The 113,814-nt window shown below is 69.8% G+C and carries 101 protein-coding genes, 1 tRNA gene and 9 pseudogenes (2 of these 111 running past the window's edge); 67 read left to right on the top strand and 44 right to left on the bottom strand.

Annotated elements, in window-relative coordinates; genetic code table 11:
- Both AB0N06_RS01965 and AB0N06_RS01960 read left to right on the top strand, forming a co-directional pair.
- Positions 1-1,040 carry the 3' portion of an ABC transporter ATP-binding protein gene (locus AB0N06_RS01965; protein WP_366132829.1) on the top strand. 847 nt of this gene lie to the left of the window's left edge, so 1,040 of the gene's 1,887 nt are visible here — the last part of the coding sequence; its start codon lies beyond the left edge, outside the window; it ends in the stop codon at positions 1,038-1,040.
- A 185-nt stretch (positions 1,041-1,225) separates the two neighbouring features.
- Positions 1,226-2,620 carry an aldehyde dehydrogenase family protein gene (locus AB0N06_RS01960; protein ID WP_366132828.1) on the top strand — a complete coding sequence of 465 codons (1,395 nt, stop codon included), beginning with the start codon at positions 1,226-1,228 and terminating at the stop codon, positions 2,618-2,620.
- A gap of 274 nt (positions 2,621-2,894) precedes the next feature.
- Here AB0N06_RS01960 and AB0N06_RS01955 read toward each other — a convergent pair whose 3' ends face one another.
- The 3 genes from AB0N06_RS01955 to AB0N06_RS01945 are packed head-to-tail and all read right to left on the bottom strand — an operon-like array spanning position 2,895 to position 5,355.
- The gene (locus AB0N06_RS01955) at positions 2,895-3,923 is read right to left on the bottom strand and encodes a DMT family transporter (RefSeq protein ID WP_366132827.1); all 1,029 of its coding nucleotides are present in this window, start codon (positions 3,921-3,923) and stop codon (positions 2,895-2,897) included.
- A 32-nt stretch (positions 3,924-3,955) separates the two neighbouring features.
- A complete protein-coding gene (locus AB0N06_RS01950) occupies positions 3,956-4,666 on the bottom strand; it encodes a winged helix-turn-helix domain-containing protein (RefSeq protein ID WP_366132826.1) in 711 nt (236 codons plus the stop codon).
- A gap of 14 nt (positions 4,667-4,680) precedes the next feature.
- Positions 4,681-5,355 carry a TetR/AcrR family transcriptional regulator C-terminal domain-containing protein gene (locus tag AB0N06_RS01945; protein ID WP_366132825.1) on the bottom strand — a complete coding sequence of 225 codons (675 nt, stop codon included), beginning with the start codon at positions 5,353-5,355 and terminating at the stop codon, positions 4,681-4,683.
- A 208-nt stretch (positions 5,356-5,563) separates the two neighbouring features.
- On the opposite strand from AB0N06_RS01945, the gene AB0N06_RS01940 reads away from it, so the two are divergent.
- The gene (locus AB0N06_RS01940; RefSeq protein ID WP_366132823.1) at positions 5,564-5,854 is read left to right on the top strand and encodes a YiaA/YiaB family inner membrane protein; all 291 of its coding nucleotides are present in this window, start codon (positions 5,564-5,566) and stop codon (positions 5,852-5,854) included.
- 80 nt (positions 5,855-5,934) lie between these two features.
- Positions 5,935-6,576, top strand: coding sequence for a TetR/AcrR family transcriptional regulator (locus tag AB0N06_RS01935; RefSeq protein ID WP_366132822.1), 642 nt, complete (start codon positions 5,935-5,937; stop codon positions 6,574-6,576).
- Between the two features lie 163 nt (positions 6,577-6,739).
- On the opposite strand, the gene AB0N06_RS01930 is transcribed toward AB0N06_RS01935, so the two are convergent.
- The gene (locus tag AB0N06_RS01930) at positions 6,740-7,201 is read right to left on the bottom strand and encodes a MaoC family dehydratase (protein ID WP_366132821.1); all 462 of its coding nucleotides are present in this window, start codon (positions 7,199-7,201) and stop codon (positions 6,740-6,742) included.
- Between the two features lie 331 nt (positions 7,202-7,532).
- Here AB0N06_RS01930 and soxR point away from each other — a divergent pair, with 331 nt between their 5' ends.
- The gene (gene soxR, locus AB0N06_RS01925) at positions 7,533-8,006 is read left to right on the top strand and encodes a redox-sensitive transcriptional activator SoxR (RefSeq protein WP_366132820.1); all 474 of its coding nucleotides are present in this window, start codon (positions 7,533-7,535) and stop codon (positions 8,004-8,006) included.
- A 52-nt stretch (positions 8,007-8,058) separates the two neighbouring features.
- Here the strand turns inward: soxR and AB0N06_RS01920 are convergent, their stop codons facing one another.
- Positions 8,059-8,670 (bottom strand): hypothetical protein, encoded by a 612-nt coding sequence (locus tag AB0N06_RS01920; protein WP_366132819.1) that lies wholly within the window; start codon positions 8,668-8,670, stop codon positions 8,059-8,061.
- A 150-nt stretch (positions 8,671-8,820) separates the two neighbouring features.
- On the opposite strand from AB0N06_RS01920, the gene AB0N06_RS01915 reads away from it, so the two are divergent.
- On the top strand, positions 8,821-9,009 hold the full coding sequence (locus tag AB0N06_RS01915; RefSeq protein ID WP_366132928.1) for a hypothetical protein: 189 nt from the start codon (positions 8,821-8,823) through the stop codon (positions 9,007-9,009).
- 84 nt (positions 9,010-9,093) lie between these two features.
- On the opposite strand, the gene AB0N06_RS01910 is transcribed toward AB0N06_RS01915, so the two are convergent.
- Positions 9,094-10,371, bottom strand: coding sequence for a DUF1343 domain-containing protein (locus AB0N06_RS01910; RefSeq protein WP_366132818.1), 1,278 nt, complete (start codon positions 10,369-10,371; stop codon positions 9,094-9,096).
- 187 nt (positions 10,372-10,558) lie between these two features.
- Between AB0N06_RS01910 and AB0N06_RS01905 the strand changes: the two genes are divergently transcribed.
- From AB0N06_RS01905 to AB0N06_RS01895, 3 genes and pseudogenes are all read left to right on the top strand, one after another.
- Complete coding sequence (locus tag AB0N06_RS01905; RefSeq protein WP_366132816.1) at positions 10,559-11,323, top strand: SDR family oxidoreductase; 765 nt, start codon at positions 10,559-10,561, stop codon at positions 11,321-11,323.
- A gap of 247 nt (positions 11,324-11,570) precedes the next feature.
- Positions 11,571-11,807 (top strand): annotated as a pseudogene (locus AB0N06_RS01900) (long-chain fatty acid--CoA ligase); the annotation flags it as partial.
- A 48-nt stretch (positions 11,808-11,855) separates the two neighbouring features.
- Complete coding sequence (locus AB0N06_RS01895; protein WP_037701539.1) at positions 11,856-12,449, top strand: TetR family transcriptional regulator; 594 nt, start codon at positions 11,856-11,858, stop codon at positions 12,447-12,449.
- Positions 12,450-12,596: 147 nt separating this feature from the next.
- Here AB0N06_RS01895 and AB0N06_RS01890 read toward each other — a convergent pair whose 3' ends face one another.
- Positions 12,597-13,847, bottom strand: a complete 1,251-nt coding sequence (locus AB0N06_RS01890; protein ID WP_366132815.1) for an acyl-CoA dehydrogenase family protein — start codon at positions 13,845-13,847, stop codon at positions 12,597-12,599.
- 7 nt (positions 13,848-13,854) lie between these two features.
- Positions 13,855-14,877 (bottom strand): phosphotransferase family protein, encoded by a 1,023-nt coding sequence (locus AB0N06_RS01885; RefSeq protein WP_366132813.1) that lies wholly within the window; start codon positions 14,875-14,877, stop codon positions 13,855-13,857.
- Positions 14,878-15,188: 311 nt separating this feature from the next.
- Here AB0N06_RS01885 and AB0N06_RS01880 point away from each other — a divergent pair.
- A pseudogene (locus AB0N06_RS01880) lies at positions 15,189-15,281 on the top strand (hypothetical protein); the annotation flags it as partial.
- 12 nt (positions 15,282-15,293) lie between these two features.
- Here the strand turns inward: AB0N06_RS01880 and AB0N06_RS01875 are convergent.
- From AB0N06_RS01875 to AB0N06_RS01855, 5 genes and pseudogenes are all read right to left on the bottom strand, one after another.
- On the bottom strand, positions 15,294-15,605 hold the full coding sequence (locus AB0N06_RS01875) for a DUF202 domain-containing protein (protein WP_366132812.1): 312 nt from the start codon (positions 15,603-15,605) through the stop codon (positions 15,294-15,296).
- On the bottom strand, positions 15,602-15,997 hold the full coding sequence (locus tag AB0N06_RS01870; RefSeq protein ID WP_366132811.1) for a DUF202 domain-containing protein: 396 nt from the start codon (positions 15,995-15,997) through the stop codon (positions 15,602-15,604). Before AB0N06_RS01870 ends, AB0N06_RS01875 begins: the two co-directional genes overlap by 4 nt.
- Before the next feature lie 9 nt (positions 15,998-16,006).
- Complete coding sequence (locus tag AB0N06_RS01865) at positions 16,007-16,552, bottom strand: NUDIX domain-containing protein (RefSeq protein ID WP_366132810.1); 546 nt, start codon at positions 16,550-16,552, stop codon at positions 16,007-16,009.
- Positions 16,553-16,597: 45 nt separating this feature from the next.
- Positions 16,598-16,910, bottom strand: a pseudogene (locus AB0N06_RS01860) (SDR family oxidoreductase); the annotation flags it as partial.
- Between the two features lie 51 nt (positions 16,911-16,961).
- Positions 16,962-17,855, bottom strand: coding sequence for a DMT family transporter (locus AB0N06_RS01855; RefSeq protein WP_366132809.1), 894 nt, complete (start codon positions 17,853-17,855; stop codon positions 16,962-16,964).
- Positions 17,856-18,036: 181 nt separating this feature from the next.
- Here AB0N06_RS01855 and AB0N06_RS01850 point away from each other — a divergent pair, with 181 nt between their 5' ends.
- From AB0N06_RS01850 to AB0N06_RS01840, 3 genes and pseudogenes are all read left to right on the top strand, one after another.
- Positions 18,037-19,695, top strand: a complete 1,659-nt coding sequence (locus AB0N06_RS01850) for an FAD-binding dehydrogenase (RefSeq protein WP_366132808.1) — start codon at positions 18,037-18,039, stop codon at positions 19,693-19,695.
- A 337-nt stretch (positions 19,696-20,032) separates the two neighbouring features.
- Positions 20,033-20,263: pseudogene (locus AB0N06_RS01845) on the top strand (hypothetical protein); the annotation flags it as partial.
- Positions 20,181-20,437: pseudogene (locus AB0N06_RS01840) on the top strand (hypothetical protein); the annotation flags it as partial. The pseudogenes AB0N06_RS01845 and AB0N06_RS01840, both read left to right, overlap by 83 nt.
- A 352-nt stretch (positions 20,438-20,789) precedes the next feature.
- Here AB0N06_RS01840 and AB0N06_RS01835 read toward each other — a convergent pair.
- Entirely contained in the window at positions 20,790-22,187 is a 1,398-nt protein-coding gene (locus AB0N06_RS01835; protein ID WP_366132807.1) for a gluconate:H+ symporter, read from the bottom strand.
- Between the two features lie 11 nt (positions 22,188-22,198).
- Positions 22,199-22,708: a gluconokinase gene (locus AB0N06_RS01830; protein ID WP_366132806.1), complete on the bottom strand. Its 510-nt coding sequence runs from the start codon at positions 22,706-22,708 to the stop codon at positions 22,199-22,201.
- Positions 22,709-22,852: 144 nt separating this feature from the next.
- Between AB0N06_RS01830 and AB0N06_RS01825 the strand changes: the two genes are divergently transcribed.
- On the top strand, positions 22,853-23,554 hold the full coding sequence (locus tag AB0N06_RS01825; protein WP_358858084.1) for a FadR/GntR family transcriptional regulator: 702 nt from the start codon (positions 22,853-22,855) through the stop codon (positions 23,552-23,554).
- A gap of 86 nt (positions 23,555-23,640) precedes the next feature.
- Here the strand turns inward: AB0N06_RS01825 and AB0N06_RS01820 are convergent, their stop codons facing one another.
- On the bottom strand, positions 23,641-24,360 hold the full coding sequence (locus tag AB0N06_RS01820) for a TetR/AcrR family transcriptional regulator (protein WP_366132805.1): 720 nt from the start codon (positions 24,358-24,360) through the stop codon (positions 23,641-23,643).
- 99 nt (positions 24,361-24,459) lie between these two features.
- On the opposite strand from AB0N06_RS01820, the gene AB0N06_RS01815 reads away from it, so the two are divergent.
- The 4 genes from AB0N06_RS01815 to AB0N06_RS01800 all read left to right on the top strand — a co-directional run bounded on the left by AB0N06_RS01815 (position 24,460) and on the right by AB0N06_RS01800 (position 29,570).
- Positions 24,460-25,980: an APC family permease gene (locus AB0N06_RS01815; RefSeq protein WP_366132803.1), complete on the top strand. Its 1,521-nt coding sequence runs from the start codon at positions 24,460-24,462 to the stop codon at positions 25,978-25,980.
- 58 nt (positions 25,981-26,038) lie between these two features.
- Positions 26,039-27,682 carry an amidohydrolase gene (locus AB0N06_RS01810; RefSeq protein ID WP_366132802.1) on the top strand — a complete coding sequence of 548 codons (1,644 nt, stop codon included), beginning with the start codon at positions 26,039-26,041 and terminating at the stop codon, positions 27,680-27,682.
- A 170-nt stretch (positions 27,683-27,852) separates the two neighbouring features.
- Positions 27,853-28,941 (top strand): S-(hydroxymethyl)mycothiol dehydrogenase, encoded by a 1,089-nt coding sequence (locus AB0N06_RS01805; protein WP_366132801.1) that lies wholly within the window; start codon positions 27,853-27,855, stop codon positions 28,939-28,941.
- Positions 28,941-29,570: an MBL fold metallo-hydrolase gene (locus AB0N06_RS01800; protein WP_366132800.1), complete on the top strand. Its 630-nt coding sequence runs from the start codon at positions 28,941-28,943 to the stop codon at positions 29,568-29,570. The genes AB0N06_RS01805 and AB0N06_RS01800 overlap by 1 nt, the downstream gene beginning before the upstream one ends.
- A 10-nt stretch (positions 29,571-29,580) precedes the next feature.
- Here AB0N06_RS01800 and AB0N06_RS01795 read toward each other — a convergent pair whose 3' ends face one another.
- On the bottom strand, positions 29,581-30,516 hold the full coding sequence (locus AB0N06_RS01795; protein WP_366132799.1) for a pseudouridine synthase: 936 nt from the start codon (positions 30,514-30,516) through the stop codon (positions 29,581-29,583).
- A 263-nt stretch (positions 30,517-30,779) separates the two neighbouring features.
- On the bottom strand, positions 30,780-33,665 hold the full coding sequence (locus tag AB0N06_RS01790; protein WP_366132798.1) for a glycoside hydrolase family 2 TIM barrel-domain containing protein: 2,886 nt from the start codon (positions 33,663-33,665) through the stop codon (positions 30,780-30,782).
- A 423-nt stretch (positions 33,666-34,088) separates the two neighbouring features.
- On the opposite strand from AB0N06_RS01790, the gene AB0N06_RS01785 reads away from it, so the two are divergent.
- Entirely contained in the window at positions 34,089-34,733 is a 645-nt protein-coding gene (locus AB0N06_RS01785) for a GAP family protein (RefSeq protein ID WP_366132797.1), read from the top strand.
- A 139-nt stretch (positions 34,734-34,872) separates the two neighbouring features.
- Here the strand turns inward: AB0N06_RS01785 and AB0N06_RS01780 are convergent.
- A tRNA-Leu gene (locus tag AB0N06_RS01780) sits at positions 34,873-34,960 on the bottom strand.
- A gap of 183 nt (positions 34,961-35,143) precedes the next feature.
- Here AB0N06_RS01780 and AB0N06_RS01775 point away from each other — a divergent pair.
- From AB0N06_RS01775 to AB0N06_RS01765, 3 genes are all read left to right on the top strand, one after another.
- Positions 35,144-36,469, top strand: a complete 1,326-nt coding sequence (locus tag AB0N06_RS01775) for a M20/M25/M40 family metallo-hydrolase (protein WP_366132796.1) — start codon at positions 35,144-35,146, stop codon at positions 36,467-36,469.
- 152 nt (positions 36,470-36,621) lie between these two features.
- Positions 36,622-36,855, top strand: a complete 234-nt coding sequence (locus AB0N06_RS01770; RefSeq protein WP_366132794.1) for a chaplin — start codon at positions 36,622-36,624, stop codon at positions 36,853-36,855.
- Between the two features lie 138 nt (positions 36,856-36,993).
- Positions 36,994-37,749, top strand: coding sequence for a chaplin (locus tag AB0N06_RS01765; RefSeq protein ID WP_366132793.1), 756 nt, complete (start codon positions 36,994-36,996; stop codon positions 37,747-37,749).
- 70 nt (positions 37,750-37,819) lie between these two features.
- Here AB0N06_RS01765 and AB0N06_RS01760 read toward each other — a convergent pair whose 3' ends face one another.
- A complete protein-coding gene (locus AB0N06_RS01760; RefSeq protein WP_366132792.1) occupies positions 37,820-38,008 on the bottom strand; it encodes a DUF5703 family protein in 189 nt (62 codons plus the stop codon).
- A 47-nt stretch (positions 38,009-38,055) separates the two neighbouring features.
- Between AB0N06_RS01760 and AB0N06_RS01755 the strand changes: the two genes are divergently transcribed.
- Positions 38,056-38,715, top strand: a complete 660-nt coding sequence (locus AB0N06_RS01755; protein WP_366132791.1) for a hypothetical protein — start codon at positions 38,056-38,058, stop codon at positions 38,713-38,715.
- A 215-nt stretch (positions 38,716-38,930) separates the two neighbouring features.
- On the opposite strand, the gene AB0N06_RS01750 is transcribed toward AB0N06_RS01755, so the two are convergent.
- Complete coding sequence (locus tag AB0N06_RS01750) at positions 38,931-41,135, bottom strand: ATP-dependent RecD-like DNA helicase (RefSeq protein WP_366132790.1); 2,205 nt, start codon at positions 41,133-41,135, stop codon at positions 38,931-38,933.
- Complete coding sequence (locus AB0N06_RS01745; protein WP_366132789.1) at positions 41,132-42,115, bottom strand: aldo/keto reductase; 984 nt, start codon at positions 42,113-42,115, stop codon at positions 41,132-41,134. Before AB0N06_RS01745 ends, AB0N06_RS01750 begins: the two co-directional genes overlap by 4 nt.
- Positions 42,116-42,255: 140 nt before the next feature.
- Here AB0N06_RS01745 and AB0N06_RS01740 point away from each other — a divergent pair, with 140 nt between their 5' ends.
- Both AB0N06_RS01740 and AB0N06_RS01735 read left to right on the top strand, forming a co-directional pair.
- On the top strand, positions 42,256-43,305 hold the full coding sequence (locus AB0N06_RS01740) for an LLM class F420-dependent oxidoreductase (RefSeq protein ID WP_366132788.1): 1,050 nt from the start codon (positions 42,256-42,258) through the stop codon (positions 43,303-43,305).
- A 223-nt stretch (positions 43,306-43,528) separates the two neighbouring features.
- Positions 43,529-44,317: a ferritin-like domain-containing protein gene (locus AB0N06_RS01735; protein WP_366132787.1), complete on the top strand. Its 789-nt coding sequence runs from the start codon at positions 43,529-43,531 to the stop codon at positions 44,315-44,317.
- Positions 44,318-44,344: 27 nt separating this feature from the next.
- On the opposite strand, the gene corA is transcribed toward AB0N06_RS01735, so the two are convergent.
- Positions 44,345-45,340, bottom strand: coding sequence for a magnesium/cobalt transporter CorA (gene corA, locus AB0N06_RS01730; protein WP_366132786.1), 996 nt, complete (start codon positions 45,338-45,340; stop codon positions 44,345-44,347).
- A 59-nt stretch (positions 45,341-45,399) separates the two neighbouring features.
- Between corA and AB0N06_RS01725 the strand changes: the two genes are divergently transcribed.
- The 5 genes from AB0N06_RS01725 to AB0N06_RS01705 all read left to right on the top strand — a co-directional run bounded on the left by AB0N06_RS01725 (position 45,400) and on the right by AB0N06_RS01705 (position 52,206).
- Positions 45,400-46,110, top strand: a complete 711-nt coding sequence (locus tag AB0N06_RS01725; RefSeq protein ID WP_366132785.1) for a histidine phosphatase family protein — start codon at positions 45,400-45,402, stop codon at positions 46,108-46,110.
- A gap of 106 nt (positions 46,111-46,216) precedes the next feature.
- Complete coding sequence (locus tag AB0N06_RS01720; RefSeq protein WP_030918365.1) at positions 46,217-46,807, top strand: DUF3090 domain-containing protein; 591 nt, start codon at positions 46,217-46,219, stop codon at positions 46,805-46,807.
- Complete coding sequence (locus AB0N06_RS01715; protein WP_366132784.1) at positions 46,771-47,616, top strand: SCO1664 family protein; 846 nt, start codon at positions 46,771-46,773, stop codon at positions 47,614-47,616. Before AB0N06_RS01720 ends, AB0N06_RS01715 begins: the two co-directional genes overlap by 37 nt.
- 206 nt (positions 47,617-47,822) lie before the next feature.
- Positions 47,823-49,052 (top strand): cysteine--1-D-myo-inosityl 2-amino-2-deoxy-alpha-D-glucopyranoside ligase, encoded by a 1,230-nt coding sequence (mshC, locus tag AB0N06_RS01710; RefSeq protein WP_366132783.1) that lies wholly within the window; start codon positions 47,823-47,825, stop codon positions 49,050-49,052.
- Positions 49,053-49,161: 109 nt separating this feature from the next.
- Complete coding sequence (locus AB0N06_RS01705; protein WP_366132782.1) at positions 49,162-52,206, top strand: NPCBM/NEW2 domain-containing protein; 3,045 nt, start codon at positions 49,162-49,164, stop codon at positions 52,204-52,206.
- Positions 52,207-52,264: 58 nt separating this feature from the next.
- Here AB0N06_RS01705 and AB0N06_RS01700 read toward each other — a convergent pair whose 3' ends face one another.
- On the bottom strand, positions 52,265-53,314 hold the full coding sequence (locus AB0N06_RS01700) for a PAC2 family protein (RefSeq protein ID WP_366132781.1): 1,050 nt from the start codon (positions 53,312-53,314) through the stop codon (positions 52,265-52,267).
- 255 nt (positions 53,315-53,569) lie between these two features.
- Here AB0N06_RS01700 and AB0N06_RS01695 point away from each other — a divergent pair, with 255 nt between their 5' ends.
- The 5 genes from AB0N06_RS01695 to AB0N06_RS01675 all read left to right on the top strand — a co-directional run bounded on the left by AB0N06_RS01695 (position 53,570) and on the right by AB0N06_RS01675 (position 59,503).
- Positions 53,570-54,910, top strand: coding sequence for an L-fuconate dehydratase (locus AB0N06_RS01695; protein WP_366132780.1), 1,341 nt, complete (start codon positions 53,570-53,572; stop codon positions 54,908-54,910).
- Positions 54,910-55,689 carry an SDR family oxidoreductase gene (locus AB0N06_RS01690; protein WP_366132779.1) on the top strand — a complete coding sequence of 260 codons (780 nt, stop codon included), beginning with the start codon at positions 54,910-54,912 and terminating at the stop codon, positions 55,687-55,689. Before AB0N06_RS01695 ends, AB0N06_RS01690 begins: the two co-directional genes overlap by 1 nt.
- Before the next feature lie 73 nt (positions 55,690-55,762).
- Positions 55,763-56,803, top strand: coding sequence for a sugar ABC transporter substrate-binding protein (locus AB0N06_RS01685; RefSeq protein WP_366132778.1), 1,041 nt, complete (start codon positions 55,763-55,765; stop codon positions 56,801-56,803).
- Between the two features lie 133 nt (positions 56,804-56,936).
- Positions 56,937-58,454 carry a sugar ABC transporter ATP-binding protein gene (locus AB0N06_RS01680; RefSeq protein ID WP_366132777.1) on the top strand — a complete coding sequence of 506 codons (1,518 nt, stop codon included), beginning with the start codon at positions 56,937-56,939 and terminating at the stop codon, positions 58,452-58,454.
- Complete coding sequence (locus tag AB0N06_RS01675; RefSeq protein ID WP_366132776.1) at positions 58,451-59,503, top strand: ABC transporter permease; 1,053 nt, start codon at positions 58,451-58,453, stop codon at positions 59,501-59,503. The genes AB0N06_RS01680 and AB0N06_RS01675 overlap by 4 nt, the downstream gene beginning before the upstream one ends.
- Before the next feature lie 57 nt (positions 59,504-59,560).
- Here AB0N06_RS01675 and AB0N06_RS01670 read toward each other — a convergent pair whose 3' ends face one another.
- From AB0N06_RS01670 to AB0N06_RS01650, 5 genes are all read right to left on the bottom strand, one after another.
- On the bottom strand, positions 59,561-60,232 hold the full coding sequence (locus tag AB0N06_RS01670; protein WP_037700470.1) for a FadR/GntR family transcriptional regulator: 672 nt from the start codon (positions 60,230-60,232) through the stop codon (positions 59,561-59,563).
- A 423-nt stretch (positions 60,233-60,655) separates the two neighbouring features.
- On the bottom strand, positions 60,656-62,260 hold the full coding sequence (locus AB0N06_RS01665; protein ID WP_366132775.1) for a glycerol-3-phosphate dehydrogenase/oxidase: 1,605 nt from the start codon (positions 62,258-62,260) through the stop codon (positions 60,656-60,658).
- A 5-nt stretch (positions 62,261-62,265) separates the two neighbouring features.
- Positions 62,266-63,801 carry a glycerol kinase GlpK gene (gene glpK / locus AB0N06_RS01660; RefSeq protein WP_366132774.1) on the bottom strand — a complete coding sequence of 512 codons (1,536 nt, stop codon included), beginning with the start codon at positions 63,799-63,801 and terminating at the stop codon, positions 62,266-62,268.
- Between the two features lie 55 nt (positions 63,802-63,856).
- Positions 63,857-64,648: an MIP/aquaporin family protein gene (locus AB0N06_RS01655; protein WP_366132773.1), complete on the bottom strand. Its 792-nt coding sequence runs from the start codon at positions 64,646-64,648 to the stop codon at positions 63,857-63,859.
- A gap of 231 nt (positions 64,649-64,879) precedes the next feature.
- Entirely contained in the window at positions 64,880-65,644 is a 765-nt protein-coding gene (locus AB0N06_RS01650; RefSeq protein ID WP_358862677.1) for an IclR family transcriptional regulator, read from the bottom strand.
- 239 nt (positions 65,645-65,883) lie between these two features.
- Between AB0N06_RS01650 and metH the strand changes: the two genes are divergently transcribed.
- From metH to AB0N06_RS01635, 3 genes are all read left to right on the top strand, one after another.
- A complete protein-coding gene (metH, locus tag AB0N06_RS01645) occupies positions 65,884-69,396 on the top strand; it encodes a methionine synthase (protein WP_366132772.1) in 3,513 nt (1,170 codons plus the stop codon).
- A gap of 343 nt (positions 69,397-69,739) precedes the next feature.
- The gene (locus AB0N06_RS01640; protein WP_366132771.1) at positions 69,740-70,441 is read left to right on the top strand and encodes an HAD family phosphatase; all 702 of its coding nucleotides are present in this window, start codon (positions 69,740-69,742) and stop codon (positions 70,439-70,441) included.
- Positions 70,442-70,784: 343 nt separating this feature from the next.
- Complete coding sequence (locus tag AB0N06_RS01635) at positions 70,785-72,386, top strand: ABC transporter substrate-binding protein (RefSeq protein ID WP_366132770.1); 1,602 nt, start codon at positions 70,785-70,787, stop codon at positions 72,384-72,386.
- Between the two features lie 253 nt (positions 72,387-72,639).
- Here AB0N06_RS01635 and AB0N06_RS01630 read toward each other — a convergent pair whose 3' ends face one another.
- Both AB0N06_RS01630 and AB0N06_RS01625 read right to left on the bottom strand, forming a co-directional pair.
- Entirely contained in the window at positions 72,640-73,311 is a 672-nt protein-coding gene (locus tag AB0N06_RS01630; protein WP_366132769.1) for a response regulator transcription factor, read from the bottom strand.
- Between the two features lie 9 nt (positions 73,312-73,320).
- The gene (locus AB0N06_RS01625; protein ID WP_366132910.1) at positions 73,321-74,166 is read right to left on the bottom strand and encodes a PD-(D/E)XK nuclease family protein; all 846 of its coding nucleotides are present in this window, start codon (positions 74,164-74,166) and stop codon (positions 73,321-73,323) included.
- Between the two features lie 203 nt (positions 74,167-74,369).
- Here AB0N06_RS01625 and AB0N06_RS01620 point away from each other — a divergent pair, with 203 nt between their 5' ends.
- The 3 genes from AB0N06_RS01620 (at position 74,370) to AB0N06_RS01610 (ending at position 77,420) form a co-directional block, all read left to right on the top strand.
- Positions 74,370-75,617, top strand: a complete 1,248-nt coding sequence (locus tag AB0N06_RS01620) for a site-2 protease family protein (RefSeq protein ID WP_366132909.1) — start codon at positions 74,370-74,372, stop codon at positions 75,615-75,617.
- A gap of 65 nt (positions 75,618-75,682) precedes the next feature.
- Complete coding sequence (locus tag AB0N06_RS01615; RefSeq protein WP_037700492.1) at positions 75,683-76,591, top strand: tRNA (adenine-N1)-methyltransferase; 909 nt, start codon at positions 75,683-75,685, stop codon at positions 76,589-76,591.
- A 247-nt stretch (positions 76,592-76,838) separates the two neighbouring features.
- Complete coding sequence (locus AB0N06_RS01610; protein WP_366132768.1) at positions 76,839-77,420, top strand: hypothetical protein; 582 nt, start codon at positions 76,839-76,841, stop codon at positions 77,418-77,420.
- Between the two features lie 39 nt (positions 77,421-77,459).
- On the opposite strand, the gene AB0N06_RS01605 is transcribed toward AB0N06_RS01610, so the two are convergent.
- Positions 77,460-77,771 carry a ferredoxin gene (locus tag AB0N06_RS01605; protein ID WP_366132767.1) on the bottom strand — a complete coding sequence of 104 codons (312 nt, stop codon included), beginning with the start codon at positions 77,769-77,771 and terminating at the stop codon, positions 77,460-77,462.
- 241 nt (positions 77,772-78,012) lie between these two features.
- Between AB0N06_RS01605 and arc the strand changes: the two genes are divergently transcribed.
- The 6 genes from arc (at position 78,013) to prcA (ending at position 84,192) form a co-directional block, all read left to right on the top strand.
- Positions 78,013-79,779 carry a proteasome ATPase gene (arc, locus tag AB0N06_RS01600; protein WP_366132766.1) on the top strand — a complete coding sequence of 589 codons (1,767 nt, stop codon included), beginning with the start codon at positions 78,013-78,015 and terminating at the stop codon, positions 79,777-79,779.
- 235 nt (positions 79,780-80,014) lie between these two features.
- Entirely contained in the window at positions 80,015-81,526 is a 1,512-nt protein-coding gene (gene dop / locus AB0N06_RS01595; protein ID WP_366132765.1) for a depupylase/deamidase Dop, read from the top strand.
- A 121-nt stretch (positions 81,527-81,647) separates the two neighbouring features.
- On the top strand, positions 81,648-81,866 hold the full coding sequence (locus AB0N06_RS01590; protein WP_366132764.1) for a ubiquitin-like protein Pup: 219 nt from the start codon (positions 81,648-81,650) through the stop codon (positions 81,864-81,866).
- A 121-nt stretch (positions 81,867-81,987) separates the two neighbouring features.
- Positions 81,988-82,500: an endonuclease VII domain-containing protein gene (locus AB0N06_RS01585; RefSeq protein WP_366132763.1), complete on the top strand. Its 513-nt coding sequence runs from the start codon at positions 81,988-81,990 to the stop codon at positions 82,498-82,500.
- Positions 82,452-83,297, top strand: a complete 846-nt coding sequence (gene prcB / locus AB0N06_RS01580; RefSeq protein WP_366132762.1) for a proteasome subunit beta — start codon at positions 82,452-82,454, stop codon at positions 83,295-83,297. The genes AB0N06_RS01585 and prcB overlap by 49 nt, the downstream gene beginning before the upstream one ends.
- 58 nt (positions 83,298-83,355) lie before the next feature.
- Positions 83,356-84,192 carry a proteasome subunit alpha gene (gene prcA / locus AB0N06_RS01575; RefSeq protein ID WP_366132761.1) on the top strand — a complete coding sequence of 279 codons (837 nt, stop codon included), beginning with the start codon at positions 83,356-83,358 and terminating at the stop codon, positions 84,190-84,192.
- A 55-nt stretch (positions 84,193-84,247) separates the two neighbouring features.
- Here the strand turns inward: prcA and AB0N06_RS01570 are convergent, their stop codons facing one another.
- Entirely contained in the window at positions 84,248-85,279 is a 1,032-nt protein-coding gene (locus tag AB0N06_RS01570; RefSeq protein ID WP_366132760.1) for a LacI family DNA-binding transcriptional regulator, read from the bottom strand.
- A 141-nt stretch (positions 85,280-85,420) separates the two neighbouring features.
- Here AB0N06_RS01570 and AB0N06_RS01565 point away from each other — a divergent pair, with 141 nt between their 5' ends.
- The 12 genes from AB0N06_RS01565 to AB0N06_RS01510 all read left to right on the top strand — a co-directional run bounded on the left by AB0N06_RS01565 (position 85,421) and on the right by AB0N06_RS01510 (position 97,756).
- Positions 85,421-86,680: an MFS transporter gene (locus tag AB0N06_RS01565; RefSeq protein ID WP_366132759.1), complete on the top strand. Its 1,260-nt coding sequence runs from the start codon at positions 85,421-85,423 to the stop codon at positions 86,678-86,680.
- A gap of 9 nt (positions 86,681-86,689) precedes the next feature.
- Positions 86,690-88,051: a Pup--protein ligase gene (gene pafA / locus AB0N06_RS01560; RefSeq protein ID WP_366132758.1), complete on the top strand. Its 1,362-nt coding sequence runs from the start codon at positions 86,690-86,692 to the stop codon at positions 88,049-88,051.
- Between the two features lie 126 nt (positions 88,052-88,177).
- Entirely contained in the window at positions 88,178-89,125 is a 948-nt protein-coding gene (locus tag AB0N06_RS01555; RefSeq protein ID WP_366132757.1) for an FKBP-type peptidyl-prolyl cis-trans isomerase, read from the top strand.
- Positions 89,126-89,168: 43 nt separating this feature from the next.
- On the top strand, positions 89,169-89,540 hold the full coding sequence (locus AB0N06_RS01550) for an FKBP-type peptidyl-prolyl cis-trans isomerase (protein WP_366132756.1): 372 nt from the start codon (positions 89,169-89,171) through the stop codon (positions 89,538-89,540).
- Between the two features lie 196 nt (positions 89,541-89,736).
- Positions 89,737-90,690, top strand: a complete 954-nt coding sequence (locus tag AB0N06_RS01545) for a WYL domain-containing protein (protein ID WP_345513040.1) — start codon at positions 89,737-89,739, stop codon at positions 90,688-90,690.
- A 15-nt stretch (positions 90,691-90,705) separates the two neighbouring features.
- Positions 90,706-91,674 carry a WYL domain-containing protein gene (locus AB0N06_RS01540; protein ID WP_366132754.1) on the top strand — a complete coding sequence of 323 codons (969 nt, stop codon included), beginning with the start codon at positions 90,706-90,708 and terminating at the stop codon, positions 91,672-91,674.
- A gap of 15 nt (positions 91,675-91,689) precedes the next feature.
- Positions 91,690-91,959, top strand: coding sequence for a hypothetical protein (locus AB0N06_RS01535; RefSeq protein WP_366132908.1), 270 nt, complete (start codon positions 91,690-91,692; stop codon positions 91,957-91,959).
- 254 nt (positions 91,960-92,213) lie between these two features.
- A complete protein-coding gene (locus AB0N06_RS01530) occupies positions 92,214-92,411 on the top strand; it encodes a hypothetical protein (RefSeq protein ID WP_366132753.1) in 198 nt (65 codons plus the stop codon).
- A 248-nt stretch (positions 92,412-92,659) separates the two neighbouring features.
- Entirely contained in the window at positions 92,660-92,950 is a 291-nt protein-coding gene (gene tatA, locus AB0N06_RS01525; RefSeq protein WP_266987647.1) for a Sec-independent protein translocase subunit TatA, read from the top strand.
- A 61-nt stretch (positions 92,951-93,011) separates the two neighbouring features.
- Entirely contained in the window at positions 93,012-93,962 is a 951-nt protein-coding gene (gene tatC, locus AB0N06_RS01520) for a twin-arginine translocase subunit TatC (protein ID WP_366132752.1), read from the top strand.
- Positions 93,963-93,980: 18 nt separating this feature from the next.
- On the top strand, positions 93,981-94,871 hold the full coding sequence (locus AB0N06_RS01515; protein ID WP_366132751.1) for a diacylglycerol kinase: 891 nt from the start codon (positions 93,981-93,983) through the stop codon (positions 94,869-94,871).
- A gap of 50 nt (positions 94,872-94,921) precedes the next feature.
- Complete coding sequence (locus AB0N06_RS01510; RefSeq protein ID WP_366132750.1) at positions 94,922-97,756, top strand: DEAD/DEAH box helicase; 2,835 nt, start codon at positions 94,922-94,924, stop codon at positions 97,754-97,756.
- Between the two features lie 554 nt (positions 97,757-98,310).
- Here the strand turns inward: AB0N06_RS01510 and AB0N06_RS01505 are convergent.
- The 5 genes and pseudogenes from AB0N06_RS01505 to AB0N06_RS01485 all read right to left on the bottom strand — a co-directional run bounded on the left by AB0N06_RS01505 (position 98,311) and on the right by AB0N06_RS01485 (position 102,352).
- Positions 98,311-98,748 (bottom strand): SPW repeat protein, encoded by a 438-nt coding sequence (locus AB0N06_RS01505; protein WP_366132749.1) that lies wholly within the window; start codon positions 98,746-98,748, stop codon positions 98,311-98,313.
- A 405-nt stretch (positions 98,749-99,153) separates the two neighbouring features.
- A pseudogene (locus AB0N06_RS01500) lies at positions 99,154-99,464 on the bottom strand (fasciclin domain-containing protein); the annotation flags it as partial.
- A gap of 47 nt (positions 99,465-99,511) precedes the next feature.
- Positions 99,512-101,047: a molybdopterin-dependent oxidoreductase gene (locus AB0N06_RS01495; RefSeq protein WP_366132907.1), complete on the bottom strand. Its 1,536-nt coding sequence runs from the start codon at positions 101,045-101,047 to the stop codon at positions 99,512-99,514.
- A gap of 94 nt (positions 101,048-101,141) precedes the next feature.
- On the bottom strand, positions 101,142-101,747 hold the full coding sequence (locus AB0N06_RS01490; RefSeq protein WP_366132748.1) for an anti-sigma factor: 606 nt from the start codon (positions 101,745-101,747) through the stop codon (positions 101,142-101,144).
- Between the two features lie 14 nt (positions 101,748-101,761).
- The gene (locus AB0N06_RS01485) at positions 101,762-102,352 is read right to left on the bottom strand and encodes a sigma-70 family RNA polymerase sigma factor (protein WP_366132747.1); all 591 of its coding nucleotides are present in this window, start codon (positions 102,350-102,352) and stop codon (positions 101,762-101,764) included.
- A gap of 8 nt (positions 102,353-102,360) precedes the next feature.
- Here AB0N06_RS01485 and AB0N06_RS01480 point away from each other — a divergent pair.
- Together AB0N06_RS01480 and AB0N06_RS01475 are read left to right on the top strand one after the other, a co-directional pair.
- Positions 102,361-103,092: pseudogene (locus tag AB0N06_RS01480) on the top strand (AAA family ATPase); the annotation flags it as partial.
- Positions 103,089-103,868 (top strand): ABC transporter permease, encoded by a 780-nt coding sequence (locus AB0N06_RS01475; RefSeq protein WP_366132746.1) that lies wholly within the window; start codon positions 103,089-103,091, stop codon positions 103,866-103,868. The pseudogene AB0N06_RS01480 and the gene AB0N06_RS01475, both read left to right, overlap by 4 nt.
- 20 nt (positions 103,869-103,888) lie before the next feature.
- On the opposite strand, the gene AB0N06_RS01470 is transcribed toward AB0N06_RS01475, so the two are convergent.
- The gene (locus AB0N06_RS01470; protein WP_366132745.1) at positions 103,889-104,359 is read right to left on the bottom strand and encodes an ABA4-like family protein; all 471 of its coding nucleotides are present in this window, start codon (positions 104,357-104,359) and stop codon (positions 103,889-103,891) included.
- The gene (locus AB0N06_RS01465) at positions 104,356-105,318 is read right to left on the bottom strand and encodes a hypothetical protein (protein WP_366132744.1); all 963 of its coding nucleotides are present in this window, start codon (positions 105,316-105,318) and stop codon (positions 104,356-104,358) included. The genes AB0N06_RS01470 and AB0N06_RS01465 overlap by 4 nt, the downstream gene beginning before the upstream one ends.
- 114 nt (positions 105,319-105,432) lie before the next feature.
- Between AB0N06_RS01465 and AB0N06_RS01460 the strand changes: the two genes are divergently transcribed.
- Positions 105,433-106,086 (top strand): MerR family transcriptional regulator, encoded by a 654-nt coding sequence (locus AB0N06_RS01460; RefSeq protein ID WP_366132743.1) that lies wholly within the window; start codon positions 105,433-105,435, stop codon positions 106,084-106,086.
- 175 nt (positions 106,087-106,261) lie between these two features.
- Here AB0N06_RS01460 and AB0N06_RS01455 read toward each other — a convergent pair whose 3' ends face one another.
- Positions 106,262-107,104 carry a siderophore-interacting protein gene (locus AB0N06_RS01455; protein ID WP_366132741.1) on the bottom strand — a complete coding sequence of 281 codons (843 nt, stop codon included), beginning with the start codon at positions 107,102-107,104 and terminating at the stop codon, positions 106,262-106,264.
- 138 nt (positions 107,105-107,242) lie between these two features.
- Positions 107,243-108,151, bottom strand: coding sequence for a 5'-3' exonuclease (locus tag AB0N06_RS01450; protein ID WP_366132905.1), 909 nt, complete (start codon positions 108,149-108,151; stop codon positions 107,243-107,245).
- Between the two features lie 227 nt (positions 108,152-108,378).
- Between AB0N06_RS01450 and AB0N06_RS01445 the strand changes: the two genes are divergently transcribed.
- The 4 genes from AB0N06_RS01445 (at position 108,379) to AB0N06_RS01430 (ending at position 112,723) form a co-directional block, all read left to right on the top strand.
- A complete protein-coding gene (locus tag AB0N06_RS01445; RefSeq protein ID WP_366132740.1) occupies positions 108,379-109,506 on the top strand; it encodes a glycine betaine/L-proline ABC transporter ATP-binding protein in 1,128 nt (375 codons plus the stop codon).
- Positions 109,499-111,301 carry an ABC transporter permease/substrate binding protein gene (locus AB0N06_RS01440; RefSeq protein WP_366132739.1) on the top strand — a complete coding sequence of 601 codons (1,803 nt, stop codon included), beginning with the start codon at positions 109,499-109,501 and terminating at the stop codon, positions 111,299-111,301. Before AB0N06_RS01445 ends, AB0N06_RS01440 begins: the two co-directional genes overlap by 8 nt.
- Before the next feature lie 149 nt (positions 111,302-111,450).
- A complete protein-coding gene (locus AB0N06_RS01435; RefSeq protein WP_366132738.1) occupies positions 111,451-111,996 on the top strand; it encodes a helix-turn-helix domain-containing protein in 546 nt (181 codons plus the stop codon).
- Between the two features lie 7 nt (positions 111,997-112,003).
- The gene (locus tag AB0N06_RS01430) at positions 112,004-112,723 is read left to right on the top strand and encodes a helical backbone metal receptor (protein WP_366132737.1); all 720 of its coding nucleotides are present in this window, start codon (positions 112,004-112,006) and stop codon (positions 112,721-112,723) included.
- Here AB0N06_RS01430 and AB0N06_RS01425 read toward each other — a convergent pair.
- A pseudogene (locus tag AB0N06_RS01425) lies at positions 112,662-112,919 on the bottom strand (C4-dicarboxylate ABC transporter); the annotation flags it as partial. The gene AB0N06_RS01430 and the pseudogene AB0N06_RS01425 overlap by 62 nt on opposite strands.
- A 2-nt stretch (positions 112,920-112,921) precedes the next feature.
- Between AB0N06_RS01425 and AB0N06_RS01420 the strand changes: the two are divergent.
- Positions 112,922-113,227: pseudogene (locus AB0N06_RS01420) on the top strand (LysR substrate-binding domain-containing protein); the annotation flags it as partial.
- Positions 113,228-113,313: 86 nt separating this feature from the next.
- Here AB0N06_RS01420 and AB0N06_RS01415 read toward each other — a convergent pair.
- Positions 113,314-113,814, bottom strand: the 3' portion of a protein-coding gene (locus AB0N06_RS01415; protein ID WP_366132736.1) for a gamma-glutamyl-gamma-aminobutyrate hydrolase family protein. 195 nt of this gene lie beyond the right edge of the window; only the last 501 of its 696 coding nucleotides appear in the window; its start codon lies off the right edge, out of view — the gene reads right to left on this strand; it ends in the stop codon at positions 113,314-113,316.

The raw sequence follows: 113,814 nt of genomic DNA, 5'->3' as shown, positions 1-113,814 counted from the left end.
TGGTCTACGGGCTCGGCGGATTCTACGCGCTGCGTGGGCAGCTGGACGCGGGCGCCGTCGTCGCCCTGGCCCTGCTGCTGACCCGGTTGTACGCGCCGCTCACCGCGCTCGCCGGGGCGCGCGTCGAGGTGATGAGCGCGCTCGTCAGCTTCGAGCGGGTCTTCGAGGTCCTCGACCTCAAGCCCCTGATCGAGGAGAAGCCCGATGCGCGGACGGTTCCGGACGGTCCGGTCTCCGTGGAGTTCGACGCCGTGCGCTTCGGCTACCCGTCCGCCGACAAGGTCTCCCTCGCCTCGCTGGAAGACGTCGCCACCCTGGACACCCGCGGCGGCGCCGAGGTGCTGCGCGGAGTCTCGTTCCGCGCCGAACCGGGCCAGACGGTGGCCCTCGTCGGATCGTCCGGCGCGGGCAAGTCGACCATCGCGCAGCTGCTGCCCCGGCTGTACGACACGGACGAGGGCGCCGTACGCATCGGTGGCATCGACGTACGTGACCTGTCGGCCGACACCCTCCGTGACACCCTAGGCATGGTCACCCAGGACGGCCACCTCTTCCACGAGTCGGTCCGCGCCAACCTTCTGCTCGCCCGCCCCGAAGCCACCGAGGAAGACCTCTGGGACGCCCTGCGACGCTCACGGCTGGACGGACTGGTCGCCTCGCTGCCCGACGGACTCGACACCGTCGTCGGTGAACGCGGCTACCGGCTCTCCGGCGGCGAACGGCAACGGCTGACCATCGCCCGGCTGCTGCTGGCCCGCCAGCGCGTCGTCATCCTCGACGAGGCCACCGCCCACCTGGACAACACCTCCGAAGCGGCCGTCCAGGAAGCCCTCGTGGAGGCGCTCGAAGGACGCACCGCGGTGGTGATCGCCCACCGGCTCTCCACCGTACGGGCGGCGGACCTCATCCTCGTCGTGGAGGACGGCCGGATCGTGGAACGCGGCACCCACCAGGAGCTGCTGGCGGCCGGCGGCCGGTACGAGGAGCTGTACCGCACCCAGTTCGAGCGCCCCGGCACCGAGCACGCCGGTCTGGGCTGACCGTACAGGTCGCTGGTGTGGGCAGGTCAGCCCGCTCCGGCCGCCCCGGCGAATTACTGAACCGCGCGACGAACCCGGGTGAATTGCCGGGCCGCACGTGACGGGCGTCTCTGGTGCCAAAAAACTAACGCCGCTAGTTTGTGGTGCGGACGACATCGCCCGTAACCTGCCCGGGAGGAAATGCCATGAAGGCCCACGACGGTATGTACATCGGCGGAGAGTGGCGCACCCCAGCGGGCGCGGACACGATCGCGGTCGTGAACCCGGCGGACGAGCGGGTCATCGCCCATGTCCCGGCGGGCACGGCCGAGGACGTCGACGCCGCGGTACGGGCCGCACGCGCCGCGTTCCCCGGCTGGGCCGCCACCCCGCCGGCCGAGCGTGCCGCACGGATCGCCGCCCTGCGCGACGTCCTGGTGGCCCGTCAGGACGAGATCGCGGCCACGATCACCGCGGAACTGGGCGCGCCCCTCCAGCTGTCGCAGACGGTGCACGCGGGCGTGCCGATCCTGGTCGCCGGGTCCTACGCCGAACTGGCCGCCTCGTACGCCTTCGAGGAGAAGCACGGCAACTCCACCGTATTGCTGGAGCCCGTCGGCGTCGTCGGGGCGATCACCCCGTGGAACTACCCGCTGCACCAGATCGTCGCCAAGGTGGCTCCCGCACTCGCCGCAGGCTGCACGATCGTCCTCAAGCCCGCCGAGGACACCCCGCTGACCGCGCAGCTCTTCGCCGAGGCCACCGAAGAGGCCGGCCTGCCCGCCGGTGTCTTCAACCTGGTCACCGGTCTCGGCCCGGTCGTCGGACAGGCCCTCGCCGCGCACGAGGACGTCGACCTGGTCTCCTTCACCGGCTCCACCGCCGTGGGCAAGCAGATCGGCGCCACCGCGGGCGGCGCGGTCAAGCGGGTCGCACTGGAGCTCGGCGGCAAGTCCGCCAACGTCATCCTGCCCTCCGCCGATCTTGCCAAGGCCGTCAACGTCGGCGTCGCCAACGTGATGTCCAACTCCGGCCAGACATGCAGCGCGTGGACCCGGATGCTCGTCGACGGCGAGCGGTACGAGGAGGCCGTCGCCCTAGCCGCCACGGCCGTCGCCAAGTACGTGCCGGGGGAGCGGGTCGGTCCCGTCGTCAACGCGAAGCAGCAGGCCCGGGTGCGCGGTTACATCGAGAAGGGCATCGAGGAGGGTGCCCGCGTCGTCGCCGGCGGCCCGGAGGCACCGCTTGCGACGGGGTACTACGTCAGCCCCACCGTGTTCGCCGATGTCACCCCGGAGATGACCATCGCCCAGGAGGAGATCTTCGGCCCGGTCATCTCGATCCTGAAGTACGAGGACGAGGACGACGCGCTCCGGATCGCCAACGGCACCGTGTACGGGCTCGCGGGCGCCGTCTGGGCCGCCGGCGACGCGGAGGCCGTCGCCTTCGCCCGCCGGATGGACACCGGGCAGGTCGACATCAACGGCGGCCGGTTCAACCCGCTCGCGCCGTTCGGCGGCTACAAGCAGTCCGGCGTCGGCCGTGAGCTCGGTTCGCACGGCCTCGGCGAGTACCTCCAGACCAAGTCCCTCCAGTTCTGAACCCCCCCGATGCACCCCCGATCAGCAAGGGGCCGGTCCGTGGTCCGCGCCGCCGTACGGGCATCGGCGGCGTCGGTCTCGCCGCGCTTCGGCGGCCGCACCACGGGCGTCGGTATCGGCGCCAAGGACCAGCAGGTGACCTTCAACGCCCTGGAGATCTTCCACTGGCGGGGTCACCAGGACCGGGTCGTCGTCCCCGCTGTCGATCACTTCGAAGCCGTCGAGCTCGCCGCCGCCGAGTCGGGCCGCCCGGGCGAGGGCGGCCTGCTTGTCGTCAGCCCTGCCCGGCTGCTTCTGCCGCTTCTTCCCGGGGCCGGTCGGTTTCCGGGCGCTCCGCGTCATCTCGGCGTCCCTCCACCGGCTGTGCCGGACTGTTCCGCGTGCGTCCACTCTGCGAACGCATACGGGAGACCGCCACCCCGGCAAGACAGAGCAGGCCGCCGCCGACGGTGAGCAGCGCGGGCACCTCGTCCAGCAGCAGCCATGACATCAGCACGACCAGGGCGGGCACCGCATAGGTGGTGGCGCCCATCTTTCCGGCGGTGGTGCGCGCGAGGGCGTAGGCCCAGGTGGTGAAGGCGAGGGCGGTCGGGAAGATGCCCAGGTAGACCATGTTCAGGGTCGCGGAGAGCGGTGCGTCGGCCGCCTCGGAGACCAGCACACCGGCGAACGGCAGGCAGGCGACCGTACCGATCAGACAGCTGTATGCAGTGATCTGGAGGGCCGAGCCGTGCCGCAGCGCGGGTTTCTGGGTGACCACCCCGGCCGCGTACGCCACCGCCGCCAGCAGGCAGAGCGCCACCCCGAGCACCGATGAACCCCCGTGCCCCGACATGGAGAGACCGACCACGACGGCACCGGCGAACGACACGGCCATGCCCATCACCAGCATGCGCGGCAGCCCCTCGCCGAGCAGCCGGGCACCGAGCAGCGCGATCAGGATCGGGCCGATGTTCACGACCATGGCGGCCGTGCCCGCGTCGACCTGCTGCTCCCCCCAGTTGAGCACCACCATGTAGAGCCCGAACCAGAGCAGCCCGGACGCGAGGATGCCCGGCCAGGCACCCCTGGACGGCAGCCCCTCGCGGCGTATGAGAAGGATCGCGCCGAGCATCAGCGAGCCCGCGAGCAGCCGGCCGAGGGCGAGCGCCCCGGGGGAGTACGCGTCGCCCGCGCTGCGGATGGAGACAAAGGCGGAGGCCCACAGGACCACGCTCGTGCACGCTGCGGCAATCGCCCGCCAGCTGCGGCTTTCGGGCAGGGTGGCCGTCGCCGAGGAGGCCGGTTCGGGTGTCGTCGTCATGGGCCGACTGTAAGCGGGGAACGGTTCGGTCCTCACCGAATTGTTTCCGGCTCGATCCCGAGGAGTTCGTGCAGCGCCCGCTCCCCGTCCGCGGTCGCCTTCACGGCCCGCCCGGAGCCGATCCGTACGCACCACCCGGTGTCCAGGGCGTGCCTGCACAGCGCGGCGCCCGCGGTCCCCGCCAGGTGCGGCCGGCGCTCCGTCCAGTCCAGGCAGCCGCGTACGAGCGGACGCCGGGTCCCGGTGTCCAGCCCGATGCCCAGCGCCCCGAACCAGCCCAGGCCCGCGTCGGTGAGTGCGAAGCCGGTGTCCTGCCGCAGCAGTCCCCGTACGGTCATCGCGTCCGCGAGGGCGATGCCGATCCGGCCGGCGAGATGGTCGTAGCAGGTGCGTCCGCGGGCCAGCGCGCTGCTGGTGCTTGCCGCTCGCAGCGTTCGCGGCCGTTCCTCGTCGCCGGGCGCGGCCCGGGCGGCGAGGTCCTCGACGAGGTGGGCGGTGCGTTCGTCGGCGAGCCGCACATAGCGGTGGCGGCCCTGCCGCTCCTCGGTCAAGAGCCCGCCGGCGACGAGCTTCCCCAGGTGTTCGCTGGCGGTCGACGGTGCGACCGAGGCGTACCGCGCCAGTTCACCCGCGGTCCAGGCACGCCCGTCGAGCAGGGCCAGACAGAACGAGGCGCGGGTCTCGTCGGCGAGGAGCGCGGCCAGGGCGGCGAGGCGGGGCGCGGCCGGGTCGTGGGGTGCCATGTACCCAGCATGGGTCAGGAACGCTTCGGCGTGGGCCGAACCGTGGCCGCGGGCGCCCGCTGTTCGTACTGCAGGGCGAGACCGTCGAGGATCGCCCGCAGTCCGGTCTCGAAAGCGCCCTCGTCGACCTTCTGGCGGCGGTCGGCCAGCAGATGGGCCTGGCCGAGGTGCGGGTAGTCGGCGGGGTCGTACGCTGTCTCGTCGTCCACGAAACCGCGCGCGAACGAGCCCAGTGCCGAGCCCGTGACGAAGTACCGCATCAGTGCCCCGATGTACGTGGCCTGGGCGGGCGGCCAGCCCGCGCGGACCATGCCGCCGAAGGCCGCGTCGGCGACCCGCAGGCCGGCCGGACGTCGGCCGGGGCCCTGGGCCAGCACCGGGACGATGTGCGGGTGCGCGGCGAGCGCCGCACGATAGGAGACCGCCCAGTCGTGCAGGGCGGTGCGCCAGTCGCGGCCGTCGTCCTCGTCGAACATCGACAAGTCGACCTGCGCGGAGACGGAGTCCGCAACCGCGTCCAGGATCTCGTCCTTGTTGCGGAAGTGGTTGTAGAGGGAAGGCCCGCTGACCCCGAGTTCGGCCGCGAGCCGACGGGTGGAGACGGCTTCGAGTCCCTCGGAGTCCACCAGGGCGCCCGCCGCCTCGACGATGCGGTCTCGGCTGAGGAGGGGCTTGCGCGGTCGGGCCATGCCGCACATAGTAGGGCCTGCGAACGAAAAACTAGCAGTGTTAATTAAAAGTGGGGGCACCGAGGGATGGTCTTTCTGGGCTCGGCGAGGAGCTGTGCGCTGACGGAAGTCTCCGCCTTCTGGGCCGTTCCGCTCGAACGGGCGACTGGGTACCGGACTGAGTACGCGGACGGATGTGGCGGGCGCCGCGGCGGCCGAAGCTGTCCCCATGAATGAGACGACATCGGTCAAGCAGCAGAGCACCGCGGCCTTCTACGGTCAGGCTGTCGCATCTTTCGGGGTGGCGATGGGTGCGGTGACCCTCGGCATCTACTTCCTCGACGCGAACGTCTGGGTGCGGGGCTTCCTCGCCATCGGCGTCCTGTACCTCGTCACGTCCTGCTTCACCCTCGCCAAGGTCATCCGCGACCGCCAGGAGGCGGGGCAGATCATCAGCCGGGTCGACCAGGCCCGGCTGGAGAAGATCCTCGCGGACCACGACCCCTTCCAGAAGCTCTGACGATCTCAGACCGACCGCTAAGCGCTTGCTCAGGTTCGGGGTATGGTGTTCGTCCTGCTGAACGGAAGGGGTCGGTGACGATGAGCACGGCGGAGGAGACCGGCGGCGAGAGCTCGCCGTGGGGCGAGGTGACGCCCGAGGCGGCCAGGCGGCTCCTCGTCGCGGCCGTCGACGCCTTCGCCGAGCGCGGGTACCACGCGACCACCACCCGTGACATCGCGGGCCGCGCCGGGATGAGTCCCGCCGCGCTCTACATCCATTACAAGACGAAGGAAGAGCTGCTCCATCGGATCAGCAGGATCGGTCACGACCGCGCCCTGATGCTCCTGGAGACGGCCGCCGACCGTGACGGCACGGCGTCCGAGCGGCTCGCGGACGCCGTACGGTCCTTCGTCCGCTGGCATGCCGAGCGGCACACCACCGCCCGCGTGGTCCAGTACGAACTCGACGCCCTGAGTGAGGAACACCGCACCGAGATCGTCGCCCTGCGCAGGAAGAGCGATGCGGTGATCCGCCGGATCATCAGCGAGGGCGTGCAGGCGGGGGAGTTCGATGTCCCTGACATCCCGGGGACCACGCTCGCCGTCCTCTCGCTCTGCATCGACGTGGCGCGCTGGTTCAGCGCGCAGGGGAGCCGTACGCCGGACAAGGTCGGCGATCTCTACGCCGACCTTGTCCTGCGCATGGTCGCGGCCCGGCACTCACGGCCTGCCCCACGATAGGGCTGCCCTGTCATCCCTGGTGGATCAGCGCGCGACGCGTCGGATGCGGTGCGTCGCAAGGCGGCGGGGCGTCCTCGTGCCGGTGTATTCGGGCGTTCCGGCGGCGCGGCGAGGTGCGGCAGCTGTCCTCGTGCGCCTGCCGAGGATGGCGCCGCAGGGCATCTCAGAAGTAGTAGCGCGACACCGACTCGGCGACGCAGACCGGCTTGTCGCCGCCCTCGCGCTCGACCGTGACGGCGGCGGTGACCTGGACGCCGCCGCCCGCCTCCTCGACATCCTTGAGGACGGCCGTCGCGCGCAGCCGGGAGCCCACCGGCACGGTGGACGGGAAACGGACCTTGTTGGTCCCGTAGTTGATGCCCATCTTCATGCCCTCGACCCGCATGACCTGCGGGACCAGCGCCGGGAGCAGTGAGAGCGTCAGATAACCGTGCGCGATCGTCGTGCCGAACGGGCCGGCCGCGGCTCGCTCCGGGTCGACATGGATCCACTGGTGGTCCCCGGTCGCCTCGGCGAACAGGTCGATCCTCTTCTGGTCGATCTCCAGCCACTCGCTGTGACCCAGTTGCTCGCCCACCCCGTCGCGCAGCTCCTGCGCGGACGTGAAGATCCTCGGCTCTGCCATGTCCCTGGTCCTGCCTTCCCGCTCTCGACTGTCCATCGTCATCGGTAGCCTGGCTAAGACCGACCGGCACATGGGGGGTGGGTGAAGGAGCGGGGCTGGGTGTGTGCAGCTGCAAGGCGAAGGAGGGAGGCAACGCGAAGGGGGCCCCTCCCATGCCTTTCGGGCTATGGGGGAGTTGTTGACTGACGACAACGCCGCAGATGTGCGCACCCAGCCCCGCGACGCCGCCTCCCATGTGCCGGTCGGTCTAAGCGCTTGCTCAGCATGGTTGGGCGGGTGCGTTCCTGTCAACGACGGACCGGCGCGGCGGCGGGCACGTAGGGTTGGAGGGGTGCCCCAGATCCCACAGACACTCCATGAACTCACGGTTGGCCAGCTCTCCGCGCGCAGCGGCGCCGCCGTTTCGGCCCTGCACTTCTATGAGGCGAAGGGCCTGATCAGCAGCCGCCGCACCAGCGGCAACCAGCGGCGCTACAGCAGGGACGCACTGCGCAGGGTCGCCTTCGTCCGTGCCGCGCAGCGGGTCGGCATACCGCTGGCCACGATCCGGGACGCGCTGGCCGAACTTCCCGAGGAGCGCACCCCGAACCGCGACGACTGGGCGCGGCTGTCCGAGGCGTGGCGCTCCGAACTGGACGAACGGATCAAGCAGCTGGGACGGCTGCGCGACCATCTGACCGACTGCATCGGCTGCGGCTGTCTGTCGTTGGAGACGTGTGTGCTCTCCAACCCGAACGACATCTCCGGCGACACGATCAGCGGTTCGCGCCTGATGCCGGAGCGCCGCTCGGCGGACTGTTCATAGGAAGCGTCCGCAGGGCCGGGGGCGCGCCGCCGTTCCGTCGCCACCGAGCCCCTCATGCCGCCGACGCCTGGTCCCTCGGTTGGAACCGCCGCGCTCTCGCCAGTGCACCCGGTGTCAGTACGGGTCGCGGGACCACGATTCCGCAGCCCGTGCAGACCGGGCCCGACCACGGCTCGCAGTCCAGGTCCTGACGCCAGACGATCCCGGTCTCCGCGCACACCGGGCACGCCGTGCCGGGCTGCGCCTCCAGGGCCGAGACCAGTCGGCCCAGCACCTCGGGGAGCGGCGCGGCCGGGTGGGCCGCCGGATCCGTGCAGAGCGCCACCCCGTTCCCGCCCCAGATGTGCCGGCGCCAGTCGTCGAAGGCGGCCGGCCGGCGCAGCCCCTCGCGCTTCTCCCGCTTGCGGCGCTCGGCGAACCCGGCCTCGTACCGGAGCCAGACGGCCCGCGCCGCCTCCAACTCCTCCAGTGCGCGCACCAGTCGCACGGGGTTGGGGGACCGGTCCTCCGGCTCCATCGTGTGTCGGGTGCACAAGTGGTCCCAGGTCGCCCGGTGACCGTAGGGGGCGAACCTCTCCAGGCACTTGCGCAGCGAGTACCGCCGCAGCGCCAGGTCACCCCGCGGATCGCGGACCTGTCTCGCAAGACTCCGGAAACCGGCCATCGCACTGCCACCTCCGTCGCTCGTACTTGGACCGGCCGCCCCCCATGTGCCGGTCGGTCTTCGGCGTCAAGGTATGGACGTACGACTGCCCGTTTCGGCTCCATCGAAAGGCGATTCGCGTCCATTGGCTGAGATGCCCCACTTCGGACGGTGCCCGGACGCGACGTTGACGCGGCGGGAACCCGGTGCGCGCGAGGGGCGTCGACCCGGCGCTGCCGGTCGCAGTGGTGCACGGACTCGATCGTCCACCGTGCGCTGGGCGGGATCAGCCAGAAGGCGATCCACTGGCAGAACCGCCCGACGTACCAGCAGGTGGTGGAGTTCCCGGCCCACCGGTAGGGCACCCAGTCCAGCCCGTCCGGCGTTCGAGCACGGGACCGGTTCACCGGGCGGGCCCGCACTCCCGGGCCCGCCCGGCTCACCTCACCGGTACTGCAGGTACTTCATCCGCACCGCCCGGAACGCGGCAAGATCTGCTTCCCACGCCCCGACCACCTCATCCGTGTCCGCCCCCGCATCGATCATCGTGCGGACCCGCGTATTGCCGGTGAGCTTGTCGATCCAGTTGTCCGGGCGCCAGGCGAACCCGCTCCACGTCCGCTTCGCCGTCACCAGCAGCGCGATCCCCGTGCGCACCGGATCGAACATCTCCCGGTCCTGGACATGCAGCTGTACCCCACCGACCGTCTTCCCCTGGAACTTGGAGAACGTCGGGGCGAAGTACGCCTCGCGGAAAGCGACTCCGGGCAGGTCGAGGGCGTTCGCGGCCGCCGCCCACCGGTGGTCGATCCCCTCCGCGCCGAGGAGTTCGAACGGCCGGGTCGTCCCCCGCCCCTCGGACAGGTTCGTACCCTCGAACAGGCAGGTGCCCGAGTACACCAGCGCCGTGTCGGGCGTCGGCATGTTGGGGCTCGGCGGCACCCACGGCAGACCGGTGCCGTCGAAGAAGTCCGCGCGCCGCCATCCCGACATCTTCACGATGTCCAGTTCGACCGGCCGCGCGGCCAGGAACTCCGAGTTGAAGAGCAGCGCCAGTTCGGTGACCGTCATGCCGTGGGCCTGCGCGATCTCCCGGCGCCCCACGAAGGTCGAGAACGCCGGGTCGAGGACCGGCCCCAGCGCGGCCCGCCCGGTCACCGGGTTCGGCCGGTCCAGGACGACGAACCGCTTGCCCGCGAGCGCCGCCGCCTCCATGCAGTCGTAGAGCGTCCAGATGTACGTGTAGAAGCGCGCGCCCGCGTCCTGGATGTCGAAGACGACGGTGTCCACGCCGGACGCGGTGAAGACATCGGCGAGCGGCTTTCCGCTCTTCAGGTACGTGTCGTAGACGGGGAGTCCGGTTGCCGGGTCGTCGTACCGCCCCTCCGAGCCGCCCGCCTGCGCCGTGCCGCGGAAGCCGTGCTCGGGGCCGAAGACCGCGACCAGGTTCACACGCTCGTCCGGGTGCATCACATCGACGATGTGGCGCACGTCGGACGTGATTCCGGTCGGGTTGGTGACGATCCCGACCTTCTGTCCCTTCAACAGCGCATAGCCGTCCGCCGCCAGCCGGTCGAAGCCGGTACGGACCCGATTGCGTCCGGAGCCCTGCCCCGTGCCGGGGAGGGGGCCTGCGGCCGCGCTCCCGGTTCCGGCAGCCGTCGCCGCGAGGGCTCCCACTGCACCACCGGCGGCAAGCAAACCACGTCTGGACAGGCTCATTCGGCTACCTCCATGATCGCTCCGACTGTCATGGTCACGCACGCTAGCGCGCACATAGGGCCGCATGGAACGAGGCGGACGAGAGCGGTGTGACAGGAGTGGCGACAAGCTGGCGGCCGGACCCTTCCCCGAGGACATACCGACTGGTTAGTCTGCTGGGGCAGTCGGCTGAGAGAGGCGGAACCCGATGAGTACGGTGCAGGGCGCGGGCGTAGTGGTTACGGGGGCCGGGGGCGGCATCGGTGCCGCTCTGGCCCGCAGATTCGCCGCGGACGGCGCCAGGGTCGTCGTCAACGACCTCGACGAGAGCCGCATCAAGGCGCTCGCCGAGCAGATCGGCGGCGCCGCCGTCGCCGGAGACGCCTCGCAGATCGTGGACGCCGCCCGGGACGCGCTGGACGGCACCGTCGACATCTACTGCGCCAACGCCGGTCTCGCCTCGCCCGGTGACGTCTTCGCCGACGAGGAGGTCTGGGCCGCGGCCTGGGACGTCCATGTGATGGCCCATGTCCGTGCGGCCAAAGTGCTGCTCCCGGACTGGCTGGAGCGCGGCAGCGGCCGGTTCGTCACCACCGCGTCCGCCGCCGGACTGCTGACGATGATCGGTGCCGCGCCGTACAGCGTCACCAAACACGGCGCCGTCGCCTTCGCCGAATGGCTCTCGCTGACCTACCGCCACCGAGGCATCAAGGTTCATGCGATCTGCCCGCAGGGCGTGCGTACGGACATGCTCACCGCCGCCGGTTCGGCCGGCGAGCTGGTCCTCGCCCCCAGCGCCATCGAGCCGGAGGATGTCGCCGACGCCCTCTTCGACGCCATGGCAGAGGACCGCTTTCTCGTCCTGCCGCATCCCGAGGTCGCCGGGTACTACCGGGCCCGCACCAAGGACACCGACCACTGGCTCAGCAATATGAACCACCTCCAGCAGAAGTGGGAGGAGACCGGCGCATGACCGAGTCCGACACCGACGCGCCCACCGGGTGATCAACGCCTCCGGTTTCTAGGGCGTGTTTCGAAAGTCCCGTCTGCCGGGCGGCGTCTGGCACGCACGCTCGCTGCGTTGTCGGGCTCGCCCCGATACGCCCCGTATCGGGGCAACCCTCCGCCTTGCGATCGCACGCGCCAGACACCGCCCGGCCCGCCCTACGGGCGGACGACGCTCCTTGCGAAACACGCTTTAGTGCCGGTCGCGGCACTAGGTGTGGCCGCGCGAGGTGGAAGATGTCCGGTACACCCACCCGGCGGTCCGGGAGGCGGCCGTCGTCGGCGTCCCCGACGCATACCGAGGCGAGACCGTCCGGGCGTACGCCGGCCTGCGACCCGGCTCCTCGGTCGAACCCGAGGAACTGGGTGCGTACTCCAAGGAGCGGCACTGGATCCTGACCGGACTTCCCAGGACGGCAAGTGGGAAGATCCTCAGGCGGGAAATGCGTTCCCAGCATGAGAACGTGTGCGACTTCATTACGGATAGGCAGGTGGCGGCCATGGCCAGAACGACGGACGGGAACGACGCCCCCGTCCCTCAGCGGCTGCTGGCCGCCGCCACCCGGCTCTTCGCGGAGCAGGGCTACGACCGGACGTCGGTCCAGGAGATCGTCGAGGCGGCAGGCGTCACGAAGGGCGCGCTCTACCACTACTTCGGCTCCAAGGAGGATCTCCTCCAGGAGGTCTACTCCCGGGTGCTGCGACTCCAGCAGGAACGCCTCGACGCGTTCGCGGACGCGGAGGCGCCGGTCGAGCAGCGGCTGCGGGACGCGGCGGCGGACGTGGTCGTCACGACGATCGAGAACCTCGACGACGCGGCGATCTTCTTCCGCTCGATGCACCATCTGAGCCCGGAGAAGAACAAGCAGGTACGGGTGGAGCGGCGCCGCTATCACGAGCGGTTCCGGGCGCTGGTGGAGGAGGGGCAGCGGAGCGGGGTGTTCTCCACGGCGACGCCGGCGGATCTTGTGGTGGACTACCACTTCGGATCGGTGCACCACCTGTCGACGTGGTACCGCCCGGACGGTCCGCTGAGCCAGCAGGAGGTCGCGGACCACTTGGCGGATCTGCTGCTGCGCGCCCTGCGCCCCTGACGCCGGATCAGAGGCGAGGGAGCGGCATCCGCCCGGCCGGCTCCTGGTTCCCGAGTGCGGTCCGACTCCATCCACGGGCCGGACGGGCAGCTGCTCGGCCCGTCCGGCTTCGCAGGACATGGCGCGGCTGCGGCCAGCGCCGCCCCGCTACACGTACCGTTTGATCTCGCGCCGCGCCAGCGACCGCTGATGCACCTCGTCCGGTCCGTCCGCCAGCCTCAGCGTCCGCGCCCCCGCCCACAGTTCCGCCAGCGGGAAGTCCTGGCTCACACCGCCCGCGCCGTGCAACTGCACCGCCTGGTCGAGGATGTCGACCACCGCACGCGGGGTGGCGATCTTGATGGCCTGGATCTCCGTGTGCGCCCCCCGGTTGCCCACCGTGTCCATCAGCCATGCCGTCTTCAGCACCAGCAGCCGCAGCTGTTCCACCGTGACCCGCGCGTCCGCGATCCAGTTCTGCACGACGCCCTGCTGCGCGAGCGGCTTGCCGAAGGCCGTACGGGACACCGCCCGCTTGCACATCAGCTCGATGGCCCGCTCGGCCATTCCGATCAGCCGCATGCAGTGGTGGATCCGGCCCGGACCCAGGCGCGCCTGGGCGATGCCGAAACCGCCGCCCTCTTCGCCGATCAGGTTCGTCGCGGGCACCCGCACATCGTTGAACACGACCTCCGCGTGACCGCCGTGGGCATGGTCCTCGTACCCGTACACCTGCATGGCGCGCCGCACTTCGAGGCCGGGCGTGTCGCGCGGGACGAGGATCATCGACTGCTGGCGGCGGATGTCGGCGTTGTCCGGGTCCGTCTTGCCCATCACGATGAAGATCCGGCAGTCCGGATTCATCGCCCCGGAGATGTACCACTTGCGGCCGTTGATGACGTAGTCTCCCCCATTCTCGGCTTCGCTCGAGCGGGAGGTGCCCCCTCCATCGCGCGTGATCCGCGTCTCGATGTTGGTCGCGTCCGATGAGGCCACCTCGGGCTCCGTCATGGCGAAAGCCGACCGGATCTCCCCGGCGAGCAGCGGCTCCAGCCACTGCTTCTTCTGCTCGTCCGTGGCGAACTGGAAGAGCACCTCCATGTTGCCCGTGTCCGGCGCCGCGCAGTTGAGCGCGGTCGGCGCCAACTGCGGGGAACGGCCGGTGATTTCGGCGAGCGGTGCGTACTGGAGGTTGGTCAAACCGGCACCGTGCTCCGCGTCGGGCAGGAAGAGGTTCCACAGACCCTGCCTGCGCGCCTCGGCCTTGAGGTCCTCGACGATCTGCGGGGTGTCCCACGGGGAGGCGAGCAGTGCCCGCTGCTCGTGCGCGATCGTCTCGGCCGGGTACACGTGCTCGTCCATGAAGGTGAGCAGCTTGGTGCGCAGCTCTTCCGTACGGGCGTCGAATGCGAAGTCCATGGGGTGATCAGCCTTCCTGGAGGGTCGTGAGGCCGTGCTCGATGAAGACGGGGACGAGATCGCCGATGCGGTCGAAGCCGGCGCCGACGGTCTGACCGAGGGTGTAGCGGTAGTGGATGCCCTCCAGGATCACGGCGAGCTTGAACCACGCGAACGCCGTGTACCAGGAGACGGCGGAGGTGTCCCGGCCGGAGCGGGCCGCGTAGCGCTCGATCAGTTCGGCGGGCGTGGGGTGGCCGGCCGCTCCGCTGGTGGTCGAGACCGCGGACGTGGGCAGACCCAGGTCGGAGCTGTACATGACCAGCAGACCGAGGTCGGTCAGCGGGTCGCCGAGCGTCGACATCTCCCAGTCGAGGACGGCCTTGATCCGGTCGTCGGAGCCGATCAGCACGTTGTCCAGGCGGTAGTCGCCGTGGATGACGGTGGGCGCGGGGGAGACGGGCAGTTCGCGCCCGAGCGCGGCGTGCAGCTCGTCGATACCGGGCAGTTCGCGGTTGCGGGAGGCGTCGAGCTGCTTGCCCCAGCGGCGCAGCTGCCGGTCGAGGAACCCCTCGGGGCGCCCGAAGTCGCCGAGCCCCACCGGCTCCGGGTCCACGGCGTGCAGTTCCACCAGCGTGTCGACCAGGCCCAGGACGACTTCGCGGGTGCGCTCGGCACCGAGCGGGGCGAGCTGCTCGGCGGTGCGGTACGGGGTCCCCTCGACGTACTCCATGACGTAGAAGGGCGATCCGATGACGGAGTAGTCCTCGCAGAGCAGCAGCGGCTCGGGCACCGGCACGGCCGTCGGATGCAGCGCGCTGATGACACGGTGCTCACGCTTCATGTCGTGCGCGGTGGCGAGGACATGGCCGAGCGGAGGCCGGCGGACGACCCAGTGGCCCGTGCCGTCCGTGACGACGTAGGTCAGGTTGGAGCGGCCGCCCTCGACGAGCCGGGCTTCGAGCGGTCCGTTCACCAGACCCGGCCGCTCGCGGTCGAGGTGTCCGCGGAGCCGGTCCAGGTCGAGACCTGGCGGATGGGCTGAGCTCATCGTGCGCACCTCCGGGGTGAAAAGACGTCGGTGCTCATGATGCCGACCAGTCGGTATGTCGTCCAGCGAACTCCCGGAATCCGGTGCGTGGACTCCGTGCCGAGTGGGTCGAAACCCCTGACGCTATTCGCATCCCTGAATGGGGTTCACGGAGGAATACCGCGCTGTTGATCGACGAAGTCCGGCCGGCCCCGATCCTCATGGCCGACCCGCCCCTCGACGCGGCCACCGTCTGAGGTGCGGGCCGCTGCCGTCAACCCGGTCGACTGGAAGGCAAGGGAGTGCCACCTCCAGTCCGGACCGGAGGCCGTTTTCCGCTGGAGCAGGCCGCCGACGCCCAGCGCCTCAACGAGGAGGAACGCACCCGCGGAAAGATCGTCGTTACTGTCCCCTGGGACGACTGACCGGCGCACTCCTCAGAAGATCACTGCCGCGGCGAACACCGCGAGCGCGATCGTGCACGCGGCCGCCGTCAAGGCGCTGCGCGGTGCCAGTGGCTGCGGCCGCGCGGTCCCCATCCCCAGCACCCGCCGGTGCGCCACCCGCAGAAACGCAAGCCAGGCCAGTGCGCTCAGCGACACGGCAACGATCCCGGCCGGGGTCGCACCCCCGTGCAGCGCCGCCTTGCCCGCCAGCAGTGCCACCACCGTGCAGGACAAGGTGGTGCGCCGCCACGCCAGCCGGGTCCGCTCGGGCTGCAGTCCGGGGTCCCGCTCCTCGGTGGTCACCGGCCCTCCCAGCCGAAGAGGACCACCACCACCATCGCGACGGCGACGCCGGCGACAGCGACGCTGAGCAGCGTCGGGAACCGGGAGACCGGCAGGTCCTCGCCGCGCCGCATCGCCCGCTCGCACTGCACCCAGTGGTTGACCGCCCGCAGGGAACAGAAGACACCGGCGGCGAGCAGTCCGAGCGCCAACCCCGCCCTGACCCCCCAGGCCAGTCCCGGCAGGAACTGGTCGACGGCGAACCCGCCGCCGATGAGCGCAAGGGCCGTCCGGATCCAGGCGAGGAAGGTGCGTTCGTTGGCGAGCGAGAAGCGGTAGTCGGGGGTATCGCCCTCTTCACGGATCCGCAGCGGCGCAAACCACAGCTTCACACCTTGTACGAACTCTTTCACGCCCGAACCTTATCGATCACTTTGTCGCCGACCGCCCGTCGGAGCGTGGCCTGCCCGGTACTCCCGCAGTCGGCGGTACGTCTCCAGACCGTCCGGCACCCACTCCCAGTCGCCGAGCCGCTCCGCCAGTTCGCCATCGGTGAGGAAGGTGTGCCAGGCGACCTCCTCCACCTGCGGGTTCACCGGAAGCTCGCACCGCACCTGGTAGACGTACGACCACCAGGTGTGCTTTCCGCCCGTGTAGAGGAACTTGAAGAGCGGTTCGGGGCGGGGGAGCCCCCAGACCCCGAGCTCCTCCTCGGCCTCCCGCAGCGCCGCCTCGTCGTACGACTCGCCCGCGCCGACCACCCCACCGACGAACATGTCGTAGTGCGAGGGAAAGACCAGCTTGGTCGCGGTCCTGCGGTGCACGAAGAGACGGCCCTCGGCGTCCCGGGCCTCGATGAAGACGCAGCGATGGCGCAGGCCTCGCGCGGTCGCCTCACCGCGCGAGGCCTGCCCCACGACCTCGTCATTCTCGTCGACGATGTCCAGGATCTCGTCAGCAGCAGTCATGCCACCCATCCAACCTCAGGCCGGAGTCCCGGACCCGGCCGGGGATCACTGACCCATGACGTACTGCACGGTCGCACTGGTGGTCCAGCGCTTCCACGGCGCGCTCGGCGCCGGTGATGCAGGAGGCGGCGTCCGAGAGCAGGAAGGTCACGGCCTGGGCGATCTCGGACGGCTCGCCGACCCGGCCCATCGCGGTGTTCGGGTGGTTGACCTCGCCCTGCTGGATGCCGACCGCCGCGGTCATCGGCGTGCAGACCGTGCCCGGGTGGACGGAGTTCACCCGCACCTTCGCCGTGCCCGGCTCCACCGCGCCGACCTTCGTGAGGCCGCGGCCGCCCCACTTGGACGCGCCGTAACCGGGCACGGCGACCGCCGCCGAAGGACGGGCAGCGGGCCGCCCGGCCGCCCGTCAGTACGGCTGGAGGCTGCGCCTGCGGTGATGGTGGCCGCGCCCCTCCGGCATCGCCGGATGCAGCCCCAGCAGCACGATCCCGACGACGATCGCCGTCAGACCCGTCGCCTGCCAGGCCAGCGCGGCCGCGTCGGTGCGCAGCTGGTCGCCGAGGAACCCGACCCCGCAGGCGATCCCGGCCAGCGGCTGGGCGGCGGTCAGCGCGGGCAGCGACGTCCGCAGCGGCCCCGTCTCGAAGGCGCTCTGCACCAGGATCAGACCCGTCACGCCCAGCACCACCACCGCGTACGGCTGCCAGGCCGTCACCAGTGCCGTCCACCCCCCGTCCGACAGCCGCTGTCCGCTCACCCGGGTCAGCGCGTCCTGGAGGCCGTACAGCAGCCCGGCCGCCACCGCGAGCAGAGCGGGGGCAGCTCCGTGCTGCGAGCGCTTCGCGAACGTGGTCAGCGTCATGGCTATGCCCACGACCACACCGATCACCAGCCAGTGCCGCAGCTCGTTCGTGATCACCTCGCCACCCTGCGGCCGGCCTCCCAGCAGGAAAGCGGTGACCCCGCCGGCCAGCAGCCAGAGCCCCGCCCAGCCCTGCCGGCCCAGCCGCTGCCCGGTGCGATGGCGCGACAGAGCCATCGCGAAGAGCAGATTGGTCGCCAGCAGCGGCTCGACGACGGACACCTCGCCCTTGCCCAGGGCCAGCGCCCCCAGCGCCATGCCGCAGACCATCAGTCCGATCCCGGCCAGCCAGCTCGGCACCCGCATCAGGTCGAGCAGCAGCCGGGGGGAGAGGAAGTCGCTCCTCGGGGCGTGCTCGGCAGCGGCCTGCTGCAGGACAAAGCCGAATCCCAGACAGCAGGCAGCGCTCACGGCAAGTACGAGGACCAGCACCGACACGCTTCCCTTCCTCAAGTCCGGCCAGGGGAGGGTGATTTGTTTCGACGATAGCGCCTCGGTGGCAGGGGTGCGGCCGGAGCGCCGCCGACCGGGCGGTTGACGCCGCACCGGCCGGTGCCCAAGATCTGACGCACGAGTAACTTCCGGTTCGCTCCGGCCCGCCCCGACAAGGATGGAACCCATGGCGTACGACGCTGATGTGATCGTGATCGGGGCAGGACTCGCGGGTCTCGTGGCCACCGCCGAGCTCGTCGACGCGGGCCGCACGGTGATCCTGCTCGACCAGGAGCCCGAGCAGTCGATCGGCGGTCAGGCGCACTGGTCCTTCGGAGGTCTCTTCCTCGTCGACTCGCCCGAGCAGCGCCGCATGCGGATCAAGGACAGCCAGGAGTTGGCCCTTCAGGACTGGCTCGGCACGGCGGGGTTCGACCGCAAGGAGGACCACTGGCCACGGAAGTGGGCCGAGGCGTACGTCGATTTCGCGGCCGGGGAGAAGCGGTCCTGGCTGCACGCCCAGGGGCTGCGGATCTTCCCCGTCGTCGGCTGGGCCGAACGCGGCGGTTACGGCGCGACCGGCCACGGCAACTCGGTACCCCGTTTCCACATCACCTGGGGCACCGGCCCCGGTGTCGTCGCTCCGTTCGAACGCCGGGTCCGCGAGGGCGTCACCAAGGGGCTTGTCCGGCTGAGGTTCCGCCACCGGGTCACCGGTCTCGGCCGCACCGCGGGCGCTGTCGACACCGTGACCGGCGAAGTCCTGGAACCGAGCGGCGCCGAGCGCGGTACGGCGAGCAGCCGCGAGGCGACCGGCACCTTCGAGCTGAAGGCACAGGCGGTGATCGTCACCTCCGGCGGCATCGGCGGCAACCATGACCTTGTCCGCGCCCAGTGGCCCGAGCGGCTCGGCACCCCGCCCGCGAAGATGCTCTCCGGGGTGCCCGCCCATGTCGACGGGCTGATGCTCGCGATCACCGAGGAGGCGGGCGCCCACCACATCAACCGCGATCGGATGTGGCACTACACCGAGGGCATCGAGAACTGGAACCCGATCTGGGCCAAGCACGGCATCCGGATCCTGCCGGGCCCCTCCTCGCTCTGGCTGGACGCCCGCGGCAAGCGGCTGCCGGTCCCGCTGTTCCCTGGCTTCGACACGCTCGGCACCCTCGAACACATCATGAAGTCCGGCCACGGCTACACCTGGTTCGTTCTCGACCAGAAGATCATCGGGAAGGAGTTCGCGCTCTCCGGCTCCGAGCAGAACCCCGACCTGACCGGGAAGTCGGTCCGTGACGTGATCGGCCGGGCGCGCGCCGACGTGCCGGGCCCGGTCAAGGCGTTCATGGACAAGGGCGTGGACTTTGTCGTCGAGAAGGACCTCGACGCGCTGGTCCGCGGCATGAACGCGCTCACCGGCGAGCAGCTGATCGACGCGGACGCGCTGCGCCGCGAGATCACCGCCCGGGACCGCGAGATCGCCAATCCGTTCACCAAGGATCTCCAGATCACGGCGGTCCGCGGGGCCCGCACCTATCTGGGCGACAGGCTGATCCGTACGGCGGCACCGCACCGCATCCTCGACCCGAAGGCCGGCCCGCTGATCGCCGTGCGGCTGAACATCCTCACCCGCAAGTCGCTCGGCGGACTGGAGACGGACCTCTCGTCGCGGGTGCTGACCGAGGACGGCACGCCGCTCGCCGGTGTGTACGCGGCGGGGGAGGCGGCCGGATTCGGCGGCGGAGGGGTGCACGGCTACCGCTCGCTCGAAGGGACGTTCCTCGGCGGCTGCATCTTCTCCGGGCGGGTGGCGGGCCGCGCCGCGGCAGAGGCGGTCGGCGCCTGAGGGGTGTCCCGTCATGTCATCCCTGGCGGACCGGCCCGCGGCGTCGGATGCGGTGCATCGCACGGCGGAGGGGCGTCCGCATCTGGCCGGATCAGGGAGCGGCTGGTGTCGCCGTGGCGCGTGCAGCCGCCGGCGGAGGAGGGAACGAGCCGGCGACCGACGACAACAGCGCAGACACAACCGAGCTGAAAATGGGCGCAGTTGATCGATCCGGCTCTTGATGTGGAGCCCCGCCTACCGCTTTGCTGTGGCGCGTTCGGCATGTCTGTACCCACCTCGTACGTGTTTGCGCCAGGCCCGTACCGTGCTCGTACTCGTGCCGTAAAGGAAGCCGGCGGTGTCGCCGCCCCCGCCTCACCTGGGCCGCTCCCGAAGACGGGGCGGGCGCTCCGGCCATCCCTTCGACGCGGCACTCGACGACACCGAACTCATCGACGTACGAGGACAGTTCACCCAGGGGCGGTGGACCAGGGCCCGATCCCTGCTGGTCGCCACCGGCCATGACTGGGACCGCCGTGGCCACCGCGTCGTCTCTCTCGCCGAGACCCCGTCCGCGGCCGGATGGGCCCGCGTTCGTCGGGTTCGAACAGGCGCCGGTGTACGCAGAGGAGACCAGCCGCCCGCAGATCGTCGTCTCCTGGGTGATGTTCCTCGCCGTTGGTTACGCCGGCCTGTTCCTCGCGATCGGCTCCTGGGGGACTTCGACGTACTCGTCGGATCCGGTCCAGGCTCGGTGCTCAACTGGCTGCTGCCCGGAGTCGTCGTCGCCGCGCTGCTCATCGGCCTGGGCACGAGGCGTTCCAGTTGGAGAAGGCTGCGGAAAGCGGTGCGGTCCACCACTGAGGCCCGTCGCCCTGGGGACGTCTGGTGCGTGCGATCGCACGCACCAGACGCCGTTCCTCATGGGGCACACATTGCCGGGCGCGGCACTAGTGCCCCAACAGGCAACGTTCGCCCCGTCGCGACGCCCGGCACGCACTCTCGCCGCACCGGCCGAAAACCCAAGTACATCCAGTACGAGGGCTTCCGGCCGGCACGCCGACAGCACGCACCGGACGCCGCTCCTTTACGGGCAAACGTTGCCTGCCGCGGCACTAGAGGACCAGCGACAGCAGCAGGATGAAGCCGAGCGAGACCACGGAGATGATGGTCTCCATCACCGACCAGGTCTTCACCGTCTGGCCGACGCTCATCCCGAAGTACTCCTTCACCAGCCAGAAACCGGCGTCGTTGACGTGGCTGAAGAAGAGCGAGCCCGCACCGACGGCGAGGACCAGCAGCGCAGCGTGCGACGTCGACATGTCGGCGGCGAGCGGGGCGACCAGACCGGCCGCCGAGATCGTGGCCACGGTCGCCGAGCCGGTCGCGAGCCGGATCGCGACGGCGATCAGCCAGCCCAGCAGCAGCGCCGGGATCGACCAGTCCTTGGAGAAGTCCAGGATCATCTGGCCCACACCGGCGTCGATGAGGGTCTGCTTGAAGCCACCGCCCGCACCGACGATCAGCAGCACGCCCGCGATCGGGGCGAGGGACTTCTCGACGGTGACGGAGAGCCGGCCCTTGCTGAAACCGGCTGCCCGGCCCAGCGTGAACATTCCGACTATGACGGCCGCGAGGAGCGCGATCAGCGGCGAGCCGATCACATCGGTGACCCGCTGGACGTGGTTCTCCGGGTTGTCCACGACGATGTCGACGAGGGCCTTGGCCAGCATCAGCACGACGGGCAGCAGGATGGTCGCCAGCGTGGCGCCGAAGCTGGGGCGACGCTCCAGGTCCTCCGACGGACGCTGCGGGATCATCTTCTCGGGCGCCTCGATGTCCACCCAGCGTGCGGCGTAACGGGAGAAGACGGGCCCCGCGATGATCACGGTCGGGATGGCGACCAGGACACCGAGCGCCAGCGTGACACCGAGGTTGGCGCCGAGGGCGTCGATCGCCACCAGCGGGCCGGGGTGCGGGGGGATCAGCCCGTGCATCACGGAGAGACCGGCCAGTGCCGGGATACCGATCCGCATCAGGGAGTAGTTGCCGCGCTTGGCGACAAGCAGCACGACCGGGATCAGCAGCACGATGCCGACCTCGAAGAAGAGCGGCAGACCGATGATCGAGGCGATGAGGACCATCGCCCACGGCATGGCGCGCCCGCCCGCCTTCGCGAGAATCGTGTCGACGATCTGGTCCGCGCCGCCGGAGTCGGCGAGCAGCTTGCCCAGGATGGCGCCGAGCGCGATCAGGACACCGACGCCCGCGACGGTCGAGCCGAGACCGGCGGTGAAGCTGGCGATCGTCTTGGCGGGCGCGGCACCGGCGAAGGAGCCGAGGGCCAGCGAGCCGATGGTCAGCGCGAGGAACGCGTGCAACTTGAACTTGGTGATCAGCAGAACGATGACGGCGATGCCGGCCAGGACGGCAATGCCCAACTGCGCGTTGCCTGCCGAAGTGATCGGTTCGACGGCGTCCGCTGCCAACATCTCGACGCTGAGACTGGTCACGGTGGGGATCCTTAGTCTTCGAGCCGGCGCAGCGCGGCGACGGCTCGCTGGGTGATTTCTTCGGGGGTGCCGGACACATCGACGGAGACGCCGGCCTCGTCCTCCTGCAGCGGCTGCAGGGTGGCGAACTGCGAGTCGAGCAGCGCGGTCGGCATGAAGTGGCCCTTGCGGTCCGCCATGCGCTCCTTGATGAGGGCCCGGTCGCCGGTCAGGTGGAGGAAGACGGCACCGGGGGCCTCGGCGCGCAGCCGGTCGCGGTAGACCCGCTTGAGCGCCGAGCTGCTGACGACACCGCCGAGTCCGGCCCGGTCGTGAGCCCACTGCCCGATCGCATCGAGCCAGGGCCACCGGTCGGAGTCGTCCAGCGGGGTGCCGGCCGACATCTTGGCGATGTTCGCCGCGGGATGGAAGTCGTCGCCCTCGGCGTACGGAACGCCGAGTTCGGCGGCGAGCAGGGGACCGATCGTGGTCTTGCCGGTCCCTGCCACGCCCATCACCACGACTACGTGGGGGGTGCTCATTGGTGGTGCCTCGCTGTCTCCGTCGATGTCGTCCTCGACACCGGTCCGTCGCGCTACTGAAACCTATACGTACGACTTATTCAAGATTCTGTGACGTAAAAGTCGTACTTTTTGTTCGAGGTGCGTGCCCCGTAGGCTTTGCCCATGACCACACAGGGCCCCGGGCTGCATACACACGTGCTGGACACCCTGGGTCTGGAGATCGCCGCGGGGGAGTGCCCGCCGGGCCGGGTGCTGCGCACCGACGAGCTGGCCCAGCGCTTCGACGTCTCGCGCACGGTCGTCCGCGAAGTGATCCGGGTCCTCGAATCCATGCACCTGGTCGAGTCCCGGCGCCGGGTCGGCGTGACCGTACAGCCGACCGAGGCGTGGAACGTCTACGATCCGCAGGTCATCCGGTGGCGACTGGCCGGCACCGACCGGCCGCGCCAGCTGCGCTCCTTGACCGTCCTGCGCTCGGCGATCGAACCGGTCGCGGCCGGACTCGCCGCCCGGCACGCCACGCCGGAGCAGTGCGCCGCCCTCACCGAGTGCGCACTCGGCATGGTCGCGACCTCACGCGGCCAGCAGCTGGAGGGATACCTGGAGCACGACATCGCGTTCCACCGGATCGTGCTCAACGCCTCCGGCAACGAGATGTTCGCGCGGCTCGGGGACGTCGTCGCGGAGGTGCTGGCGGGACGCACCCACCACCAGGTGATGTTCGAGGATCCGGACCCTGCGGCGGTCACGCTCCACGTACGGCTCGCGGAAGCGGTGCGGGAGGGCGACGTCGCGGAGGCGGAGCGGCTGACGAAGGAGATCGCGGTGGGCGCCCTGCACGAACTGGACGTGCTCGCCCCCTGAGACCGCGGGCACGCGTCGTGCGGGGACCCGCCCCGGAACCGCGGGCCGCGGCCCGGATTCGGGGGGCCAGGGCCCGGACGCGTCGGTCAGTGCCCGGACTTCACATGCTGCAGCCGGCCGGCGGCTGACGCGAGCACCATTTCCAGCGCCGCCCCGTACCCGCTCCGGCTCATCTCCGCCACCAGGACCGGGGCGATCGTCGCGATGTTCGGATGCTCGGCGGCCGGCAGTCGTGCGTACGTCTCCTGCCACGCCTGGACCTCCAGCGCGCGAGCCCGCTCCGACAGCACCAGCGTCGACGCGTCCAAGGCGGCGAACGACAGCGTCAGGTCCACGAACACGTGGTAGATCCGCGCCGCCTCCCCGTCCGGGAATCCCGCCCCGCGCAGAAGCCCGAGGATGGTCTCCACGGCCTGGATCTCATGCGTACGACCGGTGACCCGCGCACACGTCAGCATCGCCGCTTGTGGATGCGCCAGGCAGTTGGCGTGCATGCGAAGCCCCAAGTCGCGCAGGTCGGCCCGCCAGTCCCCGTTGGCCCGCCAGTCGCGCAGGGTGTGGCCGATCAGCTCGTCGGCCACCGCCAGCAGCAGGTCGTCCGTGTCCCGGAAGTACCGGTAGACCGCGCTCGGGTCGCAGCCCAGCGCCGCACCCAGCCGGCGCACGGTGAGCGCCGCCGCCCCGTGCTCGCCGATCAGCCGCAGCGCCGTCTCGATGATCAGCTGCTCCGACAGCACCGTGCCCTGTTTGGTGGGACGCCTGCGGCGCCGTGCGCTCTCGGGCACCACCCGCTCGCTCGCGCTCATGCGGGCACCTTATGACAACGGTGTTGACGCGCGGAACCCCCGAGGAGTTCGATGTTCCGCCAGCGGGGCCGAAAAGCGCCCCTCGGCGAAGGAGCCACCTTGACGGTCTCACCCACCCCCTACGGCAGCGACCCACCAGCCGCCTCGACCCTCAAGAAGAGCCTCGGCGTCGTCGACGGAATCGCCATCGCCGCTTCCTCCACCGCCGCGACCACCAGCATCGGCATCGGCCTGGGCGTCACCGCCGGCGCCGTCGGCCTGCACCTGCCGATCATCATGCTGCTGGGGTTCCTTCCCATCCTCGGCATTGCGGGCGCCTACTCCCGGCTCAACCGGGTCGAGCCCAACATGGGCAGCGGCTATGTCTGGGTCGGCCGCTCCCTGAGCCCCTGGCTCGGCTTCCTCGTCGGCTGGATCGGCATCGTCTCCACGGTCGTCTTCCTCTCGTACACCACGACCGTCACCGGCTCCGCACTGCTCCAACTCGCAAGCGAGGGCGGGCTGCACCAGCTCGCCGGGCTTCGCCTCGACCCGGGCTCCACCGCCCAGTCGACCGTCCTCGGCATCGTCGTCCTCATCGCCGTCACCGTCACCGCGATCATCGGCACCAGGTCCGCTGCCAACCTGCAGAAGTACCTCCTCGTCTTCGAGTACGCCGTGCTGCTCGGGTTCTGCGGATACGGACTGGCCGTCGGATCGCACCCGTTCAGCCTGGACTGGATCAACCCGTTCACCATCCCCTCCGGACAGCAGCTCGCCCAGGGGCTTCTTCTCTCGGTCTTCTGCTACTGGGGGTTCGAGTCGTCGTTCAGCGTCAACGAGGAGATCCGCGACCCGCAGGATGCCTCCAAGGCCGGACTCATCACTCTGGTCACCATGCTCGGCCTCTTCCTCCTCGGCTCCTTCGCCTTCCAGCGTGTCCTCTCGCTGGACGAGCTGACCGGACACGGCGCCCAGGGACTCACCTACTTCGGCGACCGGCTCGCCGCCCAGCCGCTCGCCGCACTCCCCTTGATCGCCCTCACCTTCTCCGCCATCGCCTCGCTCCAGTCCGGCGTGATTCCGACCGTGCGCGGCATGTTCGCGATGAGCCGGGACCGCACCCTCGGACCGATCTGGACCAAGGTCAGCCCGCGGTACGGCACACCGGTGGCCGGAACCATCGCGATCGGCTGCATCGCCGCCGCCGTCGCCGTCCTGTCCCTGGTCATTCCGAAGGTCGGCGACCTCATCCTGGCCTCCGTCAACGCGATCGGTGTCGTCGTCTCGCTGTACTACGCGCTCACCGCACTGGCTGCTGCCGCCCGCTTCCGCGGGGCGCTGCGCGAGAGCTGGACCGAGGCCCTGCGGGCCGTGGTGATCCCGGTGCTCAGTGCCGTCGCGCTGCTCGGCCTCGGCGGCTATCTCTGCTGGACCTTCTACACCTCCGCCGACCACTTCGAGATCAACCCGGACAACGGCTGGTTCATGCTGTTCTGCCCGGCGGTCATGCTGCTGACCGGTGTGGGTGCGGCGGCCTGGGCCAAGTGGGTAAGGAAGTCCCCGTACTTCACCACCGGCCGCTCCCTCGCCGCCACCGAACCGGCAGTCACCGAACCGGCAGTCGTCGAAATGGCCTGACCCCCGTACTCCCGCCACTCTCACCCCCCGCACGGCCCTCACCGAAACGGAACAACCCATGCACCACGCCCCCGCCGATCTCGTCCTCACCGGCGGCCCGGTCCTCACCATGGACGCCGCGCGCAGCCGCGCCACCACCGTCGCCGTCACCGGCGACCGCATCACCGCCGTCGGCCACGACGAGGTGCGCGAACTGATCGGCCCCGGAACCGAAGTCGTCGACCTCGCCGGGCGGCTGCTCGTCCCCGGCTTCCAGGACGCACACGTCCACCCCGTCTCGGCCGGTCTCGAGCTCGCCCAGTGCAACCTCACGGACACCCGCACGGCGACGGACACGCTCGCCGCCGTGCGGGCGTACGCCGACAGCCACCCCGACCAGGAGTGGATCACCGGCGGCGGCTGGTCCATGGAGGCCTTCGACGGCGGCAGCCCGACCAGGGACCAGCTCGACACCGTCGTACCCGACCGGCCCGTCTTCCTGGTCAACCGAGACCACCACGGCGCCTGGGCCAACACCCGCGCCCTGACGCTCGCCGGCGTCACCCGGGACACCCCGGACCCCGCCGACGGCCGCATCGAGCGCGACGACCGGGGCGAGCCCACCGGACTCCTCCAGGAGGGCGCCATGGACCTGGTTGCCCGCCACACCCCGCACTCCACCCCCGCCGACCGGCTCGCCGGCCTGCTCCGTGCCCAGCGCCTGCTCCACTCGTACGGGATTACCGCGTGGCAGGACGCCATCGTCGGTGCCTACGGCTCGATGGACGACGTGTCCGACGCCTATCTGACCGCCGCCCGCGACGGCTCGCTCACCGCCCGGGTCGTCGGCGCCCTGTGGTGGGACCGCGAACGCGGCGCCGAGCAGATCCCCGAACTCGTCGCCAGGCGGCAGGAGTTGACCTTCGGGCAGTTTCGCGCCGGTTCGGTGAAGATCATGCAGGACGGGGTCGCCGAAACCGGCACCGCCGCCCTGCTCACCCCGTACCTCGACGCCTGCGGCTGCGCCACCGCCAACAGCGGCACCAGCTTCGTCGACCCCGTCGAACTGCGCCGGTATGTCACCGAACTGGACGCCCTCGGCTTCCAGGCGCACTTCCACGCCCTCGGCGACCGCGCCGTGCGCGAGGCACTCGACGCCGTCGAGGCCGCCCGTGCCGCCAACGGCCGTACCGACACCCGCCCCCACCTCGCCCACCTCCAGATCGTCCACCCCGACGACATCGCCCGGTTCCGGGAGCTCGGCGCCACCGCCAACATCCAGCCGCTCTGGGCCGCCCACGAACCGCAGATGGACGAGCTGACCATCCCCTTCCTGGGCGACGAACGGGCCGCGCTGCAGTATCCGTTCGGCGCACTGCTCCGCTCCGGCGCGACCGTCGCCGCCGGCAGCGACTGGCCGGTCAGCAGTGCCGACCCGCTGCACGGCATCCACACCGCGGTCAACCGGATCGCACCGGACGGCGAGGGGCCGGTCTTCCTGCCGGGGGAGCGCATCGGACTCACGGCCGCGATCGCCGCGTACACAGCAGGTTCGGCCTATGTGAACCACCTGGACGACACCGGCTCGCTGCGTGCCGGGGCCCTCGCCGACATGGTGGTCCTGGACCGCGACCCGTACGCGGGGCCGCCCGAGGAGATCGGCGCCACCCGCGTCCTCCAGACGTACGTCGGAGGGCGCCGGGTCCACGACACGGAGGCCTGACCCGCCGACAGGCGGCCCCCGCGGAGCCTCCGCCGAGGGCCGCCTGTCGCGCACCACCGTGCCGCCGCTGCCGGGACACCCACGACCGCGTACGGTTGTTCGTGTTCGATCTTCGAATGTCGGTCGAACATCAGAGAAGCCGGGACCGTCACGACAAGGGAGACCACGGTATGGCGCAGCAGGTGCAAGGGGTCATCGCACCGGGAAAGAACGAGCCGGTACGGGTCGAGACGATCGTGATCCCGGACCCCGGTCCCGGTGAGGCCGTGGTGAAGATCCAGACGTGTGGCGTCTGCCACACCGACCTGCACTACAAGCAGGGCGGCATCAACGACGACTTCCCGTTCCTGCTCGGCCACGAGGCCGCGGGCATCGTGGAGTCCGTCGGCGAGGGGGTCACGGACGTCGAGCCCGGCGACTTCGTCGTCCTCAACTGGCGTGCGGTCTGCGGGCAGTGCCGGGCGTGTCGGCGCGGCCGCCCCTGGTACTGCTTCAACACGCACAACGCCAAGCAGAAGATGACGCTGCTGGACGGCACCGAGCTGTCGCCCGCGCTCGGCATCGGAGCGTTCGCGGAGAAGACCCTGGTCGCCGCGGGCCAGTGCACCAAGGTCGACCCCGAGGTCTCCCCGGCCACCGCCGGACTGCTCGGCTGCGGCGTCATGGCGGGCATCGGGGCCGCGATCAACACCGGCGAGGTCGGCCGTGGCGACTCGGTCGCCGTCATCGGCTGCGGCGGCGTCGGCGACGCAGCCGTCATGGGTGCCCGGCTGGCCGGCGCCGCGAGGATCATCGCGGTGGACATTGACGACCGCAAGCTGGATACGGCGAAGAAGAAGATGGGTGCCACGCACACCGTCAACTCCCGCACCACCGACCCGGTCGAGGCGATCCGCGCCCTGACCGGTGGCAACGGCGCCGATGTCGTCATCGAGGCCGTCGGCCGCCCGGAGACGTACAAGCAGGCGTTCTACGCCCGCGACCTCGCCGGCACGGTCGTCCTGGTCGGCGTCCCCACCCCGGAGATGCAGCTCGAACTGCCGCTGCTCGACGTGTTCGGCCGCGGCGGCTCACTCAAGTCGTCCTGGTACGGCGACTGCCTGCCCTCGCGCGACTTCCCGATGCTCATCGACCTGCACCAGCAGGGCCGGATCGACCTCGGTGCGTTCGTCACGGAGACCATCGGCCTCGGCGACGTCGAGCAGGCATTCACCCGGATGCACGAGGGTGACGTGCTGCGCTCGGTGGTGGTGTTCTGATGACGGCCCGCATCGACCACCTCGTCACCTCCGGCACCTTCGCCCTCGACGGCGGCGAGTGGGACGTCGACAACAACGTCTGGATCATCGGCGACGACACCGAGGCGATCGTCATCGACGCCGCCCATGATCCGGTCGCTATCGAGGACGCGCTCCGCGGCCGCACGCTGCGCGCCATTGTCTGCACGCACGCCCACAACGACCACATCGACGCGGCCCCGGCCCTCGCCGACGCCACGGGTGCGCCGATCCTGCTGCACCCCGACGACCTGCCGCTGTGGAAGCAGACCCACCCGCACCGCACGCCCGACGCCGAACTGGCGGAGGGCCAGGAGCTGCAGATCGCCGGGACCACACTCCAGGTCCTGCACACGCCCGGTCATGCCCCGGGAGCGGTCTGCCTGTACGCCCCCGAGCTGTCCACCGTCTTCACCGGGGACACGCTCTTCCAGGGCGGCCCCGGTGCCACCGGGCGGTCGTTCTCGCACTTCCCGACGATCGTCGCGTCGATCAGGGACCGGCTGCTCGCACTGCCGGCGGACACCACCGTCCGTACCGGACACGGCGACTCCACCACGATCGGCGCCGAGGCGCCGCACCTCGACGAGTGGATCGCCCGCGGGCACTGACGTCAGTGGATCACCGGTCCGGCCACGCGGAGAGCCGCAGCCCGCTCTCGAAGCGGCGCGGCACGCCCGTGACCGGATCGGTGAACTCCAGCACCCGGGCAAGGAGCTGCAGCGGACGCGTCCAGTCGTCCGTCACCCCCTCCGGTTCGACCACCGGATAGACCGGATCATGGACGAGCGGCAGGCCCAGACTGTTCATATGAACCCGGAGCTGGTGGGTGCGCCCGGTGGCGGGCAGCAAACGGTAGCGGCCCAGCCCCGCCCGGTGCTCCAGCAGCTCGATCCAGCTCTCGCTGTTCGCCTCGCCCGGCTCCTCCCGTGCCGCGATCACCCCGCGCTCCTTGACGATCCGGCTGCGTACGGTGCGCGGGAAGGTCTGCGCCGGGTCGTACGGTGCCACCGCCTCGTACTCCTTGCGCACCCGCTTGTCGCGGAACAGCGTCTGGTACGCGCCCCGGTCCTCGGGCCGTACGACGAAGAGCACCAGGCCCGCCGTCAGCCGGTCCAGCCGGTGCGCGGGCTGCAACGACGGCAGATCCAGCTCACGGCGGAGCCGGGCCACGGCTGTCTCGGTGATGTGCCGGCCGCGCGGTGTCGTGGCGAGGAAGTGCGGCTTGTCGGCGACGACGAGATGCGCGTCGCGGTACACGACACCGACGGGGAACGGCACCGGTTCCTCGGGCGCGAAGTCCCGGTGGAACCAGAGATACCGGCCCGCCGTGTACGGCTCGTCAGGCGCCACGGGCTCCTGCACCGAGACGAACCTGCCCTCGGCGAGCATGGCGTCCACCCGGTCCGCCCCGATCGCACCGCCGAACCGCGCCAGCAGATGGTCACGGACCGTCGCCCACTCCCCGCCCGGATCCTCAGGGAGCCGTACCCGCACCGGGTCGATCCCGTCCCGCTGTGGCAGGGGCGCCGACGGGGGCTTCGCCCGGCCCCTCATCGCGAGGTCCCGGCCGGTGCGTCGGCGCCCGGGGCGCGGCAGCTGCTGACGGTGCTGGTGGTCATGATGCCGGTCATCCTGTCACAGCGTCGGCGCAGCTCACCGGCGGTGTCGGACCGCACACCCCGGAGCGCGGAGCGACCGAGTGCGCCGCGCCGGTCCGCGACAGCCTGCGCGCCCAACACCTCGTCCCCGTACACCTGTTGCGTCGGCCGGCACGGGTTCCCGGTCCGGCGGCCACCGGACCGGGAAGGAGCCGTACCTCACCCCACGGGTGAGAACACGAACGAGAATTCCGTCTCGGCCGCGTCGAGGCGGTACTCCGGCAGCACCCCAGGCCCGCACGACTGCGACCCGATGCCCTGCAGCGCGTGATCCAGGTGGACCCAGACGGTCTCCCCGGCCACCAGATCCGGCCCGTGCCCCGCGGCGTCCAGTTGCTCGCTCGTCCACCGCCGTGCGGAGAACCAGAACGGCGCGCCACCCACGGCGCGCACCCCGGCACCGTCGTCGTCCGTCAGCTCCGCCCAGCGGACATCGGCCCGGGCGCCGTTCTCCTGCGGCCGGACGTACGGGGTCTGCATCGCATCGACGGACATCTCCCACCGCCCGAGCATCGAGGCGGCCCGGGTGTCCGGGTACGCCTCGCCGGGCCCGCCGCCGAACCACCGCGCCCCGCCGTACGCGGCAGGCAGCCCGAACCGGATCCCGAGCCGGGGCAGCGGCACCCTCCACTCGCCCTCGGGCGTCACGGACACGGTGAGCCCGAGCCGTTCCCCGTCGGCGGTCCACCGGTACTGCGTACGCAGCCCCGTATCCACCCCGGCAGGCGCCACCCGTGTCCGCACAGTCAGCGAGTCCTCGCCCACCTCCACGGCGTCGATCCGGTGACGCATCCGGTGCAGCCCCAACTCCCGCCACCGCAGCCCGTACCGCTCGTCCGGCTGCCAGGCCGCACCGTTGTCGTTGTCGGTGGGCGCCCGCCACACATCGAGCCGCGGCGCCTCCACCGGTACGTCCCCGAGCCGGACCAACGCCCCGGTCGCCGCATCGAAGACGCCGCACCCGAGGATGATCACCCCGTCAGCCGCCTCCGGTCGCGAGCCCACCGCGGTCGCAGCAGGCACCACCGCCCCGACCGCCTGCTGCCCCCAGGCCACCACATGCCCGCGTCCCGCCCACGCGGCGTCCTCGGCGAGCACCGCCCGCACGGTCCACACGCCCTCGCCGCCCTCCGGGAGTGCCACCTCGGCGTGGGCTCCGGGCGCCAGGCCGGGCACGGTGAGCGGGCCCGATGCGCGCAGCTCCCCGGCCACTTCGTGCGACCAGACGAACTCCAGGTGGCCGAGGTCCGCGAAGTCGTACCCGTTGACGATCCGGACGGTTCCCGCGGACGCCCCGGCCTCGATCCGTACCGGCTCGATGACCTTCTTGTACTCGATCAGCCCCGGGGAGGGCGTGCGGTCCGGGAAGACGAGTCCGTCGCAGACGAAGTTGCCGTCGTGCAGCTCCTCGCCGAAGTCCCCGCCGTAGGCGAAGCCGTACTCGGGGTGGGCGAATCCGTGGTCGATCCACTCCCAGACGAACCCGCCCTGGCAGCGCTCGTACTGCTCGAAGAGCCGCTGGTACTCGCTCAGTCCGCCGGGGCCGTTGCCCATCGCGTGCCCGTACTCGCACATGATGAACGGCATCGCGCGCCGCCGGGCGTCCAGCGCCGGGTCGCCCCACGGGTCCTCGGCCCGCTTCCCGATCAGCTCGACCTCGGCGTGGGTCGGATACATCCGCGAGTACAGGTCGACGTCCTTGCAGGAGAGATCGCCCTCGTAGTGCACCAGCCGGTCCGGATCGCGGTCCTTGACCCACTCGGCCATCGCCGTGAGCCCGCGCCCCGACGCGCACTCGTTGCCGAGCGACCAGATGATCACCGAGGCGTGGTTCTTGTCGCGCTCCACCATGCGTGCGGCCCGGTCGAGCAGCGCCGGGGTCCACCGTTCGTCGTCGACCGGGTTGTTGCGCCACTCCAGGTCGACAAAGCCATGTGTCTCCAGATCGCACTCGTCGATCACCCAGAGCCCGAGCTCGTCGCAGAGATCCAGGAACGCCGGGTGCGGCGGGTAGTGGCTGGTCCGTACGGCATTGATGTTGTGCCGCTTCATCAGCACCAGATCGCGCCGCATCGTGTCCGCGTCCACGGTCCGCCCGGTCGTGGGGTGGAACTCGTGCCGGTTCACCCCGCGGAAGAGCACCCGCCGGCCGTTGACCTTGACGAGCCCGTCCTCGACGGCGACGGTACGGAATCCGATCCGCAGCGGTATCCGCTCACCGGCCGTCACCAGCTCACCGTCGTAGAGCCGGGGCGTCTCGGCGGTCCACGGCTCGACCGGCACGGTCACCGCCTCGTCCGTTGCGATATCGACCCCCAGCGCGGGCACCAGGACTCGCCCCTCGGCGCCGTCGCACTCCACTCGCAGCGTCCCGGTCCCGGCGCGGTGGTCGTAGCCGGCGTGCACGAAGAAGTCCCGGGGCGCGCCGTCCGGCCGGTGCAGCAGCGTGACGTCCCGGAAGATCCCCGGCAGCCACCACTGGTCCTGGTCCTCCAGATAGCTCCCGGACGACCACTGGTGCACCCGCACGGCCAGTACGTTGCCCTCAGCCCGCACGACCCCGCCGACCGCGAACTCGTGCGGCAGCCGGGACCCCTTGAAATCCCCCAGTTCCTCGCCGTTGAGCCAGACCCGGGCGGCGGACTCCACCCCGTCGAACCGCAGCACGCACTCGCCGCCCTCCGGCCACCCGGCCGGCAGGTCGAAGGCCAGCAGATGGTCGCCGGTCGGATTCTCGGTCGGCACGAGCGGCGGATCGACAGGGAAGGGGTAGATGACGTTGGTGTACGCGGGAGCTCCGCCGGCTCCCTGCAGCACCCAGTGCCCGGGCACCGCGACCGTTCCCCAGCCGGACGCGTCGAACCCGGACTGTGCGAACGAGGCGTCCTCGGCGGAAGCGGTCGGGGAGAGCCGGAACCGCCACTCCCCGTTCAACGACATCCGCCCGGCGTCCGACCCCGCGTACCAGGACCGGGGCGGCAGCCCGCCCGATCCGGGGGACACATCCATGTACCAAGGGAGCGGGTGCGTACGCGTACGGCTCATGATCCTCCTTGGACCGCAACGCCCGGTTCGCTGTCGCTGCAGGACGTTAACCATGCATGAACCGTTTCAACAAGGGGTTGGGGGCTCGTGTAGGGGGCCCCGCGCCGGCAGTTCCTGCGCCGGATCGCCGGCTGCGCCTTCAGCCCAGCCGGACGCATTCGGCCCATCGGCGCCGTGGCCGGTTTGACGCGATGATGCCCGCCCAACACAGTCGACATGTGCGACCCGATGTCCTCACCACGACCCGCGCCCGCGCACGCCCGGCCCGATCTCCGGCTGTCGGCAGACACTACGGGAAGGCAGTGACGGCCGAGAGCCGGGGCGAGGCGGGGGCTCTGCCGTCCCGCGCGCCCGATACCCCTGGCCTCGGGGAGCCGCGCGGACACGGGCATCGGGACGGGACCGGCCACGCGGCCGGCAGCGATGGTCGTTGACCTCGTCGTCATCGGTACGGCCATCACGCTCGGGCCCCTGCACAACAGTGCCTTCATTCTGCTGCTGACCGCCGACAGGGGGGTGCGCAGGGGGCTTGTGTTCATCCTGTCGTGGCTCGCGGGCCTCCTGATGGTGATCGCCGCCGTGATCCTGCTGACCGGCGGCACGCCCCCGGCGCGCCAGAGCGTTCCGTCGACCGCGGCGCTCGCGGGCAAGCTGGCCCTGGGCCTGGGGCTCGTCGCGTACGGCGAACGCAAGCGGCGCCGTCCGCGCCGCCCCCGCCACGCACCCAAGTGGATGGAGAGACCGGACCGCGTGTCCGGATGGACGGCGGCCGGACTGGCGATCCTGTTGCAGCCCTGGGCCATGGTCGGTGCCGGAGCCGCCACGGCGGTGGACGCGAATCTCTCCTCGATCGCGACCACGCTGGCCCTGACGGGGTTCTGTGTCCTGGCCACCTCCAGCCTGCTGGCGATGGAGCTGTACACCACCTTCTCGCCCGTCGCGGCAGAGGCCAAGCTGCGAGGGCTGCGCGACTGGCTCGACACCCATCAGGACCAGGCGATCGTGTCACTGTCACTTCTGCTGGGGCTGTGGCTGGTCGCCGACAGCATCTACCAGCTCGTCAAGTGAGGACGGCAGCCCCGGACCGACCGCCACCACCACCGATGCGGACCGGAGCGCCGGCGCCGGGCGCCACACCAAAAAGCGGATGCGGGCCGAGGTGATCCTCGACCCGCATCCGCTCGATCTCCCGTGAAGGGAGACCTTCTGGTGTCCGAGGGGGGACTTGAACCCCCACGCCCGATAAAGGGCACTAGCACCTCAAGCTAGCGCGTCTGCCATTCCGCCACCCGGACAAGGTGTCTGTCTCGCGGGCCTTGCCCGTTCCGACGTGGAAAACAATAGCAAACATTCGGGGGTGCTCGATCACTCCCCTGGCCGTGTGAACGGCGCGTGACGGGCGGCAGGCGCCCTTGGGTGTGCGGGCCGGGCGCGGGAGGATGTGGGGGAGCAGCAGGGTGAGAGTGGAAGGAAGCAGCGTGAGCGAGACGAACAAGGCCGGCAGCCCGTCCGGCGAGGACGAGGTCGTGGACCTCTGCCGTGAGCTGATCCGGATCGACACCAGCAACTACGGAGACCACTCCGGCCCGGGTGAGCGGGCGGCCGCCGAGTACGTCGCGGAGAAGCTCGCCGAGGTCGGGCTCGAACCGAAGATCTTCGAATCCCACAAGGGCCGTGCCTCGACCGTGGCCCGGATCGAGGGCGAGGACCCGTCCAGGCCCGCGCTGCTCATCCACGGGCACACCGACGTCGTCCCGGCCAATGCCCAGGACTGGACGCACCACCCGTTCTCGGGCGAGGTCGCGGACGGTTGTGTATGGGGACGCGGCGCCGTCGACATGAAGGACATGGACGCCATGACCCTCGCGGTCGTCCGTGACCGGATGCGCAGCGGCCGCAAGCCCCCGCGCGACATCGTGCTGGCCTTCCTCGCCGACGAGGAGGCCGGTGGTACGTACGGTGCGCGGTATCTCGTCGACAAGCACCCGGACCTCTTCGACGGCGTGACCGAGGCGATCGGCGAGGTCGGCGGTTTCTCCTTCACGGTCAACGAGAAGCTGCGGCTCTATCTCGTGGAGACGGCCGAGAAGGGCATCCACTGGATGCGGCTCACCGTGGACGGCACCGCCGGGCACGGCTCGATGACCAACGGCGACAACGCGATCACCGAACTCTGCGAGGCGGTCGGGAGGCTCGGCCGGCACACGTGGCCGGTCAGGGTCACCAAGACCGTACGGTCCTTCCTCGACGAACTGTCCGACGCGCTCGGCACCTCCCTCGACCCGGAGGACATGGACGCCACGCTCGCCAAGCTGGGCGGCATCGCCAAGATGATCGGCGCCACCCTCCGCAACTCAGCCGCCCCCACCATGCTCGGCGCCGGCTACAAGGTGAACGTGATCCCCGGCCAGGCCGTCGCCCACGTCGACGGCCGTTTCCTGCCCGGCTTCGAGGACGAGTTCCTGGCCGACCTGGACCGGATACTCGGCCCGCGGGTCAAGCGCGAGGACGTGCACAGCGACAAGGCGCTGGAGACCGGCTTCGACGGCTCCCTGGTGGACGCGATGCAGGTCGCGCTGAAGGCGGAGGACCCGATCGCCCGCGCCGTCCCGTACATGCTCTCCGGTGGCACGGATGCCAAGTCCTTCGCCGACCTCGGTATCCGCTGCTTCGGGTTCGCCCCGCTGAAGCTGCCGCCGGAGCTCGATTTCGCGGGCATGTTCCACGGTGTCGACGAGCGGGTACCGGTCGACGGCCTGCAGTTCGGTGCGCGGGTGCTCGACCGTTTCATCGACAACTGCTGAATTACCGCGCCCTGTTCCGCTGGTAATCGTCAGCATGTACGTACGTGACCGGAACGAGTGAAAGGGGTCATCGCCTCGTAGCCCGGTTACTTATTCCTCGTTACAGGTGATGCGGTCCGCGGCTGGGACCGCATTGCCAACTAGGAGGAATAATGATCAAGAAGATCGTCGCCGCTGCGGCAGTCACCGGTGGTCTGGTCATCGCGGGTGCGGGTATGGCCGCCGCCGACTCGGGCGCTCAGGGTGCCGCGGCCGGCAGCCCCGGTGTGATCTCGGGCAACACCATCCAGGTTCCCGTGCACGTGCCGGTGAACCTGTGCGGCAACACGGTCTCCGTGATCGGGCTGCTGAACCCCGCCTTCAACAACTCCTGCGCCAACTCGTGACGTTGTGCGTCAACCCGTAAGGGTTTGAGCCCGGTCGGCCCCGGAGCGCACGCCATGCGCTCCGGGGCCGCTGGGTATTTCGCCCCCGCACGGTCACGTCCGGGGGTAATCCGGAAGGTAGAAGGCAGGGAACAACCTATGCGACAGGTCACGCGTAAAGGCCTGATGTCCATGGCGGCAGCGGGCGGGGTGCTCGCGCTGAGTGGCGGATACGCACACGCCGACGCGGGAGCGGCCGGCGACGCGTCGAATTCCCCGGGGTTGCTGTCGGGGAATTCGGTGGAGATCCCGGTCGACGTCCCGGTCAACGTATGCGGTAACGCCGTGAGTGTTGTCGGACTGCTCAATCCGGCGGCCGGAAACGCTTGTGGAAACACTTCGGGAAACAGTGCCTCGGGGCGGCACGGCTCGGGTGCGCAAGCATCGGGCCGCCACGCAGCGGCCGACCGCGGCATGGGCGACCTGACCCGCGAGTACCGCGCCGGAACGGGCAAGCACCGGGCCGGAGGCAACGGAAGCGTCAGCGGCGCCACGGCCGAGGGGTACGCGACCGGGTCGCCCGGCATCCTGTCGGGCAACACCATCCAGGTCCCCGTCGACGTCCCCGTGAATGCCTGCGGGAGCAGTGTCACCATCGGCGGACCGCTCGGCTCCGCAACCGGTAGCACGTGCGAGAACGACCCCGTGAGTACGCCCCCGGTGGACGTTCCGGTCACCCCGCTCACCCCCGAGAAGCCCGAAGTGCCCGGACCGCGAGGCGTGCCGAACGCGCCCGAGCCCCAGCTCGCCCACACCGGAGCGGGCGGGTTCGACCTGCTGGTCCCAGCGGGCGCGGGTCTGCTGCTGGCGGGCGCGGGTACGGTGCTGTACCGCCGCTCCCGTATGGCCGCATAACAACGGACTGCGGCACCGGGACAGGCCGGACGAAGACGAGCGGGCCCCGCGGATGCGGGGCCCGCTCGTCTCACCAGGTGGCGCGCATCTGGCGAATGATCCGCCGACGCAGCCGCACCCTGCGGCTGCCGTCACGGCGCAGCGTCAATCGGTCCAACTCCCAGTGGCCGTACTCGGCATGGTCGGTCAGCAGGCGGGCGGTTTCCTTCCGGGAGACCCCGCGCGGTACGTACACATCGACAAATTCGTATTCCGGCATCGCATCTATTGTGCGGGCAGAGGCTGTCTACGGATAGCGTCTGCACTATGTCTGATGCTGCGCAGCCCACCGCTGCCGAGGTACGCGCCGCCGCCGATGCAGTCAAAGCCGCGCTCGACCATCACCTCGCGGCGGTCGAGCGCCGGTCCGGGGACGACGACCCCGCCGTCTATGAAGCGTTCAATGCACTCGCCGCTGCGGCCGAGGTCTACGACGAACTCCTCTACGACCGCTACGACGAGGTCACTCCCTTCGAGATCCCCGGCGCCGACGACTCCCTGCCGCCGTACAGCGGTCCCGAGGAGCCGAAGGCGCTCAGCGTGCTGATCCGCCGCGACTACGCGGTGGTGGAGCCTTCCCGGCTGCTCGCCCAGACGCAGCGGATCGCCAACCCGGACCCGGACGGCCGCGCCAACGGGACCGGGGCCGTGGTCGGCGCCAGTGTCCATGCGGCGCTCGGCGTGCTCTTCGGTGAGTACGAACCGGACGAGATTGCCTCCCGGCACCAGGAGTTCGGCTTGGAGGAAGGCGACTCCACGCTCTGGGTCGCCGCGGCGGAAGAGCTTCCTGAGCCGGGGGAGTGGCTCAGTGCCCCGTTCGACGAAGCCGACCCTCAACTGGTGGTGTGCCGCTTCGACGTCAGTTCCGTCTTTGACGAGGACGAACTCGACGAGGAGCTGGACGACCTGGCGGCCGACAGTTCCTGACCGTGTGCTGTCGGTGACAGGAGCCGTCGCCGGTGCCCCGCCCCAGGGCACCGGCGACGCACCGGACGCCGCGCGACCGCCCTTCGGGCGGCGGCGGCAGTTCGACGCGTTGTCTTCAGTCGCCCGAGTACGCCCAGTACGAGGACGATCCTCCGCCTTGCGATGCACCGCACCGGACGCCGCAGGCTGATCCACGAAGATCGACGGGACAGGACCTAGGCGGTGACCGTCTGCTGCGCCTCCAGCAGGGCGCGCAGCCGGGTCGTGCGGTTCTGGGACGGAGGCAGGGCCACCGCGCGCGGCAGCGCCTGATCCACCCCGTGCACCACGGAGAGATGCCGCTCGCCACGGCTGAACGCGGTGTACACCCAGGACCGGCTCAGTCCCTGAGCCGCGTCACCGGGCAGCACGACGACGACCGCGGGCCAGCGCATCCCGGCCGCCTGGTGGGCGCTGAGGGCCCAGCCGTGGCGCACGGTCGACTCCACCCGCTCCTGCGGTACGACGACCGGCGTGCCCGCACAGTCCAGATGCAGTCCCTCGGCGTCGGCCGAGACGACCGTCCCGGGCACGGTCCTGCCGGGCGTCGGGACGTGTACGACCCGGTCCCCCAGGTCGAAGCCGCCGAACCGACCGGGACCGGGGTTGAGACGCTGCTTGAGTGCCGCGTTCAGCGTGCGGGTGCCCGCCGATCCGCCGTGCCCGACGGTGATCACCTGGGTGTCGGCCGACGGGACGCCGATCGCACGCGGCACCGAGTCGGCGACCAGTTGCACGGTGCGGTGCACCGCCTCACCGGCGTCCTGCACGGGGACGATCACCACCTCCTTGCCGGGGGCCGCCACCTGGTTCAGCTCGCCGATTCCGATCCCGGAGACCAGCTCGCCGATCGGACCGGGATCCGGCGTACGGGATACGACCTGCGGGCAGGCGTGGGCGGCCAGGACGTCCGCGAAGACCCGCCCCGCACCTGCCGAGCCCAGCACCCCCGGGTCGCCGCTGAGCACCAGCCGGGCGCCGTCGGGGAGGGACTCCACCACAATCGCGGCGGTCTCCACGTCCAGCTGCGGGGCGTCCAGCACGACCAGCAGATCGACGGCGATCGCCCCGTCCGCGTCCCGGCCGGGGCCCTCCGCGCCGGAGAGCAGCCCGGCGAGGGTGACGGCCGCCGACGGCTCGTCGAGCGCCTCGGCCAGCCGCCGTCTGCCGTCCACGCTGTGGGTGGTGCCGAGGGCCCGCAATCCGAGGGTGCGGGCTGCGACGATCAGCGCGGCGGGTTCCGCCCGCGCCGCGTCGCCGCCCGTGTGCGCGACCAGGCCGCCGGCCGCGACCGCACGGATCAGCTCGGCCGCCGACGGTGAACCGGCGGCCGCGGCGGCCTCCGACCAGTCGGCGTCCTTCTCGCAGGCGTTGACCAGTCGGGCCAGGCCGTCGGCGAGGCTCTCCTCGGCCAGCGCGTACCGCTCGAGACCGAACAGCACCTGAGTCGGCTCCTGCCCGGCCCCGTCCGCCGCCTCGTCCACGGGCTCTGCATCCACGTCCGCGTCCTGGTCGTCCGGAGCGTCCTGGAAGACCAGCACGACGCCCTCGGCGACGGCGTGCCGCACGGCCGCCTCCGGGTCGGTCACCGCACGCTCGGCGAGCGCGGCACGCACCGCCGACGTGTCCAGCGCGGTGTCGCCCTGCAGTGCGGCGCGCTCCAGCAGCCAGCCGACCAGCGCCGCCGTCCGCCGCTCGTCGTCCGGACCGCACGCGGCGCCCAGCAGCGCCCTTGCGAAGCCGTCCGCCTGTTCGGGCCGGACGGTGGGTACGGCCAGTAGCTGCCATGGGTCCGCGCGCAGCACGTCGGCCGCCGGCGCGCCGAGCGTCTCCGCCGCCGGCAGCGCCAGGGTTTCGGGTGCCCCACCCTCCGCCAGGACGGCTGTCACCGCGGCCACGGCCTCCGGAGAGGCACCCTGCGGTGCGAACACCGGCTCGGGTTCCCGGGGGCGTACCGGCGCGGGAGCGGCGCGGCGCGGTGCCGGTGCGGGCGAGTCGAAGAACGCGGCGCCGGGCTTCTCGCCGCTCTCCACGGCCCGCACCGCCGCCAGCAGATCGGCGGCCTGCCCGCTCAGCTTGGCGCCCGCGGCGATCGGGCCCTGCTTCTCGGCCTTGCGCTTCTCGATCCGCTCCCGCAGTTCCCGCTGGGCGGCCAGCTCGGCTTCGGCCTCCGAGAGCGCGGCGGCAGCGGGCGCCGCCCCGACGTCCGTCACGCCGACCGCATCCGTCGTGTCGGCTCCCTCCGGGGCCGCCGGCTCCGCTGTCCCGTCCGTCTCCTCCGCCTCGCTCGGGGCGGGTACGGCGGCAGCGGAGCCGACGACGTCGGTGTCGTCGTCGGCGGCCGAGGGGCCGGGGGATTCCCCCCGGGGAAGCGCAGTCACAGCGTGCTCCAGTCCTGGTCGGGATAGCGGTGCACGGGCGCCGACACATCGTCGAGCGCCTGGCAGATCTCGTCAGGAAGACTAAGTGCCTCCACTGACAATGCCTCCGTGAGCTGCCGCGCGTTGCGCGCGCCGACGATCGGGGCCACCACTCCGGGACGGTCCCGCACCCAGGCGAGAGCCACCTGCAACGCCGTCGTGGCCAGCCCGTCGGCCGCCGTCGCCACCGCGTCCACGATGCGGCTCGCCGGGTCGTCGAGATACGGCTCGACGAACGGGGCCAGCAGTTCGGAGGCGCCGCGCGAGTCGGCCGGGGTGCCCGTGCGGTACTTGCCGGTCAGCACCCCGCGGCCCAGGGGCGACGACGGCAACAGCCCCACGCCCAGATCGAGTGCGGCGGGCAGCACCTCGCGCTCCACGCCCCGCTGCAGCAGTGAGTACTCCATCTGCGTACTGGCCAGCCGGGTGCGCGCCCCGGGCGAGGCGAGCTGCCAGGTCGCCGCCTTGGCGAGCTGCCAGCCGCAGAAGTTCGACACCCCGACGTACCGTGCGCGCCCGGTGGACACCGCCAGCTCCAGCGTCTGAAGGGTTTCCTCCAGCGGAGTCACCGGGTCGAAGGCGTGGAGCTGCCACAGATCCACGTAGTCCGTACCGAGCCGTTCCAGCGAGGCGTCCAGTGCGGCCAGCAGATGACCACGCGAGCCGTCGAAGCGGCGGTACGGGTCGGCCACGCTGCCCGCCTTCGTCGCGATGACCAGATCGCGCCGCGGCACCAGACCCTCGACGAGCCGCCCCAGCAGATATTCGGCCTCCCCGCCGCCGTACACATCGGCCGTGTCGACCAGTGTGCCGCCCGCCTCCCAGAAGGCCTTCAGCTGTTCGGCAGCGTCGTGCTCGTCGGTGTCCCGGCCCCAGGTAAGGGTGCCGAGCCCGATCCGGGACACTCGAAGGCCGGTGCGGCCGAGATGCCTCTGCTCCATGGGCGCTGAGATTACTGGCCAGAGCCCCACGGGGAGGAAGCCTGTGGACAACCCGGGGTCAAGTCGCCCCTGCCGGATCAGGGTGGTGCGCGCTAGAGTCCGGACCACAGGGACGTTACTGATCAGTAAGGGGAGAGCTTATGCGGCTCGGCATCAATCTCGGCTACTGGGGCGCGGGAATGGACGGCGACAACCTCGCCGTCGCCCAGGAGGCCGACCGGCTCGGCTACGACGTCTGCTGGGCGGCCGAGGCGTACGGCTCCGACGCGCCGACCGTGCTCACCTGGGTCGCCGCCCAGACCGAGTCCATCGACGTCGGCTCCGCGATCATGCAGATCCCGGCCCGCCAGCCCGCCATGACGGCGATGACCGCCGCCACCCTCGACTCGCTCTCCGGCGGCCGGTTCCGTCTCGGCCTCGGTGTGTCGGGACCGCAGGTCTCCGAGGGCTGGTACGGCGTCAAATTCGACAAGCCGCTGGCCCGCACCCGGGAGTACGTGGAGATCGTCCGCCGGGCAATGTCCCGCGAGCGGCTCTCGTACGAGGGCGAGCACTGGACGCTTCCGCTGCCGGACGGTTCCGGCAAGCCCATCAAGCTCACCGTCCACCCGCAGCGCGAGCACATTCCGCTCTACATCGCCGCGATCGGCCCGAAGAACCTGGAGCAGACCGGCGAGATCGCCGACGGCGCGCTGCTGATCTTCCCGTCCGCCGACCATCTCGAGGACACCGCGGTGAAGCACCTGCGGGCGGGCCGCGAGAAGGCCGGGAAGACCATGGACGGCTTCGACGTCTGCCCGACGCTGCCGCTCGCCATCGGTGACGACATCAGCGGACTCGCCGACATGTTCCGCCCCTACACCGCGCTGTACGTCGGCGGCATGGGCAGCCGCAAGCAGAACTTCTACAACCAGCTCGCCCAACGCATGGGATACGAGAAGGAAGCCGCCGAGATCCAGGACAAATACCTGTCCGGTGACAAGACCGGCGCCGCCGCCGCCGTACCGCACCAGCTGATCGACCAGACCACGCTGCTCGGTTCGGTCGAGCGCATCGCGGAGCGCATGCAGGCCTACGCCGCCGCCGGTGTCACGACCCTGACCCTCGCTCCGGCCGGTTTCACCCGCGAGGAGCGGATCTCCGCGCTGCGCGCCGGTACGGACGCGCTGGAGCGGTCCGGCCTGGCCTAACCGCCCCCGATGGCCGGTCGCTCTTAACCGCCCGCGGGCAGCACTACGGCCGTGGTGGGGGCTCGGGGGTCCTCCCCGCCACGGCCGTTACGCAGCACAACGCGCCCGGCCCCCATAGGTTACGTGGCACCCGTTCGGCCCTGCCGGAGATGCCTCCTGTTGCCTGCTCTCCCATGCCGCATTTGAATTTCCTTCTGCGGACACCGGTACGGAGGCGCCAGCGATGCTCTCGGCAAAGAACCTGTTCCAGGAGATTCTCGACAACGACGAGTCGTTCCGGCTCTTCTGTTCGATCGCCGCAGGTGGCGAGAGTCAGGGCGGCTGGGAGAACGGCCGCATCGCGGCCTTGGCCCCCGAGAGCCAGCGCGCCCTCGTTCCCAAGATCGTCCGGCACGGCGCCGACGAGGACAAGCACGGCCGGATCTTCCGCGCCCTGCTGAAAAAGCGCGGGCTGCGGCCGACCGAGGTGCCGCACGAGACGGACTACACGATGCTGCTGGAGAAGCACGGCATCGGCCTCGCCCACGAGCAGCTGATACGTGACGAGCCGCTCTCCGAGCCCGACATCGTCACGTATCTGGCGCACAGCCGGGTCACCGAGCAGCGCGCCTCCGAACAGATGAAAACGCTCCACAGGTATTTCGCCGACCACCCCGACGTGGGCCGTGCGGTGAAGATGATCTCGAACGACGAGGACAACCACCTGGCGTACTGCCACGAAGAGCTGCTCCGCCTCGCCCGCGCCGGACACGGCCGGACGATCCAGCGCATCCTGCGCGAGTGCGCCCTCGCCGAGATCCGGGTGTACCGCGATGTCAGCCTCGCCGTGATGGCCCACATGGGCCGCATCCTGGGCTGGTCCAGGGCCAGGGCGGCGGTGCTCGCCGTGGGGATCCACGGCGTCTACGCGTACGAACGGCTCGTCGGCTGGCGGCGCATGGTCAGCCTGGAACCGCCCGAGCGGCGCGACGCGCTGGGCGGCCCGGCGATACCGGAGCCCGAGTACGCCTGAGCTGCGCCTTCGGCGGGCAGCCCGACGTCAGAGCCAGCCGTGGTGCTTGAACAGGCGGTACAGGCCGAAGACCGCGCAGCCCATCAGTCCGATCACCGTCGGGTAGGCCCACGCCCAGCGCAGCTCCGGCATGTGCTCGAAGTTCATGCCGTAGATCCCCGCCACCATCGTCGGTACGGCCGCCATGGCCGCCCACGCCGAGATCGTCCGCATGTCGTCGTTCTGCCGCAGCCCCGTCTGCGCCAGATGCGCGGAGAGGATGTCGGAGAGCAGCCGGTCCAGCCCCTCCACGTGCTCGTTGGCGCGCGTCAGATGGTCGCTCACGTCCCGGAAGAACGGCTGCGAGTGCTCGTCGACGAACGGCACGGTGGCGCCTGCCAGCCGGACCATGGGCGCGTTCAGCGGGCCGGTGGCCCGGCGGAACTCCAGCACCTGCCGCTTGAAGGTGTAGATGCGTGACGCGATGTTCTTGGTGTCGATGGTGCTGCTCGGTGAGAACACCTCGGTCTCCAGTTCCTCCAGGTCGATCTGGAGTTCCGCGGCCACATCGATGTAGTGGTCGACGACGGCGTCGCTGACCGCGTACAGGACCGAGGTGGGGCCGTGCCCCAGCACCTCGGGATCGGCCTCCAGCCGGCGGCGTACCTCGGCGAGCGGCGCGCCCTCCCCGTGCCGGACCGTCACGACGAACGAGTCGCCTATGAAGATCATCAGCTCGTCGGTGGTGACGGTGTCGTTCTCGGGTTCGTACACCACCGGCTTGATGACCGCGAAGAGGGAGTCGTCGTACACCTCCAGCTTCGGCCGCTGGTGCGCGCACAGCGCGTCCTCGACGGCCAGTGGATGCAGCCCGAACTCGCTGCTGACGAGGTCGAACTCCTCCTCCGTGGGCTCGTGCAGCCCGATCCAGAGAAACGCGTCCCCGGTGGCCCGTGCCTCGTCGAGGGCATCGGAGAAGTCGGCAGGTCCGTCGGTGCGACGCCCGTCCCGATAAATCGCGCAATCCACAATCACGGCGCGCATTCTCCCCTGCTCCGGTTCCCGGCGCATCTCTCGAGGGACATCGGCCTACGCTGGCCCGTATGCCCACCCTGATCCTCGTACGCCACGGACGCTCCACCGCCAACACGGCCGGGGTGCTCGCCGGCCGGACCCCCGGTGTCGCGCTCGACGAGCGCGGCGTCGCGCAGGCCGCCGCGCTTGTCCAGCGGCTGGCCTCCCTGCCCCTCGCCGCCGCCGTCAGCAGCCCGCTGCAACGCTGCCGGGAGACGCTGCAGCCGCTGCTCGACGCCCGGCCGGGGCTGTCGCTGCACACAGAGGAGCGGATCAGCGAATGCGACTACGGCGACTGGTCGGGGCGCAAACTCGCGGAGCTCACCGACGAGCCGCTGATGTCCGTCGTGCAGCAGCACCCCTCGGCCGTGGCCTTTCCCGGCGGTGAGTCGATGCGGGCGATGCAGGCGCGCGCCGTCGAGGCCGTACGGGAGTGGAACACCCGGATCGAGGCCGAGCACGGTGACGGCGCGGTGTACGTGATGTGCTCGCACGGCGACATCATCAAGTCCGTCGTCGCCGACGCGCTCGGGATGCATCTCGACCTCTTCCAGCGGATCCAGGCCGAACCCTGCTCGGTCACCGCGATCCGCTACACACGGCTGCGGCCCTTCCTGCTGCGGCTCGGCGACACCGGGGACTTCGCGTCGCTGGAGCCGCACGAGGAGAGCGCCGGCGCGGCCACGGATACGGAAGCAGGTACGGACGCGGTGGTCGGTGGCGGCGCTGGGGCGCCGTGATCGCTCCGCGCAGTAGGGTGGACGCGCCGTAGGCGCCCTTCCCTCCGGGACTCTCCTGGAACCCGGCCGCCCCTCATTTGCCGTCAATTCTCAAGGGAGACAGGACGTGTCCCGTCAGGTGTTCCTCTACGACCCCCCGGACCGTTTCGTGGCCGGTACGGTCGGGCTGCCTGGACGCCGTACGTTCTTCCTGCAGGCTTCCTCAGGCGGACGTGTCACCAGCGTGGCCCTGGAGAAGACCCAGGTCGCCGCGCTTGCCGAGCGGATCGACGAACTGCTCGACGAGGTCGTGCGGAGGACCGGCGGGAACTCGCCGGTGCCCGCAGTGGCCCCGATGGACGTCACCGACACCGCTCCGCTCGACGTGCCCGTCGAGGAGGAGTTCCGGGTCGGGACGATGGCTCTCGCCTGGGACGGCGAGGAGCAGCGCATGATCGTCGAGGCGCAGGCCCTGGTCGAGCTGGACGCGGACTCCGACGACGATCTCGCGGAGGCCGAGGAACGGATGCTGCAGGACGAGGAGAACGGTCCGCCGATGCTTCGGGTCCGGCTCAGCGGCGCGCAGGCGCGGGCGTTCGCCAAGCGCGCCCTGGACGTCGTGAACGCCGGCCGTCCGCCGTGCCCGCTGTGCAGCCTGCCGCTCGACCCGGAAGGACACGTATGCCCGCGCCAGAACGGATACCGACGGGGAGCCTGACGGACACCCGGCTGATCACCCTGCTCGCCGAGGGACAGCTCACCGTCCGCGGTCAGATCCGTGACGCGTCCAATGCGGTGCTCTACTGCACGGTCGCGTACGAGGGCGAGGAGCGCACCTGCGTATACAAGCCCGTCGCCGGGGAGCAGCCGCTGTGGGACTTCCCCGACGGCACGCTCGCCGGGCGCGAGGTCGCCGCGTACGAGATCTCCGAGGTGACGGGATGGGGGCTGGTGCCGCCGACCGTGCTGCGGGACGGGCCGTACGGGGAGGGCATGTGCCAGCTGTGGATCGAGGCGCCCTCGGAGGCATCCGCGGACGGTGAGCCTCCGCTGCTGGCACTCGTCGAGGACGAGGAGCCCGGGGACGGGTGGAAGGCCGTCGCCCAGGCCGAGGTGGGCGAGGGGAGGACGGCTCTGCTGGTGCACGCGGACGATCCGCGGCTGCGGCGGCTGGCAGTCCTCGATGCGGTGATCAACAACGCCGACCGGAAGGGCGGGCACCTGCTGCCGGCGCCGGACGGCCGGCTGTACGGCATCGACCACGGAGTGACGTTCAATGCGGACGACAAGCTGCGGACGCTGCTCTGGGGGTGGGCGGGGGAACCGCTGACGGCCGAGGCCGTCGATGTGCTGGACCGGCTGGCGGAAGAGCTGGCGCCGGGGACGGCGCTGGTCACCCGACTGACGGAGCTGATCACTGCGGCGGAGATCGATGCGTTGCGGGGGCGGGTGGAGGCGCTGCGGGTGACGGGGCGGCACCCGGGGCCGAGTGGCGGGTGGCCCGCGATTCCCTGGCCACCGGTGTGACGGCCGGGGGCCGTTGTGCCGTCCGAGGCGGCCTGTGGGCCTCATACGGGCCGTCCGGCGGCGGAGGCCGCAGGCCGGGGCAGAGCCGCGGTTCCGGGAAGCGGCGGGGCGGGGGAGCGGGCACCGCGGAAGCGCAAGACCGTCTCTCCGGCCAGGATCCCGTATCCGGTTCGTATCCGGAAGCAACGTCCGGTTACGCTCATGACATGCATGCCTGGCCCGCTTCTGAGGTCCCCGCCCTGCCTGGCAAGGGCCGCGACCTTCGGATCCACGACACCGCGACCGGTGGACGGATCACCCTTGACCCCGGTCCCGTCGCCCGCATCTACGTCTGCGGCATCACGCCGTACGACGCGACCCACATGGGTCATGCGGCGACCTACAACGCGTTCGACCTCGTTCAGCGCGTGTGGCTCGACACCAAGCGTCAGGTTCACTACGTCCAGAATGTGACCGACGTGGACGATCCGCTGCTGGAGCGGGCCGTGCGCGACGGTCAGGACTGGACCGAGCTCGCCGAGCGCGAGACGGCACTCTTCCGCGAGGACATGACCGCCCTGCGCATGCTTCCGCCGAAGCACTACATCGGCGCGGTGGAGGCGATACCCGGCATCGTCCCGCTCGTCGAACGGCTCCGGGACGCCGGTGCCGCCTACGAGCTCGACGGAGACGTGTATTTCTCCGTCGAGACCGACCCGCACTTCGGCGAGGTGTCCAACCTGGACGCCGAGGCGATGCGGCTGCTCTCCGCAGAGCGCGGGGGCGACCCGGAGCGCGCGGGGAAGAAGAACCCGCTCGACCCGATGCTCTGGATGGCCGCCCGCGAGGGTGAGCCGAGCTGGGACGGTGCCTCGCTCGGTGCCGGCCGGCCCGGCTGGCACATCGAGTGCGTGGCCATCGCCCTGGACCACCTCGGCATGGGCTTCGACGTCCAGGGAGGCGGGTCCGACCTCGCCTTCCCGCACCACGAGATGGGCGCCTCGCATGCCCAGGTGCTGACCGGCGAGCACCCGTTCGCCCAGGCGTACGTGCACGCCGGCATGGTCGCTCTGGACGGCGAGAAGATGTCCAAGTCCCGGGGCAACCTGGTCTTCGTGTCGACGCTGCGCCGCGACGGCGTGGATCCGGCCGCGATCAGGCTGGCGCTGCTCTCGCACCACTACCGGTCGGACTGGGAGTGGACCGACCAGGTGCTCGCCGACGCCGTCGAGCGGCTCGCGCGGTGGCGTTCCGCCGTCTCGCGGCCCGACGGACTGTCCGCCGACGCCCTCGTCGAAGAGGTCCGTGAGGCCCTCGCCGACGACCTGGACGCACCGGCCGCTCTGGCCGCCGTGGACCGCTGGGTCGAGCGCCAGAACGCCGAGGGCGGTACGGACGAGGGTGCACCGGGCCTCGTCTCGCGCACCGTCGACGCGCTGCTCGGTGTCGCGCTGTAACAACCCGTCTTCCTCCGCCTGTCGGCCGGCCTCGGACTTCCCTACGAAGTTCGGGGCCGGCGCCGTTTTGTCCATGGTCAAATGCTCGCGGTTGCGCTAAAAGCACTCTATGCAATCATCAACGCGCATCAGAATGGTGGCAGTTGCAGCTCTGCTGGGACTGGCCACCGTGTTTGCGGGACCCGGCAGCGCACAGGCCGAACCCGCCGCGCCCGAGGCCACGACGGTCGGTGATCTGAGCGGTTTCTCCGCCGACGGGTCCGTCTACCACCTCAGAGCCGGCTCCGCCGAGGCCAAGGTCAGCTTCGTCACCGACGAGACCTTCCGTATCGAACTCGCCCCGGACGGTACGTTCTCCGACCCGACCGGCGACGACATCGTCCTGCCGCAGGGCGCCCCGCCGCACACCCGGTGGAACGAGAAGAGCGACCGGTACGAGCTGTCCACCGACAGCGTCACGCTGCGCGCCTACAAGTCGCCGCTGCGCTTCGAACTCCACCGGGCCGACGGCAGCCTGGTCTGGTCCGAGGCCAAGGGGCTGAGCTGGGACGGGAAGCGCACCACCCAGACGCTGGCCCGCGGCGCAGACGAGCAGTTCTACGGCGCCGGCATGCAGAACGGGCGCGGTAACACCTCGCACCGTGACAAGACCGTCGAGGTCGGCGTCGACTACAACTGGAACGACGGCGGTCACCCCAACTCCGTGCCGTTCTACCTCTCCTCCGCCGGGTACGGCGTCTTCCGCAACACCTACGCGCCCAACACCTACGCGTTCACCGACCCGGTGACCACCAGCGCGAAGGAACAGCGCTTCGACGCCTACTACTTCGCCGGCGACGACGCCAAGGACGTCATCGGGCAGTACACGAAGCTCACCGGCAAGCCCTTCCTGCCGCCCGTGTACGGGATGGAGATCGGCGACTCCGACTGCTACCTGCACAATGCCAACCGCGGTGAGCGCCACACCCTGGATGCCCTGAAGGTCGCCGACGGTTACGTCGAGCACGACATGCCGAACGGCTGGATGCTCGTCAACGACGGCTACGGCTGCGGCCACGAGGACCTCGCCGAGACCACCAAGGGTCTCCAGGACCGCGGCATGCAGCTCGGCCTGTGGACCGAGGACGGCATCGACAAGATCGCCGACCAGGTCAAGGCGGGCCAGCGGGTCGCCAAGCTGGACGTCGCCTGGGTCGGCGCGGGCTACAAGTTCGCGCTGGACGGCTGCAAGGACGCGTACAAGGGCATCGAGGACAACAGCGACGCCCGCGGCTTCACCTACGCCCCGGAGAGCTGGGCGGGCGCGCAGCGTTGCGGCGTCCAGTGGTCCGGTGACCAGTCCGGCACCTGGGACTACATCCGCTGGCAGATCCCGACCTACGCGGGTGCCACGATGTCCGGACTCGCCTACACGACGGGCGACGTCGACGGCATCTTCGGCGGCAGCGCCAAGACGTACACCCGTGATCTCCAGTGGAAGATGTTCCTGGGCACCACGATGACGATGGACGGCTGGGCGGCCAGCGACAAGCAGCCCTTCCGTTACGGCGAGCCCTACACCTCCATCAACCGCGACTACCTCAAGCTCAAGGAGTCGCTGCTGCCGTACCAGTACTCGTACGCGCACGAGGCGACCAAGACCGGCGTCGGCATGGTCCGCCCGCTCGTCCTCGAATACCCGGACGACCCGAAGGCCGCGACGGACGCGGCGAAGTACGAGTTCATGTCCGGCGAGGACTTCCTGGTCGCACCCGTCTACCGGGACAGCACCCACCGCGACGGGATCTATCTGCCGAAGGGCACCTGGATCGACTACTGGAGCGGCCGCACCTACCAGGGGCCCACCACCGTCGACAACTACAGCGCCCCGCTCGACACCCTTCCGCTCTTCGTGAAGGCCGGAGCCAGTGTGCCGATGTGGCCGGGCATCCGCTCGTACCAGGACCGGACCGCCGACTCCTCGCTGGCCTGGGACATCTACCCGCAGGGGGCGTCCTCCTTCACGCTGTACGAGGACGACGGTGTCACCCGGCAGCACCGCGACGGCAGGTACGCCACCCAGCGGGCGGATGTCGACGCACCCGTCCGGGGCGCGGGCGACATCACCGTGAACATCGGTGCGAGCAAGGGGGACTTCACCGGAAAGCAGAGCAGGCGGCCGTACGAGTTCAGCGTGCACACCGGGTCCGCGCCGAGCGCGGTGAAGCTCGACGACAAGCTGCCCCGGCTGGGTTCCGCGGCCGCGTACAAGACCGCGAAGCAGGGCTGGTGGTACGACCGGGACGACCGCGGCGGAGTCGTGAAGATCAAGACCGCGCCGCTCTCCACCGGCGAGAAGTTCCGTGTGAAGCTGGAGGACACCAGCGCTGTCGGCGGGAAGAACGCGGCCGCCACGGCCGTCGTCTCCGCGCCGGACGGGCAGGAGGTCGGGGCGGGCGTCGCGGGCACGGTGGCCGTCGATGTCACCGCGGGCAGCGCCGATGTGACGGACGCCGCGGTCAGCCTGGACGTCCCCGAGGGCTGGCAGGTCACCCCGGCGAACACCGTGGACCGGATCCCGGCGGGCACCACCCGGCGGGTCGAGGTGGCGGTCACCCCGGCGAAGGGCGCCGCGGGCGAGGCACGGATCACCGCGCTCGCCCGTTACCGGGCGGCGGGTGAAGCCCGTACCGCCGTCCAGCGGTTCGCGGCAGCGGTGATGCCCGAGCCGCCGACCGCCGACACCTGGGCGAGCGACATGGTGTGGCTGAAGTCGACCAACGGCTACGGCCCGGCCGAACGCGACCGCAGCAACGGCGAGTCGGGCGCGACCGACGGACACACCCTCACCCTCGCCGGGAAGACCTACGCGAAGGGGATCGGCAGCCACGCCGACTCCGACATCGAGGTCTATCTCGGCGGACGCTGCACCACGTTCACCGCGGACGCCGGGATCGACGACGAGATCAACGGCTACGGCGAAGTGGCGTTCTCCGTCGAGGCGGATGGCAAGGTGCTGTGGACCTCGCCGAAGGTGACCGGGGCATCGGCCACCGTGCCGGTCGATGTGGACGTCACCGGTGCGCGCCACGTGCATCTGAAGGTCACCGACACCAACGGATCCAAGACCGGTGATCACGGGGACTGGGCCGCGGCGCGCTTCAGCTGCTCCTGAGCGGCCGGCTCACCAGCGGTGCGCCGGGCGGGTCGAGTGCCCACCCGGCGCACCGTCGTCAGTCATCCGATGAATCTTCGGAGTCGTTGTCGTCGTCGGAGGGTTGCTCCTGAGTGGGCTCACCAGAGGCTCCCGGTCGTGTCCCCGTCTCCGGCCGCGACGGCTTCGGCGGCCTGGTGCGGCCGCTCGACGTGTCGCGCAGATACGAGGCGTCGCCGCCCTCCGTCGCATGCCCGCCCGGCGCCTGGCCCGGTCCGGAGCCCGGGCCGGTGTCCCGGCGCCGCAGATACCGCTCGAACTCCCGGGCGATGGCTTCGCCCGTCGCCTCGGGAAGCTCGGCGGTGTCCCGGGCTTCCTCCAGCGTCTGCACGTACTCCGCCACTTCGCTGTCCTCGGCGGCCAGTTGATCGACCCCGAGCTGCCAGGCCCGCGCGTCCTCGGGCAGTTCGCCCAGCGGGATGCGCAGTCCGAGCAGGTCCTCCAGGCGGTTCAGCAGCGCCATGGTGGCCTTCGGGTTGGGCGGCTGCGACACGTAGTGCGGGACGGCCGCCCAGAGGCTCACCGCGGGCACACCCGCATGCGTGCACGCCTCCTGAAGGATGCCGACGATGCCCGTCGGTCCCTCGTACCGGGTCTCCTCCAGATCCATGGTCCGTGCCAGATCCGGGTCGGAGGTGACTCCGCTGACCGGCACCGGACGGGTGTGCGGGGTGTCGCCGAGCAGCGCGCCCAGCACCACCACCATCTCGACGCCCAGCTCATGGGCGAAGCCCAGGATCTCGTTGCAGAACGAGCGCCAGCGCATCGACGGCTCGATACCGCGGACCAGGACGAGATCACGGGGCTTGTCCCCACCGATACGGACCACGGAGAGCCGTGTGGTGGGCCAGGTGATCTTGCGTACCCCGCCGTCCAGCCAGACCGTCGGCCGGTTGACCTGGAAGTCGTAGTAGTCCTCGGCGTCGAGCGCCGCGAACACCTCGCCCTTCCACTCCCGGTCCAGGTGCGCGACCGCTGTGGAGGCGGCGTCACCTGCGTCGTTCCACCCCTCGAACGCGGCCACCATGACCGGGTCGATCAGCTCGGGAACCCCCGCGAGCTCGATCACCCAGGCCTCCTTCCGAAGTTCCCTTGTGTACGAACCAACCTTACGGCGTCGGGGCGCCATCGCCGCAGCCCCTGTCCATGGCCGGGTGAACCCGACCCCAGGGGGTGCATCACGGCCCAACCAGGGCACCGGCCTCCGAATTCATCCGAGCTGTGTCGGGTCAATTTCGGCTCAACTCTGGACGTTGGTGCCTTCGTGCCGCTATACATCGGATGACCAGAACAGAGGTCCGATGTTATTCCCCTGGGGGCGCACATGAGTCAGACCGTCACGGACTTCGAGGTCCACGACATCCGTTTCCCGACCTCGGAGCAACTGGACGGCTCGGACGCCATGAACCCCGATCCCGACTACTCCGCCGCCTACGTCGTACTGCGTACGGATGCCCCGGACGGCTCGGACGACGACGGAGCCGGTATCGAGGGTCATGGCTTCTGCTTCACCATCGGGCGCGGCAACGAGGTGATGGCGGCCGCGATCGACGCGCTGCGCCCGTACGTGGTCGGCCGCCCGGCCCCCCGTACCGCCGCCGATCTCGGCGCGCTGTACCGCGAGCTCACCCATGACTCGCAACTGCGCTGGCTCGGCCCGGAGAAGGGTGTGATGCACATGGCGGCGGGCGCGGTCGTCAATGCCGCCTGGGACCTGGCCGCGAAGCAGGCGGGCAGACCCGTCTGGCAGTTCCTCGCCGAAATGACCCCGGAGGAGCTCGTCTCCCTCGTCGATTTCCGCTATCTCACCGATGTCCTCACCCCGGACGAGGCCCTCGAGATCCTCCGGACGGCCGAACCGGGCCGCGCCGGGCGAGCCGAACGGCTGCGTGCCGAGGGCTACCCCGCGTACACCACGTCGCCCGGCTGGCTCGGCTACGCCGACGACAAACTGGTCCGACTGGCGAAGGAGGCCGTCGCGGACGGCTTCACCCAGATCAAGCTGAAGGTCGGCGGAGACCTCGGCGACGACGTCCGCCGGCTCTCCCTGGCCCGCGAGGCCGTCGGACCGGACATCAGGATCGCCGTCGACGCCAACCAGCGGTGGGACGTCGCCGACGCCGTGGAGTGGATGACCGCGCTCGCGCCGTTCGACCCACACTGGATCGAGGAGCCGACCAGCCCCGACGACATCCTCGGGCACGCCGCAGTCCGGGCCGGGCAGCCGGTCAAGGTCGCCACCGGTGAACACGTCGCCAACCGCGTCGTGTTCAAGCAGCTGCTCCAGGCCGGCGCCGTCGACTTCGTCCAGATCGACGCGGCGCGCGTCGCGGGCGTCAACGAGAACCTGGCGATCCTGCTGCTCGCCGCCAAGTTCGGCGTACCGGTCTGCCCGCACGCGGGCGGCGTCGGACTGTGCGAACTGGTGCAGCATCTGTCGATGTTCGACTACGTGGCGGTCTCCGGCAGCTGGGAGAACCGCGTGATCGAGTACGTCGACCACCTCCACGAACACTTCGTCGACCCGACCGTGATCGAAGGGGGCCGCTACGTCGCCCCGAGCTCCCCGGGCTTCTCCGCCCGGATGCTCCCCGACTCGATCGCCGCGCACCGTTACCCGGAGGGCCCCGTATGGCGCCGCCGCACGCCCGAGGAGGCCAACTGATGACCGTCACAAGCGACTTCGAGGGGATGTCCGCCCTGGTGACGGGCGGTGCCTCCGGTATCGGGGCCGCCGTCGCGACGCTGCTGCTGGAACGCGGCGCGCGCGTGGCCGTGCTCGACCGGGAGACCGCGGGCGCCCCCGAGGGCACCCTCGCTGTGAAGGCGGACGTCACCGACGACGACGCCGTGCGCGAGGCGGTCGACCGGGCAGCCGCCGAACTGGGCTCGCTGCACACCGTCGTGTCCAACGCTGGCATCGGCTCGATCGGTACCGTCGAGGACAACGCCGACGAGGAGTGGACCCGGGTCCTGGACATCAATGTCCTCGGCATGGTCCGCACCGCCCGGCACGCCCTGCCCCATCTGCGGCGTGCGGCGGCCGACCGGCCCGGCGCCGTCTCGATCACCCACACCTGTTCCATCGCGGCGACCGCCGGACTGCCGCAGCGCGCCCTGTACAGCGCCAGCAAGGGCGCGGTGTTCTCGCTGACCCTCGCCATGGCCGCCGATCACGTCCGCGAAGGCGTCCGCGTCAACTGCGTCAACCCCGGCACCGCCGACACCCCGTGGATCGGCCGGCTCCTCGGCCAGGCCGACGACCCGGCCGCCGAACGCGCCGCACTCAACGCGCGCCAGCCGCTGGGACGACTCGTGTCGGCCGACGAGGTCGCCGCCGCGATCGTCTACCTCGCCAGCCCCGCCGCCGCCTCCGTCACGGGCACGGCGCTCGCGGTCGACGGCGGAATGCAAGGCCTGCGCCTGCGGCCCGCCGGCAACTGATCCACCCCACCGAACCCGAGCCGCACCACCCAACCGAGCACCGAGCCAGTACTCCACGAAGGACGGGACATCAATGAGAGTGCGTACGACGAGTGCGGCAGCCTGCGCCGTGCTGCTGGCCGTCACTGCCCTCGCGGGCTGCAACCGCGAGTCCACCGATGACGGCGCGGGCGCCGGGAAGGTCGGTATCGACCTGCCGCGCAGCGACAGCGACTTCTGGAACTCGTACCAGAACTACGTCGAGAAGGGCGTCAAGTCGGGTGAGGTCAAGGCACTGCCCCTGACCAACTCGCAGAACGACATCGGCAAGCTCGTCGCCAATGTCCAGACGTTCACCGACCAGGGCGCCAAGGCCGTCGTGATGGCCCCGCAGGACACCGGCGCCATCGCCGAGTCGCTGAACTCGCTGAACGACAAGAAGATCCCGGTCATCAGCGTCGACACCCGCCCCGACAAGGGCAACGTCTACATGGTCGTCCGCGCCGACAACAAGGCGTACGGAACCAACGCCTGCAAGTACCTCGGCGAGCAGCTGAAGGGCAAGGGCAAGGTCGTCGAGTTCCAGGGCGACCTGTCCTCGATCAACGGCCGCGACCGGTCCGAGGCGTTCAAGGCCTGCATGGACAAGGACTACCCGGGCATCAAGGTCTTCGAGCTGGCCACCGACTGGAAGGGCGATGTCGCGTCGGCCAAGCTCCAGTCCACGCTCGCCGCGAACCCCGACATCAACGGCATCTACATGCAGGCCGGCGGTGTCTTCCTGCAGCCGACCCTCGCGCTGCTGGAGCAGAAGAAGCTGCTGAAGCCGGCCGGTACGGCAGGCCACATCACGATCATCTCCAACGACGGCATCCCGGAGGAGTTCGACGCCATCAGGGCGGGCAAGATCGACGCGACGATTTCGCAGCCCGCCGACCTGTACGCGAAGTACGCGCTGTACTACGCCAAGGCGGCCCTGGACGGCAAGACCTTCAAGGAAGGCCCGACCGACCACGACTCGAACATCATCAAGATTCCCCATGGTTTCGAGGACCAGCTTCCCGCGCCCCTGGTGACCAAGGACAACGTGGACGACCCGAAACTGTGGGCCAACCAGCTAGAGAAGAAGAGCTAGCCGTGACTCCTCCCTCTCGTTGCCGAGAGGGCTTCCCTCTCGGCAACGAAGAGCCGAGACGCGGGCAAGCCCTGACCGCCGCCCGAGGGCAGGGCACTGACATCACTACAGCGCTTCGCTGAGAAGGGGTCTGATGGAAAAGGCACCACCTGCCGTAGAGGCGGAAGGCGTCGTCAAACGCTTCGGGCCCACCGTGGCGCTCGACGGTGTGCAGCTCACGGTGTGGCCCGGGGAGTCCCATGCCCTCGTCGGCCGTAACGGCGCGGGCAAGTCCACGCTGGTCAGCGTCCTGACGGGGCTGCACAAGGCGGACGCGGGCACGGTCCGCTTCGGCGGGGAGCCGGCACCCGCCTTCGGGGACACCACGGCCTGGCAGTCGAAGGTCGCGTGCGTCTACCAGAAGTCCATGGTCGTCCCCGATCTGACCGTCGCCGAGAACCTCTTCCTCGGCCGGCTGGACGACGAGTCGCGGTGGATCAGCTGGGGGAGGCTCCGCAGGCGTGCGGAGCAGCTCCTCGCCGAGTACGGGGTCCAGGTCGACCCCAACACCCGGGCCAGGGATCTGGCCGTGGAGCAGCGGCAGTTCGTCGAGATCGCCCGGGCGCTGTCCTTCGGCGCCCGGCTGATCATCCTCGACGAACCGACCGCCCAGCTCGACGCCCGTGGCATCGGGCGGCTGTTCGACAAGCTCAGGGAGCTGCAGAGCCAGGGAGTGGCGTTCCTGTTCATCTCCCACCATCTGCAGGAGGTGTACGACCTGTGCACCGCGGTCACCGTCTACCGTGACGCCCGCCACGTCCTGACCGCCCCGATCGCCGACCTCACCAAGACCGAACTGGTCACGGCGATGACGGGCGAGAAGGGCAGCGGACCCGCCGCCTGGCACGCGGGCGGTGACAGGGCAGCGGTACGTGACGTGTCGGCGGAGCCCGTCCTGCGCGCCGAAGGACTCTCCCTGGAGGGCCAGTTCGAGCCGCTGGACCTCCAGGTCCGCCCCGGCGAGGTGCTCGGTCTCGCCGGATCCGCGGCCAGCGGCAACACCGCGCTCGGTGAGGCGCTCGCCGGGATGCGGAAGGCCGGCGGCACGGTCTACGTACACGGGAGGACGGTGCCGTCCGGCAGCGTGCCGCACGCGCTGGACGCCGGGATCGGATACATCCCCGAGGACCGGCACGACCAGGGCCTCGTCCTGGGACGCAGCGTCGCCGAGAACGCCACCCTCACGGTCACCGACCAGCTCGGCCCATGGGGGACCGTACTGCCCTCCCGCACCCGGGAGTTCGCACGGGCGATGATCGAGTCGCTGGACATCAAGACACAGGGACCCGAACAGCCCGTCGCCGGGCTGTCGGGCGGCAACCAGCAGAAGGTCGTGGTCGCCCGCGCACTGGCCCGGAAGCCGAGCGTGCTCGTCGCGGTCCGGCCCACCGCGGGTGTGGATGTCAAGTCCAAGGACTCGCTGCTCGGAGTCGTCCGGCGGGTCGCCGACGAGGGCAATGCCGCAGTCGTCGTCTCGGACGAGCTGGACGATCTGCGGGTCTGCGACCGGGTGCTCGCCCTGTTCCATGGGCGCGTGGTCGCAACGTTCGGAAGCGGGTGGACCGACGGGGAACTCGTCGCCGCCATGGAAGGTGTGGGGGAAAGGGAATGACCGGCACGATACGGCCGTCGACGGCCGACGACATCAACGGGGGACTCAGGGGCGGGTTCGGCGACGACAGCCCGCTGAGCCGGCTCAAGTTGATCCGGTGGAGCGACTTCTCGCTGGTGCCGGTGATCCTGGTGCTGATGGTGATCGGCTTCATCGTCTCGCCGGTCTTCCTCACCTCCGACAACCTGATCAGCGTAGTCCAGCAGTCCTCCGAACTCAGCCTGCTGGTCCTCGGCCAGGCCCTGATCCTCATCTGCGGACGGATGGACCTGTCGCTGGAGTCGACGATCGGCATCGCGCCCGTCGTCGCCATGTGGCTGGTGCTGCCTACCGAAGGCGGCCGCTTCGCCGGCCTCGGCCTGCTGCCCACCTGGTCGGCGATCCCGCTCTGCCTGCTGGTGGGGCTCGCGATCGGTGCGATCAATGGCTTCCTGATGCTGAAGCTGCGGGTCAACGGCTTCATCGCCACCCTCGGCATGCTCACCATGCTGCGCGGACTCCACATCGGCATCACCGAGGGCAAGTCCATCACCGACGTCCCGGAGTCGTTCCGCTACCTCGGCAAGAGCGAGTGGCTCGGCGTACCGGCCGCGGTCTGGATCTGCCTGGTGCTCTTCGCGATCGGCGGCGCGGCGCTGGCCTGGCTGCGCCATGGGCGTTCGCTGTACGCGATCGGGGGCAATCCGGAAGCGGCGCGGGCCGCGGGCATCCGGGTCGACCGGGTCACCTGGATCGTGCTCGCCATCGGCGGTCTGCTGGCGGCCTTCGCGGGCATCCTCTACACCGGCCACTACGGGGCGGTCGCCGCGACCCAGGGCAACGGCTGGATCTTCCAGGTGTTCGCCGCAGCGGTCATCGGCGGCATCAGCCTCAAGGGCGGTCGTGGCACGCTGTTCGGTGCGCTGACCGGCGTACTGACGCTGCAGCTGGTGGTCAATGTGATGACTCTCGGCGGCGTCCCGGCGCTGTGGAACCAGTTCCTCAACGGCGCGATCATCATCGTCGCCCTGGTCATCTCGCGCTTCGCGAGCGGCGAGAAGCAGGACTGAACCGGGGCCCGTGCGGGCCGGTGCGCGGAACCCTCCGCGCACCGGCCCGCACGCATGTCACAGCGTCGACCTCAGCCACTGCTCCACGCTCGCCACATGAACGGTTGCCCAGGCCCGCGCAGCCTCCGCGTCCCGGTCCCGCAGCGCCGACACGATCGCCCGGTGCTCGTGCAGCGTCCGGCTGACCGCGTCCTCCTGCGTCAGTCCGCGCCAGACACGGGCCCGCGTCGTCGGCCCGGAGAGACCGTCGAGCAGCGAGCAGAGCACCGAATTACCGGATGACTGCACGATGCCGCGGTGGAACTCCAGGTCGCAGGCGACCAGCTCCTCCACCGACGGCTGCGCGCCCAGCGCGTCCAGCTGGGAGCTCAGCACATCCAGCTGCGCCTCGCTGATCCGCGTCGCCGCCATCGCCGTCGCTGCGGGCTCCAGGATCCGGCGGACCGCCAGGAATTCCAGCACCGTGTCGTCACGGTGGAAGTCCACGACGAAACTCAGCGCCTCCAGCAGCAGCTGCGGGTCGAGGCTGGTGACGTACGTGCCGTCGCCCTGCCGGACGTCGAGGATGCGGATCAGCGACAGGGCGCGGACGGCCTCCCGCAGAGAGTTGCGGGAGAGCCCGAGCTCCGCCGCGAGTTCGCTCTCCTTGGGCAGCCGGTCGCCTGGCCGCAGCGCACCCGAGACGATCATTCCCTTGATCTTCTCGATCGCCTCGTCGGTGACAGCCATGACGGTCCTCCTGGATTCGGACGGGATCAGACCCCGGCACAAGACATCCGATGTATCCCTTCATTATGGGGGTCGGATCAGATGGAAGAACCCCGTCTTCCAGAGGAGTTGATCGATCGCTCCGTTCCAGAGCGTCGAGGCGGCCTCGTGCCGTACCACGGGAGCGACTTCCTCCGCGAAGCGCTGCAGCGTCTCGATCTGTTCGGGGTGGCTCGGCCCGAACCCACTCGATGCGGTAGGGCACGTCCACCGGCCGCCCCAGGCCACAGCGGGTATGCGGGCGGGGGCGGCTCCCCCCGTGGGAACCGCCCCCGCCCGTGCGTGCCTCAGCCCTTGCCGGTGCCGGTCAGCCCGAGGGCGTGTTTCGAAAGTCCCGTCTGCCAGGCGGCGTATGGGCGGACGACGCTCCTTTCGACACACGCCCTAGTCGGCCAGCATTGCCTCGACCCTGGTCCGGATCTCGTCCGTGGCCAGGCCCCGGATCGTCAGCGTCGTGCGGCGGCGCAGCACGTCGTCGGCCGTCTCCGCCCACTCGTGGTCACGCGCGTAGACGACCTGTGCCCAGATCTCCGGCGCGTCCGGGTGGATGCGCTCGGCCAGCGCCGGGTTCTCGTTCGCCAGCCGCGCGATGTCGAAGGAGAGCGAGCCGTAGTGCGTGGCCAGGTGCCGGGCGGTGTCGGCGGACATCCGCGGTCCGGGCGTGCCGCCGTCGATCAGCAGCCGGTGCGCGACCGCGTTCGGGTTGGCGATACCGGGCAGCGGGAGCTTCTTCGGCAGCTGCGACATGGGCTCCATGTCATCGGCCAGCGGGTGCCCGGGAAGCGAGGCCAGCTTATTCATCACCGTACGGCCGATGTGGCGGAAGGTCGTCCACTTGCCGCCCGCGACCGAGAGCATCCCGCCGCGGCCCTCCGTCACGACGGTCTCGCGCTTGGCCTTGGAGGTGTCGCCGGGACCGCCGGGCAGCACCCGCAGACCCGCGAAGGAATACGTGATCAGATCGCGGGACAGCTGCTGGTCCTTGATCGAGAACGCCGCCTCGTCGAGGATCTGCGCGGTGTCCTTCTCGGTGACCGCGACATCCGCCGGATCGCCCTCGTACTCCTCGTCCGTCGTGCCGAGCAGCAGCATGTCCTCCCACGGCAGGGCGAACGTGATGCGGTACTTGTCGATCGGAGTGGCCAGCGCGGCCTTCCAGGGGCGGGTTCGCTTCAGCACGAGGTGCGCGCCCTTGGACAGGCGTATCGAAGGTGCCGCGTTCGGGTCCTCCATCTTCCGCAGGTGGTCGACCCACGGGCCGGTGGCGTTCAGCACCAGCCGGGCGGTGACGCCGAACTCCGTGCCGTCCGTACGGTCCTCGAGGTCGGCACCCGTCACCCGCCCCTTGGTGAACCGCAGCCCGGTGACCGCGGCGTGGTTGAGGACGACCGCACCCGCGTCGACGGCCGCGCGGACCGTCATCAGCGCCATCCGGGCGTCGTTCATCTGGTCGTCGCCGTAGACCGCGACGGCCTTCAGATTGTCCGTGCGCAGCTCCGGCACATCGCGCTGCGCCTTCGCCGGGCCGATCACATGGCCGACGCCGTCACCGAACGCGGACAGCGCCGAGTACGCGAACACACCCGCGCCGAGCTTGGCCGCGCCGTGCGGGCCGCCCTTGTAGACCGGCAGGTAAAAGGTGAGCGGATTGGCCAGGTGCGGAGCCACCTGGCGGGACACCGCACGGCGCTCGAAGTGGTTCTCCGCCACCAGCTTCACCGCGCCGGTCTGCAGGTAGCGCAGACCGCCGTGGAGCAGCTTGGAGGAGGCGGAGGAGGTGGCGCCGGCGAAGTCGCCGGCGTCCACCAGGGCCACCCGCAGCCCGGACTGCGCGGCGTGCCAGGCGGTGGAGATGCCCAGGATTCCGCCACCGATCACCAGGAGGTCGTACGTCGCCTTGGAGAGCTGCTCCCGAGTCTCGGCGCGGCTCGGAAGGGAGCCGGAAGCCGGATGCGTCCCGAGTGCCGGGACGCTCTGCAGGGTGGTCATGTCGATTACTCCTCGCCAGTGTTGTCGTCGAGCCAGCCCATGGAACGCTCCACGGCCTTGAGCCAGCTCTTGTACTCACGTTCGCGGGTGTCCGCGTCCATGCGGGGGGTCCACTCGGCGGCCCGGCGCCAGTTGGCACGCAGCGCGTCGGTGTCCGGCCAGAAGCCGACGGCGAGACCGGCGGCGTAGGCGGCGCCGAGGCAGGTCGTCTCGGCGACCATGGGCCGCACCACGGGCGCGTCCAGGAAGTCGGCGAGCGTCTGCATCAGCAAGTTGTTGGAGGTCATACCGCCGTCGACCTTGAGGGCTGCCAGCTCGACGCCGGAGTCCTTGGTCATGGCGTCGGTGATCTCGCGGGTCTGCCAGGCGGTGGCCTCGAGGACGGCACGGGCGATGTGCGCCTTGGTGACGTACCTGGTGAGTCCGGCGATGACACCGCGGGCGTCGGAGCGCCAGTACGGGGCGAAGAGACCGGAGAAGGCGGGCACGAAGTACGCGCCGCCGTTGTCCTCGACCGACGAGGCCAGCGTCTCGATCTCGGCGGCGGACTTGATCAGACCCATCTGGTCGCGCATCCACTGCACGAGCGAACCGGTGACGGCGATGGAGCCTTCCAGGGCGTAGACCGGCTTCTGGTCGCCGATCCGGTAGCCGACGGTCGTCAGCAGTCCGTTGTACGAGTTGACGGGCGTCTCGCCGGTGTTCATCAGCATGAAGGTGCCCGTGCCGTACGTGGACTTGGCCTCGCCCTCGGAGAAGCAGGTCTGGCCGAAGAGGGCCGCCTGCTGGTCGCCGAGCGCGGACGCGACCGGGACTCCGGCCAGGATGCCGACCTTGGCGAGGCCGTACACCTCGGCGGAGGACCGGATCTCCGGCAGCACGGTGGCGGGGATCTCCATCGACTGGAGGATCCGCTGGTCCCATGCCAAATCGCGCAGGTTCATCAGGAGGGTGCGCGAGGCGTTGGTGACGTCGGTGACGTGCACGCCGCCGTCGGCACCGCCGGTCAGGTTCCAGATGACCCAGGAGTCCATGGTGCCGAAGAGGATGTCGCCGCGCTCGGCGCGCTCGCGCAGTCCCTCGACGTTGTCGAGTAGCCAGCGGACCTTGGGTCCGGAGAAGTACGAGGCGAGCGGCAGCCCGGTCTCGCGCCGGAACCGGTCCTGGCCGACATTGCGGCCGAGCTCCTTGCAGAGCACGTCGGTGCGGGTGTCCTGCCAGACGATCGCGTTGTGGACGGGCTCACCGGTGTTCTTGTCCCAGAGGACCGTGGTCTCGCGCTGGTTGGTGATGCCGATCGCCTTGACGTCGGCGGCGCTGATGCCCGCCTTGACGATGGCGCCGGCGACGACCTCCTGGACGTTCTCCCAGATCTCGGTCGCGTTGTGCTCGACCCAGCCGGGCTTCGGGAAGATCTGCTCGTGCTCCTTCTGGTCGACGGAGACGATCCGGCCGTCCTTGTCGAAGACGATGCAGCGGCTGGAGGTGGTGCCCTGGTCGATGGCCGCGATGAACGGGCCGGTGGTGTGTGCGTCGGTCACGGTGTGCTCCTGGAGGTCTGTGAGATCTGAGGGTTACGGCTCTGAGCTCTACGGATCACGCGAAGGCGACGTTGTAGAGCCCGCCCGCGATCGCACCGCCGATGAGGGGGCCGACGACCGGGACCCAGGCGTAGCCCCAGTCGGAGCCGCCCTTGTTCGGCAGCGGCAGCAGCGCGTGCACGATACGCGGCCCGAGGTCGCGAACCGGGTTGATTGCGTAACCGGTCGGGCCGCCGAGCGAGAGACCGATGGCGACGATGACCAGGGAGGTGATCAGCGCGCCGAGCGTGCCGAGGCCGTCACCGTTGTTGTTCAGACCCTGCGTGAGGATCGCCAGGACGAGCACGACGGTGGCGATGACTTCGGTGATCACGTTCTGGACGGCGTTCCGGATCTCCGGCCCCGTCGAGAAGATGCCCAGCACCGGGCCGGCCTTCGGGGCGGCGGCCTGGTCGACCATGCCCTCTTCACTCGGCTGGCTGTACAGGGTCGCCGGGTCGGTCAGATGGGCCCGGAACTGCCCGTAGTACGTCAGCCAGACCAGCACCGCGCCGATCATCGCGCCGAGCAGCTGGGAGCCGATGTACAGCGGTACGTCGCTCCACGGGGTGCTGCCCTTGATCGCAAGGCCGATGGTGACCGCGGGGTTGAGGTGTGCCCCCGACACCCCGCCGGCCAGATACGCGGCGGTCAGCACCGCGAAGCCCCACCCGAAGGTGATGGCGAGCCAGCCGGCGTTCTGTGCCTTGGAGTGCTTGAGCGTGACGGCGGCACAGACACCGCCGCCGAGCAGGATGAGTACGGCGGTACCGATGGTCTCGCCGATAAAGATGTCGGAGTTGGACACCCGTGACTCCTTTGTCCTTCGTCCAGGGAAGCCGAACCCCGGGTCCCTCCGGTGGTCCGTGCCCTCAGATGAGAGCCTGACCGGCCCTTGGCACTGTCACACCTTAGCGTGTATTGCCGTTAGGTGTTCGACAATGCCGACCGATGAACGGCAGTGTTTCCCCCGGGTGAATGAAGCGTCAAGAGTTCCTGGGTCCTTGATCCGATCGTTACCGATGATCCGCCGGTAACTTCAGAAGCGCCCGGCGCCGAGGTCCCGGGAAACCGCCCGGGCGCAGTCCCGTACTGCCGCGACCAACTCCGGACGGAGCTCGCCCCCGGAGCAGACGCGTTCCACCGCTCCGGTCACGGCAACCGCGCCGACCGGCATCCGGCGCCGGTCGTGGATCGGTGCGGCCACCGCGGCCACCCCCTCCCACGTCTCCTCCACGTCGTCCGCCCAGCCGCGCGCCCGGGTCAGCGAGAGCACCGACTCGAACTCCTCCAGGTCGGTGACGGTGCGTGGGGTGAAAGGTTGCCGCTCGGCCTCGACCGCCTCGGTGTGCGCCACCGGGTCGTACGCCGCGAGCACCTTGCCCAGCGCGGTGGAGTGCAGCGGCTGCATGGCGCCGACCTCCAGGACCTGTCTGCTGTCGTCGGGGCGGAAGACGTGGTGCACGATCAGGACGCCCTGCTGGTGCAGGACCCCCAGGTGGGCACTCTCGCCGCTGGAGCGGGCCAGGTCGTCCGTCCAGACCAGGGCGCGCGCCCGCAGCTCGTGGACGTCCAGATAGCTGTTGCCCAGGCGCAGCAGCTCGGCGCCCAGCTGGTAGCGCCCCGAAGCCGTGTCCTGCTCCACGAAGCCCTCGTGCTGCAGCGTGCGCAGAATGCCGTGCGCGGTGCCCTTGGCCAGGCCCAGGGAAGAGGCGATGTCGGACAGTCCCAGCCGTCGTTCGCCGCCCGCCAGCAGACGCAGCATCGCCGCCGCCCGTTCGAGCGACTGGATGTTCTTGGCCATGGCGCCGTACTCCTCCACTATGGTTCGACAATGCTGAACACTATCGGTCGATGCCGACCATTGCTCGGTCGTCCGGCGATCCTGCTCCGCCGCGCCGCCCCGGACATTCCCCCGCACAGCATGCCGTCCGTTCCGTGGGACACAGTGACGGCCGAAGGCGGCGCCCGGCTACCCTGACGGGGTGCGGCTTCCACCGAAGCCGCAAAGCCGACAGCCGTCGCATCCCTGGGAGTACATCCATGGCCCCGTCGCCGACCCCTTCCGCCGACAGCCGGAACCGAGCCGAAGCCCTCCGTGAGGCACTCGCCACCCGTGTGGTGGTGGCCGACGGTGCCATGGGCACCATGCTCCAGGCGCAGGACCCCACCCTTGAGGACTTCCAGCACCTCGAGGGCTGCAACGAGATCCTCAACGTCACCCGCCCGGACATCGTGCGCTCGGTGCACGAGGAGTACTTCGCGGTCGGCGTGGACTGCGTCGAGACGAACACCTTCGGTGCCAACGCCTCCGCCCTGGGCGAGTACGACATTCCCGGGCGCATCCATGAACTGTCCGAGTCCGGCGCGCGCATCGCCCGCGAGGTGGCCGACGAGTTCACTGCCTCCACCGGGCAGCAGCGCTGGGTGCTCGGCTCCATGGGCCCCGGCACCAAGCTGCCGACGCTGGGCCACGCGCCGTACACCGTGCTCCGCGACGGTTTTCAGCAGAACGCCGAAGGACTGATCGCCGGCGGCGCGGACGCGCTCATCGTCGAGACGACGCAGGATCTCCTCCAGACCAAGGCCGCGGTACTGGGTGCGCGGCGGGCGCTGGAGGCGTTGGGCAGCGACCTCCCGCTGCTGTGCTCGCTGGCGTTCGAGACGACCGGCACCATGCTGCTCGGCTCGGAGATCGGCGCCGCGCTGACCGCGCTCGAACCGCTCGGCGTCGACATGATCGGCTTGAACTGCTCGACCGGCCCGGCGGAGATGAGCGAGCACTTGCGCTACCTCACGCGCCACTCCCGCATCCCCTTGCTCTGCATGCCCAACGCCGGACTGCCGGTGCTCACCAAGGACGGCGCGCACTTCCCGCTCGGCCCCGAAGGACTGGCCGACGCCCAGGAGACGTTCGTCCAGGAGTACGGCCTCTCGCTGGTCGGCGGCTGCTGCGGTACGACTCCGGAGCACCTGCGCCAGGTCGTCGAACGCGTCCGCGGCGCCGCCCTCACCCCGCGCGACCCGCGTCCCGAGCCCGGCGCCGCCTCGCTGTACCAGACCGTCCCGTTCCGCCAGGACACCTCGTACCTCGCCATCGGCGAGCGTACGAACGCCAACGGATCCAAGAAGTTCCGCGAGGCCATGCTGGAGGCCCGCTGGGACGACTGCGTGGAGATGGCGCGCGACCAGATCCGGGAGGGCGCGCACATGCTCGACCTCTGCGTCGACTACGTCGGCCGGGACGGTGTCGCGGACATGGAGGAACTGGCCGCACGCTTCGCCACCGCCTCCACGCTCCCGATCGTGCTCGACTCCACCGAACTGCCGGTCCTGCGGGCCGGTCTGGAGAAGCTCGGCGGCCGGGCGGTCCTCAATTCCGTCAACTACGAGGACGGCGACGGACCCGAGTCGCGCTTCGCCAAGGTCACGCGACTGGCCGCCGAGCACGGTGCCGCGCTGATCGCTCTCACGATCGACGAGGAGGGCCAGGCCCGCACCGTCGAGCACAAGGTCGCCGTCGCCGAGCGGCTGATCGAGGACCTGACCGGCAACTGGGGTATCCACAAGTCGGACATCCTCGTCGACACACTGACCTTCACCATCTGCACCGGGCAGGAGGAGTCCCGCAAGGACGGCGTCGCCACCATCGGCGCCATCCGCGAACTGAAGCGGCGCCATCCCGAGGTTCAGACCACACTCGGCCTGTCGAACATCTCCTTCGGTCTCAACCCGGCCGCCCGGGTCGTCCTGAACTCTGTCTTCCTCGACGAATGCGTCAAGGCCGGCCTCGACTCCGCCATCGTGCACGCCTCGAAGATCCTGCCGATCGCGCGCCTGGAGGAGGAGCAGGTCAAGGTCGCACTCGACCTCATCTACGACCGCCGCGCCGAAGGCTACGACCCGTTGCAGCGGCTCATGGAGCTCTTCGAGGGCGTCAACATGAAGTCGATGAAGGCCGGCAAGGCCGAGGAGCTCCTCGCGCTGCCGCTCGACGAGCGCCTCCAGCGCCGCATCATCGACGGCGAGAAGAACGGCCTGGAGACCGACCTCGACGAGGCACTGCAGACCCGTCCGGCTCTCGACATCGTCAACGACACGCTGCTCGAAGGCATGAAGGTCGTCGGTGAACTGTTCGGCTCCGGTCAGATGCAGCTGCCGTTCGTGCTCCAGTCCGCCGAGGTCATGAAGTCCGCCGTGGCCTACCTGGAACCGCACATGGAGAAGTCCGACGCGGAGGGCAAGGGCACGATCGTGCTGGCCACCGTCCGCGGCGACGTCCATGACATCGGCAAGAACCTCGTCGACATCATCCTGTCCAACAACGGCTTCAACGTCGTCAACATCGGCATCAAGCAGCCGGTCTCCGCGATCCTGGAAGCCGCGGAGGAGCACCGCGCCGATGTCATCGGGATGTCCGGCCTCTTGGTGAAGTCCACCGTGATCATGAAGGAGAACCTGGAGGAGCTGAACCAGCGCAAGCTGGCCGCCGAATATCCGGTGATCCTCGGCGGCGCGGCTCTCACCAGGGCCTATGTCGAGCAGGATCTCCACGAGATCTATGAGGGCGAGGTCCGCTACGCCCGCGACGCGTTCGAGGGACTGCGCCTGATGGACTCCCTGGTCGCGGTCAAGCGCGGCGTCCCCGGCGCCGCCCTCCCCGAGCTCAAGCAGCGCCGCGTCCCCAGGCGGGAGACCGCCGTACTGGAGGTCGAGGAGCCCGAGGACGGCGTACGGTCCGATGTCGCCACCGACAATCGGGTCCCCGAACCGCCGTTCTGGGGCACCCGTGTCATCAAGGGCATCCAGCTCAAGGAATACGCCTCCTGGCTCGACGAGGGTGCGCTCTTCAAGGGCCAGTGGGGCCTCAAGCAGGCTCGCGCCGGCGACGGACCGACGTACCAGGAGCTCGTGGAGACCGAGGGCCGCCCGCACCTGCGCGGCTGGCTCGACAAGCTGCACACGGAGAATCTGCTGGAAGCCGCCGTGGTCTACGGCTACTTCCCGTGCGTGTCCAAGGGTGACGACCTGATCCTGCTGCACGAGGACGGTTCCGAGCGCACCCGCTTCACCTTCCCGCGCCAGCGCCGCGGCCGCCGTCTCTGCCTCGCGGACTTCTTTCGCCCGGAGGAGTCCGGTGAGACGGACGTGATCGGCCTCCAGGTCGTCACCGTCGGCTCGAAGATCGGCGGCGAGACCGCCAAGCTCTTCGAGGCCAATTCCTACCGTGACTACCTGGAGCTGCACGGTCTCTCCGTCCAGCTCGCCGAAGCCCTCGCCGAGTACTGGCACGCCCGGGTCCGTTCCGAGCTCGGTTTCGGCGGCGAGGACCCGGCCGCAGTCGAGGACATGTTCGCGCTGAAGTACCGCGGCGCACGCTTCTCCCTCGGCTACGGGGCCTGCCCCGACCTGGAGGACCGGGCGAAGATCGCCGACCTGCTGCAGCCCGAGCGGATCGGTGTCCACCTCTCCGAGGAGTTCCAGCTCCACCCGGAGCAGTCCACGGACGCGATCGTCATCCATCACCCGGAGGCGAAGTACTTCAACGCGCGGTAAGACCGACCGGCACATGGGGGGCGGCGTCACGGGGCTGGGGCACGCACCTCGCGGCGTTGTCGTCCTTCACCATGGCTCCTTCCCCAAGCTCTCGGCTTCGCTCGAGCAGGGGAGACCCCATCTGGCTCAGTCCTCCGCCTTGCGATGCACGCACCCCAGCCCCGCTCCTTCACCCACCCCCCATGTGCCGGCCGGTCTCAGACCGACCGGCACGGTCGATCTCAGGAAATGTCCGACGCGCCGTAGCGGGACGAGTCGTACACTGGTCGGTCCGGTGCAGGCCGGCCGCCTTTCCCCTGGAAAAGGCGGCCGGCCTTCTCGTCCCTGTTGGAAGGTGTGCCGCATGACCAGCACGGTCCCCGCGTCCTTGATCCGTACGGCTGAAGGCGCCGCCCTGCAGGCAGTCTTCCTGGACATGGACGGCACCCTGGTCGATACCGAGGGTTTCTGGTGGGAGGCCGAGGTGGCGGTCTTCGCCGACCTCGGGTACCGGCTGGACGAGGCGTGGAAGAACGTGGTCGTCGGTGGTCCGATGACCCGCAGCGCCGGGTATCTCATTGATGCCACCGGTGCGGACATCACCCTCCCGGAGCTCACCGTGCTGCTCAACGACCGCTTCGAGGAGCGCATCGACCGCGGTGTGCCACTGATGCCGGGCGCCGCGCGGCTGCTCGCCGAACTGGTGACGCACGAGGTCCCGACCGCCCTGGTCTCCGCCTCGCACCGGCGCATCATCGACCGGGTGCTGGACTCGGTCGGCCACCACCACTTCTCGCTCACCGTCGCAGGTGACGAGGTCGCCCGGACGAAGCCGCACCCGGAGCCCTACCTCACCGCCGCCTCCGGCTTCGGGGCAGCCCCCGAGCGCTGTGCGGTCATCGAGGACACCGCGACCGGTGTCGCCGCGGCAGAGGCAGCCGGCTGCTGGGTCGTCGCCGTACCCTCCGTCGCACCGATCGCGCCCGCATCGGGCCGGGCCGTGGTGGGCTCCCTCGAAGAAGTCGATCTCGCATTTCTCCGCGGCCTGGTCACGGGAACGCATTGATCCCCGTACCGAGAGTATTTCTGTGAATGAACAGAAAAGCTCTCGGCATCGCCGTGTGTGCGTTTCGTCATGCATGCGTAGGGAAAAGTCGGGTGCATGCCAAGGCGGAGAATGGCCCAGAGGTGAGCTTTGTCACCTCGAAGACCCGTGGTCAGGTTCGTTTTGATCCGCCCCACTGCCCCGATTCGTGGAGTCCTGTAGGGAACCTTCCCCGCCCGGGAAATCAGTTCGGCGACAATTCTCATCACCATTCGATGGCGCGTGGGGCGCCGCCGGTCAGGGATTACCGGCGGCGCCCACTAATGTCGTTTTCTCAATGGCCGGATGAGGGAGAACGTCCAAGATGAACCGCAAGACTCTGGTGCTGCCGGCCGTCGTCGGCCTGCTCGCCCCCGGACTCGCCGCCTGCGGCGCGACGGACGGCGGGAGCGATGGCAATGCCGCCATCGTTGTCGGCACCACGGACCAGTTCGTCGCCACCGAGGACAACCCCGCGCCGCTCGACCCCGCCATCGGCTACGAAGCAGGCGTCTGGAACGTCCTGCGGCAGACCGTGCAGACGCTGACCCACGTCCCGCGCGGCGGCGGCGAGCCCGTCCCCGAGGCCGCCGAGAGCTGTACGTTCACTGACCGGCAGAACGAGAGCTACCGCTGCAGGCTGCGCAGCGGTCTCACCTTCGCGAGCGGCGTGCCCGTCACCGCCGAGGACGTCAAGTACTCCATCAACCGGGTCATCGGCATCGACTCCGACAACGGACCCGTCAGCCTGCTCGCCAACATCGACACGATCGAGACGCCTGACGACAACGAAGTCATCTTCCACCTGAAGACGCCGGACGCGACCTTCCCCTACAAGCTCGCCACCCCGGCCGCCGGCATCGTGCCGAAGAGCAAGTACCCGGCGAAGTCCCCGCGTGACGGCTTCCAGGTCGACGGCTCGGGCCCCTACACGATGAAGCCGGAAGTCAGGAACAACCGGGTCGACAAGGTCGTCTTCACCAGGAACCCGAAGTACAAGGGCGATCTGAAGATCCTCAACGACAAGGTCGAGCTCGACCTCTTCCCCGACGCCACGGCGATGGGCAAGGCACTCGACGACAAGAAGATCGACATGATGACCCGCACCATGTCGCCCGGCCAGGCCAAGCAGATGCTGGAGAAGCCGAAGGACGGCATCAAACTCACCGAGATGCCCGGCCTCGCCATCAGCTACCTGGGCTTCGACACCACCGACCCCGCGGTGAAGAACAAGGCCGTCCGCCAGGCCATCGCCCAGGTCATCGACCGCGGCCAGATCGCCGGCCAGGTCTACGGCACCACCGCCGAGCCGCTCTACTCGCTGATCCCGTCCAGCATCACCGGGCACACCAACTCGTTCTACAACAAGTACGGCGAGCCCAGCACCGGCAAGGCCGCCGCCCTTCTGCGGGCCGCCGGCATCGAGACCCCGGTGAAGTTCACCCTGCACTACACGACCGACTACTACGGTCCGGCCACCGCCGACGAGTTCAAGACGCTGAAGAAGCAGCTGAACGACACCGGGCTGTTCGACGTCACCACCCGGGGCACCCCCTGGGCGAAGTACCGAGTGGCACAGAAGCGCGGCGACTACGCCGTCTACGGCCTGGGCTGGCTCCCTGACTTCCCGGACCCGGACAACTACACGGCGCCGTTCCTCGACAAGGACAACTTCCTCAACTCGCCCTACAAGTCCGCGCTGGCCCAGAACACGCTGATCCCGCAGTCCCGCCGCGCCGCCGACCGCGCCGCCGCCTCCAAGACCTTCCAGAAGCTCCAGGACCTCGTCGCCACCGACGTTCCTGTGCTCCCGGTCTGGCAGGGAAAGCAGTACATTGCCTCCCGCGACGGCCTCACCGGCGTCGAGTGGTCGGTCAACTCCTCCGCCGACCTCCAGTTCTGGGAGCTGGGCCGCAGCACCGCCTGAGAGGCTGTCGAGCTACCTTCGATCGGGAAGCGGGCGGGGTGTCTGGTGCGTGCGATCCCAAGGCGCCGGAAGGTCCTCGGATGGGGCCTCCCCTGCTCGAACGAAGCTGAGAGCTTGGGGAAGGAGCTACTAGGACGTTTCGGCGACGCCGCGAGCGTGCGTGCCAGGGCACGACCGCCCGATCAGAGGTAGCCCGACAGCCTCTGAACCACGGCGCCGCTCCGACGCCCGGTCCCGGCCGAACCGTGCCGGATCACTGGGCGCCGGGGCGCACCAGTCCGCTCTCGTACGCGTACACCGCGGCCTGCACCCGGTCGCGCAGCCCCAGCTTCGTCAGCACATGGCCCACATGCGTCTTGACCGTCGTCTCGCTGACGAACAGATCGGCGGCGATCTCCGCATTCGACAGACCGCGCGCCACCAGCTTCAGCACCTCCACCTCACGATCCGTCAGCGTGTGCAGGGTGTTCGGCACGGGATCCTCGCCCGACGGCAGATGATCCGCGTACTTGTCCAGCAGTCTGCGCGTGATGCTCGGGGCCAGCATCGCCTCGCCTGCCGCGACCACCCGGATCGCCTGCACCAGCTCATTGGCCGGAGCGTCCTTCAGCAGGAAGCCACTGGCACCGGCGCGCAATGCCTCCACCACGTACTCGTCGAGATCGAACGTGGTCAGCACCAGCACCTTCGCCGGGCCGTCCCGGCCCGGCCCGGTGATCTGACGCGTCGCCTCGACCCCGTCCATCCGCGGCATACGGATGTCCATCAGCACCACATCGGGCTGCAGTGCCCGCACCTGATCGAGAGCCTGGAGACCGTCACCGGCCTCGCCCACCACCGCCAGATCCCCCTCCGCCTCAAGAATCATCCGGAAGCCCGTGCGCAGCAGCGGCTGGTCGTCGACCAGTAGGACGCGGATTGCCACCAGATCTCCTCAAGCTCCTTCAACGGCCGCCGGCCGGGCGGCCTCGGCCTGGCCCGGGTCCATTCTGCCCTGCGCACCCTGGACCGGAACGGCCGGGCGGACCGGCAGCGGATAGACCGGGGGAGTCCCGCCGAATTCCGGACAGACCGCCTGGTGGTCGCACCAGCCGCACAGCTTCGTCGGCCGCGGCCGCCACTCGCCCGTCTCCGTGGCCAGCCGGATCGCGTCCCACAGCGCCAGCAGCTTCCGCTCCACCCGCTCCAGATCCGCCACGACCGGGTCGTACGTCATGACGTCGCCGCTGCCCAGATAGACCAGTTGCAGCCGGCGCGGCACCACACCCTTCAGCCGCCAGATCACCAGGGCGTAGAACTTCATCTGGAACAGCGCGCCCTCCGCATACTCCGGCCGCGGCGCCTTCCCCGTCTTGTAGTCGACGATCCGGACCTCACCCGTCGGTGCCACATCGATCCGGTCGATCACCCCGCGCAGCCGCAGCCCCGACTCCAGCTCCGTCTCGACGAACATCTCCCGCTCGGCCGGCTCCAGGCGCGTCGGATCCTCCAGCGAGAACCACCGCTCCACCAGGCTCTCCGCCTCCGACAGCCAGCGGGCCAGCCGCTCGCCCTCCGCATCCTCCGCGAACAGCTCCGACAACTCCGGCTTCGACTCCAGCAGCCGGTCCCACTGGCCAGGAACCATCGCCGTCGCCCGGCCGGCCGTACGCTCCGCCGCCGGTGCGTCGAAGAGCCGCTCCAGCACCGCGTGCACCAGCGTGCCCCGGGTAGCCGCCTCACTGGGCTTCTCCGGCAGCTTGTCGATCACCCGGAACCGGTACAGCAGCGGACACTGCATGAAATCGCTCGCCCGCGACGGCGACAGGGACGAAGGCGGCTGCGGCGGCCGGGGCACGGAAGTCATGACGAAGACCCTACGACCCGCCACTGACACTCGGGGCCTCCCCGCGATAGAGCGGGAGGCCATAGGCGGCATACCATCGACGCCAGACCCTCGCACACTGCATGATCGTGCCGAAAGGCACCGACCGAAGGGACCCCGTGGACGAGAGCGGCGACAGCGGGCAGCCGCAGCCCGGCGCCGGCGGAACGGACCCCGCCGCGCCCGAGAACGGCAAACCGCAGCGTCCCCGGGAGCCGGGCGGCGGGATCCTGATGGGTCGCCCCTTCGGCGTGCCGGTATACGTCGCGCCCAGCTGGTTCCTTGTCGCGGCGCTCATCACCTGGGTCTTCGGCGGCCAGCTCGAGCGCGTCCTGCCGGAGCTCGGCGCGGTCCGCTATCTGGTCTCCCTATTCTTCGCGATCGCCTTCTACGCCTCCGTGCTCGTCCACGAACTCGCGCACACGGTCGCCGCGCTCCGCTACAAGCTTCCCGTGCGCCGCATCCAGCTGCAGTTCTTCGGCGGCGTCTCCGAGATCGAGAAGGAGTCCGAGACTCCTGGCCGCGAATTCGTACTCGCCTTCGTCGGTCCCCTGCTCTCCCTGGTACTCGCCGGCGTCTTCTACGGCGCCATGAAGTTCGTCGAACCCGGCACCGTCCCCGGCGTCCTGCTCGCCGGACTGATGATCTCCAACCTCATCGTCGCCGCCTTCAACCTGCTGCCCGGCCTCCCGCTCGACGGTGGCCGCATGCTCCGTGCCGTCGTCTGGAAGATCACCGGCCGCGCCATGAGCGGCACCGTCGCCGCCGCCTGGGTCGGGCGCGCTCTCGCCGTCACCGTCCTCATCGGGCTCCCGCTCCTCACCCGCATCGGCGGGCTCGGGAACAACCCCGACGACGTCAGCGGCATGGACACCGTCACCAACGCCCTGCTCGCCGCGATCCTCGCCGCCATCATCTGGACCGGAGCGGGCAACAGCCTCCGCATGGCCCGCCTGCGCGAACACCTCCCCGACCTGCGCGCCCGCACCCTCACCCGCCGTGCCGTCCCCGTGGAAGCCGCCACCCCCCTCTCCGAAGCGCTCCGCCGCGCCAACGAGGCAGGTGCCCGCGCCCTCGTCGTCGTCGACGGACACGGCGACCCCAAGGCCGTCGTCCGCGAGGCCGCCATCGTCTCCATCCCCGAACACCGCCGTCCCTGGGTCGCCGTGAGTGCCCTCGCCCAGGATCTGACCGCCGGAATGATGATCTCCGCCGAACTCACCGGCGAAGAACTCCTCGACACCCTGAAGGCCAGCCCCGCCACCGAATACCTGGTCCTCGAAGAGACCGGCGAGATCTACGGAGTCCTCTCCACCGCCGACGTCGAACGCGCCTTCGTCGCCGCCATGGCCCGCCCCGCCGCCTGAGGGCTGTCCGGCCGGGCTCTCCGGCGCGCGGTCGGAGCCCCTGGAAACACCGGTACGCTGGTCACATGTCTGAACCGACCGGTGCCGCCCGCCGACGCGGGCCCTTCAAGGTCGGGGACCAGGTCCAGCTCACCGACCCCAAGGGACGCCACTACACCTTCACGCTCGAAGCCGGAAAGAACTTCCACACCCACAAGGGTTCTTTCCCGCACGACGAGCTGATCGGTGCCCCCGAGGGCAGTGTGGTCCGAACCACGGGAAACGTCGCCTACCTCGCGCTGCGCCCCCTGCTCCCCGACTACGTCCTGTCCATGCCCCGCGGCGCCGCCGTGGTCTACCCCAAGGACGCGGGGCAGATCCTGGCGTTCGCCGACATCTTCCCCGGCGCCCGCGTCGTGGAAGCCGGCGTCGGCTCCGGCTCGCTCTCCACCTTCCTGCTCCGCGCCATCGGCGACCAGGGCATGCTGCACTCGTACGAGCGCCGCGAGGACTTCGCGGAGATCGCCCAGCAGAACGTCGAGCGCTACTTCGGTGAGCCGCACCCCGCGTGGCAGCTCACCGTCGGCGACCTCCAGGACAACCTCTCCGACACCGATGTCGACCGGGTTATCCTCGACATGCTCGCCCCCTGGGAATGCCTGGAGGCCGTCTCCAAGGCGCTCGTCCCCGGCGGCATCCTCTGCGCCTACGTCGCGACCACCACCCAGCTCGCCCGGACCGTCGAGTCCATCCGCGAGATCGGCTGCTTCGCCGAACCGCAGCCCTGGGAATCGATGATCCGCAACTGGCACGTCGAGGGTCTCGCGGTCCGCCCGGACCACCGCATGATCGGCCACACCGGCTTCCTCGTCACCGCGCGCCGCCTGGCCGACGGTGTGGAGGCCCCGCTGCGCCGTCGCCGTCCGGCCAAGGGCGCTTACGGCGAGGACTACGACGGTCCCGGCAGTCAGAGCGGCTCCTCCTCCCGCGGCTGACCCCCCGCGCAACGCACCGGCGCCGCCGCGGAGTTCCCGGACCGACCCGGGAACTCCGCGGCGGCGCCCATTCGTTGCCCGTGCGGAGGCTGCTGGTGCGGGGCTGCGCACGGAATCCGAAACCGTGCCGACCCCACCGTTCCACGGCCCTGCGGGGTGTGGCACGATGCTGGCCACCCCCACCCCAGGGCTGACGCCCCGCCTTCCCGGCATCGCCGCACCACAGGAACCACAGGAGACATCCCGCGTGCAGACCTCCGAGCTCCCGGACCTCGCGCACACCGACACCGGGCCGATGCAGTGGCTCGTGACCGCGACCGCGATGGCCGCCGTCGTCGCGGCAGCGGGCATGTTCCAGCCTGATGCCACCACCGCCTCGGCCTCGCCCCCGCACCGCACCGCCACGCAGCACGGCACCGCGCCCGTGGCCGCCCCCGATCCGGCCCGGGCGACCTTCCCGCTGGACTGCGGGACGGTGGGGAACACCGTCGCCAAGCAGGTCCCCGGTGACCTCGACGGCGACGACCGGCCGGAAACCGTCGCCGTGGTCCACTGTGCGGCCGGATCCGGCACCCCGCCGAGCGGCGTCTACGTCCTCACACAGGGAAGCGGGGCCGCACCCCGGGTCGTTGCGACCCTGGTGGACCCCGCCCAGAAGATGAGCATCGGTGACTTCACCGTGCGTGACGGAATCATCTCCGCCACGCTCCTCGGCTACTCCTCGCCCGAGATCCCGCGCTGCTGTCCCGATCAGCAGGAAAAGGTGACCTGGCAGTGGCGGAACGGCGCCTTCGTCCGCGCCGTGGAGAGCGAAGCGAACAGCGCCTGACCGGTCACTTCCCGTACCCGGAAGGCCGGAGCCGGCGGATCAGGCTGCGTCGGGGCCGTAGACCTCGACCCTGTCCGAAACGCGACGTACATGAATGCAGTCGCCCGGGCACTCCTTGGCCGAATCGACCACGTCCTGAAGCAGCTGAAGCGGAACGGGTGTCGTCGCCCCCTTGTCCTGCAGCAGCTCGTCGTCGTCGCTCTTCACGTACGCCAGACCGTCGATGTCCAGCTCGAAGACCTCGGGTGCGTACTGGACGCAGATCCCGTCTCCCGTGCAGAGGTCCTGGTCGATCCAGACCTCCAGGTCCTGCGTGTCGCTTCCGGTGGGAGCGTCCTGCTGCACGGTCATTTTTCCTGCCGTTCCCTGCGTATCCGAACCAAAAGTAGCCAGCCCTGACGGGTGTTGACCGGTTCGACGATACAACCGGCCGCTTTCCGATGTTGAACGGTGGGTATTCCCCTGGCGTGAGGGAGAGCGCAAGGGTGAACATCGGACACACCCCGCAGTCTTTGTGATCTAGGGGTTTCAATCATCACCCACCCAGGTAGGGTCAGGAAGCGTCCAGCTCCCCTTGGAGGAGGTGAGGACCGTGGCAGCCCACGACGACGACATCAACCGCGGCATCCGGCCCGGGCGGGGGTCCGAAGACCCAGCCGGCCAGGTCGCCTATCTTGAGCAGGAAATCGCCGTCCTGCGACGTAAGCTCGCCGACTCTCCGCGCCATACGAGGATTCTCGAAGAGCGGATCGTCGAGTTGCAGACGAACCTCGCAGGCGTGTCCGCACAGAACGAACGGCTTGCCAACACCCTGCGCGAGGCCCGCGACCAGATCGTGGCCCTCAAGGAGGAAGTCGACCGGCTCGCACAGCCGCCGGCCGGCTTCGGAGTCTTCCTGCAGGGCAATGAGGACGGCACCTGCGACATCTTCACCGGGGGCCGCAAGCTCCGGGTGAACGTCAGTCCCAGTGTCGAGATCGACGACCTCCGGCGCGGCCAGGAAGTCATGCTCAACGAAGCGCTCAACGTGGTCGAGGCCATGGAATTCGAGCGGGCCGGGGACATCGTCACCCTCAAGGAGATCCTCGAGGACGGCGAGCGCGCCCTGGTCATTGGGCACACCGACGAGGAACGAGTGGTACGGCTCGCCGAGCCGCTCCTCGACATCAATATCCGGCCCGGCGATGCGCTCCTGCTCGAACCCAGGTCCGGTTACGTCTACGAGGTGGTCCCGAAGAGCGAGGTCGAGGAGCTCGTCCTCGAAGAGGTTCCGGACATCGACTACACCAAGATCGGCGGCCTGGGCGAGCAGATCGAGCTGATCCGGGACGCGGTCGAGCTGCCCTACCTCCACCCCGACCTCTTCAAGGAGCACGAACTGCGGCCGCCGAAGGGCATCCTGCTCTACGGTCCGCCCGGCTGCGGCAAGACACTCATCGCCAAGGCCGTCGCCAACTCCCTGGCCAAGAAGGTCGCGGAAGTCACCGGCCAGCCCGCCGGAAAGAGCTACTTCCTCAACATCAAGGGTCCGGAGCTCCTCAACAAATATGTCGGTGAGACCGAGCGGCACATCCGTCTCGTCTTCCAGCGGGCCCGCGAAAAGGCCGGCGAGGGTACCCCCGTCATCGTCTTCTTCGACGAGATGGAATCCCTCTTCCGCACCCGCGGATCCGGTGTCAGCTCGGACGTGGAGAACACCATCGTCCCCCAGCTGCTCGCCGAGATCGACGGCGTGGAGGGCCTGGAGAACGTCATCGTGATCGGCGCCTCCAACCGCGAGGACATGATCGACCCCGCCATCCTGCGGCCCGGCCGTCTCGATGTGAAGATCAAGATCGAGCGTCCGGACGCGGAGGCGGCGAAGGACATCTTCGCGAAGTACCTCACGCCCTCTCTGCCGCTGCACGCCGACGATCTTGCCGAGCACGCCGGTTCCAAGGAAGTCGCAGCTCACGCCATGATCCAGTCCGTTGTCGAGCGGATGTACACCGAGTCCGAGGAGAACCGCTTCCTCGAAGTCACGTACGCCAACGGCGACAAGGAAGTCCTGTACTTCAAGGACTTCAACTCCGGCGCGATGATCCAGAACATCGTCGACCGGGCCAAGAAGATGGCCATCAAGGCCTTCCTCGACCAGGGCCAGAAGGGCCTTCGCGTCTCCCATCTCCTCCAGGCGTGTGTGGATGAGTTCAAGGAGAACGAGGACCTTCCCAACACCACCAACCCCGACGACTGGGCCAGGATCTCCGGCAAGAAGGGCGAGCGGATCGTCTTCATCCGCACCCTTGTCACCGGAAAGCAGGGCGCAGACACCGGTCGCTCCATCGACACGGTGGCAAACACCGGGCAGTACCTGTAGAACGCAGACCCGCTGCGGATGCCCGGCCGGGCATCCGCAGCCGGTTGCTTTCCGGACAGCTCCCACGACACTGGAGCAATGACGTAATTGATCTCCCCACCAGCGCAGAGGCGCTCTAGGCTCTTCCGTACCGCCAGGCGCGCAGTGCGGGGACGGGCACCGCACACGCACCGGACAAGCAGCGGTACTTGAGCGCCGATCCCGGAAGGGAACGCCGCCGGGCAAGGAGGGCCGCATGACCGTACGGCGAGTAATGGGCATCGAGACGGAGTACGGCATCTCCGTGCCCGGACACCCCAACGCCAATGCCATGCTCACCTCGTCCCAGATCGTCAACGCCTACGCGGCGGCGATGCACCGGGCGCGACGCGCCCGCTGGGACTTCGAGGAGGAGAATCCGCTGCGTGACGCGCGAGGCTTCGACCTCGCCCGCGAAACCGCCGACTCCAGCCAGCTCACCGACGAGGACATCGGCCTCGCCAATGTCATCCTCACCAACGGTGCCCGGCTCTACGTCGACCACGCACACCCCGAGTACAGCTCGCCGGAGGTCACCAACCCGCGGGACGCCGTCCTCTGGGACAAGGCCGGCGAACGCGTCATGGCCGAGGCCGCCGAGCGCGCGGCCCAGCTCCCCGGCGCCCAGCCCATCCACCTCTACAAGAACAACACCGACAACAAGGGCGCCTCGTACGGCACGCACGAGAACTACCTGATGAAGCGGGAGACCCCGTTCTCCGACATCGTGCGCCACCTGACCCCGTTCTTCGTCTCGCGCCAGGTCGTCACCGGCGCGGGCCGCGTGGGAATCGGCCAGGACGGCCACGAGCACGGCTTCCAGATCAGCCAGCGGGCGGACTACTTCGAGGTCGAGGTCGGCCTCGAAACGACCCTCAAGCGCCCCATTATCAACACCCGCGACGAACCCCACTCCGATGCCGAGAAGTACCGCCGTCTCCATGTGATCATCGGCGACGCGAATCTGTCGGAGATCTCCACCTATCTCAAGCTCGGCACCACGGCGCTCGTCCTGTCCATGATCGAGGACGGCTTCATCAACGTCGATCTGGCCGTCGACCAGCCGGTGCGCACCCTGCACCAGGTCTCCCACGACCCGACCCTGGAGCATCTGATCACGCTCCGCAGCGGCCGGACACTCACCGCGGTGCAGCTCCAGATGGAGTACTTCGAGCTGGGCCGCAAATACGTCGAGGAGCGGTACGGGGCGGACGCCGACGAGCAGACCAAGGACATCCTGATCCGCTGGGAGGACACCCTCAACCGGCTGGAGAACGATCCTATGAGCCTGTCGGGCGAGCTCGACTGGATCGCCAAGCGGGAACTCATGGAGGGCTACCGCCGCCGCGACGGCCTGGACTGGGACGCGGCCCGGCTGCACCTGGTGGACCTCCAGTACGCCGATGTGAGGCCCGAGAAGGGTCTCTACAACCGTCTCGCGGCCCGCGGGAAGATGAAACGCCTGCTGGACGAGCGCGAGGTCGAGGAGGCCCGTACGAAGCCCCCTGAGGACACCAGGGCGTACTTCCGCGGTCGCTGCCTGGAGCAGTACGCGGACGACGTCGCCGCGGCCTCCTGGGACTCGGTCATCTTCGACCTGCCGGGCCATGACTCGCTGCAGCGGGTCCCCACCCTGGAACCGCTCCGGGGGACCCGTAACCACGTCAAGGAGCTCCTGGACCGCTGTCGCACGGCGGAAGAGCTGGTCCGGGTGCTGTCCGGCGGCTGAAACAGCCGCCGACTGGGAATCATCGAGATGGTCCCCGGGCGTTGTAGAGAACTACCGGGCCAATGTCGGACCCCGTAGGTAGGGTCTGATCAAGTGCTTCGAACCGAGCGGGGTGAGCTACATGGCGACCAAGGACACCGGCGGCGGACAGCAGAAGGCGACACGCTCCACCGAGGAGGTCGAGGAACAGACGCAGGACGCGCAGGCTGCCGACGACCTCAAGGAGCGGCAGGAGAAGCTGAGCGACGATGTCGACTCGGTTCTGGACGAAATCGACGATGTACTCGAGGAGAACGCAGAGGACTTCGTTCGATCCTTCGTTCAGAAGGGTGGAGAGTGAATTTGCCTTCGATTCAAAGGTCGAGGGTGAGGGTGCTGGAGTGCTCAAGTTGAGTGAGTCGAAGCGATGCGCGCGGTGCCAGGAGCCAAAGCCGCGGGCGGAGTTCGCCAGCAATAGGTCTATGCGGGATGGCCTCCAGGCGTATTGCCGTAAGTGTGCAGCTGTGTACCACCAGTCACGGCAGCTGGCTCGCGGCAAGAACGTCAGGCCCAGGGTCGAGACGCCCGGAGGGCACAAGTTCTGCCGCACTTGCGGGGAGATCAAGCCGCACAGTGAGTGGGACCGGAACCGTCGGGCTTCGGATGGCTTCGCCACGCTCTGCAAGCCCTGCAAAGCGGTGAAGGGGCGTGCGGGCCACCTGAAGCGTCAGTACGGCATGACCGAAGCCGAGCGCGACGAGATGATCTCGTCGCAGATGGGTATCTGCACGATCTGCCTGGCCGCCCCCGCCGTGCATGTTGATCACTGTCACGAGACGGGTAGGGTCCGGGGCGTACTGTGCTTCAACTGCAATTCGGCCATCGGCAAGCTGGGAGATGATCCTGACACCTTGCGCAGGGCCATCGCATACCTGGAGGGAAACGCGTGGAAGCCAACACTCGTAGCACCGGGCGTCTACCAGCTGCCTTCCTGACGCCGGGATCCTCTTCGTTCATGGACTTCCTGTCCGACCATTCTCCCGAGATGCTCCCGGGCAACCGGAAGCTGCCGCCCCTGCAGGGGGCGATCGAGGCGCCGCACGGGACGACCATCGTCGCCGCGACGTTCGCCGGTGGTGTGGTTCTCGCCGGCGACCGGCGGGCGACCATGGGCAACATGATCGCGCAGCGCGACATCGAGAAGGTCTTCCCGGCCGACGAGTACTCGGCGGTGGGGATCGCCGGTACGGCCGGGCTCGCCGTGGAGATGGTCAAGCTCTTCCAGCTGGAACTGGAGCACTTCGAGAAGGTCGAGGGGGCGCAGCTCTCCCTGGAGGGCAAGGCGAACCGGCTCTCCACGATGATCCGCAGCAATCTGGCCATGGCCATGCAGGGCCTCGCCGTGGTTCCGCTCTTCGCCGGCTTCGACGTCGACCGCGAGAAGGGCCGGATCTTCTCGTACGACGTCACCGGTGGCCGCTCCGAGGAGCAGGGCTACGCGTCCACCGGCTCCGGGTCGATCTTTGCCCGCGGGGCGATGAAGAAGCTCTACCGCGAGGGCCTGACGGAGCAGGAGGCGCTCACCCTGGTCGTGCAGGCTCTGTACGACGCCGCGGACGACGACTCGGCGACCGGCGGCCCCGATGTGGCCCGGCGGATCTATCCGATCGTCACCGTCATCACCGACGAGGGCTTCCGGAGGCTCACCGACGCGGATTCCTCCGACATCGCGCGGTCGGTCCTGGAGCGTCGGATGGAACAGCCCGACGGCCCGCGCGCCGCGCTGCTCTGATCCGGATCCCGGGGCTTCTTCGATGCACTCGTCACTGACAGAAAGGGACGGATAGCCGGTGTCGACGCCGTTCTATGTCTCACCTCAGCAGGCCATGGCCGACCGGGCGGAATACGCCCGGAAGGGCATTGCCCGTGGTCGCAGCCTGGTTGTGCTGCAGTACGCCGACGGCATTGTGTTCGTCGGCGAGAACCCGTCCCGTGCGCTGCACAAGTTCAGCGAGATCTATGACCGGATCGGTTTCGCCGCCGCCGGTAAGTACAACGAGTACGAGAATCTGCGTATCGGCGGCGTCCGTTATGCCGATCTCCGCGGATATACCTACGACCGCGATGACGTGACGGCCCGTGGGCTGGCCAATGTCTATGCGCAGACCCTGGGCACCATTTTCTCCAGTGCGGCGGAGAAGCCGTACGAGGTGGAGCTGGTGGTCGCCGAGGTGGGCGTCGAGCCCGAGGGCGATCAGATCTACCGGCTGCCGCACGACGGCTCGATCGTGGACGAGCACGGTTCGGTCGCGGTGGGCGGCAATGCGGAACAGATCAGCACGTTCCTGGACCAGCGCCACCGTGACGGAATGACGCTGGCGGAGGCGCTCAAGCTGGCTGTGCAGGCACTGTCCCGTGATCCCAACGGGAGCGAGCGGGAGATTCCCGCGGAGCGGCTCGAGGTGGCGGTCCTGGACCGCACGCGGCCTCAGCAGCGGAAGTTCAAGCGGATTGTCGGGCGGCAGCTGGCGCGGCTGCTGGAGGCCGACGGCGGGGCCACGCCGACGGATGCCCCGTCGGATCTGGAGGACGGCGAGGGGGGCGAGGCTCCCACCGATGTCACGAAGTCGTCGGGGGCCGCCGAGTCCGCGGAGCCGCCGGCGTCCCCGGAGTCGTCCCAGGAGTAGCCCTGCCGGATGTTCCCGTGCCCCGGTCCACCGTTCGCGGTGGGCCGGGGCATCGTCATGAACGGGGCGGCGGGGGCCCGGAGGAGCCGCGGACGACCAGCTGCACCGGCAGGCCGCCTGATTCGGCCGGGCAGCCGTCGAGCACGGACAGGAGGGCGGTCATGCCGCGCTCGCCGACCTGCTCGGCGGGGAGCTGAACGGTGGTGAGTTCGGGTTCGACGGCGGTCGCCAGAGCAAGGTCGTCGAAGCCGGTGACGGAGAGGTCGTCGGGAACCCGCAGGCCGAGCCGGCGGGCGGCCTTGCAGGCGCCCGCGGCGAGGATGTCGTCGTCGCAGATGATCGCGGTCGGCCGGGGGCCGGGGGCGGCCAGAGCGTGTTCCGTGGCTTCCCGGCCGGCCCGTACGTCGAGCGCTGCCGGGACGGTTCGTACGGAGGAGCCGGGCACGCCCCGCAGGGTGTCGCGGACGGCCCCGGCGCGAACGGCGAAGGTCCAGGAGTCGATGGCCGACGCCAGGTGCAGGAAGCGGCGGTGGCCGAGGGTGAGGAGATGGTCCGTCACCTGCCGCATGCCGTCGGCGATGTCGAGGTTGACCCGGGCCGCGACGCCGGTGTCCGCGGGGTCGCTGTCCAGCATGACCAGAGGCAGGTCGGCGCCGCGCAGGGCGTCGAGGGCGTCGGCGGCCATGGACGAGGCGATGACCCCGTCGAGGGCGGCGCGGGCGGAGGCGAAGGGGTCCCTGGCCGGACCCGTGCCGTCGGGGGAGGGGTAGAGGACGACCCCGAAGTCGTGTTCGGCGGCGACGGCGGCGGCGCCGGTGTAGACACGCGCGAAGAATTCGTTGGTGAGCGCCGGCACGACCAGCAGCGCGGTCCTGGTGCGGCCGAGGCGGAGGCTGCGGGCGGCGAGATTGGGCCGGTAGCCGAGGTCCTGGGTGGCGGCGCGGACCCGCGCGGCGGTCGCCTCGGAGACCCTGCCGCGCCATTTGCCGCCGAGGACGAGCGAGACGGTGGCCTGGGAGACGCCTGCGGCCCGCGCGACGTCGCGGCTGGTGGGCCGGGCCGGGGCGGGCTGGGATGCGCTGGTCACGGGGGCCTCCGGACTGGGCGGGTGCGGTGCTGGTGCGGGCGGTGAGGTGGACCTGGGGACAGGGCACATGGTACGTATGAGGCTCGACGTTATACGTAAAACCTCAGGTGTCCGGAAGGCGCCCGGCGGAGAGGGGCGGACATGGCCGCGGGATATCTGGACATCCTCCGGGCGCGGCATGCCGCGCGGCTGCTGATCGGCACGCTGGTGGGACGCCTGCCGAGCGGCACCGCCCACATCGCGATCGTCCTGTTCACCCGGGCCGAGGGCGGCAGCTACACCCTCGCGGGGGCGCTCGCGGCGGTGTACGGCCTCGCCACGGCGGTCGGGCAGCCCCTGCTGGGCCGGGCGGTGGACCTGTACGGCCAGCCGCGCGTCCAGCTCCCCGCGTCCGTCGTCTCCGCGCTGGGCATGTCCCTGCTGGCTCTGGTGGGCCTCGAATCGCTTCCGCTGGCGTACGGGGCCGTGATCGTGGCAGGCGTGTTCACGCCGCCGCTGGAGGGGGGACTGCGGGCGCTGTGGCCGACGGTCCTGGGGAGGGAGGACCGGGTGCACCGGGCGTACGCCATGGACGCCGTGGCCCAGGAGGTCATGTTCACCGTGGGCCCGCTGCTGGTGACGGTGCTGGTCTCGCTCTGGTCGCCCGCCGCCGCGCTGCTCGTCATCAACACGATAGGAGTGCTGGGCGCGCTCTCCGTGGTGATGTCGGAGCCCTCCCGTACCTGGCGCTCGGCGCCCCGCGAGGCGCACTGGCTGGGTGCGCTGCGCTCGCCGGGACTGCTGGCGCTTCTCGGTTCCTTCTTCTTCGTCGGGCTCGCGCTGGGCTCGATCACGGTGGCGGGCGTCGCGTACGCCGACGACCACGGCCGGGAGGCGGTCTACGGCTGGCTGATGGCCGCGCTCGGTCTCGGCGCACTGATCGGCGGGGCGGTGTACGGGGCGCGTCAGTGGGCCGGAGCGCCGGAGCGCCGGCTGCGGGTCATCGTCGCGCTGCTGGCCCTCGGCTATCTGCCACTGATGCTGACACCGGATGTGGTGGCGATGACCGCCCTGGCCGCGCTCGCCGGGGTGTTCCTGGCGCCGGCGATCGCGTGTTCGTTCATCGTGGTGGACCGGCATGCTCCGCGAGGCACGGTGACGGAGGCGTTCTCCTGGCTCGTGACGACGTTCGGGGTGGGCGCGGCGGCGGGAACGGCCCTGGCGGGCCCGGCCGTCGAGCTGGGCGGTACGGCGTGGAGCTTCGGCGTCGCGGGGGCCGGTGGAGTGGCCGCACTGATGGTGCTGCTGGCGACGGGAAGGGTCCTCGCAGTTCCCGGGCGTACGGATGTTTCCGTGCAGGGATCGGGAAACGATCGAAACGGTGCTGTCCAACCCGGTTTCAGCTCGGGCCATCAGGCGTAATGTTCAGTCATGGACCGCCGCATTTTCGGGCTGGAGAACGAGTACGGCGTCACGTGCACGTTCAGGGGACAGCGCCGACTGTCTCCTGACGAAGTGGCGCGCTACCTCTTCCGCCGTGTCGTGTCATGGGGCCGCAGCAGCAATGTCTTTCTGCGGAACGGCGCCCGCCTCTACCTCGACGTGGGATCGCATCCGGAATATGCAACCCCCGAATGCGACAATCTGACCGAGTTGGTCACCCACGACAAGGCCGGCGAGCGCATTCTCGAAGGCCTGCTTGTCGACGCCGAACGCCGCCTGCACGAGGAGGGAATCGCGGGCGACGTCTATCTCTTCAAGAACAACACCGATTCGGCGGGAAACTCCTACGGGTGTCACGAGAACTACCTCGTGGCGCGGCACGGAGAATTCTCCCGGCTCGCGGACATCCTCATTCCCTTTCTCGTCACGAGGCAGCTGATCTGTGGTGCGGGCAAGGTGCTGCAGACCCCGCGCGGCGCGGTCTACTGCGTCAGCCAGCGTGCCGAGCACATCTGGGAGGGCGTCAGTTCCGCGACGACGCGCTCCCGTCCGATCATCAACACCCGTGACGAACCGCACGCGGACGCGGAGCGGTACCGCCGCCTCCATGTCATCGTCGGTGACTCCAACATGTCCGAGACGACGATGCTGCTCAAGGTCGGCGCGACGGACCTGGTGCTCCGCATGATCGAAGCGGGCACCGTGATGCGTGATCTGACGCTGGAGAACCCGATCCGGGCGATCCGTGAGGTCAGCCATGACATCACCGGGCAGCGCAAGGTGCGCCTCGCCAGCGGCCGCGAGGCGTCCGCCATCGAGGTACAGCGGGAGTACTACGAGAAGGCCGTGGACTTCGTCGACCGCCGCGGCATCCGCACCGGCACCGTCGAACAGGTCCTGGAGCTGTGGGGCCGTACGCTCGACGCGGTCGAGGCCGAGGATCTCGACCGGGTCGGGACCGAGATCGACTGGGTGATGAAGTACAAGCTCATCGAGCGGTACCGGGCCAAGCACAACATGACGATGTCGCATCCGCGGGTCGCCCAGATAGACCTCGCCTACCACGACATCCACCGGCGCCGCGGGCTGTACTACCTCCTGGAGCGGAAGGGGCAGGCCGCCCGCATCTGCAACGACCTGAAGATCTTCGAGGGCAAGTCCGTGCCCCCGCAGACCACCCGGGCGCGGCTGCGCGGTGACTTCATCCGAAGGGCCCAGGAGCAGCGGCGGGACTTCACCGTCGACTGGGTCCACCTCAAGCTCAACGACCAAGCGCAGCGCACGGTGTTGTGCAAGGACCCGTTCCGTTCCGTGGACGATCGAGTGGAGAAGCTGATCGCGGGTATGTGACCGGGCGCAGGACGCGCCTCGGCTCCTGTGCGACTCGGGCCCCGTACGTTCCTCGTGCGGGGCCCTGTGCACGCCCTAGAGTGTCGGGGACCCAGTCAACTGTGCCGTCTGAGATCTGAGGAACCAGTGCGCCGACTTGCCGGCCTTCTCGTTGTCCCCCTGCTGCTGTTGACAGCGGCGTGCGGCGGCAGCGGCAAGGGATCCGCCTCCGCTTCAGCTTCCGCCTCGAAAAACGCATTTCCCGCGATCACCGCGGGTGCGAAGTTCGGTGAGAAGCCCACTCTGTCCAAGGGAGAAGGCGATCCTCCCAAGGATCTGAAGACACGTGTCGTCAGTGAGGGAAAGGGCGCGGCGCTGAAGAACGGCGACGCGATCCAGGTCAACTACCTGGGGCAGGCGTGGGACTCCACGAAGCCGTTCGACAACAGCTTCGACCGTAAGCAGCCGTTCGACCTGACCCTCGGTGCCGGCATGGTCATCAAGGGCTGGGACCAGGGGCTCCTCGGGAAGAAGGTCGGCAGCCGCGTCCAGCTCGTCATCCCGCCGGACCTCGGTTACGGCGCGCAGGGCCAGGGCGGCATCAAGCCGAACGCCACCCTGGTCTTCGTCGTGGACATCCTGAAGGCGACGCACATCCCGGCGTCGGCCCAGGGCACCGCGGTCGCCCAGGACAACGCCGACCTGCCGAAGGTGGGCACCAACACCGACGGCAAGGCTCCGACGGTCAAGATCCCGGAGAAGACCGACCCGCCGACGAAGCTGGTCTCCAACTACATCCTGGAGTCCAAGGGTGAGGTCATCAAGGAGACCGACAGCGTCGTCGTGAATTATGTGGGCCTGCTGTGGAAGGACGGTAAGACGTTCGACAGCACGTACGCCGCGGGCAAGACCCAGACCTTCCCGCTGGCCCAGGTGACCCTCAAGGGTCTGAAGAACGGGCTGATCGGTAAGAAGATCGGTAGCCGTGTCCTGCTGGTCATCCCGCCGGACCAGGCATTCGGCGACAAGGCTCAGCAGTCCATCCCCGCCAAGTCCACGCTGGTCTTCGCCGTGGACCTGCTGGCAAAGATGTAAGACTGTCCCGGTTGCCCAGTTATTCATGTGGAGGAGCAGTTCAGTGAGCATCGAGAAGCCCGAGATCGACTTCCCGGGCGGCGAGCCGCCGGCCGACCTGGAGATCAAGGACATCTGGGAGGGCGACGGTGCGGTCGCCAAGGCCGGCGACATGGTCAAGGTCCACTACGTGGGCGTGGCCTTCTCCACCGGCGAGGAGTTCGACGCCTCGTGGAACCGCGGCACCCCACTGCAGTTCCAGCTCGGCGTCGGTCAGGTCATCCCCGGCTGGGACCAGGGCGTGCAGGGCATGAAGGTCGGCGGCCGTCGCCAGCTGACCATCCCCGCGCACCTCGCGTACGGTGACCGTGGCGCCGGCGGCCGTATCGCCCCCGGCGAGACGCTGATCTTCGTCTGCGACCTGATCGCCGTCTGATCCGTCCCGCGGACACATCACGAGGGCCCGTGCGGGACCGTACGGGCCCTCGTTCCGTGGAGCGTGGACTCCAGGAGGGTGCTGAAGATCTCGGCCGCTTCGCGGCGCGGAGATCTCCGGCACCCTCCTCGCTTTTGTCCGGACACTCCGGAGCGGTACGGTCGAGGGTCGTAGAGCACGTAGAGAAAGGGCGCCGATGGCGATTGCCAAGGCCGAGCGGCTGATGAACCTGGCGCTGTGCCTGCTGGGGACCCGGCGCCCGCTCAGCAAGCGCGAACTGCGCGGGTCCATCGAGGCCTATCTGGAAGCGGGCTCCGACGAAGCCTTCAACCGGATGTTCGAGCGGGACAAGGACGATCTGCGCGAGCTCGGTCTGGTCATCGAGACCGTGGAGAACCTGGACGGCGACATCGGCTATCTGGCCCGCCGGGACAGCAACCGGCTGCCGCCGATCACGCTGGACGCCGAGGAGGCCGCGGCGCTCGGCCTGGCGGCAAAGGTGTGGCAGCAGGCCCGGCTCGCGGGCGCGGCCAGTGGCGCGCTGCAGAAGCTTCGGGCCGCCGGGATGCCGGAGGCCGAGGACGCGTACGAGGTGCACAGCGCCCTCGAACCGCGTATCCCGGTCCATGAGGCAGCGTTCGAGCCGTTGATGCTGGCATGCCGGGACCGCCGTCCGGTCACTTTCGACTACCGCAAGGCCAACGCCGCCCGCCCGGAGCAGCGCCAGGTCGAGCCCTGGACGCTCGAGTGCTGGCGCGGTCACTGGTATCTGGCCGGCTGGGACCGGGACCGTCGTGCCGAGCGGGTGTTCCGCCTCTCCCGGATCACCGGCCGGGTCCGTTCGAGGGCCGGGGTCTTCACCGCCGAGGTGCCCGACGTGGTGACCGTCCGGGAGACCGTCGAGAGCTGGGCGGGGGAGACGGCGACCCGGACCGCGCTGATCCGGTTGCGGTCCGGCTCCGGATACCCGCTGCGCTCGCGGGCGATATCGGTGCGGGAACTCGGCGATGGCTGGGACGAGTTGGAGATTCCGTACGGACACGGTCTCGACGCCTGGCTCGTCGAGTTCGGCCCGGACGTCGTCGTGCAGGAACCCGCGGATCTGCGGGCCGATGTGGTGGACCGGCTGCGCGCCGTGGCCAAGGACTGAGGAGGGACCGTATTCATGGCGACGAACGCGATCGACCAGACGCGCCGGATGCTGTCCCTCGTGACGTATCTGAGGGAGCGCCCCGGCGCCCATGTGCAGGACGTGGCCCGGGCATTCGGGATCACCGAGGACGAGCTGATCTCGGACCTCGACGTCCTGCCCATGTGCGGGACGAGCTTCCGGGGTGGTGATCTGCTGGACATCGACACCGACGGCGACCGGATCTGGTGGCACAACCCGGACGACGTGGCGGAGCCGCTGCGGCTCGCGGCGGACGAGGCGACGGCCCTGCTGGTCGCGGCGCGCGCCGTGGCGACGCTGCCGGGGCTGCGGGAGAGCGACCGGCAGGCACTGCTGCGGGCCACCGCCAAGCTGGAGACGGCGGCCGGTGAAGTCGGGGCGGCGAGCTCCCGGCTCTCGGTCACCTTCGAGTCCGAGGGCGGCGTCTTCGCCGATGTCGACCGGGCGATCTCGGAGCGGCGACGGCTCTGGCTGCGGTACTACTCACCCGCGCGCGACGAGCTCACCGAGCGCGAGGTGGACCCGATCCGGCTGTTCGCCGTGGGGCATACGTACATGGAGGCCTGGTGCAGGTCCTCCGAGGACCGGCGTACGTTCCGGCTCGACCGGGTCGCCGAGATCCGGCTGCTGGACGAGCCGTCCGCACCGCCGGAGCTGGAACTGCGGGACCTGTCCGAGGGGCTGGTGCAGCCGGCGGCCGAGGACCCCGAGGTGGTGATCGAGGTCGGGCCCGGCGGCCGCTGGGTCGCCGAGTACTACCCGCACGACAGCGCGGAGGAACTGGCCGACGGCGGACTGCGGATCACCTTGCGCACGCCCGATCCGGCGTCGCTGCGCAGGCTTGCGCTGCGGCTCGGCGGGGAAGGGCGCATCGTCGCCCCACCGGAGCTGGCGCGGAGCGCGCAGCAGGCGGCGCGAGCGGCGCTCGCCGCCTACGACAGCCCTGCCTGCACGGATACCTGAGGGGATATGAGCAATATGTCTGTGGTGCCGAGTATCTCAACTGTGCTGGTACCGGAGTCCGTACGGTTCAAGGCGAGCTGCCCGGACTGCCGAGGGCGCTTCGAGCTCGCGGCGGGTGCCCTGCGCCTCGCCATCGGCTCCAACCGTCGCACCACGTTCTACTCGTTCACCTGCCCCGAGTGCGGCGCCGCCGTCCGTAAGCCCGCCGGGGAGCGGATAGTGGAACTCCTCACGGGTGGGGGCGTGCGGACGCTGCGCCTTCACACCAGTCTTCAGAACTCCTGACACACGGACACCCGGCTCCTGCGACACCTAGTGTCGCGACCGGCAAGGTTCGCCCCGTCGCGACGCCCGGCACGCGCGCTCGCGGCGTTGGCCACAAGCCCAGGTAGCTCCTTCCCCAAGCTCTCAACTTCGTTCGAGCAGGGAAGACCCCACTCAAGGGCTTCCGGCCGCCTTGCGATCACACACACCGGACGCCGCTCCTGGACGGGCAAACCTTGCCGGTCGCGGCACTAGACAACATCGAGGCTCTGCGCATGTTCTGGCCCATGCTCGCCATCGCCCTGGGATTCCTCGGGATCGCCGTCCTCGGCGTACTGGCCGTCACGGTGTTCGTCGAGGCCCAGCGCCTGGGGCGACAGGTGACCCATACCACTCGGCGCATCAACCGGGCGGCCGAGGATCTCGAACGGGCCGCAACCGATCTCGCCGCCACTGGCGAGGCGTTGCGCTGACACGGACGAGGGAGCTGTGCGCCGGACCGGCCGACCGGGGTGGGCGGGGCCTCCAGTTTCTCGGGTTCGGAGGGTACGCTGCTGGTGGCGGCCCTGAGAGCGAGGCATGGGCCGTAATCGCAAGGATGCATGGGTATTGCCCTGCGTTTACTCCTGCGGGATACGATCGCTGACAGTACGAAGATCGGACGTCTGTCCGACGCTCGATCAGCCCCACCCCTGCTGCCTCGGTGAGAAGGTACACGCATATGTTCGGAAGGCTCGGCGCTCCCGAGATCATCCTGATCCTCGTCGTCATTGTTCTGCTGTTCGGCGCGAAGAAGCTTCCTGACATGGCTCGCTCGCTCGGCAAGTCGGCCCGCATCCTCAAGAGCGAGGCCAAGGCGATGAAGTCCGAGGGTGCCGCGACGGCCACCCCCGCGGACCCGCCGAACGATGCCGCCCAGGACCAGGCCGCCCCGCGCACCATCAAGGCCGCGCCCGGCGATGTGACGAGCTCGCGTCCGGTTGCCGAGCCGACCGACTCGACCAACCGCTGACCACCGGGCCGACGCACGCGCCGTCATGGTGACGGCCTGCTGCACGAGATGAGGACGTGGGTTGCTCAAGTCTGCCCGCAAGCAGGAGACGGACCCAGAGGGCCGCATGCCCCTGGTGGAGCACCTGCGTGAGCTGCGTAACCGGCTGGCGAAGGCCCTGCTGGCGATCGTCGTCGTCACGATCGTCGCCGCGTTCTTCTACAAGGGGATCATCGAGTTCTTCACCGACCCGGTGCTGAAGGCGGTCGGTTGCCATTCGAGCTTCGCCGAACTCGCGAAGCAGGAGGACGGCACCTGTGCGCGCATCGTCCTGAACGGTCTGCTGACGCCGTTCACCCTTGCGCTCAAGGTTTCCCTCATGGCGGGTCTCGTCCTTTCGTCACCGATCTGGCTGTACCAGCTGTGGGCGTTCATCGCCCCGGGTCTGCACAAGCACGAGAAGAAGTACTCGCTCGCCTTCGTCGGTGCGGGCTTCCCGCTCTTCCTCGCCGGCGGCTTCTTCGCGTACAAGACGCTGCCCACGATGGCCAAGGTCCTGCTGGACTTCTCGCCGGCCGGTCTGGACAACCAGCTGCCGCTCGATGACCTGCTGGACCTGATCACGCGCATGGTGGTGGTCTTCGGACTCTCCTTCGAGCTGCCCCTGCTGCTCGTCATGCTGAACCTCGGCGGGGTCATCACCGGCAAGCGGATGCTCGGCTGGTGGCGCGGGATGATCATGGGAATCACGGTCTTCGCCGCCGTGGCCACGCCCAGTACGGACCCGCTCACCATGCTGGCCCTCGCCGGACCGATCTGGGTCCTCTACTTCTGCGCCACGGCGGTCTCGCTCCTCAACGACCGCCGCAAGGCACTGCGCGCGGCGGCGGGACCCGCCGATGACGAGGCGTCGGAGCTGGACCTGACCCCCGAGGACATCGGTGAGGTCGAGTCGGTGTCGACGGGCGGGTCGCTGCCCGCAAAGGCGGGGACGGACAGTGATCGCGTGAACGGTTACGACGACATCACCTGACCTTGTAAGGTCCCCCGGGTGACCAGCGAGATCACCCTTTTCGTCAATCCCACCGCAGGACGCGGCCGGGGCGCGCACGCCGCGCAGCCGGCCGCTTCCGCGTTGCGGGCCGCAGGAATCTCCGTGCGCACGGTACTGGGCGAGGACGCCGACGACGCGCTGCGGCGGGCCCGTGAGGCCGTCGCGGGCGGGACCGGTGCGCTCATAGCCGTGGGCGGGGACGGCATGATGTCCCTCGCCCTCCAGGCCGTCGCCGGGACCATGACACCGCTCGGCGTCGTCGCCGTCGGTACCGGCAACGACTTCGCCCGCGCCCTCGGCCTGCCGATACGGGACCCGGCCGCCGCCGGACGGCTCGCTGCCGAGGCGCTCAAGGGCGGCAGCGTCCGCGAGATCGACCTCGGCAGGGTCGGGGAGCGATGGTTCGGTTCGGTGCTCGCCTCCGGCTTCGACTCCCGGGTCAACGACCGGGGCAACCGGATGCGCTGGGCCGGCGGGCGGTTCAAGTACGACCTGGCGATCCTCGCCGAACTTGCCGCGTTCAGACCGATCCCGTACCGCGTCAGGCTCGGCGGCGGACCGGTCCAGGAGATCGAGGCGACGCTCATTGCCGTGGGCAACGGGTCCACGTATGGCGGCGGGATGCGGATCTGTGCGGACGCCGTCATGGACGACGGGCTCTTCGACGTGACCGTCGTCGGGGACTGCAGCCGTACCACCCTGCTCAAGGTGTTCCCCCGCGTCTACAAGGGCACGCACCTCGGCCTTCCCCAGGTCACCGTGCACCGGGTCTCGTCGATCGAGCTGGTCGCGGCTGGTGTCACCGCGTATGCGGACGGTGAACCGCTCGGCGCCCTGCCGCTCACCGCGACCTGTGTGCCGGGCGCGGCCAGGGTTCTTGCACAGTGAATTAAAGAGCGCGCTGACTGTCAGAGGTGACGGGTAGGCTCGTAACCAAGATGACAGAGGACCTCTCACCAGCTGAGCGTTACCAGGCTTTCCGGATCCGCGCCGCCGAGCAGGCCACGGCGCTCGCGCCCTTCCGCGAGTTGTACGAGTTCGGTCTGGACCCGTTCCAGATCGATGCATGCAAGGCCCTGGAGGCGGGTAAAGGGGTGCTGGTCGCGGCCCCGACCGGGTCGGGCAAGACGATCGTCGGCGAGTTCGCCGTGCATCTCGCGCTGCGCCAGGGCCGCAAGTGCTTCTACACCACGCCCATCAAGGCCCTGTCCAACCAGAAGTTCACCGATCTGGTCAAGCGCTACGGCGCGGACAAGGTCGGCCTGCTGACCGGCGACAACAGTGTCAACGGGGACGCGCCCGTGGTCGTCATGACCACCGAAGTGCTGCGGAACATGCTGTACGCGGGCTCCCAGGCACTGCGCGGTCTCGGCTACGTGGTGATGGACGAGGTGCACTACCTCTCCGACCGCTTCCGTGGCGCGGTGTGGGAAGAAGTGATCATTCATCTGCCCGATTCGGTGACCCTGGTGTCGCTGTCGGCGACCGTGTCCAACGCCGAGGAGTTCGGCGACTGGCTGGACACCGTCCGCGGTGACACCGAAGTCATCGTCTCCGAAAACCGGCCCGTGCCTCTCTGGCAGCACGTCCTGGCCGGCCGCCGGATGTACGACCTCTTCGAGGAGGAGACCGACCACGGCGGCCGCGGCGTCGGCCGCCGCGAGGTCAGCCCCGACCTCGTCCGGCTCGCCCGCATCGAGAGCCAGCGCGGATACAACCCGCGCGAGCGCCGCCGCGGAAAGATGGTGCGGGAGGCCGACCGCGAGCGCGAGCGGCGCCAACGCAGCCGGATCTGGACTCCGTCCAGGCCCGAGGTCATCGACCGGCTGGACGCCGAAGGCCTGTTGCCCGCCATCACGTTCATCTTCAGCCGAGCCGGCTGCGAGGCCGCCGTGCAGCAGTGTCTCCAGGCCGGACTGCGGCTCAATGACGACAGCAAGCGCCGCTTGGTGCGGGAGATCGTCGAGGAGCGGACCGCGTCCATCCCTCCCGAGGATCTCCATGTCCTCGGCTACTACGAGTGGCTCGAAGGTCTGGAGCGCGGCATCGCCGCGCACCACGCGGGCATGCTGCCGACCTTCAAGGAAGTCGTCGAGGAACTGTTCGTACGCGGGCTCGTCAAGGCGGTCTTCGCGACGGAGACCCTCGCCCTCGGCATCAACATGCCCGCGCGATCAGTGGTCTTGGAGAAGCTCGTCAAGTGGAACGGCGAGCAGCACGCCGACATCACCCCGGGCGAGTACACCCAGCTGACCGGGCGTGCCGGGCGGCGGGGGATCGACATCGAGGGCCATGCGGTGGTGCTGTGGCAGCGCGGCATGGACCCGGGGGCGCTGGCCGGGCTCGCGGGTACGCGTACGTATCCGCTGCGGTCCAGCTTCCGGCCCTCGTACAACATGGCCGTGAACCTGGTGCAGCAGTTCGGGCGGCACCGGTCGCGCGAACTGCTGGAGACCTCGTTCGCCCAGTTCCAGGCCGACCGCTCGGTCGTCGGGATCTCCCGGCAGGTACAGAGGAACGAGGAGGGCCTCGAGGGCTACCGCGAGGGCATGACCTGTCACCTCGGCGACTTCGAGGAGTACGCACGGCTGCGCCGTGACCTCAAGGACCGGGAGACGGAGCTTGCCAAGCACGGCGCGTCACAGCGGCGGGCCGCCGCAGCGGCGTCGTTGGAGAAGCTGAAGCCGGGCGACGTCATCCATGTCCCGACCGGGAAGTTCGCCGGGCTGGCCCTGGTGCTGGACCCGGGGCTGCCCGCCGGGCGGGCCAACACGCATCGCGGGCTCGAATACCACGACGGGCCGCGGCCTTTGGTACTCACCGCCGAGCGGCAGGTCAAGCGGCTCGCGTCGATCGACTTCCCCGTGCCGGTCGAGGCGGTGGAGCGGATGCGGGTGCCGAAGTCGTTCAACCCGCGGTCGCCGCAGTCCAGGCGCGATCTGGCGTCGGCCCTGCGGACCAAGGCGGGGCACATCGTGCCGGAGCGGCGCCGCAGGGGGCGGGCCGAGGCTGCCGACGACCAGCAGATCGCCCGCTACCGGGCCGAGTTGCGGGCCCACCCGTGCCATGGGTGCAACGAGCGTGAGGACCATGCGCGGTGGGCGGAGCGCTACCACCGGCTGCAGCGGGACACGAAGCAGCTGGAGCGGCGGATCGAGGGGCGGACGAACACGATCGCCCGCACCTTCGACCGGATCGTGGCGCTCCTCACCGAGCTCGACTATCTGCGCGGCAATGAAGTCACCGAGCACGGGCGGCGATTGGCCCGGCTCTATGGCGAACTGGACCTGCTGGCCAGCGAGTGCCTGCGGGCAGGGGTCTGGGAAGGGCTGAATCCGGCGGAGCTCGCCGCGTGTGTGTCGGCGCTGGTGTACGAGGCGCGGCAGGCGGACGACGCCGTGGCGCCGAAGCTGCCGTCCGGCCCGGCGAAGACGGCGATGGCCGAGATGGTCCGTATCTGGGGACGACTCGATGCCCTGGAGGAGGACTTCAAGATCAACCAGGCGGAGGGGGTCGGGCAGCGGGAACCCGATCTCGGATTCGCCTGGGCCGTCTACATGTGGGCGTCGGGGCGGACGCTGGACGAGGTGCTGCGCGAGGCGGACATGCCCGCGGGGGACTTCGTACGGTGGTGCAAGCAGGTCATCGATGTGCTGGGGCAGATCGCGGCCGCGGCGCCGCCGGGCGCGGGCGCCGGGTCCGTGGCGCGCACTGCACGCAAGGCAACGGATGCGGTGCTCCGGGGGGTTGTGGCGTACAGCTCGGTGGGGTGACGGGGTGTGTGCTGCAAGTTCGGTCGACCGGGCCTCGGTGGGTGCCTGCGGCTGTCCTGGCAGGGCCCCCGCCCTTTCCCGCTGCACCTGATGCGCGGCTCTGCCGCGCGGGGCGGGGCTCTGCCCCGGGCTCCGGTCCTCGGACGACCGGACGGGCTGGATCTGCCGGGCACATCCAGCCCGTCCGCCGATCGAAGAGTGCGGACGCGTCGTCGCCGAGCGCGGTATTGCCGAGCCGGAACGACAGGTCGTCCATCGGGCCCGACGGCGGGACGCCGACCTGCCATAGCCGGTGCGCCCCGGCCAGCCCTGCACGGTGGTGAGCGTGCCGCCGGCGTGACCACCTCGACGCGCGCGGCGAAGCTGCTCACCGACGACACGACGGCCGCCGGATGCGGCACCGCGGATCGTGGGGGCGGAGCGCGCGTAGCCCGCACACGGTTGCTGGTGAACGTGTCCCCCCGGACCATCCCCGGACGCGCCTCGGCCGGCCCGCTGGGTGCGGACCGGCCGGAAGCTCACGCTCCTTCGTCGTTCAGGGACCGCCCGGGGCACTAGGTCCGATTGCTCTTCATCGCCACTCCGACGCAGGCCAGCCCCAGCAGTACGGCCAGACCGCCGATGATGACGTTGTTGAGGACGACGCCCATGTCGGGGCTGCTGGCGACGACCCACGGCGAGATGATCATCCAGATGCCTATGGCGCAGATGGCCCAGCTCAGGCCGTACATCCGGTCCGGCATCACCGTGAACCCAAGTCCCAGCACCGCGATCGCGATCCCCATGATCAGGTTGTGCTGCACGAGGGTGGGCTGGCTTGCAGTGAAGTGAAGTACCCAGGGCGAGACGGCGCAGTAGAGGCCGACGAGGAACACCGGTCCGTCGACGAGAGCCACATCGCGACCACCGAGCATGCGGGCATAGCGCTCCCGCATTTCGGAAACATCCGGGTGACTGGTGATGTCAGCGCGGGTGTGTGAGACGTTGGACATGAGAGTCGTCTCCTTCGGTCCTGCAGGCCCGACCGCGGTGTGAGGGGGGTGTGCTGTAGTCGCCTGCTCCACCATTCTGCGCTTATCTCAGCCTTATGTGTACATTTCGGACCGCGTGGATCTTATGATTCCTGGGCGTCCAGGCGCCGGGCCAGGGCCGCCGGCTCGGGTATGCGCAGGACCCGGTCCCCGTACCCCGGTAGCGGGACGTGCAGGCTCCGTCCAGCGTGGCGGGATCGCGCCCCTGCCGTACGCCGCCGAAGATGTCGGGCCGATCGAGCCCGTCCCGCTCCAGCAGCGACTCACCGACCGGTACGGCCATCTCACCGCGGCAGCGCACGGCAGAGACCGGCCGGGGCGCTGACGCAACCCCGGCCGGTCCGTGGTGTCCCTGTGGTGCTCATGCGGGGGCATCAGGACGGTGTACACCGTGGCGTTGGCGGTCGGGACATTGCCGCAGACGGCCTTCGAGCTGTCATTCACGGTGTAGGTCATGCCCGAGCCGGAGGTCGTCAGCTTGCCCTTCTCCAGCGTGGTGGAGGAGCCGTTCTCCAACTGCTTCGGCGTCAGCTTCTGACCCACCACGTGGTACGTCAGCACCATGGTGAGTTCGCCTTGTTCGCCCGCAGCTTGTCCAGGTCGGCCTGCGGGATCTTGGCGAAGGCGTCATGGGTCGGCGCGAACACCGTGACGTTCTGCGCGTTGTTCAGGGTGTCGGAAACGAAGGAGTGGGGGAATGACAGTGCGTGCGGGGGAGAGCGGGTCAGGACACGTCGACCACCACCGAGTGCCAGCCGGTCGCACCGTCCGGGACGGTGCCGACGCGTTCGCCGGTCTGAGTGGCGCCTGTCCCGTCGGTCGCACGGACCTCCAGCGTGTGATTGCCGGAGGTGGCCGGCCATTCCCACACCCACTGGCGCCAGGTGTCCCGGCTGTCCTCTGCCGCGAGCCGGGCCCGATGCCACGGGCCGCCGTCCACCCGGACCTCCACCCGCGAGATCCCCCGGTGCTGGGCCCAGGCCACCCCGGCGACGGGCACGATGCCGGGCTGCGGTGAGGCGAACGGACGCGGCGTGTCGATCCGGGACTCCGTCTTGACCGGCGCCTGCTGGGACCAGCTGCGCCTGACCCAGTACGCGTCGTACGAGGCGAACGTCGTCAGCTCGATGTCCTTGATCCACTTGCAGGCCGAGACGTACCCGTAGAGTCCCGGCACCACCATGCGGACCGGGAAGCCGTGGGCGAACGGCAGAGGTTCGCCGTTCATGCCGAGGGCCAGGATCGCGTCGCGCCCGTCCATGACCGTCTCGACCGGCGTGCCGATCGTCATGCCGTCGACGGAACGCGCCACGATCTGGTCGGCGGGCCCGCCCTGCGACGGCGGCTTCACCCCGGCCTCGCGCAGGAGATCGGCCAGCCGCACACCGATCCACCGGGCATTGCCGACGTACGGGCCGCCGACCTCGTTGGAGACACACGCCAGGGTGATGTCGCGCTCGATGATCTCCCGCCCCAGCAGGTCCTGGAAGCTGAGCGCGAGCGGGCGGGCGACGCCCTTGCCGTGGATCCGCAGCCGCCACGAATAGGCGTTGATGCGGGGCACGGCCAGGGCGGTGTCCACCCGGTAGAAGCTCTTGTTCGGGGTGATGAACGAGCTCAGGCCCCGGATCCGTAGATCCGCCCCGGGCGGTACGGCGGGCGCGGGTGAATCGGGGACCGGGAGGACCACATCATGCCGTGAGGCGGTGGCCCCGGCCTGGACGACGGACGTCAGCCGCCGTCCCAGGAACCCCGCACCGGCCGAGACCGCCGCCGCAGCGGTTGCCGCGATCACGAAACCGCGCCGGTCGAAGGTGCCGTCCCCCTGCCCGTCTCTCTCTCCAGCCGCGGGAGAGGGACGGAGCGCCGGGCCGAGCCGTCCGACCAGGAGATACAGCACGCCTGCGGCCAGGACGGCACCCACCACCGAGGGCAGGGCGTCGGCGGGACTGCCTTCTGGACGTCCCACCGCCGCCACCGCCCCGACCATGCCGAAGACCAGAACGGCCGCCGAGCCGAGCAGCCGGTGCCGCAGCGCCAGTAGCCCGACCGCCACGGCGAAAACCGCCAGCAGCGCCTGGATGCCCAGTTCGAGCACCAGTTTGTCAGCGGTGCCGAAGTGCCGTACGGCGAAGTCCTTCACGACCGGGGGAGTGCGGTCGATCACCGCCTGGCCCACCGCCACGACCGGACCCGCCTCCGGACGTACGACAGCCGAGACCAGTTCGGCCACGGCCAGGGCGCAGAACCCGGCGATCAGACCGCTGAGCCCGGCGAGACCGGCACGTGCCCAGCGGGACCGCCGGGACCCGGAAGCCCCTTGCTCCTGCACGTCGTTCTGTTCCTCGCTCACATCAGTTGTTCGTCGCCGGACGCCCGGCGGATTGGTCCGTCACCCGATCGGATGAAAGGCGGTCATCGGCCAATCCGTGTCGGCCCCGGCCACGAATCAGCCTTCGAGGGGCCCTGTGAGAGGGCCCGTTCGGCGCAGGCCGCAGCGCGCCGGACTTCGCCTTCGCGTCCGGCGCCGCGAGAACCTGCGCCATCCGATCGCTCCGCTGCTGCGCCCGGTGCGCCTCCTGTCGCGCGTCCTGGGGGACCTGGTTCTGCCACACCGCGATTCCGCCGAACGCGGCAGCGGCGGCCAGGGACGCGGCGAGCGCGAACTCCGGCCGGCGGCCGGTCCGCTGGACGGAGAGGGCCGAGCGAGAGCGCCGGCCGTGGGACGGGGATTCCTGCCGTACGGTCGTGATCTCCCGCAGCACCCGGTGGCGCAGCTCGCGCGGCGGGGCCGCGGACACCGCGAGCCCGAGCCGGGTGGCGGTCTCGGACAGTTCCCGCACCTCCACGGCGCAGGCCTCGCAGGCTCCGAGATGGCGTTCGAACGTCCCGCGCTCCGCGTCCGGCATTGCGTGCAGGGCGTAGGCGCCGGTCAGCGTGTGCAGTTCGGACCCGCTCACGCGATCCACCTTGCTCATGCGCTCACCCCGAGGCAGTCGCGCAGCCGGATCAGTCCGTCGCGCAGTCGTGTCTTGATCGTCCCGAGCGGTACGGAGAGGAGTTCCGCCACTTCGCGGTAGGTCAGGCCGCGGTAGTAGGCGAGCGTGACGGACTGCCGTTGCTGCTCGGACAGGGTCCGCATGCAGCGGCGTACCTGCTCCCGCTCCAGCCGGTTCTCGACCTGCTCGGTGACCTCGTCGAACTCCGGCGTACGGTTCAGCAGCGCCGCCCGGTGCTCCCGGGCCGTCGTCGCCTCGACGGAGCGCACCCGGTCCACCGCCCGGTGATGGGCCAGCGTCAGCACCCAGTTCATGGCGTTGCCGCGGGAAGCCTGGAAGCGGGGGGCGGTCCGCCACACTTCCACCAGCACCTCCTGCGCCACTTCCTCCGACTGTGCGGGGTCGCGCAGCACGCTCCGTACGAGACCGAGGACCGGACCGCAGACCGCGTCGTACACAGTGGCGAACGCAGCCTGGTCGCCGCGGGCGACCAGGCCCAGGAGTTCCTGGAGATCGGGCCCCGCCGATGGTGCTCCGCTGATGTGCACGGCTTCGGCTTCTTTCACGCGGGCTTCCTCCCAGGATGCGCATCGGCTTCGTGAGGTGATCCGGAGCCGACAGCAGCGCGGATTGGTCAGTGCGTGAAATCTTTCCACGTCGCCGCGACCGCTTCGACCTCGCAGACGCGGGGAAGCGGCAGGTCAAGGGGTACTCCGGCGGTATGCAGCGACGTCTGGACGTGGCGCTCGGCCTGGTCCACCGCCCCGAGGTGCTCTTCCTGGACGAGCCCACCACCGGACTCGACCCCGAGGCCCGTACGGCCATGTGGGACGAGATCGCCCGGCTGGCCGGCGACGAGGGCCTGACCATCGTGCTCACCACGCACTACCTGGAGGAGGCCGACCGGCTCGCCGAACGCATCGCGATCGTCGACCGCGGCCGGATCGTCGTCGAGGGCACCCCTGACGAACTCAAGGGCGAACTCCACGGCGACGCCGTCCACATGGAGCTGCGCACCGACGGAGACCATGCGACGGTCACCGCCGCGCTCACCGGACTGCCCGGGGTGTACGAGGTGCTGGCCGATGGCCGCCGGGTCAGCGTCCGCGCCGAGGACGGTGCCGCCGCCGTCCCCGTACTGCTCGGCGCCCTGGACCGGGCCGGTGCGACGGTCGCCGCCGCCACCGTCGCCCGCCCCTCCCTCGACGACGTCTATCTGCGCTACGCCGGACGCCGCTTCGCCGAGGCCGAAGCCGCAGACGCCCAGCAGATCCCCGCCACGGTCGCCGCGGGAGGCACCCGATGAGCAGCCACGTCATCGCCCAGACCTGGTACATGACCCAGCGTCAGCTCATGGCGATCATCAGGCAGCCGGTCTTCCTGGCGATCTCCCTGGTCCAGCCGGTGATCTGGCTGTTCCTGTTCGGCAACCTCTTCAAGAAGGTCGTCGAGCTCGGCGGCTTCGGCACCACGTCCTATCTGGACTACCTGATCCCTGGCATCGTCGTGATGAGCGCCCTCGGATCGAGCATGTGGGCCGGAATGGGCACCCTGGAGGAGATCGAGCGGGGAACGCTCAACCGCTTCCTGACCACCCCGGTCAGCCGGAACGCGCTGATGAACGCCAACGTCGTGCAGAACGGCATCAGTACCGCCGTCCAGTCGGTCATCATCGTGCTGCTCGGCTGGGCCGCCGGTGCGACGTACCCGGGTGGCGCGGGTGGGCTGCTGACCCTGCTCGTCGCCTCGATCCTGCTCGGTACGGTCTTCGGCGCGCTCTCCAACGCACTGGGGATGCTGGTCCGCCAGCGCGAGTCGATCATCGGTATCAACACGTTCCTGCTGCTGCCGCTGACCTTTCTCTCGTCCTCGTTCATGGCGCCGAGCCAGATGCCGTCCTGGATGCGGCAGATCGCCGACTTCAACCCGGTCAACTGGGCGATGGTGGCGGGCCGTTCGGCACTGACCGCCGATCCCGACTGGGGGCTGGTGCTCAGCCGCGGGGGAGCGCTGCTCGTCCTCGCGGCGGTGGCGGTCTGGCTGTCGACCCGCACCTTCCGCTCGTACCAGAAGGTCGTCTGACGGTGCGTGCGGCCGCGGGGTCAGGAGAGCACCGCGTCGTGGAACCGGTCCGGGAGGGTCTCCCCGGGCCGGCTCTTCGGCTTCCGGGCCGCGCGCAGCACCAGAAAGACCAGCAGGCCGAACGGCGACAGCAGAATCGTCAGCACCAGCAGAGGGCTCATCACCAGCGCGGGGACACCCAGTCGGCGGCCCTCCAGGAACATCCACTGGCCGAGCAGCAGATCCCACGCGATGACCTGCGCCCAGATCGCGCCCGCCCCGTTCGCCAGCACGGCCAGGTCACGGAACGTGTCGATGTCGGGGCTGCGCACGGCAGTCCACAGTTCGGGGAAGACCGGCACAGCCATCATCAGATACACGGCCAGCACCGGCAGGACGGTCAGGGGGGACGCCGCGAGGCGCGCTGTGGGCGGCCAGTTCGGCGCCACGATCATGAGCAGCCAGAAGGGCGCTGCCAGCCAGAACGAGACCTCGAAGAGCGCGCCGGTCATGCCATGAGCTCCTTCTCGACGGAATCCGCGGTACGGGATACGGGAATCGGCCGCAACGCCGCATACGTTCCGGCGGCGGTGGCGGCCAGGAGGAGCGCCGCGGCGGTGAGCGTCGCGCCGTCCGGATGAATCAGTGACTGCCCGCGCAGCGCCTGCCACGCGACGAGGGCGACGACCGCCGCGTACGCCCCCGATGCGACGACCATCAGGCGCAGCCGGACCCGTGGATCGCCCAGCCGGGGAAAGCGTGGAGCCAGCGCCACCAGGGCGAGCAGGAGCAGCGGGAGCAGCTGGAGCGCATGCATGCCGACGAAGTGCGGGATGCGCAGATCGCCGCCGGTCGTCGACCAGCCCGTGAGCGGCATCGAGGGGCCGCCGTCGGGTACGCCGACCGAGTGTGCGCCGATCACATCCGCGGTGTCGAGGTTCCCGGCAGCCCGCTGTTCGGGAGTCGGCTGCGTCATCAGGAAGCCGAATCCCGCGCCCACCAGCGCTATGAACACACCCGAGCGGATCGCGAGGGCGGCAGCGCGGTCCTGGATGCGGGCGCGCAGCAACAGGATCGCGATGACCAGGGTTCCGGTCCAGAGGACGGCGACGGTGACGCCCATCGCGGTGAACAGCCGCTCGTCGAACGGGGTGGCGTGGTTGAAGTGGCTGCGTTTCCCGCGGATGACCTGCGTGGTGATGAGCGCCATCTCGGTGAGGCTGGAGACCACGACCACGGTCCCGGCCCACCAGCCGGTGCGCCGGCCGCGGGTGAGGAGCGTCAGCATCCAGGCGAGCGCCAGGGCGTATGCCACGAACGAGACCGCGAACTTGAAAGGCTTGAACCAGATCGCCGAGCCCGCGAGGACCCGGTCGTCGACCAGGAGTCCCACTCCGGAGACGACGGCCATGACGGCCATCGCCGCGGCGAAGAGGACTAACGGACGGTGCCAGGAACGCCATGACGGCATGGGTGTACCCCCTGTGAAGACCAATTTATGGATAGCGAGACTCTCTGCTATCCGATAGCGAAACTATCTATGATGGAGTGCGGGGTTGGCAAGAGCGGGCAGGGAGAACGCAGCGTGCGCATCAGCGAGTTGAGCCGCAGGTCCGGGGTTTCGGTGGCGACGATCAAGTTCTACGTAAGGGAAGGGCTCCTGCCCCCGGGGGAGTTGACCAGCCCGAACCAGGCGTCGTACGACTCAGGGCACGAGCGCCGGCTGAAGCTGATCCGCGCCCTTCTGGATGTCGGCGGACTCTCGCTCTCCGCGATCGGTGACGTACTCCGGGCGATCGACGACCCCGCGCAACCGGTGCACACGGTGCTGGGCGTGGCGGCGACGCAAATCACGGCACTCGAGGGCAACGAGCCCGGGCCCGAACTGGACGACGCCCGCGAAGAGGTGGCCGAGCTGCTGGAGCGGCGCGGCTGGCGGGTGGGGGCGCGAAGTCCGGCCGGTGAGGCCCTGGCCGGGGTGCTGGCCGCGCTGCGGCGGGCCGGGCACGGAGGCTTCTGCGAGCTGCTCGACGACTACGCGAGCGCCGCGGAACCGGTCGCCCGGGCCGATCTGGACTACGTGGGACGGCGGGTGGCGCGTGAGGACCTGGTGGAGAGTGTGGTCGTCGGCACGGTGCTGGGCGAGGCAATGTTCGGCGCGCTGCGCCGGCTCGCGCACGTGGACGCGTCGGCCAGGGTGTACGGCGACGAACCGGGGGAGCGGGTCGGGGGCGGGTGAGGGGGCATGTCCGACACATGGGCGTCCGGGCCGCATGTCCGCCCGCGCCGCCGCGTCGTATGCGGACGACCCGGTCGCGTGCACACCCCCGCCGCATGCCGGCGCCCCGGTCACCGTCCAGGGCGGACGGCGACCGGGGCGTGGATGTCCACCACAGGTGCCCGGGCCGGGTGGCCTACGCGGCGCTCTCCTGCTCCCGCTCCACCTGCTCGTTCCACTCGCGCTTCACCGAGCGCCACGCGTCGTCGTTCTGGCCGAGGCGCCAGTAGCCGGAGATCGACAGCTGCGGCAGTGGGATCTGCCGGTCGAGCCGCAGATGGCGGCGGATCTCCTTCACGAAGCCCGCCTCGCCGTGCACGAACGCCTGCACCCGGCCCACCGGGAACTCCAGGGACTTCACGGCCGCGGTCAGCGCCTCGCCGACGGGGCGGTCGCCACGGTGCAGCCAGGTCAGCTCCACCCCGTCGGCCGTCACGATCTTCTGCTCCTCGGACGCGTCCGCCACCTCGATGTAGGCGTGCGCCACCGCACCCACGGGCATCTGCTCCAGAGCCGCCGCGATCGCCGGCAGGGCGCTCTCGTCACCGGCCAGCAGGTGCCAGTCCGCCGACGCGTCCGGTCCGTAACCGCCGCCGGGACCCAGGAAGGTCACCTGGTCACCCGGAGCCGCGCGGAGCGCCCACGGGCCCGCCAGGCCCTCGTCGCCATGGACCACGAAGTCGATCGCCAGCTCCCGGGCGACCGGATCCCAGGAACGCACCGTGTACGTACGGGTGGTCGGCCACAGCTCGCGCGGATGCTCCTCGCGGATCCGGGCCATGTCGAACGGGTGCGCGTAGTCGGCGCCCTCGGGCGCGAAGCACAGCTTGACGTAGTGGTCGGTGAACCCGGACAGCGCGAAGCCGGCCAGGCCGTCACCGCCCAGCACCACCCGCACCATGTGCGGGGTGATCCGCTGGGTGCGCAGGACCTGGGCCCCCTGCGCCGTGGGTGCCTGCCGCGCCGGTCGTTCTGCCACGAGGTTCTCCCTGCTCCACATACTGAGACCGACCGGCCATGGGGGGCGGCGTCACGGGGCTGGGGCACGCACCCCTGCCCCGCTCCTTCACCCACCCCCCGATGGCCGGACGACCTTAGGCTTGCCTAAGTTAGCACCTCAGGCCCGGAGCGTGGAAAGCAGCCGCTGCAGGGCGCCGCCCAGTCCCCACTGGCCTGCCAGCGCTTCGAGGGCGGCGGGGTCGCGCGGCTCGGTGGGCAGTGCCGGATCGAAGGCGGGCAGCGGTACGTCACCCGCGACCCGGACCACGGCCGGCGCGACGGCCACGTAGTCCCGTGCCTCGTCGAGCCGCTTGCGCTGCGAGGGAGTCAGCTTCGCCGCCGGATCGTCCACCGCGGCCATGATCCCGGCCAGATCGCCGAAGGCGTCCAGCAGCTTTGCCGCCGTCTTCTCACCGATGCCCGGGACCCCGGGCAGCCCGTCGCTGGGGTCGCCGCGGAGCAGTGCCAGATCGGCATAGCCCGAGCCGTCCACCCCGTACTTCTCGCGCAGCCACGCCTCGTCCGTGAGCTGGAGCGACCCGACACCCTTCAACGGGTAGAGCACCCGCACCCCGCGGGCGTCGTCGACGAGCTGGTAGAGGTCCCGGTCGCCGGTGACGATGTCCACCGGGCCCGTGGCGTGGCCGGTGAGCGTACCGATCACATCGTCCGCCTCGTACCCCGCGACACCGACCCGGGCGATGCCGAGCGCGTCGAGCACGTCCTCGATGATCGGGACCTGCGGGGCCAGAGTGTCGGGGGTCTCCTCCTCGTCGGGGAGTCCCTCAGCGGTCTCCACGGCGACGCGGTGTGCCTTGTACGACGGGATCAGCTCCACCCGCCAGTGCGGCCGCCAGTCCGCGTCCATGCAGGCCACCAGCTCGTCCGGCCGGTGGTCCTGGACGAGCCGCCCGATGAAGTCGAGCAGTCCGCGCACGGCGTTGACCGGCGTGCCGTCCGGCGCGCGCACCGAGTCGGGGACCCCGAAGTAGGCGCGGTAGTAGAGGGAAGCGGTGTCGAGGAGCATCAGGCGTCGCGTCACACCCCGATCATGCCGCACCGCACTGACACCGGCCCGGAAGTGAACTGGGTCACTGTTTTGTTTGGCCCGGGTAAGTGCGGGCAGGCGCGCCGTCGGAGCGGACCACGTCGCCATTTCCACCACAGCGCGTGCCAAGCGGACCGAATCCGCGCCGCTCCACGGTCTGCCGGAGGGGGCGGCGGACCGTCTTCGGTTCAACGCGTGAGGTGTATGTGTCAAGGCTGCAAGCCGACCATCTGTACAAGGTGTTCGGCAGACGACCCGATCAAGCCGTGCAGAAGCTCGAGAGCGGCACGGACCGCGACGCGCTGCGCGCCGACGGAACGACCGCAGCGGTGATCGACGCCTCGTTCACCGTGGAACCGGGCCAGATCTTCGTCGTGATGGGTCTGTCCGGATCCGGCAAGTCCACGTTGCTGCGGATGCTCAACGGGCTGCTGGACCCCACAGCCGGACGCGTGCTGTTCGACGGCCAGGACCTGACCGCCCTGAGCCCCCGCGAACTCCGCGCCGTACGTTCCTCGAAGATCAGCATGGTCTTCCAGCACTTCGCCCTGTTCCCGCACCGGAGCGTCCTGGAGAACGCCGCGTACGGCCTCGAAGTGCAGGGTGTGCCGCGCGCCGAGCGCGAGAAGCGCGCCGCCGAGGCGCTGGAGCTGACCGGCCTCGCCGGCTGGGAGAAGTCCTGGCCCGACGAGCTGTCCGGCGGTATGCAGCAGCGCGTTGGCCTGGCCCGCGCCCTCGCCACCGACGCCGACCTGCTCCTGATGGACGAGTCGTTCAGCGCACTGGACCCGCTGATCCGCCGCGACATGCAGGACCAGCTGCTCGAACTGCAGAAGCGGCTGAAGAAGACCATCGTCTTCATCACCCACGACCTCAACGAGGCCATGCGCCTCGGCGACCGGATCGCCGTGATGCGGGACGGGAGGATCGTCCAGCTGGGTACCGCCGAGGACATCCTCGTCACCCCCGCCAACGACTACGTCGCCTCCTTCACCCAGGACGTCGACCGCTCCCGGGTGCTGACCGCGGGCGCCGTCATGGCCGAGCCGCACACCGTCATGGGCACCACGTGCGACGACGGCAAGGAACTGCGTACGCCCGACGACGTCCTCAGGGCGGCGCCGGCCACGGTCTCCGAGTCCACGCCGATCATCGAGCTGTTCACGCCGTGCTCGCGCAGTGGTGTCGCGGTCGCCGTGACCGACGCCAAGGGCGAGCTCGTCGGGGTCGTGCCCCGGTCCCGGCTGCTTGCCGTCCTCGGTGAGCCGATGACCCCCATCGAGCTCCCGCAGGTCGCCACGACCACTGCGGAGAAGGTGGCCGCCGATGTTTAGGCTCCCGCTCGGTGAATGGGTGAACAGCGCGGTCGACTGGCTGCAGACCCACCTGGCCTGGCTGTTCGACGCCATCAGCTCCGTCGTCGGCGGCATGTTCGACGGCATAGCCGCCGTCCTCTCCGCCCCCGCCCCGCTGCTCTTCGCGGGCATCGTCGCCGTCATCGCCTGGTGGCTGCGCGGGCTGCTCGCGGGCGCTCTCGCCTTCGTGGGCTTCGCGCTCATCGACTCGGTCGAGCTGTGGGACGAAGCGATGGACACCCTCACCCTGGTGCTCGTCGCGACCATCGTCACCCTGGTCCTGGCCGTCCCGCTCGGCATCTGGGCGGCGCGCTCCAAGACGGTGTCCGCGGTGATCCGGCCGGTCCTCGACTTCATGCAGACCATGCCCGCCATGGTCTATCTGATCCCCGGCGTCATCTTCTTCGGCGTCGGCGTCGTGCCCGGCATCACCGCCACCATCATCTTCGCGCTGCCCCCGGGCGTCCGGATGACCGAGCTCGGTATCCGCCAGGTCGACGGTGAACTCGTCGAGGCGGCCGAGGCCTTCGGCACCACCTCGCGCAACACCCTGCTGCGGGTGCAGCTGCCGCTCGCCCTGCCCACGATGATGGCGGGCATCAACCAGGTCATCATGCTCGGCCTGTCCATGGTGGTCATCGCCGGCATGGTCGGCGGCGGCGGCCTCGGCGGCTCCGTCTACCGCGCCATCGGCAACGTCGACGTCGGCCTCGGCTTCGAGGCGGGCATCTCCATCGTCATCCTGGCGATGTACCTGGACCGGATGACCAGCGCGCTGGGCCGCGAGGTCTCCCCGCTGGGCCGCCGCGCCCTCGCCAAGGCCCAGTCGGTGGCCGGCGGACTGAAGATCTGGAACCACCGTCCGCAGCCCGCCGTCGCGGTCGTCGGCGTCGTCGTCCTCGCACTCGTCGCCGGTGGCATGGGCATCTTCGGCTCGTCGAAGCAGGACACCGGTGCCGCCACCGACGCATCGAACGTCGGCAAGGGCCAGAAGATCAGCATGGGATACATCCCGTGGGACGAGGGCATCGCCTCCACCTTCCTCTGGAAGGAGCTGCTGGAGGAGCGGGGCTTCGAGGTCGACGTGAAGCAGTACGAGGCCGGCGCGCTCTACACCGGCATGGCGAACGGCCAGATCGACTTCGAGACCGACTCCTGGCTCCCGGTCACCCATGCCTCGTACTGGAAGAAGTACCGGAACCGCCTGGAGGACATGGGCTCTTGGTACGGCCCCACCTCCCTGGAGCTGGCCGTCCCCTCGTACGTGAAGGGCGTCGACTCGCTCGACGACCTCAAGGGCAGGGCCGCCGACTTCAAGGGCCGCGTCGTCGGCATCGAGCCGAGCGCCGGTGAGACCGGGCTGCTCAAGGACAAGATCCTGCCGGGATACGGCCTCGACAAGGAGTACAAGGTCGTCGACGGCTCCACGCCCTCGATGCTCGCAGAGCTGAAGCGCGCGTACGCCAAGAAGGAACCGATCGTCGTCCCGCTCTGGTCGCCGCACTGGACGTACAACCAGTACGACCTCACCAAGCTCAAGGACCCCAAGAACCTCTGGGGCAAGGGCGACGGCATCCACACCCTTACCCGTAAGGGCTTCTCCGACGACAACCCGCTCGTCGGCAACTGGCTGAAGAACTTCAAGATGACCGAGGACCAGCTCACCAGTCTTGAGGCGAAGATCCAGACGACCGGCAAGGGCAAGGAGCAGGACGCGGTCCGCGCCTGGCTGAAGGAGAACCCGGGCTTCGCCGACAAGATGACGCCCCAGTAGGGTCTGAAGCACCGTGAAGGGGTGGCACTGCCGGTCGGCGGTGCCACCCCTCCCGGCTGTTCCGGCATTCATTTACCGGCCGTCCTTGCCCGACGTTGTGCGTAAGGTGCTGGCAGCCGGAAGGATGACGAGTCGGGAGGGAGCCGGACATGGACGACAAGGACACACTCCGCGTGGGCGCCGCGGTTCGCCGACGACGCAGAACCCTGGGGCTGACACTGGCCGCGGTCGCCGGCCGCAGCGGCCTGTCCGTGCCGTTCCTCAGCCAGATCGAGAACGAGCGGGCCCGGCCCAGCGCCCGGTCGCTGGACCGGGTGGCCGATGCCCTGGAGACCACCACGGCACGGCTGCGCGCCGCCGCGGACTCGGCGCGCGCCGTCGACGTCGTCCGGGCGGGCGAGGACGACGGGGTACGCAGAGTGGTGCGCGGGCGGCACCAGCTCAGCGCGCTGGAGTTCACCGGCGAGATAGACCTCGGGCGGGAGTTCCAGCACCGCAACGACGAGGTGATGTACGTCGCGGAGGGCGCCGCCGAGGTGGAGGCGGAGGGGCAGGCGTACCGGCTGGAGCGAGGCGACACGCTGTTCCTGTCGGGCGGGGTACGGCACCGCTGGCGGGCCACGATGCCGGGCACCCGGCTGCTGGTCGTCGCGGTTGCCGAGCACATCGACGCCACGAACGACCCGAGGCGCTGAGACACCGGTGCCCGTGGAACGTGTCGTCTCCCTCGTCCCGTCGCTCACCGAGGCCGTCGCCGCCACCGCCCCCGGCCTGCTCGTCGGCGTCACCGACTGGTGCACCCATCCGGCCGGTCTGACCGCCGCACGCATCGGCGGCACCAAGAACCCCGATGTGGCCGCGGTCCTCGCGCTCCGCCCCGATCTCGTCCTCGCCAACGAGGAGGAGAACCGCGCGCCCGACCTCGCCGCGCTCCGGGCGGCCGGGATCACAGTTCTCGTCACCGAGATCCGCACCCTCGACCAGGCCTTCACCGAACTGCACCGGGCCCTGGTGACCGGCTGCGGGCTGGGCCGGCCCGACTGGCTCGACGCGGCCGAGGCCGCCTGGGCAGCGCTCCCGCCGCCCGCCTCCGTACCGCGCCGCGCCATCGTGCCGATCTGGCGTCGGCCCTGGATGGTGCTCGGACGCGACACCTTCGCCGGTGATCTGCTCGCCCGGCTGGGCGTGCGGAACGTGTACGCGGACCACGCCGAGCGCTACCCGCGCATCCCGCTCGACGAGCTCAACGCGACCGGCGCCGACCTGGTCGTGCTGCCCGACGAGCCGTACCGCTTCACCGCCACCGACGGACCCGAGGCGTTTCCCGCGTTGCCCGCCGCACTCGTCGACGGGCGGTATCTCACGTGGTACGGGCCGTCACTGGCCGCGGCGCCTGCGGCGCTGCGAGCAGCGCTCCGCTGAACAGTCCGCGCAGCGTACGGACCCCGGCCACGGCCCAGGCCGTCACCAGCAGCACGTACAGCGCGACGGCCAGCCAGGTGAACACCGTCAGACCGGTGTGCCGGGCCAGCCCCGCGGTGCCCGTGACACATGTGCCGACCGGGAAGGTGAAGCCCCACCAGGTCATGCTGAACGTCATGCCGCCCCGTATCGCGCGGCCTGCGCGAGCGCGGCTCCGGCACCCGACAGGTCCTGGACGCGGCACTGGCCGTGCACGGCGGGCTGGCGCATCCACTGCTCGAACTCTCTTCGACGACAGCGGTGAAGGGCGCGGCGGAGAGCGGTGCGGGACCGTGTGTCCTGAGCGAACTGGCGCTGGGGGAGGAGCTGTCCTCGCGGCGGCTGGTGAAGATCCCGGTGGCAGGGGTACGGCTCCGACGCCAACTGAGGGCGGTCTGGCCTTCGGGGCACCGTCCCACGGGCCCGGCTCGCGACCTGCTCGCGCTGACGGCGCGCGAGGCGTAGTACGGCGGCGGGAGGGGACCGGGGCATCCGGTTGCCGTCCCGCGCTCGAACACCGGACGGGCCGCAGCCCGCCGATCGGCGCACGGTCAGCCCCGCGTCGACGCTGCCACCAGTGCCTGCATCACCCGCAGCTCGTCCCCCATCTCCGGATGCCACTGCACCCCCAGCGCCCACCGGGCCCCCGGCAGTTCTACCGCCTCGACCGTGCCGTCCGCCGCGTGGGCCGACGCCACCAGGTCCGGCGCGAGCCGGTCCACGGCCTGGTGGTGGTAAGTCGGTACGAGGGACTGCTCGGGCACGATCGACGCGTAGCGCGTCCCCGGGACCGGCGTCACGAGGTGCTCGCCGAAGGCCCCGGCCGCGCCCAGCGGGTTGGTGTGCCCGTCCAGGTGCTGGACGAGGGTGCCGCCGAACGCCACGTTCATCAGCTGCATGCCGCGGCAGATGCCGAGCAACGGTGTACCGGACTCCAGCGCGGCACCGATCAGGGCCAGCTCCCACGCGTCGCGTTCCCGGGCGGGCGGACCGGTCCTGGCATCGCGCTCCGCGCCGTAGCGCACGGGCTCGACGTCGGCGCCGCCCGCGAC

This window comes from Streptomyces sp. NPDC051020, from assembly GCF_040683105.1.
Classification (GTDB): Bacteria; Actinomycetota; Actinomycetes; order Streptomycetales; family Streptomycetaceae; genus Streptomyces.
The sequence above is the reverse complement of the archived record's forward strand: the minus strand, read 5'-3'. Positions and strand labels throughout refer to the sequence as shown.

Coding starts and splice junctions, on each gene's coding strand:
- AB0N06_RS01960 (WP_366132828.1), top strand. CDS start 1,226: ATGAAGGCCCACGACGGTATGTACATCGGCGGAGAGTGGCGCACCCCA.
- AB0N06_RS01955 (WP_366132827.1), bottom strand. CDS start 3,923: ATGACGACGACACCCGAACCGGCCTCCTCGGCGACGGCCACCCTGCCC.
- AB0N06_RS01950 (WP_366132826.1), bottom strand. CDS start 4,666: ATGGCACCCCACGACCCGGCCGCGCCCCGCCTCGCCGCCCTGGCCGCG.
- AB0N06_RS01945 (WP_366132825.1), bottom strand. CDS start 5,355: ATGGCCCGACCGCGCAAGCCCCTCCTCAGCCGAGACCGCATCGTCGAG.
- AB0N06_RS01940 (WP_366132823.1), top strand. CDS start 5,564: ATGAATGAGACGACATCGGTCAAGCAGCAGAGCACCGCGGCCTTCTAC.
- AB0N06_RS01935 (WP_366132822.1), top strand. CDS start 5,935: ATGAGCACGGCGGAGGAGACCGGCGGCGAGAGCTCGCCGTGGGGCGAG.
- AB0N06_RS01930 (WP_366132821.1), bottom strand. CDS start 7,201: ATGGCAGAGCCGAGGATCTTCACGTCCGCGCAGGAGCTGCGCGACGGG.
- AB0N06_RS01920 (WP_366132819.1), bottom strand. CDS start 8,670: ATGGCCGGTTTCCGGAGTCTTGCGAGACAGGTCCGCGATCCGCGGGGT.
- AB0N06_RS01910 (WP_366132818.1), bottom strand. CDS start 10,371: ATGAGCCTGTCCAGACGTGGTTTGCTTGCCGCCGGTGGTGCAGTGGGA.
- AB0N06_RS01905 (WP_366132816.1), top strand. CDS start 10,559: ATGAGTACGGTGCAGGGCGCGGGCGTAGTGGTTACGGGGGCCGGGGGC.
- AB0N06_RS01895 (WP_037701539.1), top strand. CDS start 11,856: ATGGCCAGAACGACGGACGGGAACGACGCCCCCGTCCCTCAGCGGCTG.
- AB0N06_RS01890 (WP_366132815.1), bottom strand. CDS start 13,847: ATGGACTTCGCATTCGACGCCCGTACGGAAGAGCTGCGCACCAAGCTG.
- AB0N06_RS01885 (WP_366132813.1), bottom strand. CDS start 14,877: ATGAGCTCAGCCCATCCGCCAGGTCTCGACCTGGACCGGCTCCGCGGA.
- AB0N06_RS01865 (WP_366132810.1), bottom strand. CDS start 16,552: ATGACTGCTGCTGACGAGATCCTGGACATCGTCGACGAGAATGACGAG.
- AB0N06_RS01850 (WP_366132808.1), top strand. CDS start 18,037: ATGGCGTACGACGCTGATGTGATCGTGATCGGGGCAGGACTCGCGGGT.
- AB0N06_RS01830 (WP_366132806.1), bottom strand. CDS start 22,708: ATGAGCACCCCCCACGTAGTCGTGGTGATGGGCGTGGCAGGGACCGGC.
- AB0N06_RS01825 (WP_358858084.1), top strand. CDS start 22,853: ATGACCACACAGGGCCCCGGGCTGCATACACACGTGCTGGACACCCTG.
- AB0N06_RS01820 (WP_366132805.1), bottom strand. CDS start 24,360: ATGAGCGCGAGCGAGCGGGTGGTGCCCGAGAGCGCACGGCGCCGCAGG.
- AB0N06_RS01810 (WP_366132802.1), top strand. CDS start 26,039: ATGCACCACGCCCCCGCCGATCTCGTCCTCACCGGCGGCCCGGTCCTC.
- AB0N06_RS01805 (WP_366132801.1), top strand. CDS start 27,853: ATGGCGCAGCAGGTGCAAGGGGTCATCGCACCGGGAAAGAACGAGCCG.
- AB0N06_RS01800 (WP_366132800.1), top strand. CDS start 28,941: ATGACGGCCCGCATCGACCACCTCGTCACCTCCGGCACCTTCGCCCTC.
- AB0N06_RS01795 (WP_366132799.1), bottom strand. CDS start 30,516: ATGAGGGGCCGGGCGAAGCCCCCGTCGGCGCCCCTGCCACAGCGGGAC.
- AB0N06_RS01790 (WP_366132798.1), bottom strand. CDS start 33,665: ATGAGCCGTACGCGTACGCACCCGCTCCCTTGGTACATGGATGTGTCC.
- AB0N06_RS01785 (WP_366132797.1), top strand. CDS start 34,089: ATGGTCGTTGACCTCGTCGTCATCGGTACGGCCATCACGCTCGGGCCC.
- AB0N06_RS01770 (WP_366132794.1), top strand. CDS start 36,622: ATGATCAAGAAGATCGTCGCCGCTGCGGCAGTCACCGGTGGTCTGGTC.
- AB0N06_RS01765 (WP_366132793.1), top strand. CDS start 36,994: ATGCGACAGGTCACGCGTAAAGGCCTGATGTCCATGGCGGCAGCGGGC.
- AB0N06_RS01760 (WP_366132792.1), bottom strand. CDS start 38,008: ATGCCGGAATACGAATTTGTCGATGTGTACGTACCGCGCGGGGTCTCC.
- AB0N06_RS01755 (WP_366132791.1), top strand. CDS start 38,056: ATGTCTGATGCTGCGCAGCCCACCGCTGCCGAGGTACGCGCCGCCGCC.
- AB0N06_RS01745 (WP_366132789.1), bottom strand. CDS start 42,115: ATGGAGCAGAGGCATCTCGGCCGCACCGGCCTTCGAGTGTCCCGGATC.
- AB0N06_RS01740 (WP_366132788.1), top strand. CDS start 42,256: ATGCGGCTCGGCATCAATCTCGGCTACTGGGGCGCGGGAATGGACGGC.
- AB0N06_RS01735 (WP_366132787.1), top strand. CDS start 43,529: ATGCTCTCGGCAAAGAACCTGTTCCAGGAGATTCTCGACAACGACGAG.
- corA (WP_366132786.1), bottom strand. CDS start 45,340: ATGCGCGCCGTGATTGTGGATTGCGCGATTTATCGGGACGGGCGTCGC.
- AB0N06_RS01725 (WP_366132785.1), top strand. CDS start 45,400: ATGCCCACCCTGATCCTCGTACGCCACGGACGCTCCACCGCCAACACG.
- AB0N06_RS01715 (WP_366132784.1), top strand. CDS start 46,771: ATGCCCGCGCCAGAACGGATACCGACGGGGAGCCTGACGGACACCCGG.
- mshC (WP_366132783.1), top strand. CDS start 47,823: ATGCATGCCTGGCCCGCTTCTGAGGTCCCCGCCCTGCCTGGCAAGGGC.
- AB0N06_RS01705 (WP_366132782.1), top strand. CDS start 49,162: ATGCAATCATCAACGCGCATCAGAATGGTGGCAGTTGCAGCTCTGCTG.
- AB0N06_RS01695 (WP_366132780.1), top strand. CDS start 53,570: ATGAGTCAGACCGTCACGGACTTCGAGGTCCACGACATCCGTTTCCCG.
- AB0N06_RS01690 (WP_366132779.1), top strand. CDS start 54,910: ATGACCGTCACAAGCGACTTCGAGGGGATGTCCGCCCTGGTGACGGGC.
- AB0N06_RS01685 (WP_366132778.1), top strand. CDS start 55,763: ATGAGAGTGCGTACGACGAGTGCGGCAGCCTGCGCCGTGCTGCTGGCC.
- AB0N06_RS01680 (WP_366132777.1), top strand. CDS start 56,937: ATGGAAAAGGCACCACCTGCCGTAGAGGCGGAAGGCGTCGTCAAACGC.
- AB0N06_RS01675 (WP_366132776.1), top strand. CDS start 58,451: ATGACCGGCACGATACGGCCGTCGACGGCCGACGACATCAACGGGGGA.
- AB0N06_RS01670 (WP_037700470.1), bottom strand. CDS start 60,232: ATGGCTGTCACCGACGAGGCGATCGAGAAGATCAAGGGAATGATCGTC.
- AB0N06_RS01665 (WP_366132775.1), bottom strand. CDS start 62,260: ATGACCACCCTGCAGAGCGTCCCGGCACTCGGGACGCATCCGGCTTCC.
- AB0N06_RS01650 (WP_358862677.1), bottom strand. CDS start 65,644: ATGGCCAAGAACATCCAGTCGCTCGAACGGGCGGCGGCGATGCTGCGT.
- metH (WP_366132772.1), top strand. CDS start 65,884: ATGGCCCCGTCGCCGACCCCTTCCGCCGACAGCCGGAACCGAGCCGAA.
- AB0N06_RS01640 (WP_366132771.1), top strand. CDS start 69,740: ATGACCAGCACGGTCCCCGCGTCCTTGATCCGTACGGCTGAAGGCGCC.
- AB0N06_RS01635 (WP_366132770.1), top strand. CDS start 70,785: ATGAACCGCAAGACTCTGGTGCTGCCGGCCGTCGTCGGCCTGCTCGCC.
- AB0N06_RS01625 (WP_366132910.1), bottom strand. CDS start 74,166: ATGCAGTGTCCGCTGCTGTACCGGTTCCGGGTGATCGACAAGCTGCCG.
- AB0N06_RS01615 (WP_037700492.1), top strand. CDS start 75,683: ATGTCTGAACCGACCGGTGCCGCCCGCCGACGCGGGCCCTTCAAGGTC.
- AB0N06_RS01605 (WP_366132767.1), bottom strand. CDS start 77,771: ATGACCGTGCAGCAGGACGCTCCCACCGGAAGCGACACGCAGGACCTG.
- dop (WP_366132765.1), top strand. CDS start 80,015: ATGACCGTACGGCGAGTAATGGGCATCGAGACGGAGTACGGCATCTCC.
- AB0N06_RS01590 (WP_366132764.1), top strand. CDS start 81,648: ATGGCGACCAAGGACACCGGCGGCGGACAGCAGAAGGCGACACGCTCC.
- AB0N06_RS01585 (WP_366132763.1), top strand. CDS start 81,988: ATGCGGGATGGCCTCCAGGCGTATTGCCGTAAGTGTGCAGCTGTGTAC.
- AB0N06_RS01565 (WP_366132759.1), top strand. CDS start 85,421: ATGGCCGCGGGATATCTGGACATCCTCCGGGCGCGGCATGCCGCGCGG.
- pafA (WP_366132758.1), top strand. CDS start 86,690: ATGGACCGCCGCATTTTCGGGCTGGAGAACGAGTACGGCGTCACGTGC.
- AB0N06_RS01545 (WP_345513040.1), top strand. CDS start 89,737: ATGGCGATTGCCAAGGCCGAGCGGCTGATGAACCTGGCGCTGTGCCTG.
- AB0N06_RS01540 (WP_366132754.1), top strand. CDS start 90,706: ATGGCGACGAACGCGATCGACCAGACGCGCCGGATGCTGTCCCTCGTG.
- AB0N06_RS01535 (WP_366132908.1), top strand. CDS start 91,690: ATGTCTGTGGTGCCGAGTATCTCAACTGTGCTGGTACCGGAGTCCGTA.
- AB0N06_RS01530 (WP_366132753.1), top strand. CDS start 92,214: ATGTTCTGGCCCATGCTCGCCATCGCCCTGGGATTCCTCGGGATCGCC.
- tatA (WP_266987647.1), top strand. CDS start 92,660: ATGTTCGGAAGGCTCGGCGCTCCCGAGATCATCCTGATCCTCGTCGTC.
- AB0N06_RS01510 (WP_366132750.1), top strand. CDS start 94,922: ATGACAGAGGACCTCTCACCAGCTGAGCGTTACCAGGCTTTCCGGATC.
- AB0N06_RS01505 (WP_366132749.1), bottom strand. CDS start 98,748: ATGTCCAACGTCTCACACACCCGCGCTGACATCACCAGTCACCCGGAT.
- AB0N06_RS01475 (WP_366132746.1), top strand. CDS start 103,089: ATGAGCAGCCACGTCATCGCCCAGACCTGGTACATGACCCAGCGTCAG.
- AB0N06_RS01470 (WP_366132745.1), bottom strand. CDS start 104,359: ATGACCGGCGCGCTCTTCGAGGTCTCGTTCTGGCTGGCAGCGCCCTTC.
- AB0N06_RS01465 (WP_366132744.1), bottom strand. CDS start 105,318: ATGCCGTCATGGCGTTCCTGGCACCGTCCGTTAGTCCTCTTCGCCGCG.
- AB0N06_RS01450 (WP_366132905.1), bottom strand. CDS start 108,151: ATGCTCCTCGACACCGCTTCCCTCTACTACCGCGCCTACTTCGGGGTC.
- AB0N06_RS01440 (WP_366132739.1), top strand. CDS start 109,499: ATGTTTAGGCTCCCGCTCGGTGAATGGGTGAACAGCGCGGTCGACTGG.
- AB0N06_RS01435 (WP_366132738.1), top strand. CDS start 111,451: ATGGACGACAAGGACACACTCCGCGTGGGCGCCGCGGTTCGCCGACGA.